95 protein-coding genes, 1 tRNA gene, 3 pseudogenes and 1 riboswitch are annotated in these 115,343 nt (G+C 47.8%); of the genes and pseudogenes, 41 read left to right on the top strand and 58 right to left on the bottom strand.

From position 1 onward, the window contains the following. Nucleotides 1-120 precede the first annotated feature (120 nt). Both JFN88_RS00495 and JFN88_RS00490 read right to left on the bottom strand, forming a co-directional pair. Nucleotides 121-543 carry a DUF86 domain-containing protein gene (locus tag JFN88_RS00495; RefSeq protein ID WP_199017336.1) on the bottom strand — a complete coding sequence of 141 codons (423 nt, stop codon included), beginning with the start codon at nucleotides 541-543 and terminating at the stop codon, nucleotides 121-123. A 146-nt stretch (nucleotides 544-689) separates the two neighbouring features. Then, nucleotides 690-977 (bottom strand): Dabb family protein, encoded by a 288-nt coding sequence (locus JFN88_RS00490; protein ID WP_199017335.1) that lies wholly within the window; start codon nucleotides 975-977, stop codon nucleotides 690-692. 103 nt (nucleotides 978-1,080) lie between these two features. Here JFN88_RS00490 and JFN88_RS00485 point away from each other — a divergent pair, with 103 nt between their 5' ends. Then, complete coding sequence (locus JFN88_RS00485) at nucleotides 1,081-1,335, top strand: hypothetical protein (protein WP_199017334.1); 255 nt, start codon at nucleotides 1,081-1,083, stop codon at nucleotides 1,333-1,335. A gap of 163 nt (nucleotides 1,336-1,498) precedes the next feature. On the opposite strand, the gene JFN88_RS00480 is transcribed toward JFN88_RS00485, so the two are convergent. From JFN88_RS00480 to JFN88_RS00470, 3 genes are all read right to left on the bottom strand, one after another. Continuing rightward, complete coding sequence (locus tag JFN88_RS00480) at nucleotides 1,499-1,879, bottom strand: cupredoxin domain-containing protein (RefSeq protein WP_199017333.1); 381 nt, start codon at nucleotides 1,877-1,879, stop codon at nucleotides 1,499-1,501. 131 nt (nucleotides 1,880-2,010) lie between these two features. Beyond that, nucleotides 2,011-2,412: a phage holin family protein gene (locus tag JFN88_RS00475; RefSeq protein WP_199017332.1), complete on the bottom strand. Its 402-nt coding sequence runs from the start codon at nucleotides 2,410-2,412 to the stop codon at nucleotides 2,011-2,013. A gap of 194 nt (nucleotides 2,413-2,606) precedes the next feature. After that, nucleotides 2,607-2,705 carry a YjcZ family sporulation protein gene (locus JFN88_RS00470; protein ID WP_199017331.1) on the bottom strand — a complete coding sequence of 33 codons (99 nt, stop codon included), beginning with the start codon at nucleotides 2,703-2,705 and terminating at the stop codon, nucleotides 2,607-2,609. A 227-nt stretch (nucleotides 2,706-2,932) separates the two neighbouring features. Between JFN88_RS00470 and JFN88_RS00465 the strand changes: the two genes are divergently transcribed. Continuing rightward, complete coding sequence (locus tag JFN88_RS00465) at nucleotides 2,933-3,157, top strand: hypothetical protein (protein ID WP_199017330.1); 225 nt, start codon at nucleotides 2,933-2,935, stop codon at nucleotides 3,155-3,157. 359 nt (nucleotides 3,158-3,516) lie between these two features. Next, nucleotides 3,517-4,707 carry an enoyl-ACP reductase FabV gene (fabV, locus tag JFN88_RS00460; RefSeq protein ID WP_199017329.1) on the top strand — a complete coding sequence of 397 codons (1,191 nt, stop codon included), beginning with the start codon at nucleotides 3,517-3,519 and terminating at the stop codon, nucleotides 4,705-4,707. A gap of 80 nt (nucleotides 4,708-4,787) precedes the next feature. Here fabV and JFN88_RS00455 read toward each other — a convergent pair whose 3' ends face one another. Next, nucleotides 4,788-6,497, bottom strand: coding sequence for an alkaline phosphatase (locus tag JFN88_RS00455; RefSeq protein WP_199017328.1), 1,710 nt, complete (start codon nucleotides 6,495-6,497; stop codon nucleotides 4,788-4,790). Nucleotides 6,498-6,847: 350 nt separating this feature from the next. Between JFN88_RS00455 and JFN88_RS00450 the strand changes: the two genes are divergently transcribed. Further along, nucleotides 6,848-7,795, top strand: coding sequence for a ribose-phosphate diphosphokinase (locus JFN88_RS00450; RefSeq protein WP_199017327.1), 948 nt, complete (start codon nucleotides 6,848-6,850; stop codon nucleotides 7,793-7,795). Between the two features lie 719 nt (nucleotides 7,796-8,514). Continuing rightward, on the top strand, nucleotides 8,515-8,874 hold the full coding sequence (locus tag JFN88_RS00445) for a helix-turn-helix domain-containing protein (protein WP_199017326.1): 360 nt from the start codon (nucleotides 8,515-8,517) through the stop codon (nucleotides 8,872-8,874). Between the two features lie 75 nt (nucleotides 8,875-8,949). Here the strand turns inward: JFN88_RS00445 and JFN88_RS00440 are convergent, their stop codons facing one another. The 19 genes from JFN88_RS00440 to JFN88_RS00350 all read right to left on the bottom strand — a co-directional run bounded on the left by JFN88_RS00440 (nucleotide 8,950) and on the right by JFN88_RS00350 (nucleotide 32,588). Next, nucleotides 8,950-9,588 (bottom strand): hypothetical protein, encoded by a 639-nt coding sequence (locus tag JFN88_RS00440; RefSeq protein WP_199017325.1) that lies wholly within the window; start codon nucleotides 9,586-9,588, stop codon nucleotides 8,950-8,952. A gap of 38 nt (nucleotides 9,589-9,626) precedes the next feature. Further along, a complete protein-coding gene (locus JFN88_RS00435) occupies nucleotides 9,627-10,958 on the bottom strand; it encodes a UDP-glucose dehydrogenase family protein (RefSeq protein WP_199017324.1) in 1,332 nt (443 codons plus the stop codon). Between the two features lie 67 nt (nucleotides 10,959-11,025). Beyond that, entirely contained in the window at nucleotides 11,026-12,795 is a 1,770-nt protein-coding gene (locus tag JFN88_RS00430; protein WP_199017323.1) for a phospho-sugar mutase, read from the bottom strand. A gap of 15 nt (nucleotides 12,796-12,810) precedes the next feature. Then, entirely contained in the window at nucleotides 12,811-14,196 is a 1,386-nt protein-coding gene (locus JFN88_RS00425) for a sugar phosphate nucleotidyltransferase (RefSeq protein ID WP_199017322.1), read from the bottom strand. A gap of 42 nt (nucleotides 14,197-14,238) precedes the next feature. Further along, entirely contained in the window at nucleotides 14,239-15,243 is a 1,005-nt protein-coding gene (locus JFN88_RS00420) for a glycosyltransferase (RefSeq protein WP_199017321.1), read from the bottom strand. A 1,227-nt stretch (nucleotides 15,244-16,470) separates the two neighbouring features. Then, nucleotides 16,471-17,352, bottom strand: coding sequence for a UDP-N-acetylmuramate dehydrogenase (gene murB, locus JFN88_RS00415; RefSeq protein ID WP_199017320.1), 882 nt, complete (start codon nucleotides 17,350-17,352; stop codon nucleotides 16,471-16,473). A gap of 17 nt (nucleotides 17,353-17,369) precedes the next feature. Next, nucleotides 17,370-18,710 (bottom strand): glycosyltransferase, encoded by a 1,341-nt coding sequence (locus JFN88_RS00410; RefSeq protein WP_199017319.1) that lies wholly within the window; start codon nucleotides 18,708-18,710, stop codon nucleotides 17,370-17,372. Nucleotides 18,711-18,910: 200 nt separating this feature from the next. Continuing rightward, nucleotides 18,911-20,230, bottom strand: coding sequence for a flippase (locus JFN88_RS00405; protein WP_199017318.1), 1,320 nt, complete (start codon nucleotides 20,228-20,230; stop codon nucleotides 18,911-18,913). After that, complete coding sequence (locus JFN88_RS00400; RefSeq protein WP_199017317.1) at nucleotides 20,227-21,558, bottom strand: UDP-N-acetylglucosamine 1-carboxyvinyltransferase; 1,332 nt, start codon at nucleotides 21,556-21,558, stop codon at nucleotides 20,227-20,229. Before JFN88_RS00400 ends, JFN88_RS00405 begins: the two co-directional genes overlap by 4 nt. A 182-nt stretch (nucleotides 21,559-21,740) precedes the next feature. After that, nucleotides 21,741-22,904 carry a glycosyltransferase gene (locus JFN88_RS00395; RefSeq protein ID WP_233167296.1) on the bottom strand — a complete coding sequence of 388 codons (1,164 nt, stop codon included), beginning with the start codon at nucleotides 22,902-22,904 and terminating at the stop codon, nucleotides 21,741-21,743. Then, complete coding sequence (locus JFN88_RS00390) at nucleotides 22,904-24,103, bottom strand: glycosyltransferase family 4 protein (protein ID WP_199017316.1); 1,200 nt, start codon at nucleotides 24,101-24,103, stop codon at nucleotides 22,904-22,906. The genes JFN88_RS00395 and JFN88_RS00390 overlap by 1 nt, the downstream gene beginning before the upstream one ends. Before the next feature lie 90 nt (nucleotides 24,104-24,193). Then, the gene (locus tag JFN88_RS00385; RefSeq protein ID WP_199017315.1) at nucleotides 24,194-25,264 is read right to left on the bottom strand and encodes an acyltransferase family protein; all 1,071 of its coding nucleotides are present in this window, start codon (nucleotides 25,262-25,264) and stop codon (nucleotides 24,194-24,196) included. 5 nt (nucleotides 25,265-25,269) lie between these two features. Then, nucleotides 25,270-26,667, bottom strand: a complete 1,398-nt coding sequence (locus JFN88_RS24915; protein ID WP_199017314.1) for an O-antigen ligase family protein — start codon at nucleotides 26,665-26,667, stop codon at nucleotides 25,270-25,272. A 49-nt stretch (nucleotides 26,668-26,716) separates the two neighbouring features. After that, nucleotides 26,717-27,412, bottom strand: coding sequence for a sugar transferase (locus JFN88_RS00375; protein WP_199017313.1), 696 nt, complete (start codon nucleotides 27,410-27,412; stop codon nucleotides 26,717-26,719). A gap of 6 nt (nucleotides 27,413-27,418) precedes the next feature. After that, on the bottom strand, nucleotides 27,419-28,318 hold the full coding sequence (gene galU, locus JFN88_RS00370; protein WP_199017312.1) for a UTP--glucose-1-phosphate uridylyltransferase GalU: 900 nt from the start codon (nucleotides 28,316-28,318) through the stop codon (nucleotides 27,419-27,421). 254 nt (nucleotides 28,319-28,572) lie between these two features. Beyond that, nucleotides 28,573-29,262: a CpsD/CapB family tyrosine-protein kinase gene (locus JFN88_RS00365; RefSeq protein ID WP_199017311.1), complete on the bottom strand. Its 690-nt coding sequence runs from the start codon at nucleotides 29,260-29,262 to the stop codon at nucleotides 28,573-28,575. Next, entirely contained in the window at nucleotides 29,243-29,995 is a 753-nt protein-coding gene (locus JFN88_RS00360) for a YveK family protein (protein WP_199017310.1), read from the bottom strand. The genes JFN88_RS00365 and JFN88_RS00360 overlap by 20 nt, the downstream gene beginning before the upstream one ends. Nucleotides 29,996-30,432: 437 nt before the next feature. After that, nucleotides 30,433-30,858 (bottom strand): hypothetical protein, encoded by a 426-nt coding sequence (locus JFN88_RS00355; RefSeq protein WP_199017309.1) that lies wholly within the window; start codon nucleotides 30,856-30,858, stop codon nucleotides 30,433-30,435. Between the two features lie 1,313 nt (nucleotides 30,859-32,171). After that, nucleotides 32,172-32,588, bottom strand: coding sequence for a VOC family protein (locus JFN88_RS00350; RefSeq protein WP_199017308.1), 417 nt, complete (start codon nucleotides 32,586-32,588; stop codon nucleotides 32,172-32,174). 292 nt (nucleotides 32,589-32,880) lie between these two features. Beyond that, nucleotides 32,881-32,979, top strand: a riboswitch (purine riboswitch). A 94-nt stretch (nucleotides 32,980-33,073) separates the two neighbouring features. Here JFN88_RS00350 and JFN88_RS00345 point away from each other — a divergent pair. The 3 genes from JFN88_RS00345 (at nucleotide 33,074) to JFN88_RS00335 (ending at nucleotide 36,859) form a co-directional block, all read left to right on the top strand. After that, entirely contained in the window at nucleotides 33,074-34,249 is a 1,176-nt protein-coding gene (locus tag JFN88_RS00345) for an MFS transporter (protein WP_199017307.1), read from the top strand. Nucleotides 34,250-34,384: 135 nt separating this feature from the next. Further along, nucleotides 34,385-35,857 carry a DHA2 family efflux MFS transporter permease subunit gene (locus JFN88_RS00340; protein ID WP_233167295.1) on the top strand — a complete coding sequence of 491 codons (1,473 nt, stop codon included), beginning with the start codon at nucleotides 34,385-34,387 and terminating at the stop codon, nucleotides 35,855-35,857. Nucleotides 35,858-35,914: 57 nt separating this feature from the next. Further along, on the top strand, nucleotides 35,915-36,859 hold the full coding sequence (locus JFN88_RS00335) for an Rpn family recombination-promoting nuclease/putative transposase (RefSeq protein ID WP_199017306.1): 945 nt from the start codon (nucleotides 35,915-35,917) through the stop codon (nucleotides 36,857-36,859). A gap of 187 nt (nucleotides 36,860-37,046) precedes the next feature. On the opposite strand, the gene JFN88_RS00330 is transcribed toward JFN88_RS00335, so the two are convergent. From JFN88_RS00330 to JFN88_RS00305, 6 genes are all read right to left on the bottom strand, one after another. Then, nucleotides 37,047-37,958 carry a LysR family transcriptional regulator gene (locus JFN88_RS00330; RefSeq protein WP_199017305.1) on the bottom strand — a complete coding sequence of 304 codons (912 nt, stop codon included), beginning with the start codon at nucleotides 37,956-37,958 and terminating at the stop codon, nucleotides 37,047-37,049. Between the two features lie 190 nt (nucleotides 37,959-38,148). Further along, the gene (locus tag JFN88_RS00325; protein ID WP_199017304.1) at nucleotides 38,149-38,430 is read right to left on the bottom strand and encodes a DUF2277 domain-containing protein; all 282 of its coding nucleotides are present in this window, start codon (nucleotides 38,428-38,430) and stop codon (nucleotides 38,149-38,151) included. Between the two features lie 202 nt (nucleotides 38,431-38,632). Then, nucleotides 38,633-40,915, bottom strand: coding sequence for a 5-methyltetrahydropteroyltriglutamate--homocysteine S-methyltransferase (gene metE / locus JFN88_RS00320; RefSeq protein WP_199017303.1), 2,283 nt, complete (start codon nucleotides 40,913-40,915; stop codon nucleotides 38,633-38,635). A gap of 297 nt (nucleotides 40,916-41,212) precedes the next feature. After that, the gene (gene abc-f, locus JFN88_RS00315) at nucleotides 41,213-43,153 is read right to left on the bottom strand and encodes a ribosomal protection-like ABC-F family protein (RefSeq protein WP_199017302.1); all 1,941 of its coding nucleotides are present in this window, start codon (nucleotides 43,151-43,153) and stop codon (nucleotides 41,213-41,215) included. Between the two features lie 101 nt (nucleotides 43,154-43,254). Next, complete coding sequence (locus JFN88_RS00310) at nucleotides 43,255-43,398, bottom strand: hypothetical protein (RefSeq protein WP_199017301.1); 144 nt, start codon at nucleotides 43,396-43,398, stop codon at nucleotides 43,255-43,257. 119 nt (nucleotides 43,399-43,517) lie between these two features. Continuing rightward, a complete protein-coding gene (locus JFN88_RS00305; RefSeq protein WP_199017397.1) occupies nucleotides 43,518-43,910 on the bottom strand; it encodes a DoxX family protein in 393 nt (130 codons plus the stop codon). 218 nt (nucleotides 43,911-44,128) lie between these two features. Between JFN88_RS00305 and shc the strand changes: the two genes are divergently transcribed. Both shc and JFN88_RS00295 read left to right on the top strand, forming a co-directional pair. Beyond that, nucleotides 44,129-46,024 (top strand): squalene--hopene cyclase, encoded by a 1,896-nt coding sequence (shc, locus tag JFN88_RS00300; protein ID WP_199017300.1) that lies wholly within the window; start codon nucleotides 44,129-44,131, stop codon nucleotides 46,022-46,024. A gap of 367 nt (nucleotides 46,025-46,391) precedes the next feature. Beyond that, nucleotides 46,392-47,123 (top strand): helix-turn-helix transcriptional regulator, encoded by a 732-nt coding sequence (locus JFN88_RS00295; RefSeq protein WP_199017299.1) that lies wholly within the window; start codon nucleotides 46,392-46,394, stop codon nucleotides 47,121-47,123. Nucleotides 47,124-47,218: 95 nt separating this feature from the next. Here JFN88_RS00295 and JFN88_RS00290 read toward each other — a convergent pair whose 3' ends face one another. Both JFN88_RS00290 and JFN88_RS00285 read right to left on the bottom strand, forming a co-directional pair. Continuing rightward, nucleotides 47,219-51,142 (bottom strand): ThuA domain-containing protein, encoded by a 3,924-nt coding sequence (locus tag JFN88_RS00290; protein WP_199017298.1) that lies wholly within the window; start codon nucleotides 51,140-51,142, stop codon nucleotides 47,219-47,221. Between the two features lie 291 nt (nucleotides 51,143-51,433). Further along, nucleotides 51,434-52,030 carry a TetR/AcrR family transcriptional regulator gene (locus JFN88_RS00285; RefSeq protein ID WP_199017297.1) on the bottom strand — a complete coding sequence of 199 codons (597 nt, stop codon included), beginning with the start codon at nucleotides 52,028-52,030 and terminating at the stop codon, nucleotides 51,434-51,436. Nucleotides 52,031-52,151: 121 nt separating this feature from the next. On the opposite strand from JFN88_RS00285, the gene JFN88_RS00280 reads away from it, so the two are divergent. Beyond that, nucleotides 52,152-53,360, top strand: a complete 1,209-nt coding sequence (locus JFN88_RS00280; protein WP_199017296.1) for an MFS transporter — start codon at nucleotides 52,152-52,154, stop codon at nucleotides 53,358-53,360. Between the two features lie 207 nt (nucleotides 53,361-53,567). Beyond that, nucleotides 53,568-54,284: a CAP domain-containing protein gene (locus JFN88_RS00275; protein ID WP_199017295.1), complete on the top strand. Its 717-nt coding sequence runs from the start codon at nucleotides 53,568-53,570 to the stop codon at nucleotides 54,282-54,284. Between the two features lie 86 nt (nucleotides 54,285-54,370). On the opposite strand, the gene JFN88_RS00270 is transcribed toward JFN88_RS00275, so the two are convergent. The 6 genes from JFN88_RS00270 to JFN88_RS00245 all read right to left on the bottom strand — a co-directional run bounded on the left by JFN88_RS00270 (nucleotide 54,371) and on the right by JFN88_RS00245 (nucleotide 62,031). Further along, the gene (locus JFN88_RS00270) at nucleotides 54,371-55,981 is read right to left on the bottom strand and encodes a cellulase family glycosylhydrolase (protein WP_199017294.1); all 1,611 of its coding nucleotides are present in this window, start codon (nucleotides 55,979-55,981) and stop codon (nucleotides 54,371-54,373) included. Nucleotides 55,982-56,000: 19 nt separating this feature from the next. Next, nucleotides 56,001-56,849 (bottom strand): carbohydrate ABC transporter permease, encoded by an 849-nt coding sequence (locus tag JFN88_RS00265; protein WP_199017293.1) that lies wholly within the window; start codon nucleotides 56,847-56,849, stop codon nucleotides 56,001-56,003. Then, nucleotides 56,846-57,733, bottom strand: coding sequence for a carbohydrate ABC transporter permease (locus JFN88_RS00260; protein ID WP_199017291.1), 888 nt, complete (start codon nucleotides 57,731-57,733; stop codon nucleotides 56,846-56,848). The genes JFN88_RS00265 and JFN88_RS00260 overlap by 4 nt, the downstream gene beginning before the upstream one ends. Nucleotides 57,734-57,769: 36 nt before the next feature. Further along, entirely contained in the window at nucleotides 57,770-59,062 is a 1,293-nt protein-coding gene (locus JFN88_RS00255; RefSeq protein ID WP_199017290.1) for an ABC transporter substrate-binding protein, read from the bottom strand. 112 nt (nucleotides 59,063-59,174) lie between these two features. Continuing rightward, nucleotides 59,175-60,266 (bottom strand): response regulator, encoded by a 1,092-nt coding sequence (locus JFN88_RS00250; RefSeq protein WP_233167304.1) that lies wholly within the window; start codon nucleotides 60,264-60,266, stop codon nucleotides 59,175-59,177. Further along, nucleotides 60,259-62,031, bottom strand: coding sequence for a sensor histidine kinase (locus tag JFN88_RS00245; protein WP_199017286.1), 1,773 nt, complete (start codon nucleotides 62,029-62,031; stop codon nucleotides 60,259-60,261). The genes JFN88_RS00250 and JFN88_RS00245 overlap by 8 nt, the downstream gene beginning before the upstream one ends. Nucleotides 62,032-62,322: 291 nt before the next feature. On the opposite strand from JFN88_RS00245, the gene JFN88_RS00240 reads away from it, so the two are divergent. Continuing rightward, nucleotides 62,323-63,783 carry an MFS transporter gene (locus JFN88_RS00240; RefSeq protein WP_199017284.1) on the top strand — a complete coding sequence of 487 codons (1,461 nt, stop codon included), beginning with the start codon at nucleotides 62,323-62,325 and terminating at the stop codon, nucleotides 63,781-63,783. A gap of 71 nt (nucleotides 63,784-63,854) precedes the next feature. On the opposite strand, the gene cysI is transcribed toward JFN88_RS00240, so the two are convergent. Continuing rightward, nucleotides 63,855-65,588 (bottom strand): assimilatory sulfite reductase (NADPH) hemoprotein subunit, encoded by a 1,734-nt coding sequence (gene cysI, locus JFN88_RS00235; RefSeq protein WP_199017282.1) that lies wholly within the window; start codon nucleotides 65,586-65,588, stop codon nucleotides 63,855-63,857. Between the two features lie 97 nt (nucleotides 65,589-65,685). Continuing rightward, entirely contained in the window at nucleotides 65,686-67,554 is a 1,869-nt protein-coding gene (locus tag JFN88_RS00230; RefSeq protein WP_199017281.1) for an assimilatory sulfite reductase (NADPH) flavoprotein subunit, read from the bottom strand. Nucleotides 67,555-67,848: 294 nt separating this feature from the next. Here JFN88_RS00230 and JFN88_RS00225 point away from each other — a divergent pair, with 294 nt between their 5' ends. Together JFN88_RS00225 and JFN88_RS00220 are read left to right on the top strand one after the other, a co-directional pair. Beyond that, nucleotides 67,849-68,295: a MarR family winged helix-turn-helix transcriptional regulator gene (locus JFN88_RS00225; protein ID WP_199017280.1), complete on the top strand. Its 447-nt coding sequence runs from the start codon at nucleotides 67,849-67,851 to the stop codon at nucleotides 68,293-68,295. Between the two features lie 281 nt (nucleotides 68,296-68,576). After that, nucleotides 68,577-69,398, top strand: a complete 822-nt coding sequence (locus JFN88_RS00220) for an NmrA family NAD(P)-binding protein (protein WP_199017279.1) — start codon at nucleotides 68,577-68,579, stop codon at nucleotides 69,396-69,398. Nucleotides 69,399-69,477: 79 nt separating this feature from the next. Here JFN88_RS00220 and JFN88_RS00215 read toward each other — a convergent pair whose 3' ends face one another. Next, nucleotides 69,478-70,215: an SDR family oxidoreductase gene (locus JFN88_RS00215; protein WP_199017278.1), complete on the bottom strand. Its 738-nt coding sequence runs from the start codon at nucleotides 70,213-70,215 to the stop codon at nucleotides 69,478-69,480. Between the two features lie 132 nt (nucleotides 70,216-70,347). Next, nucleotides 70,348-70,737, bottom strand: coding sequence for a MerR family transcriptional regulator (locus JFN88_RS00210; RefSeq protein WP_199017277.1), 390 nt, complete (start codon nucleotides 70,735-70,737; stop codon nucleotides 70,348-70,350). Nucleotides 70,738-71,194: 457 nt separating this feature from the next. Here JFN88_RS00210 and JFN88_RS00205 point away from each other — a divergent pair, with 457 nt between their 5' ends. From JFN88_RS00205 to JFN88_RS00190, 4 genes are all read left to right on the top strand, one after another. Next, entirely contained in the window at nucleotides 71,195-71,476 is a 282-nt protein-coding gene (locus tag JFN88_RS00205; protein ID WP_199017276.1) for an ArsR/SmtB family transcription factor, read from the top strand. 81 nt (nucleotides 71,477-71,557) lie between these two features. Next, nucleotides 71,558-72,625 carry an LLM class flavin-dependent oxidoreductase gene (locus tag JFN88_RS00200; RefSeq protein WP_199017272.1) on the top strand — a complete coding sequence of 356 codons (1,068 nt, stop codon included), beginning with the start codon at nucleotides 71,558-71,560 and terminating at the stop codon, nucleotides 72,623-72,625. Nucleotides 72,626-72,717: 92 nt separating this feature from the next. Beyond that, nucleotides 72,718-73,881, top strand: a complete 1,164-nt coding sequence (locus JFN88_RS00195) for an MFS transporter (RefSeq protein WP_199017271.1) — start codon at nucleotides 72,718-72,720, stop codon at nucleotides 73,879-73,881. Nucleotides 73,882-74,442: 561 nt separating this feature from the next. Then, nucleotides 74,443-74,637, top strand: coding sequence for a hypothetical protein (locus JFN88_RS00190; RefSeq protein ID WP_199017269.1), 195 nt, complete (start codon nucleotides 74,443-74,445; stop codon nucleotides 74,635-74,637). A gap of 470 nt (nucleotides 74,638-75,107) precedes the next feature. Here JFN88_RS00190 and JFN88_RS24910 read toward each other — a convergent pair. Next, nucleotides 75,108-75,369 (bottom strand): annotated as a pseudogene (locus JFN88_RS24910) (group II intron reverse transcriptase/maturase); the annotation flags it as partial. 136 nt (nucleotides 75,370-75,505) lie between these two features. On the opposite strand from JFN88_RS24910, the gene JFN88_RS00180 reads away from it, so the two are divergent. From JFN88_RS00180 to JFN88_RS00160, 5 genes are all read left to right on the top strand, one after another. Then, a complete protein-coding gene (locus tag JFN88_RS00180) occupies nucleotides 75,506-76,378 on the top strand; it encodes a hypothetical protein (RefSeq protein WP_199017267.1) in 873 nt (290 codons plus the stop codon). A 1,425-nt stretch (nucleotides 76,379-77,803) separates the two neighbouring features. Next, a complete protein-coding gene (locus tag JFN88_RS00175) occupies nucleotides 77,804-78,313 on the top strand; it encodes a hypothetical protein (RefSeq protein ID WP_199017266.1) in 510 nt (169 codons plus the stop codon). Nucleotides 78,314-78,335: 22 nt separating this feature from the next. Then, nucleotides 78,336-78,959: a transposase gene (locus tag JFN88_RS00170; RefSeq protein ID WP_199017265.1), complete on the top strand. Its 624-nt coding sequence runs from the start codon at nucleotides 78,336-78,338 to the stop codon at nucleotides 78,957-78,959. Nucleotides 78,960-79,593: 634 nt separating this feature from the next. Next, nucleotides 79,594-81,132: a group II intron reverse transcriptase/maturase gene (ltrA, locus tag JFN88_RS00165; protein ID WP_199017264.1), complete on the top strand. Its 1,539-nt coding sequence runs from the start codon at nucleotides 79,594-79,596 to the stop codon at nucleotides 81,130-81,132. Between the two features lie 110 nt (nucleotides 81,133-81,242). Continuing rightward, on the top strand, nucleotides 81,243-81,671 hold the full coding sequence (locus JFN88_RS00160; RefSeq protein WP_199017263.1) for a DDE-type integrase/transposase/recombinase: 429 nt from the start codon (nucleotides 81,243-81,245) through the stop codon (nucleotides 81,669-81,671). A 197-nt stretch (nucleotides 81,672-81,868) separates the two neighbouring features. Here the strand turns inward: JFN88_RS00160 and JFN88_RS00155 are convergent, their stop codons facing one another. The 7 genes from JFN88_RS00155 to JFN88_RS00125 form a co-directional block, all read right to left on the bottom strand. Further along, nucleotides 81,869-83,011 carry a response regulator gene (locus JFN88_RS00155; protein WP_199017262.1) on the bottom strand — a complete coding sequence of 381 codons (1,143 nt, stop codon included), beginning with the start codon at nucleotides 83,009-83,011 and terminating at the stop codon, nucleotides 81,869-81,871. Nucleotides 83,012-83,331: 320 nt separating this feature from the next. After that, on the bottom strand, nucleotides 83,332-85,179 hold the full coding sequence (locus JFN88_RS00150) for a sensor histidine kinase (RefSeq protein ID WP_199017261.1): 1,848 nt from the start codon (nucleotides 85,177-85,179) through the stop codon (nucleotides 83,332-83,334). 37 nt (nucleotides 85,180-85,216) lie between these two features. Continuing rightward, nucleotides 85,217-86,326: a HAMP domain-containing sensor histidine kinase gene (locus tag JFN88_RS00145; RefSeq protein ID WP_199017260.1), complete on the bottom strand. Its 1,110-nt coding sequence runs from the start codon at nucleotides 86,324-86,326 to the stop codon at nucleotides 85,217-85,219. Further along, nucleotides 86,319-87,014: a response regulator transcription factor gene (locus tag JFN88_RS00140; protein ID WP_199017259.1), complete on the bottom strand. Its 696-nt coding sequence runs from the start codon at nucleotides 87,012-87,014 to the stop codon at nucleotides 86,319-86,321. The genes JFN88_RS00145 and JFN88_RS00140 overlap by 8 nt, the downstream gene beginning before the upstream one ends. A 147-nt stretch (nucleotides 87,015-87,161) precedes the next feature. After that, entirely contained in the window at nucleotides 87,162-88,097 is a 936-nt protein-coding gene (locus JFN88_RS00135) for a M15 family metallopeptidase (RefSeq protein WP_199017258.1), read from the bottom strand. 240 nt (nucleotides 88,098-88,337) lie between these two features. Further along, nucleotides 88,338-89,597 carry a tyrosine--tRNA ligase gene (tyrS, locus tag JFN88_RS00130; RefSeq protein ID WP_199017257.1) on the bottom strand — a complete coding sequence of 420 codons (1,260 nt, stop codon included), beginning with the start codon at nucleotides 89,595-89,597 and terminating at the stop codon, nucleotides 88,338-88,340. A 354-nt stretch (nucleotides 89,598-89,951) separates the two neighbouring features. Then, nucleotides 89,952-90,509: a DEAD/DEAH box helicase family protein gene (locus JFN88_RS00125; RefSeq protein ID WP_199017256.1), complete on the bottom strand. Its 558-nt coding sequence runs from the start codon at nucleotides 90,507-90,509 to the stop codon at nucleotides 89,952-89,954. A 218-nt stretch (nucleotides 90,510-90,727) separates the two neighbouring features. Here JFN88_RS00125 and JFN88_RS00120 point away from each other — a divergent pair, with 218 nt between their 5' ends. Next, nucleotides 90,728-91,615 (top strand): fructose bisphosphate aldolase, encoded by an 888-nt coding sequence (locus JFN88_RS00120; RefSeq protein WP_199017255.1) that lies wholly within the window; start codon nucleotides 90,728-90,730, stop codon nucleotides 91,613-91,615. Between the two features lie 316 nt (nucleotides 91,616-91,931). Here the strand turns inward: JFN88_RS00120 and JFN88_RS00115 are convergent, their stop codons facing one another. The 4 genes from JFN88_RS00115 to JFN88_RS00100 all read right to left on the bottom strand — a co-directional run bounded on the left by JFN88_RS00115 (nucleotide 91,932) and on the right by JFN88_RS00100 (nucleotide 97,168). Beyond that, nucleotides 91,932-93,062 carry an NAD(P)/FAD-dependent oxidoreductase gene (locus tag JFN88_RS00115; protein WP_199017254.1) on the bottom strand — a complete coding sequence of 377 codons (1,131 nt, stop codon included), beginning with the start codon at nucleotides 93,060-93,062 and terminating at the stop codon, nucleotides 91,932-91,934. Nucleotides 93,063-93,109: 47 nt separating this feature from the next. Beyond that, nucleotides 93,110-95,029 (bottom strand): 3'-5' exonuclease, encoded by a 1,920-nt coding sequence (locus tag JFN88_RS00110; RefSeq protein ID WP_199017253.1) that lies wholly within the window; start codon nucleotides 95,027-95,029, stop codon nucleotides 93,110-93,112. Between the two features lie 270 nt (nucleotides 95,030-95,299). Then, nucleotides 95,300-95,734, bottom strand: a complete 435-nt coding sequence (locus tag JFN88_RS00105; RefSeq protein ID WP_199017252.1) for a hypothetical protein — start codon at nucleotides 95,732-95,734, stop codon at nucleotides 95,300-95,302. A 174-nt stretch (nucleotides 95,735-95,908) separates the two neighbouring features. Continuing rightward, nucleotides 95,909-97,168 carry an MFS transporter gene (locus JFN88_RS00100; protein WP_199017251.1) on the bottom strand — a complete coding sequence of 420 codons (1,260 nt, stop codon included), beginning with the start codon at nucleotides 97,166-97,168 and terminating at the stop codon, nucleotides 95,909-95,911. A 218-nt stretch (nucleotides 97,169-97,386) separates the two neighbouring features. Between JFN88_RS00100 and JFN88_RS00095 the strand changes: the two genes are divergently transcribed. From JFN88_RS00095 to JFN88_RS00085, 3 genes are read left to right on the top strand one after another with little or no spacing between them, the layout of a single operon-like run. Further along, nucleotides 97,387-98,241 carry an ABC transporter ATP-binding protein gene (locus JFN88_RS00095; RefSeq protein WP_199017250.1) on the top strand — a complete coding sequence of 285 codons (855 nt, stop codon included), beginning with the start codon at nucleotides 97,387-97,389 and terminating at the stop codon, nucleotides 98,239-98,241. Next, complete coding sequence (locus tag JFN88_RS00090; protein ID WP_199017249.1) at nucleotides 98,234-98,887, top strand: ABC-2 transporter permease; 654 nt, start codon at nucleotides 98,234-98,236, stop codon at nucleotides 98,885-98,887. The genes JFN88_RS00095 and JFN88_RS00090 overlap by 8 nt, the downstream gene beginning before the upstream one ends. A 1-nt stretch (nucleotide 98,888) precedes the next feature. Beyond that, a complete protein-coding gene (locus JFN88_RS00085; RefSeq protein WP_199017248.1) occupies nucleotides 98,889-99,254 on the top strand; it encodes a GntR family transcriptional regulator in 366 nt (121 codons plus the stop codon). Nucleotides 99,255-99,352: 98 nt separating this feature from the next. Here the strand turns inward: JFN88_RS00085 and JFN88_RS00080 are convergent. After that, nucleotides 99,353-100,475: pseudogene (locus JFN88_RS00080) on the bottom strand (IS3 family transposase). An 87-nt stretch (nucleotides 100,476-100,562) separates the two neighbouring features. Between JFN88_RS00080 and JFN88_RS00075 the strand changes: the two are divergent. The 8 genes from JFN88_RS00075 (at nucleotide 100,563) to JFN88_RS25055 (ending at nucleotide 107,882) form a co-directional block, all read left to right on the top strand. Then, nucleotides 100,563-101,626 (top strand): IS3 family transposase gene (locus JFN88_RS00075; RefSeq protein WP_199017247.1). Its coding sequence is split into 2 segments (ribosomal slippage): nucleotides 100,563-100,764 and nucleotides 100,764-101,626, totalling 1,065 coding nucleotides; the frame shifts between segments, so codons are not numbered across the junction. A gap of 314 nt (nucleotides 101,627-101,940) precedes the next feature. Then, nucleotides 101,941-102,016, top strand: a tRNA-Ala gene (locus JFN88_RS00070). Between the two features lie 75 nt (nucleotides 102,017-102,091). Then, the gene (locus tag JFN88_RS00065; RefSeq protein WP_199017246.1) at nucleotides 102,092-103,222 is read left to right on the top strand and encodes a hypothetical protein; all 1,131 of its coding nucleotides are present in this window, start codon (nucleotides 102,092-102,094) and stop codon (nucleotides 103,220-103,222) included. Between the two features lie 103 nt (nucleotides 103,223-103,325). Beyond that, the gene (locus JFN88_RS00060) at nucleotides 103,326-103,601 is read left to right on the top strand and encodes a hypothetical protein (RefSeq protein WP_199017245.1); all 276 of its coding nucleotides are present in this window, start codon (nucleotides 103,326-103,328) and stop codon (nucleotides 103,599-103,601) included. Nucleotides 103,602-103,868: 267 nt separating this feature from the next. Further along, nucleotides 103,869-105,005, top strand: a complete 1,137-nt coding sequence (locus tag JFN88_RS00055; protein WP_199017244.1) for a DNA cytosine methyltransferase — start codon at nucleotides 103,869-103,871, stop codon at nucleotides 105,003-105,005. Further along, on the top strand, nucleotides 104,959-105,894 hold the full coding sequence (locus JFN88_RS00050; protein WP_199017243.1) for a DUF4928 family protein: 936 nt from the start codon (nucleotides 104,959-104,961) through the stop codon (nucleotides 105,892-105,894). Before JFN88_RS00055 ends, JFN88_RS00050 begins: the two co-directional genes overlap by 47 nt. Before the next feature lie 20 nt (nucleotides 105,895-105,914). Beyond that, nucleotides 105,915-107,639: an AIPR family protein gene (locus tag JFN88_RS00045; protein ID WP_199017242.1), complete on the top strand. Its 1,725-nt coding sequence runs from the start codon at nucleotides 105,915-105,917 to the stop codon at nucleotides 107,637-107,639. Between the two features lie 3 nt (nucleotides 107,640-107,642). Beyond that, entirely contained in the window at nucleotides 107,643-107,882 is a 240-nt protein-coding gene (locus JFN88_RS25055) for a hypothetical protein (RefSeq protein ID WP_199017241.1), read from the top strand. Between the two features lie 926 nt (nucleotides 107,883-108,808). On the opposite strand, the pseudogene JFN88_RS25050 reads toward JFN88_RS25055, so the two are convergent. Together JFN88_RS25050 and JFN88_RS00030 are read right to left on the bottom strand one after the other, a co-directional pair. After that, nucleotides 108,809-109,114, bottom strand: a pseudogene (locus JFN88_RS25050) (transposase); the annotation flags it as partial. A gap of 15 nt (nucleotides 109,115-109,129) precedes the next feature. Then, nucleotides 109,130-109,915 (bottom strand): hypothetical protein, encoded by a 786-nt coding sequence (locus tag JFN88_RS00030; protein ID WP_199017239.1) that lies wholly within the window; start codon nucleotides 109,913-109,915, stop codon nucleotides 109,130-109,132. Between the two features lie 448 nt (nucleotides 109,916-110,363). On the opposite strand from JFN88_RS00030, the gene aepX reads away from it, so the two are divergent. From aepX to JFN88_RS00005, 5 genes are all read left to right on the top strand, one after another. Beyond that, nucleotides 110,364-111,266 (top strand): phosphoenolpyruvate mutase, encoded by a 903-nt coding sequence (gene aepX / locus JFN88_RS00025; RefSeq protein WP_199017238.1) that lies wholly within the window; start codon nucleotides 110,364-110,366, stop codon nucleotides 111,264-111,266. Further along, nucleotides 111,260-112,474, top strand: a complete 1,215-nt coding sequence (gene aepY / locus JFN88_RS00020) for a phosphonopyruvate decarboxylase (RefSeq protein ID WP_199017237.1) — start codon at nucleotides 111,260-111,262, stop codon at nucleotides 112,472-112,474. The genes aepX and aepY overlap by 7 nt, the downstream gene beginning before the upstream one ends. Further along, a complete protein-coding gene (locus JFN88_RS00015; protein ID WP_199017396.1) occupies nucleotides 112,410-113,519 on the top strand; it encodes a 2-aminoethylphosphonate aminotransferase in 1,110 nt (369 codons plus the stop codon). The genes aepY and JFN88_RS00015 overlap by 65 nt, the downstream gene beginning before the upstream one ends. 16 nt (nucleotides 113,520-113,535) lie before the next feature. Continuing rightward, nucleotides 113,536-114,273 (top strand): YheC/YheD family protein, encoded by a 738-nt coding sequence (locus JFN88_RS00010; protein ID WP_199017236.1) that lies wholly within the window; start codon nucleotides 113,536-113,538, stop codon nucleotides 114,271-114,273. 186 nt (nucleotides 114,274-114,459) lie between these two features. Beyond that, nucleotides 114,460-115,343 (top strand): hypothetical protein (locus JFN88_RS00005; RefSeq protein WP_199017235.1); only part of this gene is annotated, 884 nt, incomplete at its 3' end.

Below are 115,343 nucleotides of genomic sequence, written 5' to 3'. Positions count from 1 at the left end.
AAACACCTCCAAAGTTGTCCTTCACATCTTACAATATGAAGGCATTCACTTGAAGGTGTTTTGATTTGTCTCACATGGGTCAATTCCGTTCCTTCGCATCATGGCTATCATCGTATCAAATTATACAAGTTCCTGGGCTAAATAGTCCCTGACCGCTTCAGCAAAGCGGCTTAGTGTATCCGGCAGTGAGGTAGAGAGTGGGTGCAACTCGCCGCGGGCCCACGTGAAATAGTCCTGCACCAAAGGCTTGCGCAGCTTGACCAGTTCCTTCAACGTCCCATACAGTTCGTCAGGGAAGACCGATTCGCCATGAATAATAGCAATGATGTCCTCATAGCTGCTCGCATCCCTCATAATAAAGCCGTCAATCAGGCAGCTTCCGACATCCGTTACCGTCTCAATCGCCAGATGGAGCGCCCGCTCCTGGGCAAGACCTTGGAGGAGGGTTCCCTCCCATTGCTGTGCCACCCCCTCAAAGGCGGCTACAAGCTCGGGAATAACATCCAGACGCTGCTCAATTTGCTCGCTGTTAACGAAGTACATGGGTATGTACCTGCTTTCTACTTATTCTTTTTGCTGCCCTTGCGTTTCAGCCAGAATCCCATTATAAAGCAGCTTATAATGATGACCAGCAGATAGGTCAGCATCTCATAAACATCTTTCATCCATCATCCCTCAATTGGCCGTCACTAGCTAATAAAATCAACGCTGACAGCAGCTTCTCGAACTTGCGACATATGCTCGCTTACTTTCTTGTGTACCGGATGAACCTGATACGCCTGCAGATCGTCCATTGATTCATGCTTTGTAATTAATGCAATATCATAAGAACGCTCGGAATGAAGCACATCCAGCCCCACTTCGATCGACTTAAGCTGTTCGATCTGACCTTCCATTGCACGCAGTACAGCGGCTGTACGCTCCACGCTCTCCGGACTTCTATCCTTCAATTTGAACAATACAATATGTGTAACCATAAATCCATCTCTCCCCGGCCTGAAAATCGGAATATGAATGGCAAAAGCCCCTTTGTCCCATAATAACCGAAACGGAACTTTTCTGAAAGGGGCCCTGTAAACGATGCGCTACCCCGTAACAATAATTGCCGTCCTATTCAGTCTGGCGCTTTGTTTGTATAGCTATAGCGGCTATGACCCGCATAACATGTTTTTTTTCATGCTCAGCATACCTGCATGGTTTGCCGAGATTTGGTACGATATCCATGAGGTCGGAGCTATAACGCTATATGTTCTGACGGTTATCAGTTGGGCGATTATCGGTTTTATTGCCGATACTCTGATTGCCAAAGGGCGTGCGAGCAGAACAAACCCCTGACAAACGCAAAATGCCGTCATATTTCAAGCGTAAACGGCTTTGCCATCCTCTGATGGCTACAAGCTTCGTTTCGCGGAGAAATATAAGCCATTTATAAATGTAACACTTATAAATTCTTATATTTTGAAAAAGGAGCCTCACGGCTCCCTTTACGCATAGACTCCTATTGAACAACAATAACAGCTTTCATTTCCAAGTGGCCTTCGCCGCAAGGGATGCTGCAATGAATCGGGTAAGTGCCCGGCTCATTGAATTCCACTTCAGCAGAAGGGTTGTCCTTGGTCAGTGTCACGTTCATGCTCTCGATTGCAACACCATGAATCCCGTTCGTATTTTGAAGCAGCAACTTCACTTTGGAACCCTTCTCAATCTTGTACTCCGCTTGATCAAATTCATAGTTAGAAGCTTTTAACTTCAGCAATGTAACCCCTTCCGCCAATCCTGCCGACTCGTCCACAGGCTTTTCCGGAAGACCGAATGTCATCAGAAACAACCCCAAGACGGAAGCGGCTGCGAAAAAAACGAACATAATCCATTTTTGCATAGTCGCTTGCTCCCCCTACAACTTAATGTCTACCCCTTATATTACCTAAGATTGTCTGTTTTTCTCAAGCTTAAACTCCTTGCCTAACAAAACTTTTTTTTCTTTATGACAAAATCATGAACATTTTCACACTAATTTTTGGTTTCTTTGTCTCGGAGCACTTCAATAAAATCCTTAATACGCTTCGGAATCGGCAGCCCGATTTTGCCGCTATGCTCAACAATAGACAGGATTTCATTCGCCAGATAAAAGTAAATGGCGGCGCCCATCGTCATATTCTCCGATTCCAGCAGAACATCGATACGGTGGGCCAGCAAAATAACAAGCAGCGTCAGCCCCTTTCGACCCAGCACCCAAAATAAGGACTTGCTGCATAGTCCTTGTCCATCTTTAAGGCAGGCGGCGATACCTGCAACGTAATCAACTCCCATGGCAACCAGCAGCAAGGTCAACGCTTCGGGCCAATTGCCAAAGGAAAATGTTAAAATCGCGCCAATAAAGGCGCATAACGAACTTAATGCGAACGGATGCATGAAGCATCTCCCCCTCTACAGCTACTCTTATGATCTTTCTATTTCTACTATATGCAGAAAAAAAGATTTGGTATGGAGTTTCGTTCCTATCCTGGATAGGGTAATAAAATAAGCGGCTTATGTCTTTAAATGTAAAGGAACCTCCAAGACTGGCCTGGAGGCTCTTTTAGCAAATAGGGGACTATGAGGATACATTACAGAAATACAGTACGAGAAATGATAACCAGAAGGATGAAAAGAACAAGAATTGCCGCAGTCGAAGTACCCCAGCCCAAACCGCCTACTCCTGACATAGTTGATCTCTCCTTTCGGTGTTTACATGACCAGCATATGAGCAACTCAGCATCTTTGAACCGGACAATAACCTAGCCTGATATAGATTGCCTGGAGCCCCAAAATTATTACAAAAAAAACGCACAAGAAGCGACAGTTTCCTACATCATGCTTCTGCTACTATGGATGTATTCAAGCTGTGGAAATTGTCAACGATACAGATATTTGATTAACAGGAGGGAAAACAATGGACCATATCGTTCATAAAAGCTTTACGGATGAGGAGATACATTTTGAGAATCTTCATTTTATCGGTTGCACCTTTATTCGCTGCCGTATTTTCGTAACGTCGCTGAAATTTGACTATGACCGGTGCAGCTTCACCGATTGCATCTTTCATATTGATCCTGAGGTTCCCTATTCTCACCTGCTGCGGCCGCTGCTTCCTTATACCTCAACCGGCATTGCTTAAACACATGGCTGCATGTCAGACAAGGCCTGCGTGTAAAAAGGGAAACGGAACCCTGTCCTTATGGACGGGGTTCTTTTGCTGTGTCATATAGGCTTGTATTTTCAGCATAACCTTCATCTTTTTCGTCGGATCATGTTGAACGCGCTTGATTGTTCCCGCTTAATCTTGTTACATGTGGAACGTTCGCTGGGCCGCCTGCCATCTAAAGAGGCTCAAACAGCGTTGATTTGTTCCTTAAGGGAATTATTCTTTACTAGGCTCCACCTTTCCTTTACGCTCAAAACTCGGTAAAATGAGATAGAGTGTCGGACTAGATATGAAACTGATCGTTATCCCAATCGAGAAAGGAATTTTTGAATATGATTATTCAACCGAAAACACGGGGCTTTATTTGTACAACCGCACATCCGGACGGCTGCGCGAGTCAGGTGCAGCGCCAAATCAACTATGTGAAGGAGCAGCCGGCGATTCAAGGCCCGCGCAATGTTCTTGTCGTAGGCGCATCTACAGGCTATGGACTGGCCTCCCGTATCGTTGCAGCCTTCGGAGCAAGCGCGAACACAGTCGGCGTCTATTTTGACAAGGAGGCGGAAGGCTCCCGGACAGCGTCGGCCGGCTGGTATAATTCCGCTGCATTCGAGGCGGCGGCACAAGACAGCGAAAGCAAATCCTATAGCATTGTTGGCGACGCCTTCTCCGATGAGATCAAAGCCAAGACAATCGATCTGATCCGCGCGGAGCTCGGCTCTGTTGATTTGATTGTCTACAGCGTAGCGTCCCCGCGCCGTGTTCACCCCAAGACAGGCGAAGTATTCTCTTCCGTGATCAAGCCTCTGGGCGGAACGTACAGGAACAAGACTGTGAACTTCCATTCCGGTGAAGTAACCGAAGCGGTAATCGAACCGGCTACTGAGGACGAAGTTCGTCAGACAATTGCCGTCATGGGCGGAGAAGACTGGCAGCTGTGGATTGACGCGCTAAGCGAAGCCGGCGTGCTGGCTGATGGTGCAACCACTGTCGCTTACTCCTATATCGGACCTGAAATAACACATGCAGTCTACCGCGAGGGAACGATCGGCAAAGCAAAGAACGATCTGGAAGCAACAGCACTTCGGCTGAATGAACAGCTTGGCGCTAACGGCGGCCGTGCATTCGTATCGGTTAACAAAGCGCTCGTTACCCAGTCCAGCTCAGCAATTCCGGTTGTACCTTTGTACATATCTGCGCTGTATAAAGTCATGAAGGAAAAAGGGCTGCATGAAGGTTGCATCGAACAGATGTACCGCCTGTTCTCTGAACGACTGTACGGCGAGGGCGCAACCCCGGTCGATAACAAAGGGCTGATCCGGGTCGACGATTGGGAGATGCGCGAAGACGTCCAGGCTGAGGTTGAGAAGCTGTGGACGGACCTGGCGACTGAAAATGTTTACGAGCTGTCCGATCTGGAAGGCTACCGCCGCGAATTCTTCCAATTGTTCGGCTTTGAAACCGACGGCATCGACTATGAAGCAGATGCCAACCCGGATGTAGCGATCCCGAACCTGCGCTAAAAAAGTCCAACCAACAATAAAGCCGGAAGCTGGCTGTGAATTCACAACCGGCCTCCGGCTTTCATTGATGCAAGGACCGTTTACTTGATGATGCGTTCGGATAACGCATCCCACTTCAATGTTTTTCCTGTTAACTGACTGAAGGCCTCCAGCGGCAGATACAGCTTGCCGTGATCCACGACAACGGCCAGATTTGACGATTTGTCATTGAAGGTAGCCTTGTTGCTGTCTAGCTGCAGCTTGAGCACATTACTGCCGCTTGTGATCTTCACCGTTTTGGACTTGCTGTCCCAATCCACCTGCGCCCCGAGCGCCTCGGCAAGCGCCTTGGCCGGGAACCGTGGTTGGTTGTTGCTGCCGGTTTTAAACTTCGGATACACGTATTTTTCCTGCAGACGGGCTGTTGCCTCCGTCAGATCGAGACCTAGCACTTGTGCGGACGCTGTTGCGACGCGCGTATTGTCAATTTGCCCCTTTACATACTCTGCGATCGGTCCGTATGCCCAGACGCCCACATCGACCGCCGAATGGCCATGACCACTCCAGCCGATCAGCAGCCTTTTGCTAATGATTGCATTGTAAGCCCCTTCCGGTCCGTAGGAGCTGCCGTCTCCATTCAAAATTTGTGTCGCTTCTTCATCTTTCAAATCTTTAATCCATGTATTGTCTTCTACAATCTTCTTCACTTCCGCGATGGTCCTGGCTGCTTTCAAGCTGCCAGAGATCGCTTCAGAAGAATGCTTTTGCTTGTCCCACAAGTCCAAATTCAGCTCATAAATATTATCCCGAGAGAGGGATAGTCCTCCTGTCTCATGGTCTGCTGTAATGACCACAGAGGTATTGCCATCCTTCTTGGCAAAATCAAGCGCCGTCTTCACCGCAGCGTCAAAATCAAGCACTTCCTGCACCGTCGACGGAAAATCATTGGCGTGGGAAGCATGGTCGATACGGCCACCCTCAATCATAATGGCAAAGCCGTTTTTTTGCTGCGATAGAATCGCAAGCGCTTTGCTGGTCAAATCGGCAAGAGACGGTGTCTCGCTCTTCCGGTCATTCACATAAGGGATATGGGAGCCGCTGAACAGTCCGAGCGCCTTGCCAGTTGTATCCGGAAGCGCAAGCAACGAGGACTTGTCCTTGACATAGGAATAACCCTTCGCTTCAAAATCTGCGATAATGCTCTTGTCTGTGCGCTTTCCACCGTCTTCCTTGCTTAGAAAACTGGCGCTGCCTCCACCAAACAGAACATCTACGCCGCTTTCGAGATATTGAGAGGCGATAGCATTCTCGTTGTCACGGCTTCTCACATGGGAAGCATATACGGCAGGGGTGGCATGTGTGATCCGGGTGGTCGTCACAAGCCCTGTAGCTTTGCCTGCAAGCGCTGCTGCTTCAATAACTGAAGCGAAAGGTTTGGCAACTTCCTCATTGGATACACTGATTCCGGCATTGTACGTCTTGTTCCCGGTTGCAAAAGCTGTTCCCGCCGAAGCAGAGTCCGTAACAACGCCGGAGACGATGATATCTCCATCCTCACCGCGGTCGGCGAAGGTTGTCGCTTGTCCGACATAGATGCTGTCCAATGTAAGATGGTCAATGCCTTTGTTGTATTTAAGATAATTGCGCGCTGCTGTGACTTGGGCCGGTCCCATACCGTCCCCGATCAGGACGATCAGATTTTTGGATGGCGCGTTCTCCTTTGCAGCAGTCTCTTCTGCAAAAACAGGAGTTGCCGCAAGCAGTAGGACTGCCATGCAGCCGGCAAGCGCCGATTTCAACTTTTTCTTCATTCCATTCCCTCCAAATGAGCCAGATTTCATTTCAGTCCATCTCCTACATTATCCAAGGGAAGTATTAATACAGCGTCATAGGGGTATAAAATATTTGTAAATAATTCCCTAACCATCCACTCCAGACCTTTTAAAAGCGGCCACTTCTTTTTACTGCGAGGTTCTAATCTGCGTCCTTCCTATTGTTTTCCTTTCAGACATTGAATCTGTCATTGATAAGGGTATAATTAGAGGTAACAGTAGACAAGCTGTTCGTTCCCACTCGCAGGCCAAGCTTTACTCCTGGTGCGGATTCTATCTAAAGCTCCAACATACCGACAGGAATAAAGAACCTATATCTGGAGGGTAATATGCAAAAAATAAAGATTTTCTCCGGCTCATCCAACAAGCAGTTGGCAGAACGGATTTGTAAAACGTTGGAGGTCCCCCTTGGGAACGTCTTGATTTCCAAGCAGCAGAGCGGCGAAATCCATGTTTCCTATCAGGAATCGATTCGCTCCAGCGACGTGTTCATCGTCCAAGCGATGTCCCATCCGGTCAATGAACATTTGGTCGAGCTGCTTGTCATGATCGATGCCGCGAAACGCGCATCCGCCAAATCCATCAATCTGGTCTTGCCTTATTACGGTTATGCGCGGCAAGAGCGGAAATCAGCGCCGCGGGAACCGATTTCAGCCAAGCTGATTGCAGATATCTTAACCACTGTCGGCGCCAACCGGATCATGGCCGTGGATCTGCATGCCGACCCGATTCAGGGATTTTTTGAAATTCCGGTCGATCATCTGACTGCCTTGAATCTTATTATTCAATATCTGAGGAGCAAGAACATTCCGAATCCCGTCGTCGTGTCGCCGGATGCGGGGCGAGCTTCCACAGCTGAGAAGCTGGCGAACTACCTGGATTGTCCGTTCGCGATTATGATTAAAAACCGGCCTGCCCATAATGAATCCGAAATTACTCATATTATTGGTGAAGTTGAAGGCATGACACCGATTATTATTGAAGATTTGATCGATACAGGCAGTACAATCGTCAATGTAGTAGAAGCTCTGAAAAAGAAAGGCGCGAATGACGCCTACATCTGCGCGACTCACGGACTGTTCTCCGGCAATGCTTTGGAGAAGTTGAACAACCCGAATATTCGCGAGATCGTCATCACGGACACCATTGAATTAAGCCCGACGGCCAGTGAAAAGTTTATTGTGCTCTCCATGTCTCCGCTGCTCGCTACAGCGATTAAAATCATTACAGAGGGCGGCTCCATCGATACATTGTTCCAATCCGGGCAGACAAATTGAATTAAGCGATAGACTCTGGCCTGGGCATTCAGACCTCTGTCCAAGCTGAAATACCAACGGACGAATCGTTCTCAAGGCCTTAAGACCTATGCGCTTTATACGACAATGCAAAGGTTCCATTGCTGCTGCACCTTATATCTGCCACCCAAAGATCAGCAAAGTAAGGTAGAGCAGCTGGAGCTAAACAACATGGCCTTTAACAGATTTCATTCAGAGGGTGCAAGCCCTCTTTTTTAATGTACGCTATCTATGTATGGAGCTGCGGAATAGGGAAAACCCATGCAAATCCTTGAAACTGGTGATAGTAGAAGAATGGTCACATGGAGAAAAGTCAACATCCGGGGAACAGGCGGAGCTTGAAAAGAACAAATGAAAGTTGTTAGAACAGCAATTTTACTATATGATAAACTTCACATAGCAGGTTATTAAGAGCGGACAATGACCGCCTTCCATCTGGAAATAATTTATTTTATTTACATATTAATTGAAGATATTGTAATTTTGTAATCCGGGACTATAATAGCAGTATGGAAGTTGGAATTTCGTGCACAAAGAGGGGACCCATGTTATAATTAGGAGGTTGTTAACTCTCGGATTGATGATGGATAATAAGGTTAATTTTAGAAAATTATCTATATATAGCTTTATTGATTTAGATGTACGAAGAGGATTTATTAGACGATTTGAAATTATTATTAGCCTCTGGGGGGGTTCTTGCGATGTTTGCCAAACGCCTCAAACAATTACGTAAAAAAAGAAAATTCTCCATGCAGGAACTTGCCGATGAAACCGGTGTAGCAAAAAGCACTTATGCTGGCTATGAGTCAGGCTACAGGCAACCAACGCTGGAAACGATTCAATCTATTGCTAAAAAACTCAATACTTCGGCAGATTACCTGCTTGGCCTGACGGATTATGTGGACCCGCAGGAGCCCAGCAGCAATGCCAGGGAGCTGCTGAATCATGAACAGCTCCACTGGGACGGCATACCTCTGGAAAAAGAGGATCTTGAGCTTGTCAGATTGCTTCTTGAGCGAGTAGTTCGTGACCGGGTTACCGGCTCGGACGGCCATACCTGAGAGCAGCAGTATGCTGTTTGAAGTCAGGCGAAGCCGGCCGCAAAAAAAACGGCATGGACAGCAGCAGCCTGGCAACTACCTTTCAGCTGACTTTTCGGCAGCTTCCCCGTTTGCCTCCACCCTGCTGCCAGAGTGGGCTTTTTGCTCGTCCTTTTTCAGTGCCTTTGCTTTTTCCACGATTTCCTTGCGCTTGGCCGCGTCTTTTATTCCGACTGCTTCAATCGGATATCCCTCATCCAGAATGACAAGATATTTTCCATATCCGCTTGTAATGGATTTTAACGCCTCGATGTCTTCTTTGCTTAGTTTGCTGAGCAGCAAGTCTCGAATATGTTGCTTCTCCTCCACACTTAGCTGCTGATCGGATTGTCCGAGCAGACTGTACATCTCTGTAAACGATAAACCGGACTGCAGCAGGATAGCCGCAGCGTCCATTGCATCATCCATCGCTATCTTCTGACCTGAGATCTCTTCAGCTGTTCCAAGTGCATGATCCAGAACAGACGGCAGTTCAGGGGATTGACTCACCCCGTTATCCTGTTTGCCTGTAAAACGGGAATCCCCCGCTCTCTGCTCTGCCTTCGCAAGCTGGCGGGCCCGGATGTCCTCCAGATCAATGGATGTGAGCTTCCAGTACAGGTAACCCGCCCCTGCCGCCGCAATGATTACAGCAACGCCCAGAGACCACAACGTTACACGCCATACCTTTTTCAACCCATTCCTCTCCTCCCCTCTCCATCCGAAGCCTTGACCTAGATCATCTCATGAATCGCAATATCCTCATTATTCAACGCAGGACGCCCGACCGGATAATAGGCAAAGCGTCCTGTCTCCAATTGCTTCGTGCTGTACGCATTGCGGCCGTCAATGAGAATCGGTCTTGCCATTACCTGCTCCAACTTCCTCAGGTCCACCTGAATATAGTCCTGCCACTCCGTCAGCAGGCAGACTGCGTCTGCTCCCTGGGCCGCTTCCAGTGCAGTCGCGCTCCATTGAATGGAAGGATGGTTGATCAGCTTGCGGAAATTGCTCATCGCAATCGGGTCCGTCACGGCAGGGACTGCTCCCAGTTCCAACAACCGCTCCACAATCTCGATAGCCGGGGACTCGCGGACATCATCCGTGTCAGGCTTGAATGCCAATCCCCATATGGCAATCCGTTTGCCCTGCAAGGAGCCGAGCGCGCGATACAGCTTGTCAATCACACCGAACCGTTGATGATTATTCACTTCCACGACCGATTTCAACAGCTTGAAGTCATACTCTACATTTCCGGCAATCTGAATCAGCGCCTTCGTGTCTTTCGGGAAGCAGGAGCCGCCATAGCCGATCCCAGCTTTCAAGAAAGAGCCGCCTATTCGCTTGTCCAGTCCCATTCCTCCGGCTACTTCCGTAACATCCGCGCCCACCTTCTCGCACAGATTGGCTATCTCGTTAATAAAAGAAATTTTCGTGGCAAGGAAGGCATTCGAAGCGTATTTGATCATTTCAGCGCTGCGTATGTCAGTAATGACAATCTGATTGGTGAGCGGCTTATGCAGTTCGGACAGGCGATCTGCTGCCTTATCGCTCTTGGTCCCAATTACGATCCGGTCCGGGTTCAGCGTATCCGAGACGGCAGTACCTTCTCTCAGAAATTCAGGGACAGAAGCGATGTCAAACGCGTGGATGGTGTGGCGAGCAATGATCTCCTCGACTGTCTCATTCGTGCCGACTGGAACGGTGCTTTTGACCACGATAACTTTGTAGCCGTTCAGATTCGCTCCAATCTCGCGGGCTACCGCTTCGACAAATTGCAGATCTGCTCCGCCTCCAGGCAGCGGTGGCGTTCCAACCGCAATAATGACAACCTCAGCCTCCTGAATCGCTTCGCCAAGATCCGTCGTATATTGCAAATGTCCGCTCTCCATGCAAGCATCTGCCAGTTCCTTCAATCCTGGCTCGTAGATCGGGATGACTCCTGCCTTGAGCGTAGCGATTTTTTGAACATCTTTATCCACACAAATAACCTCATTGCCCAGATGCGCATAGCATACTCCTGATACAAGTCCTACATATCCGGTTCCGATTACCGTAATTTTCATACCTCTCCACTCCTGATTGATCAATTTTTTTACGCTGAAACCTTTTATCACACACTCATTCGCTCAGCTACAATATCGTTTCCAAATAATAGAGCATGGCCGATCGGATTTCCGACATTCGACTCTGACAGCTCTCTTTCGTCTCTGAACGGCATCCAAAAAACAGCTTGAGCGTCGGAGACGCACTGGAGAGACGAATAACGCACCATGCCCCGTCATCAAAGACATAGCGGATCATATCTGCTCTTGGCAGATCAGTCTGAAAGACTCCATCTCTCCCTGCCTCTCTTTCCTTGCCTTCACGGTAATCGGTGAGCTGCTTGACCTGAAGCAGGCCGATCTGACGCGGGAATTCTCCTCTAAGCCTTGCCATCGTATTGCGTACCCGCTGCCAGCCCTCCAGTCCCTTATAGGACATATGGATTTCGTCTTCCAGATGATAGCCGAACGTTCTGTACAACCTATTCAGCTGGCTCCAAATCGATAGTTTCTTCCCCTTGTAGTAGGCGGCCATCTCGACGGTAAGCATGAGAGTCTGCAGCGCATCCTTGTCACGAACGAATACTTCAGGCAAAAAGCCGCCGTTCTCGTCGTAGGCAAACAAATAGCTGCTCTCTCCCAAGTGCTCCTGCTCCGCAATTCGCATCGCAATGTAATTGAAACCCGGCAGTGTCTGTTCAATTGCCATCCCGTATTTCCTGGCAATTTCTCTGCTCAGGTTCGTGGTCAAAATCGTTGTATAAAATATCCCTTCCCCTTGCTTGTGCCGGATATCGCGCTGCTTCAGCAGCTTGCGCCTCATCCCAATATAATCAAGCAGCAGGCTGCCAAGCTGATGGGGAGTCAACTGTTCATATTCACCTTCGCCGCTGCGCACCAGCACCCCCAGCTCCTGGGACTCAGGATCAACGGCCAGCACAAGCTCCGCATCGCAGGCATCCGCCTGGATCAGCGCATGGCGGTAGACGTCTTTTTCCTTCGGATCGGGATTTTTCAGCGTCAAAAATAACGGATCGGGATTCGCTTGCTCATTTACGCAGTACACTTCTTTGCAGCCTACCGTCTTCAACAGCCTGGAGATGACGGCGCCGCTTGAACCGTGCAGGGGCGTATAGACAATTCTTAGATTGGAAATATATTTTTTCTTCAGATGGGCCGGCTGAAATACCTCAAGCACCTGCCCGTAATAAGCTTCGTCCACTTCGCTGCCAACCTCGATCAGTCTTCCCATGCGAACAGCCTCATCCGAATCCATGACGGGAATGCCAACGTCATCTTCCAGAATATCCAGGCGATGAGACAGCTTGCCAGCCTGCTCGGCCTGCATGACTGACCCATCCTCCGTAAAGATCCTGAAGCCGCTGTATTGGTACGGCGAACACCCGGCCGCGATCATGATGCCGGCTGCCGCATGCAGCCATCTGATGGCGAAGGACAACTCGGGGGTCGGACGGGCCTCGCTGAACAGATGCACCTTGATTTCGTTGTGAGCCAGTACCCGCGCCGCCTGCTCGGCGAATTCTCGTGAGAGTACACGATTGTCGAAGGCAATGACAACCCCTCGCTGCGCTTGAGCAAATCCTCCCTCCCGAATTTCATCCGCAAGCGCCTGTGCCAGACGCCGCACGGTAAAAATATTCATCCGGTTCGTGCCCGCTCCGATTTTCTCCCGCAGGCCGTCCGTTCCGAACTCCAATTGTTTGTAGAAACGGTCGGTAATTTCCCCGGCTTTCAGCTCACCCAGTTCTTTGCGAAGGTAAGCAGGCAGACGGGCCCGTTTCCAGCGCTTATAGCGAATCTGTATCGCATGGTCTAACTGCTCGGCTATGGCATTCATATTTCCTTATCTCCTTCAGGTTGTACAAAACTGCAAAATTGGCTCCCATTCTAACCCAAGCCGGACAATGTCGTCCTCATCCAGCTGCGAACCCCGCATCACTTCAATGACTTCCATATCCGACAGGGCGTGCAAAGCATGCTTGCACCCCGCAGGAATCTGGATAACATCCCCGGCTTTGACGTCATGGTAGCGGTGATCAAGCACCATCTGCCCTTCGCCCGATACGATAGTCCACACTTCGGAGCGCCCGTTATGATAGTGATAGCTGAAATTTTTCCCGGCATTCAGGCTGACACGCTTGGTTATAACCTGATCCCCTTCAGGACTTTCCATATGGTCCAGAACAAAATACCGTCCCCATCTTCGTTCCTCGAACATTGGACGGTGGTCATCATGCTTCATGACGTCCTTGATTCTGGGACTCGAAGCCTTGTCTGAGACTAATATCCCGTCAGGGCTGGCAGCGACCACCACATTCGACAGACCAATGACCGTTATGGGCACGCCAAGCTCATTGACAATATGCGTGTTTTCCGAGTCTTCCGTCATTTTGCCATTGCCAAGAAGAGTCACTCCCATTTCCTCGGTCAATGTGTTCCAAGTCCCCAGGTCCTTCCAAAACCCGTCATAAGGTAAAGCAACAATGCGCTGCGCCTGTTCAACCACTTCATAGTCAAAGCTTGTTTTCCGCAAAGTACCGTACTGCTTGAGCAACTCGTCATACTGAATCGGCAGCCGCTTCTCGATCAGCAGATTGATCAGATAACCCAACTTGAAAGCAAATACGCCGCAATTCCACATGGCCGATTGTTCAATCAGAGCCTCCGCCTGAGCGGCATTCGGCTTCTCAGTAAAGCGGCTGACATGGTAATAGGCCTCTTCAGCCTGGCTGTCCGGCTCGGCAAGCTGAGCTTCCGGCACGATATAGCCATATTTTTCAGAAGGGTAGGTCGGTTTTACGCCAATGAGCGCAAGCTCGGCAGCGGAGTGCTTGAGCACTTGCTCCAATTCATGCACCTTGGAGAAAAATGAAGTTTCCACGTACGGATCGACTGGCAAAATCGCCACGGCCTCGTCCAATCTCATGCCAGCTACCGAGTACAGATAGACGGCAGCCAGCGCAATGGCTGGAAACGTATCCCGGCGCTCCGGCTCCATAATGATCGGCACATCCAGCCCGACATGGCTGCGAAGCAATTCCTCCTGCGCCGCTCCGGTTGCGATAAAAGCATTATGCTGCAACCCGGCCTCACCGAGCTGCCGCCATACTCTCTCTACCATGGATTCTTTTCTGTCGGCAGGGCCTTGCAAAATACGTAAAAACTGCTTGGAGCGGGCATCATTGGATAGCGGCCACAGCCGCTTCCCCGAACCGCCTGACAGCAAAATCAGCTTCATCCGCTTCCTGCTCCTTTCCTAATTAACAAGCTTGCGCTTCACTTATGATGAAAGCGCGCGCTGCTTTTGTTTTTGACGCTGCTTTTGTTCCCTCATCCAGCGTAGAAACCGGGTTGCGCTGGATTGGAGCGGCTCCACCCTGTCGATCAACCTTACAAGGCAAAGCACGGCAAAGCGGTCTGGCCGCCACTGCTGTCCAAGGCTGATTCGGATCATCTGCTGCGCCTTCTTCCAATCGTTATTGCGCCACAGCGCAACTTTACCCAGTTGAAATACTCTCCCGGCCAACCGCTTGGAGCGCCGCATGAAAAAGATGCTGTGCGGTCCGAAACGATCGATCCAGTCGGCTCCTTCCTGGATGCGCTGTTCAATATTTTGACGGCCAAGCTCGGCCAGATATTGCTGAATCATCATTTTGTCCACCGATGCGCTGACACCGTCCGGGAGTGTATAACGCCGGTACAAAGTCTCATGGACGGTACCAAACTTTGTAATCAGCGCCATCCGCAGCCACAAGTCGAAATCCTGCGTAAAGGTGAACAGCGTCCGATAGCCGCCTGCCTGCTCATACACCTCCCGGCGGAACATAACCTCGCCGTGTGTGTATACATTCTCCCGCAGCAACTGCTGGAGCGGCGGCTCCTGCTCGTTCAGCTTGTGAAACACCTCCGATGCACCCGTGAGCGTGTCGACATTATCGACAGCGCAGCCGACAATTCCGATCGCCGGGTTGCTGTCGAGCACCCGGACCTGCTCTTCAATCCGCCGCGGATAGGAGATATCGCCCGATCCGTGGATTGCGATGTAGTCGCCTTTGCTGCGCTTGACTGCCTCGATGATGGAGTTTGTGAAGCCTCTGTTGCTATGGGTGATCACTTGCAGACGGGGATCGTGGAAAGTTTGGAGCCGCTTAAGCGTTCCGTCTTTGGAGCCATCATCGACAGCAATAATTTCTACATCGCTGTAGGTCTGATCCAGCAGGCTCTGAATGGATTCCTGCACCTGATTCTCCCGGTTGTAGTAGACCGTCAGTATGGAAACCTTCATCCTTTTCAACTCCACTTGGTTTCTAATTTCAAACACCGCTGCGCGGGCAGATTCATTCCTCCGATCGCTGTTGCTTGACGGATTCTCTCGATTTTCTTAACCCTTACAGGGTAAGAATCCGCCCGCAAAGGCGAACACTTCGTTTCTACGGCATGATTCTGCCCGCTCCGCTCCTGCTTGTGCTGCCATGCTTAATCGAATACTTTTGCGTCGTAATTGCAGACGCCGCTGCGCTTGACTGAAACTTCACAGCTTAACTGCAAACACCGCTGCGCGGGCAGATTCATTCCTCCGATCGCTGTTGCTTGACGGATTCTCTCGATTTTCTTAACCCTCTACAGGGTAAGAATCCGCCCGCAAAGGCGAACACTTCGTTTCTACGGCATGATTCTGCCCGCTCCGCTCCTGCTTGTGCTGCCATGCTTAATCGAATACTTTTGCGTCGTAATTGCAGACGCCGCTGCGCTTGACTGAAACTTCACAGCTTAACTGCAAACACCGCTGCGCGGGCAGATTCATTCCTCCGATCGCTGTTGCTTGACGGATTCTCTCGATTTTCTTAACCCTTTTCAGGGTAAGAATCCATCCGCAAAGGCGAACACTTCGTTTCTACGGCATGATTCTGCCCGCTCCGCTCCTGCTTGTGCTGCCATGCTGCAAGCAAAATCTTGCAAGCATAAAGTGGAAGAAATCTATCTTCCACCAATCTCTTTCCCTACCTCTACCAAATTAATGGTGCTGCTTTTGCGGAGGGGAAAAGGTCGTCCAGAGAAGCGCAGCGTTCGCATTTGCCCCCGAATGGCTTGCTTAAGCCAGTCGATTCCTGTTCATTCGGGGGCAAGAAGCGATCGGAGGACGATCTTTTCACCGCAGCAACCTGCCTGCAACCATCAATGGTGGTGCTGCTTTTGCGGAGGGGAAAAGGTCGTCCAGAGAAGCGCAGCGTTCGCATTTGCCCCCGAATGGCTTCCTTTAGCCAGTCGATTCCTGTTCATTCGGGGGCAAGAAGCGATCGGAGGACGTTCTTTTCTCCGCAGCAACCTGCCTGCAACCATCAATGGTGGTGCTGCTTTTGCGGAGGGGAAAAGGTCGTCCAGAGAAGCTCAGCGTTCGCATTTGCCCCCGAATGGCTTCCTTTAGCCAGTCGATTCCTGTTCATTCGGGGGCAAGAAGCGATCGGAGGACGATCTTTTCTCCGCAGCAACCTGCCTGCACCATCTGCACCATCTACACCATTAAGACTTCCGGCTCCATTTCAATGCCCAGCGATTTCAGCACTTTTTCCTGCATGAGCGTCATCAGTTCCTTGACATCGCGCGCAGTGGCCGTACCCAGGTTAATGATCCAGTTGGCATGGACGGTGCTGATCTCGGCGCCGCCGATCCGGTGACCTTTAAGGCCAACTTCCTCGATCAGACGGCCCGGATGCGGACCTTGCGGCGGGCTTTTGAATGTGCTGCCGACGGTAGCCACATTGAGCGGGAATTTGCCCTTGCGGATCGCCGCCGCCTGCTTGGTGCGCTCCATCACCTGCGGCTGGTCGTCGTTGTAGACAACATGGAACTCAGCGCGCAAAATAACAACTGAACGCCCCAGCAGCGAGCTGGAACGGAATGCAAGGCCAAGGTCCTTGGCCTCTTGATACTGCAGCCTGCCTTCTTCATCAAGATACGTCACTGATTTGAGAACCGAGGACGTCTCCTTGCCGATACAACCGGCATTCATGATGACCGCTCCACCGACAGTGCCGGGAATGCCTGCCATGAACTCAAAGCCGCTGCCGCCCTCTTTGGCCATTGTCAGCGCCAACTTGGGCAACAATACTCCGCTGTCCGCCTGGACGACGCCGTCGCTGACAGTAAAGTTTTTCATTTTTTTCCCGACATGAATGACGACGCCGTCGAAGCCGGCGTCATCGACGAGCACGTTGGAGCCATTGCCGATAACCAGCACCGGCAGCCCCTCATGACGGCAGCGGGAATAGATTTGCTCAAGCTGCTCCACACGGTCCGGGGCAATATAATAACGGCATGGTCCGCCCACGCCCATCGTTGTAATCTGCTTGAGAGGGAATCGCTCCTCCACGATGCAGGACAAATCGTTAAACATGAACTCTCATCCCCGTTCTAAAATAATTCTTTGGCAGATACTGTAACGTTGGTCCCGCCAGCGCGCTCCTGCGGCTGCCACTGTCCTTCGCCTATTCGACCCAACGGCGGACCATTGCGAGATGTGCCAAAAGCTCGGAACATTCGCCCAAGCTTCAGGTTCAACTGCTCCAGATTGTACTGCACCTCGACAATTCGTCGTCCCGCATCGCCCATTTGGCGCCTGCGCACCGGATCTTCCGCCAGCTCGGCAATTTGCTGGGCCAGCTTTTGCGCATTGCGCTCCGGAGCAAGGAAGCCGCTCACGCCGTCCTCAACTAATTCCGGAATGCCGCTATGATGTGTCGACAGCACTGGCAAGCCGCATGCCATGGCCTCCATAATGGCGACCGGAATCCCCTCCTGATCACCATCAGATCCTGTTACACTCGGAGCGAGGAACAAATCGGCCTTGGCAATCAATTGTTTGACTTCCTCATGGTTTTTCGCACCCAACAGCCGAATGCGATCCCCGGCCTCGCTCTGCTCGATCAGTTGCTCAAGCTGCCCTCGCTGCGGACCATCGCCAATAATGTCGTAGCGGATATCTTTGCCGAGGCGAATCGCTTCAATAGCGGCTCGAACTGCATAGTCCAGCCCTTTTTTCTCGACCAGTCTTGCTATGGACAGCAACCGCACAGGCCCTTGTCCGATCTTGTTAGACTGAGTAAACTGATTCGGATCAATCCCCATCCGATGAATCGCGATTTTCTCTTCAGGACAGCCCATCGCTACCAGTTCGGTACGCCAACGTCTGCTGATCGGTAGGAACAGGTCGCCCTTCTTCAGCAGCCGGCTGTATACATTGCGGCCGTAGCTTTTAATATATGCGCTCATATCAAAGCCATGGAAGGTCGTAACCAGCTTGCCGCCAAGCAGTCCCTTCTCCTTGAGAAACAGCCCGAGGTTTCCGTTTTGACCGAAATGGCAGTAAATGATATCGTAGTTCCGGTTTTGGCTCCCGCCGTTCTGTTTGAGCAACGTCAGCGCCGCATAAAATTGCTTCATGGATAGCGCATCCTGCTTGTACTTGAACACATTGAGCGCATCCAGCAGTACGGACGGACCGCGATGCAAATTCACGGGCAGCAGATACAGCGAAGACAACAGCCGCTTAAGCTTTCCCTGCGGCGGGTTGAAATAGGTGCATCTCTCAAGCAGCCCATAGCGAATCACATCCGGATGCATGTTCCCCTCTCCCCTCGTCCAGTTCGCATATATGTCGACCTCAAACCCCTGATCGATCAGCCCCGTAATCTGGTTCAGCACAAAAGTTTCGGAAAGCGCGGGAAAATATCCGACCACAAATGCGATTCTCATTCGCTATCCAACCTCCCTTTTCTTCGAGTATTCAATTCACACCCGGAATGGATCATTTTTATGTTTTTATGCATATAGCGGGACATCGTACACCCCGCGCAGCTCCCAGCGCGCGGTGGAGCGATACGTGTTGGCAGTCAGCCGCACGCATGGTGACGATCCAGCTATACGCCGCCCAACTTATTTAAAATCGCTTACGCTTAACCGACCGTCTGGCGGCGGAGTTTGCCGCGAATGAATGCCGCCTTTTGCACCAGCTCCGACCAATCGGAACGATTCAACAGCAGCAGTTCGGCTACGGATACCTTTTCCCTGCGCACGTACAGCAGCACGAACACAGCTCCGGCCAAGGTATAGGAGATCGCAGACGAGATTGCGGCTCCAGTAGCGCCATAAGTCGGGATGAGCAGGAAGTTCAGTCCGATATTCGCAACCAGCGATGCAATCGACACATTCAACGAAAATAATGGATAGCCGCGTCCGGACATCTCCGAATGGAGCAGCTTGACAATGACAAAGCTCAAGATGCCCGGAAGCAGCCAGCGGATCACCGTAACAGATCCGTCAAAAGCCTTTCCGTACAGCAGGCCGACGATGACAGGCGCGAATACCCAGAACAACAGGCCAAAGAGAACAAGCAGCGGCACTAGAAAACGGATCAGCTTGAGCGTCCGGTTCACCGATGTTTTCTCGGATGAGGCATTTGCTCCCTTGGAGAACAAAATCATGCCGACCGCAGCCGGGAGCTGCCAGATCATCTCCGCCAGATTCGTTCCAACCGAATATACGCCGACTGCCGTCGCGTTCGTGTACGCCTCCAGGATGATGATATCGAGCCGATAGTTAAGCTGAAGCACAAACAGCGCCACTGCGAAGGAGAAGCCTTTGCCGATCATCGCTGACATAACAGGACGGTTAAATGCAAGCCCGATCGGAACATCCTTTACCGCCCTCCAGCAGTAATAGAATGTAAAGACAGCCATTAGCAGTTGGGTCAAGGCAGCGCCCATCACTCCAAGCCCCCACAAACCGACAAGGACGATCAAAATCCCAAAATTACAGACCGTCTTCAAAATCTCCGCCTTGTTCAAGCTGCCGATTCGCATCTTGCCCTGCATAACGCCGCGCAAAAATTGGATGCCCAGGTTGACCGGGATAATCAGCAAAAAGACAAGCATCAGCCAAACACTGTATCGGTCACCGTATTGCAAATAGAAGATCAGACCGACGACCGACATGCACAGCACGGAGGCAAAGATCCATACCATCGCGAGCGAGGAGACGATTTCCTTCTCCGGGTACGTTTTTTTACCAATAAAAAAAGCAGTCGATTGCCGGATGCCAAGATCGGCAATCGTGATGACCAGAGTCGGAATAACCAGGAGGGCAGTCAGTATTCCTTTACCCTCCGGGCCAAGCAGCCGAGCCGTCACGACCGATACAAGGAATGCGCCGAACAGCACCGCCATTCGGGTCATTAAAGTCGTTATAATTTGAAACAGAGTACTCTGTCGGTTCAAGGTGTAATCCTTTCGATCTGCGCGCCCAGTGCGGTGAACAGCTCGACGAAATTGCCGTACCCTCTCTCCAATTGATAGAGATTCGTAATTCGGGTCTGCCCTTCAGCGCCCAGTGCGGCAACCGCCACCGCTGCACCTCCGCGAATATCTGTCGCGATAACGTCCGCGCCGTAGAGCTTGTTTTGCCCGTCTATGATTGCAAGCTGTCCTTGTGCGCCATTCACGCATTTGAAATCGCCCTCGACCACGCTGATTTTGGCGCCCATCTTATTCAACTCGTCACAATATGCGAAGCGTCCGTCGAGAATCGTCTCCTTCAGCACCGAGCGCCCGCGAGCGGTAGCCATCAGCGCCGTATGCAGAGGTTGAATATCGGTATGGAACGCCGGGTATGCGGCCGTCTCCACATCCACCGTCTGCAGCGTGCCAGCCCACTCGACATGAATGCCGCCTGGCCCGTCGGCAATCATCAGTCCGGCACGGCGCCATGCAGCTACCTCGGCGTTCAGTACCGATACGCTGGCGTTGCCGATAACGGCACTTCCTTTGGTAACCCCGACCGCCGCAATAATCGTGGATGCAATAATGCGGTCGCTCATCACGGTATGCTCGGCTGCATGCAGCTTGCCGACACCGCGAATGCGCAGGCTGCTCTCATCCGCCCAGACAATATCCGCACCCATGCCTGTCAGCAAGGAGATGACGTCGACGATTTCCGGATTTCTCGCTGCATTGCGAAGCGTCACCACGGAATGGGAGCTGACCGCTGCGAACAGCACATTCAGGGTCCCTCCGAATGTCGGATAGTGGAAACGCAGTTCTACTTCCTGATCCGGCTCGCTTTCCTTCAAGTGCAACCCAAGATCGCTCTCCTCCATGGCATAACCAAGCTCCTGCAAGGCAAACAAATGCAAGTCATGCTTGCGGTTGCCGATGCTGCAGCCCCCTGGAAGCGGCAGGAACAGCGATTTGCTCCATTTGGCCGACAAACCAAGCAGCAGCAGGGAATGCCGAATCTTGCCCGCAAGCTCAGCGTTCAGTGTACCACCCTTCCAATTTTTACCTGAGCAATGTAATGTGCTGCCTTCCATGCGAATGTCCGCCCCTGCCTCCCGCAGAAGGCGCACCAGTTGCTTGACATCATTGAGGTCCACCGGAACGTTATGCAACGTAACTTCCTCTTCGGACAGACAGGCCGCTACGATTGAGGGCAGCGCCGAGTTTTTAGCGCCGGGGAGGCTGACCATTCCTTTCAGCGGAACACCCCCTTGAATTTGCAAGTAAGGCTCCAATATATCGGAATACTGCTTTTTTAATGCCAGCACCATTTCTATTCCTCTCCTTTATCTGTATCGATCGTATTTAAGCCTCAGTTGGCGTTTTGCTATTTCCGTTTCCTAATGGAAATCTCTCTATCCTGTATCCATCTGCTATTCTGTATCCGCCCGCCGTCAACCGAAGGGCTGCACGGCAGCCAGCCTTTCATTTATCCGAAAACGGACGTCTCCCGTCAGGCGCGCTCTTGTCTTTGGCGGCTGATACGGGCTGCAGGGCGTCTGACTGCTTGCTTCTTATCCAGCGTCTGTTCGATGCGCTGTCTCAGCTCTGCAATAAAGCGCTGCTCATTGAAGCCACGCGCATATTCGCGAATGATTTCCTGATTCCAGCGCTCCCCTTCCAGACGTTCCAGCGCCATCTTCAGAGAATCCGGCGTCTGCCGATCAAAGAACAGCCCGTTCAGCCCTTCCCTGATCGTATCCAGTGCGCCGCCGCCCCGGAACGCAATGACCGGACGCCCGCAAGCATTGGCCTCAAGCGGCGTAATGCCGAAATCCTCGATGCCGGGGAACAGCAGCGCCTTGCAGTGCGCCATATAGCCGGTCACTTCCTCATCGCTCAGCCGACCCATGAACTGGACCGTGCTGCCGGCCATCGCTTGCAGCCGCCCTTTGTCCGGGCCGCTCCCGATAATGATCAGCTTCTTCCCGGCTGCCGAGCACGCTTTTACCGCCAGATCTATCCGCTTGTACGAAACAAGACGTGACACAACCAGGAAGTAGTCTTCCTCCGGCGGTTTGACCGGCTCGCTCTTCTCGAACCGGTCCACATCCACTGGCGGGAAGATCAAGTCCGAGGCCATATCGTAGCAGTCGCGAATACGCTGCCTGACGATTGTGGAGTTGGCAATGAGCAAATCCACATCCCGCGAATTACGGCGATCCCACCGTCTGAGCAAGCCTGTGGTCAGCTTGGAGAGCTTTTTGGCCCAGCCGGGTGCAGAAACATCATTCATATAGGTGTCAAAATCCCAGGCGAAGCGCATCGGCGTATGACAGTAGCAGACATGCACCGCATGCTTCGGCTTCCTGACGCCTTTGGCATATGCGCTGCTTGAGCTGATGACCAGATCATAATCGTCCAGTTTCACCGAGCGGACCGCGAAGGGATAGAGCCAGAAGAACAGCTTGAAGTACCGCTGGATGCCCGGTATATGCTGCATCCAGGTCGTACGAATTGAGGCTCCCTTCAGCTCCGGCAGCAGCTTCTTCTCATCGACGATGGTCGTATAGATTGGCGCGTCGGGGAACAATCGGCGGAAGACCGCGACCACGCGTTCCGCTCCGCCCATCTGGTTCAAGTAATCATGTACAATAGCAACACGCAATCGTTCCATTACGCCATCTCCTTTATTTCTCCACGGCCTGTCTGCAGACTGGATCTACCTTGCCGAACGTCCCGGTAGACTTCCTCGATGCGGCGGGAGGTCCGATTAATATCGAACATTGCCTTAGCCTTCAGCTCTGCGTTGCAGCCCAGCCAGTTGCGCAGTCCGGGCTTGTCGTACAGCCGTTTGATTTCCGAGGCCAACTGCTCTGCTTCGCCAACCTCATAGAGCAGCCCGTCCTCCTCATGCTTCACAATTTCGGTCACGCCGCCTGCGGCCGTAGCCACGACTGGTACGCCTTGGGACATGGCCTCAATAAGTACCCGGCCAAACGGCTCGTTGTCCGAGCATAATAAAAGGAGCTCCGCAGCATTGCAAAGCTCCAGCACATCGTTTCGAAATCCGGTAAATCGCACCCGGTGCGCAATACCCAGCTCTTCCGCCAGTTGCTTCAAACGAACGTCATACTGCTTGTTCTCTTCCCTGAATTTCGGCTCGCCGACAATCCAGAGAACCACATCGCAGCCTTGATCGAGCAATGTCTTCAAGGCTAGAAGCGCATCCTCCTGCCTCTTCCATGGTGCAATCTGGCCAATTAGCACAAGGACAAAGGCAGAAGCGCTGGTCTGCAACTCCTGCCGAAGCTGCCTGTGGTATTTGGTTCGCGAAAACTGATCTGTTTCCACCAGTTCGACGCCGTTATGGACGATGCAAGATTTGACAGCAAGCGCTGGGCTTCGGAACCCCTGGAATACTGCACTGGAAATACCGATCAGACGGCTTGCACCGAGCCGGGCAAGCAGCCTGATCCCGAGGCCCACTGGCCCGGACGGCGGCATATCGCGAATATGCCAGATGACTGGCTTGCGGTGCAGCCAACGGAACATGGAGGCCATCATGCCGGCCCGCAGTGAATTGGCATGTATCAGATCAATGCCTTCCTCCTTCACCGCGCGAGCCAGCTTAACCCCGCCCCAGGCCATGCCAAGCAGTCCCTTGAGCAGCTTAATCGGATTCTTGCTCATTCGTGCCCGGTAGCTTGGCAGTTCCACATAGGGAAGGCCTGCGCTCCGGGCCCTGTCGGCAAGCTCCCCGGCTGGTGCAAACAGCCTTATATCCGTCCGCTTCATATGTTTGGCCGTCAGGAGCATACTGATTTCAGCACCGCTGACCGTGCTCGTATGGTTAAAAAACGCAACCTTGATCATGATTACTCCTTCCTTCTTTGCATCCTCAATGTTGACGGACAGCAGCTTTGCTCCGTATATTCGGATTCAAATGTCCCTGCACACGGCGTTTTACGTATGATTGCCCGCTCCGATCCCGTTCCGGCTTTGCAGCTTCAGCTTCACTTTGTCGTAAAGCTTGCGCGACATCGCCGATAACGGCTGTTCGATAATGAAATAAGCAATAACGCCGGTTACGACAGAGAAGATGATAATGAGCATAATGCAAAGCGGAAAGCCAAGCTTATCGAACAGGCCAAGCTTGTTCATGACCGTCGAGTACAAAATAGTTGCCGGCAAGTTCGTTACAATGATTGAATAGGAAGCATCGCCAAGCACATTGATGATGGGGGGCAGCCGCTTGACCTTCGTAAAGGCTGCTGCTCCATACAGAAGACAGAGCGATGCCGGCAAATAGATAAACTCCAGCGGGATCGGCGAACTGTAACTGTAGTGCAGCCACCAGTTCAGCGCGTAGCCAAGCACCCCTAGCGTAATGAAGCTCCCGCCAAAGCGGCTGCCGTATTTCATCACGATATGGGCGCAGAGCGCGCCTGCGATAAAGTTCACATTGTAATGGCTGAACACCAGACTGAACAGATTGCGGCTTGGCCCCGGATCAATAACCGCATACAAGGCAACGATGCCGATCAACTGCAGCGCAAACACCCATTTCATCAGCTTGGGACGCCACAGATAGAGCGCGAACAGCAAATAAAACAGGACGATATGACTCAGCGACCAGGTCGCTCCAAGAATCGGCGCCTGCTGGGGAAGCAGCAGCAATGAGGACACAATGACATTCAGACCAAACTCCGAACCGTTGCCGATATCCTCAAACAACCAGTAGACCGGCAGGCTGATCAACGTAAAGAACCAGACAAGCGGATAAATGCGCAGAAACCGTTTTTCCAAAAAGCCAGCAATTTTTTCCGGCTTGCCCAAATACGCCGAATAGACATAATAAATTAAAAAACCGCTCAGCGAGAAGAAAAAATCAACGCCTCCTGAGCGGTCAACCTTGTAAAAAAACTGAAACTGATCCGTATACTTATGCATGACAATACTCACATGGGAAATTAAAATGAGCAGCGCGACGACGGCGCGATACGCCTGCACAATTTCCAACCGTTCTCTTTTCATCCCATTCACTCTTTTCCATCCAATCCATTCGACTCCGGCATCAGGGCCAGCGCAGCGAACAGCCAGAAGGCTATCGCATTAAAACCGCTTAAAGAGCCGACGAATAAAAAGATCACCAGAATCTGTACATACATCGTGCTCGACAACGCTTTGAAATTCAGATTTGGCCCTTTCCTGGCCGCTTTGTACATCAGAATCATGGCCATCAAGAAGCAAAGAGTCCCGGCTGCCCCGAAATTCGATAAAATCGCCAGGTAGCCGTTATCCACACTTTGCATGCCTGCAAAGCTGCCCTTATCACCCAAAATGGTGCTCCTGCCGATGCTTCCGAAGCCTTGTCCAAGCGGATTCTTCATAATCATCGGCAGCGCCTTGCTGAACATCCCCAGCCGGTCATTGTAGGAATAATCCTCCTGAATGCTGCCCAGTGTCGTAACCCGGCTTGATATCCGATCCATGCCCGGAATATACGGCATAAGCTGCCAACCGGCAGCGGCAATAACTGTGATTATAATCAGCGAGCGCAGCCTGTTCTTCGACTTGGAAAACAAGATGCTTGCAGCAAGCGCAACAATCAGCGTGATCCATGCTCCCCTGACAAGCGTAATGGAAAGTGCGGAGATGACGATCAGCACGCCGGCAAGACCGAATGGGCTGCGCCAGGAACGATTCATGATCATCGGTACGAGCGCCGTACACAAAAAGATCGCGAACGGCACCTGCGAATTCAACGTGGAAAACACGCGAAAGCCCATAGGCTCAGCCTTGCCGATCGAGGCCATGTCCGCACCTACCAGCCAGAAATGATCCCATGCAGGCAGTACCATATACTGAATCCAGGCATAGACCGAACAGAGAACCGCAAGCCCGGTATACACCTTGATTACCATTGTCCGCCATTCATCGGTGTGCTTCACTGTAATGAGGTACAGAAATACCAGCAGCGGGGTGACCGTATTCAGCACGGCAAAAGCCCCGGATGCTTTATTGAATGCAATCCCCAGTATGGAAGCATAGGCATAAGCCGCCATCAGCAAATAGACCGATACGCGGCTGTAAATCTGACCTTTGAGCGGCTTCATCGCCAAAAGCAAGGCCACGCTTGCGATTTGAGGAATCAGGCTGATCAGCGAGACCTCCGTATACGTGCCGGTCATCCAATCTGCGATTCGCCGCACCTCAGGTCCAACAATCCATAAGCTGATCACATAAGGCAAAGCATACTGCGATTTGGTTAAAGAAAGTACAAAAGCTGGCATTACAAATAGAGCAAGTATGGATAGCTGGAACATGAGTTCTGTGTTTCTGACCGTCATTAATCCCAACCCGGACGCGAGCGCCAGCAGAATCGCTGTCCCCCCCGTAAGCTTCAGGATTGATCCCGGTTTTTCAAATATGTACACGTTCACCATCCATCCTTATTGAAGATTCCTTATCACAAATCCGTCGGGATTAGTAGGCGCTGTTCGGAAACAAAATGACCTTGACGGTCAGCACTAATATTTTGAGATCGAGCAGCATGCTGCGATTGCGGATATACTTGAGATCAAGTTCCACCATCTGGGCGAAACTGAGTTCATTCCGCCCGCTTACTTGCCACAGGCCGGTACAGCCCGGTGTAACCGCGAGCCGCTGCCGGTCATAATTCGTATACGCCTCAACCTCTCTGGGCAGAGGCGGCCTCGGGCCGACCAGCGACATCTCCCCCCGCAGTACGTTGAGCAGTTGCGGAAGCTCGTCGATGCTAGTCTTGCGAATGAAACGTCCGATCCTCGTAATTCGGGGATCGTCTTTCATTTTGAACATCGCACCTTCTACTTCATTATGCTTCAGCAGCTTCTCCAGCTGTGCCTCGGCATCGTGCACCATCGACCGGAATTTGTACATCCGAAATGTCTGGCCCTGCTTGCCCACACGAATCTGGCTGAACAGTACCTTGCCCTTCGGATCTTCCAATTTGATGCATATGGCAACGATGAGTAAAAGTGGCGAGAGCAGCACGAGTCCCACTCCCGAAGCGGTTACATCAAGGGCGCGCTTGCAAAGCATGTACAAACCACGCTGCCTGATTCTGCTCTGACGGAATTCCTTGCGATAGGGGGAAGAAGACCAGGCGGCCTCCCCCTCATTATGTCCTGGAGGTGTCATGTCCGCTCACCCCTCTTTCAGCAAAAGAGGCTTCATTCGCTCTTTTTCCATCAGTTCTTCAAGTGCGGACATCAGCGGACTTTGAAGCTCTTCGTTCCGGAGTGCAAAACCCAAGCTCGTTAGAATAAATCCTAGCTTTTCACCGACGTCATAGCGAACCCCCTCAAAATCATATGCATACACAGATTGTGATTCATTCAATTTTTGTATGGCGTCCGTTAACTGGATTTCGCCACCGGCACCCACCTCTTGATTTTCAAGATATTGAAAGATTTCCGGCGTCAGTACATAGCGTCCCATAATGGCCAAATTGGAAGGCGCCTGTCCTTTTGGCGGCTTCTCGACAAAACGGCTCACTTCATACAGTCGGCCGAACTTTTGCGACGGGGCAACAATACCATAGCGATGCGTCTGGTCATCGGACACGCTTTGCACCCCGATGACTGATTTTTGGGTTCTCTCATATTGCTCGGCAAGCTGGCGAATGCAAGGCTTGTCCGCCTGTACAATATCATCGCCCAACAGTACGGCAAACGGTTCATTGCCGATAAAATTACGGGCGCACCATACGGCATGGCCGAGCCCTTTGGGCTCCTTCTGGCGAATATAGTGAATGTCCACGTTCGAAGAACGACGCACCTCGTCCAGCAGAGCAAACTTGCCTTTGCTGAACAGATTGTCTTCCAACTCAAATGCATGGTCAAAATGGTCTTCAATAGCGCGTTTGCCTTTGCCTGTAACAATAATAATATCCTCAATACCGGATTCAATGGCTTCCTCTACAATATACTGGATGGTGGGCTTGTCCACGATCGGCAGCATTTCCTTTGGCATAGCTTTGGTTGCGGGCAAGAAACGAGTCCCTAATCCGGCAGCGGGAATGATCGCTTTTTTTACTTTTTTCATCTTCCATCACCCAATCTTGTAATTTGTCTTGTTTGCTTCCTATTAAATTCCCAGGGCATCCAACCCCGCCTCTCATCACACCACTGACAATAATGTCTAAGGTCTTTCCAGACCCACAGCATGACCGAGTGCCTCCGGTGATATAGGTGCAGGAGGCATTACCTTCAGCATTGCTTGCCTGAGCAAGACAACATGCAGCATAAAAGTGGTTCTAATCTTGCTGAAAGCTGCGAGCTTTTGTCCGTGAATGAAAGCTATAACTTGTTGGAGCCGTAATAATAGTAATAGCCTTCGGCATTTTTACGGTTAATGTTGTTCAGCACAACGCCGAGGACTCTTGCCTTGACATGCTCCAGATTAGCCTTTGCCTTCAGTGCAGCGTCTTTCTTGACATTGCCAGAATCGATGACCAGCACGACGCCGTCGCTTTTTGCGGCGACAATCTGGGCATCGGTGACCAGCATAATCGGCGGTGTGTCGATAACGATGATGTCATAGAATTCCTTCGTCTTCTTAAGCAGAATGTCCATTCTTGCTGAAGCAAGCATCTCCGACGGATTGGGTGGCACAGGGCCTGCAGGAATCATGTTCAGGTTCGGAACGGAGGTCGAAACAATGACATCATTCAGATCCTTCTGATTGCTCAATACCGAGGTCAGCCCTTCGCGATTCGAGACATTGAAGATATGATGCTGTGTTGGCTTGCGCATATCGGCATCGATAAGCAGCACCCGTTTGCTGGATTGCGCATAAGTTACGGCCATATTGGCCGAAGTTGTACTTTTGCCTTCGTTCATTTTGGTCGATGTAACCATAATGACGCGAATGTTTTCCTCCAGATTGGAAAATTCAATATTCGTACGCAAAATTTTGTATGCTTCTGAAATTGGCGATTTCGGATTCGTCTCCGTGATGAGCGGCGCCTTAAGTTTCAACCGTGACATTGCCTTCCCTCCTCAAATGTTGCCCTGTCTGTTTCCGCCCTTGTTTAACGAGATCATTCTCCCGAATTTTTGGAATCACCGACAACGTAGGCAATCCGAGAACATTGCGGATATCCTCCTCTGTTTTCACCGTGTCATCCAGGTATTCCAGCAGGAAGGAAAGCCCGAGTCCAGCCATCAGCGACATTAAAAATGCAACAGCCAGGTTCAGCTTAATATTCGGAGATACCGGAGCAGTCGGAGCGGATGCATCTGCTTTGTTTAAAATCGAAACGTTATCCACCTTCATGAGGGTCGGAATTTCCTGTTGAAATACGCTCGACACCGCATTGGCAATGCTCGTTGCCCGCTCATAGGAATTATCTTTTGCCGTTACAGACATGACTTGCGTATCGTTAACGGAACTGACACTAACCTTCTCCACGAGTTCCCTCGCAGTCAATCCGAGTTCAGGATACTGCTCGACCACTTTGTCCATAATGCGCGGTGTCTTAATAATTTCCTTGTAGGTTTTCACCAGTTGAATATTGGAGTTGATTGTGCTCAAATCAAGCTTAGTCAGCAAATCATTTGGACTGCTCGTCTGGTTTACGATCAGCTTGGTTGAAGCTTCAAATTGCGGTTTAATGAAGTAGAGCGAATAAATACCTGTCGCCAGGCTTGCCGTTATAACCAACAACAGTATCAGCCACAACCTCTTTCTGATCACATTCCAATATTGTTTGAGTTCCATTAGGCTTTCCTCCGTTTACCTTGTTTGAGCATGCTGCGATTCGTTATGTATTTTGATTATTCTGAATATTGAAACTATTTTAAAGATATATGGCTTTACTAAAAGCTTTCCTGTCATCCCTGATTGATGGATGTCGAACATCGACTACGAATAATTATTCGTTTCGCGACCAACTAAGCAAAAAAATAAAGCCCCCTATCATTTCCCTCCATTCTAATGGCGGAGCTGCCTTCTCCTTGAATAGCCTAAATCCTTTTTACCCCTTATTGGGGTCACTTTCGTCAATATACGACTTTTTAAACGAATTTCTCAATAATATTCAATAAGGGAAAATGTCGATTTGATTATAATTCATTTCGAATAATTTTGTAAATATATATTTTTCTTCTCTACGGTTGATGTTTTTCAAAGCTTCTGTTGAGCTTTAGGACTGCCGCTTAATTTTTTTGGGGTGCATGAACATTCATAAATTCCTCTATCGTGCCTCCTCCGAGCACAAAATTCATCATATCCTCAAATGTACATTCTATGCCCTGCTTATGGAGCAGCCGGGTCATCAGATCAGCCAGATCAATCCTGGGCTTGTTCTCGGAAGGAACGAAACGCTTCTTGCTATAGTCAAATACCATCTCTTGTCTGATTGGATATTCCGTTTTATTGAGCCACTCCGATATGCTGTTTGTTGCCGTAGGCGCCTCGTTTCGATCCAATGAAGGATCAGTCGAAAGACGTTTCAGAAACTCTTTAACTTTCAGAGTCCGTTGTTTGCGTCTCATCATTACCTGGAAGCTGTCTGAAATCTGATCAATCTGCTCTGTAGCGATGTTATAAGTATTCATCTTGGCAAGCTGTTGTTGATTCATTTTCCTTTCATCTCCCTTTTCGACTAGTAGTCCAGCGAATAGTTATACATATTGAATAATTATAAAGCAAAATTTCCGAAAATAATGTCATTTTGTGTCGATTATCTGGTTTTGATCATTAAGACTATTTATTCCGTCTTTTTGACTAGAGTATTTTCTAATTATTCGTAATGAGTAATATTACCCTGATCAGTACTCGTTATGAGCAATTATGTGACAGTTTGTACCGATGAAGCATTTTGATGCGAGGCTTACAGCTCTTCCTTTCATTGATTTTACATACTAAACCCCTCAAAAATGTGGTATTTAAGCCGCAATTCGGCGTTTTAGAGGTTTTTAGCCCTATTTGCTAGTAAAGCCAGGTACACCAAGAATGCTTCACTCTCTTTGCCTAACCCGCCTTGAAAGGGGAATTACAACATGATTTTTCATATGCATTGTCATGCCTTGGGGCTGACAGTTGCACGGCTTTATTCCTATTTTGTTCAATCTGGGGGCTGCCCCTAGTGTGTCACAGCATACTCTTTATTAGAATTGTAAGCGCTTTAAATGAAGAGAGTATGAGAATATTTTTAGCTACCGCAACTACAACTTACTGCTCAAGACCTGTTCCAAATCTCATGATTCAGACTCTCCCATTCGTGCAGATACCTCCAATTTACCTAGTCTTATGCCACTGTCCAAAGCCCCCTTACAGAAGACTTAGATCATACCCGTTTTTGCCGTATGCTGTTTAACAGCCTGATCACATGGAATTACGGCCTTGCCTTGAAACTTGCGTATACAAAAGGAAGGATTTATTGTGAAATAAATCACATACTAGTATAAGATGAACCGTTATAATAAAAGCATAAGGATGAAGCACACACACCTTTATAATAGAAGCTTTAAAAGGAGAGGATCACGATGACTGCGCAAACTAAAATGGATTTAACTCGTTTTTACCTTCACTATTGCTATACTTGCCAGGACGCAGACAAATGCGAGACGGAGGAAGCATGCAAGGCTTGCTGGGAAAATAAAATGCGGACCGAGCAACAAGAACGCCCACAGGAAACCGTGGAACTGCTGATGGAATATTATGCTTGAGGAAAGGGCCAGTTGGCGGAAAAATGTTGGACACCAGGCCTGATCTATCTTATCAAGAGGTAGTTCGGGCCTTTTCCCTCATCCATCCGGCATACGCCATCTCTGCTGGCCTAACTTTGTGTTAAAATAGCACATGACCTTGCAGCGTTAAGCCTGTGAGTAAAACAAACCTCTCTAGCCAGAAAAGTGGATGCTTTTCGGTCACAGAGAGGTTTGGTTTGAATTTAACCCGGATTAACCGCACTCTCATCCATGAAAAACAATTCCCATAGATGGCCGTTAATATCCTGAAAGCTTCTGGTATACATAAATCCGTGATCTACAGGGTCATTGGAATGCTTGGCGCCAGCTGCCAACGCTTTATCGGCGATTTCATCAACCCTTGCACGATTGTCCAACGATAGGGCAACAATAACCTCTGCACTTTTCTCTGTATCGGCAATCTCTTTGGTGATAAATGTCTTGAAGTAGCTTTCCACCAGCAGCATGACATAAATTTTGTCGTTTACAACCATGCATGTCGCGTTCTCATCCGTAAATTGGGGATTGAATTCAAAGCCGAGTTCTGTGAAAAATGCCACCGTTTTTTGCAAATCCTTTACTGGCAAATTAACAAATAGTTTGCTTGTCTGAAATCCCATGAATGATCACCTCAATGTGATTTGAACTGCATTTTTCAATACCGTTTTTTATTGTTAACGGCATGTCTTTATAATATCACAATTTCGGTAAAAAGATTTCTTACCAATTGCGAAACTTGCCGCAAGGAAACAGAATTTGCAAGCTGTGACAGCTTCTCGCCTTTGATTCAGGAACTGTCGTATGGATAGCCGGCTTCAGACGATAATCTGGAAAGCCAACATGTTCAGCTCCTTATCTATTATAATAGAAGAAACACCATTCTGCCGATGATGATATTGATCTTTTAAACATAGTCTTGTATACTAGGCAACGTATAATCTCAATAATATGGTTTGAGAGTCTCTACCGGATACCGTAAACATCCTGGCTACAAGTAAAATGTTTAATTGACATTTTGCTTCTGGTCGGGCTTTTTTTTGTTTACACTGCCCTAGACGGAACGATAACTTGCTATATCGATATACATTGTATTCAGGAGGCTGAAATGAAGCTTAAAATTTTTGTGCTAACCACTGCGACCTTTACTGCAGGTCTCATCGAACTGATTATTGGAGGAGTATTGCCGAGCATTGCACAAGATCTGAACGTCTCATTGAGCACTGCCGGGCAGCTGATTACAATTTTTGCTCTTGTCTACGCGGTTTCCGGTCCTGCAATGCTGGCTCTTACAGCGAAAATCGAACGAAAACGATTGTATTTGTGGACCATGCTTATCTTTACAATCGGAAGTCTGCTTGCATTCTGGAGTCCGAACTACGAGACGCTCTTCATCTCCCGTATCATCAATGCGGTCAGCGGTTCTTTAATCGTCACGCTGTCGCTGACTATTGCGGTCAAAATTGTACCTGAGAACTTTAGGGCCAGAGTAATCGGTATTATCTCGATGGGCGTCAGTTTATCTATTGTGCTGGGCGTGCCGCTCGGCGTGCTGACCCAGGAGTTTTTCGGATGGCGTATTTTATTCCTCATTATCGCACTGCTTACACTGATGTCCATGGTTACGATACAATTTTTTCTGGGCCGGATTCCAAGCGAACAGACCGTTCCGTTGAAGACGCAGCTTCAATCTTTGAAAAGCGCGAAAATCATCAGTGCGCATCTGGTCACCGTACTGGCACTGGCCGGACATTATACGATGTATGCTTATTTTACACCATTCTTGAAATCCATGCTCCATCTCGATACGTACTGGATTAGCGCTGCTTATTTTGTCTTCGGCTTATCTGCCGTCAGCGGTGCTCTGATCGGAGGCATTTTGTCGGATAAGATCGGGACGGCAAAAAGCATTCTGATAATTATCAGTACGTTTATTGTTGTCCTGTTTATTTTACCGGTCTCCACGATCAGTCTATACATGTTCACAATTGCAATGATTTTGTGGGGCATACTGAGCTGGGCGATCTCACCGGCGCAACAAAGCTATCTGATTCAACATGCTCCGGCATCCTCAGACATTCAACAAAGCTTTACCTTCTCGGCGATTCAGATCGGGATCGCTATTGGTTCCGTATTAGGCGGTTTGGTCATCAATAGGGCCGAATCGATCTCAACCAATGCCTGGGCCGGGGGAGCGCTAATGTGTGTCGCATTGTTATGCGCAGTCTATTCCCTCTCCCGACAAGGCTTCTATCTGGCTGCCAAACAAACGCAGTCATCTTAAAGTGCCAGTACGATAGCAATCTTCATGCTTGCCTTCAAAAATTTCTATCCAATCATACAAGAATTCAATTCCGATCATTTCTCCAGACATGATATAATCTTTTTTATACTAAAAATTTGAAACTGGGGTGCGGTCTTGAACATCGAACAGCCAACGTCCACCGCGGAGCATGTGTCCAAGCGGCAGCCTCTTTCGCTAGTCCTTACCATTCTATTCCTTGGTTCCTTTGTCGGGATGTATCCTGCTTCCTCATTGAATGTCGCATTGCCCGGGTTTATGGAAATTTTTAATACGGATCTGCGCTCTGTTCAATGGCTCCTTACCGGATTTACGCTGGCAATGGGCGTCATCGCCCCCGTTAGCGGCTATGCCAGTGAACGCTTTGGGAGCAAACGGATTTTTATATTTTGCATTGCAGGGATTATAGTGAGTTCCCTTCTCTGTGCGCTATCGTGGAACATTTATGCCCTTATTCTTTTTCGTGTGGCGCAGGGATTATTCAGCGGACTGATTCAGCCTGTATCCCTTGCGATGATCTATAATATCGTCCCGTCGGAGAAGCAGCCATTTGCCATCAGCATCTGGTCATTCTCTACTGTGCTAAGCACCTCAATCGCGCCATCACTGAGCGGTTATTTGCAAGGCTTTAACTGGCCGATGCTGTTTTTGTCCACCGTTCCGCTCGCTATTGGAGTGCTGTTGGCAGGCATTCGCTTTCTGCCAAGTGAAATAGCGAACACGAATAAATCCCTGGACAAGACAGGTTTGCTGCTTGCTGCTGCCGGAAGCTTGTCCTTGCTTATTCTATTCGGCAATTTGAGCCGTTGGAACTGGTCGATGCCGATCTTCTGGATTTGCCTTGTTATTGGTATTGGATGCAGCATCGGATTTGTCCGACATGAGTTGCGGGTCAAGTCCCCGCTGCTGGAGCTGCGCCTGTTCAGATCATCTTTATTCTCGTCCAGTCTCATTTTTTCTTTAATTTTATACATTGGTCTCTTTACCGGCGTTTATTTTATGCCGCTCTATCTGCAGGATATAAAGGGCCTAACCCCTTTTCATACAGGATTAGTGTTTCTTCCTGCGGCGTTCTGCCTGACCTGTGCCACCTTCCTGGCCGGTCGGCTGTACCATCGGGCAGGGCCTGCATGGCTAGTATTTGCCGGGAGCGCCATCCTGCTCGTTTCGACATTATATTTTAGTACCATACATCCCGGGACAAGTCTGGTGGCTATCATCGTATGGCTTGCGATACGCAACATAGGCACAGGGCTTGCGATAAATCCTGCTACGAATGCCGGCATGTCAGCTGTGCCTGTCGGATACTCCGGCCATGCGTCGGCGTTAATCAGCTGGCTTCGGCAGATTGCCGCCGCTATGATTCTCGGGCTGTTCACCTCTCTGTTCGATACGCGCTTTACGTCTCATCAGACCAGACTTGGGCTGCAAGACGGAGTACAGCCTGGAACCCCGGCTTATATCGACGCGTATACACTGAGTGTGAACGAAATTTTTTTGATTGCCAGCGTATCCATTGCGATTACGCTCCCGATATGTTTGCTGCTCCGACGTAGCGGCCAGGATCATCAAAGCAATATTAACCTATAGTGCAAGTTTTTTCTGTATCACTCCATTCCCTATGGTATAATAAAGTATGAACCGGGAATGGAGTTGATCTTAGTGGCAAATTTACTGGACCCTCGAAATGACTTTGTTTTCAAACGCATTTTTGGAAGTGAAGAGAATAAGGATGTATTGCTGGCCTTTCTTAACCGTACCTTTGCCGAGGCAGGCGAACCTCCATTAACAGAAATTACTTTGCTTAATCCATATACCGATAAAGACTCGCCCCGAGACAAACAGTCGATTTTTGATATTTGGGCCAAAACTGAGGCCGGTAAGCATATTAATATTGAAATGCAACTTTTTAACAAATATGATATTGAAAAGCGCACCTTATATTATTGGGGGAAGCGCTACTCCAGCCAACTAAAGGAGAGCCAGATTTATAAAGAGTTGCAGAAATGCGTGACAATCAACATTCTTAATTTTTCTGTTCTCCCAAATGACCGTTACCATAATATTTTTCATCTTAGAGAAGATCATACGAATATACCGCTCATTGACGATATAGAGATTCATTTCTTGGAACTGGCTAAACTGGATGACCATGCTGTCCCAATTGAAGGCGGCTTGGTGAATTGGCTGTTATTCCTTAAAGGAGTAGACAAATCTCATTGGGAGGTGCTGACCATGAATGAGCCTACATTGAAAAAAGCGATGAACACACTGGAATTCCTTAGCATGAATGAAGAAACCCGCAGGCAATATGAAGCGCGGCAAAAGTTTCTTCACGATGAGGCGTCAATGATTGAAGGGGCCCGTTCTGAGGGATTGGCGAAAGGATTGACCGAAGGACGTGCCCAAGGACATGCCCAAGGACATGCTCAAGGACATGCTCAAGGACATGCTCAAGGGCATGCTGAGGGCAAACGGCAAAAAGCAGAGGAAATCGCGAAAAATATGCTGGCTTTAGGACTCGAAGCGGAGGTTATTAGCAAAGCATCCGGGTTAACGGAAGCCGAGATTAAAAGACTAAAGACAGTTTAATAAATCTGATCCGCATGATTTATTTAAATACACTGGCGCTGTCATATCTGTGACAGCGCCTTATTTTTTCATTCATCCCAGCTTGGCCCTCTTTTGATGAACAGAAGCTTATATTATAAAAACGCTCTGTCCGACTGTCCGGTATAGAGCGAATAGCGAATATAACTTTGGAAAGTTAACGGAGAGTTCAACTTATATAGTCACCAATCGCTCCATGAAGCGCCTCGATATACTCCGTTGCGAGCATAGAGAGCGCGGCATTCTGATGGCTGATCCAGCCAACATTAATGGTCTCATGCCAATCCAGTGGAACCGGTATAATCTCGTTGCCATTCAGGTCGGCACTAAGCACACCCGTGGAGATGGTATATCCGTTCAATCCGATCAACAGATTGAAAAGCGTAGCCCTGTCGTTGACACGAATGCTCTTGGCGTGGGACAGTGTACTCAAAATCTCCTCCGAGAAATGAAAAGAATTGAACTCCCCTTGCTCAAAAAACAGATAAGGGTAATCATTAAGCTGGTCAATCGTAACGATAGACTGCTTGGCCAGCGGATTTTTGACACTGATAAAAACATGCGGCTTGGCTGTAAACAGGCTCGTGAACTTCAAATTCGCGTCTTTGAGCAGCCGATTGATTACCTTGGAATTGAACTCATTCAAATATAAAATTCCGATTTCGCTGCGCTGGCTTTTGACATCCTGGATAATCTCATGCGTCTTCGTCTCCCTCAGGGCCAGCTCATATTCATCCTTGCCATGGTCATTGACCAGCTTGACAAAAGCATTCACAGCAAAGGCATAGTGCTGAGTCGATACGGAGAAATGCTGTGGTGACGGCTTTGCATTCAGATACCGGCTCTCCAACAACTCCGCCTGTTCAATGACCTGACGGGCATAGCCTAGAAATTCCGCCCCTTCCTTGGACAGAACAATTCCCTTGTTCGTTCGCTCGAAAATCGTAATGCCAAGCTCCTTCTCCAAATCTTTGATGGCATTGGACAAGCTTGGCTGGGATATGAACAGCCGCTTGGCCGCCTCATTCATCGAGCCGCGGTTGGCAACTTCAAGCACATATTTTAATTGTTGTAAGGTCATACTCGTTATTCCTCTCTTGACGCCTATACCGCCTGAGCCTGCGGCCGAGATACCAGACTAATACATTCATACCCTAGCATTTATCCTATGCTATAGTTATAACGATTCCGCCCTTAATTGGCAAGATCAGATAAGAGGTGGCTATGGAAATAAAATTAGCCACTGATCCATGACGCTGTCACGATCGGACTTATTTTTGTTCTGCCGTTCCGAAGCGCTTCTCATTCCGCTCACGGGCGCGTTCCTTCTCCACCTCACGATTACGCGGCTCCGCATTCGTCTCCAGCGAATGGAGCAGTTGTCGAGCTACGGATGCCACCTCTGCAACCGCGGTATGAAAAGCTTCCTCATTCGCCTTGGAAGGCTTCGTAAAGCCGCTAATTTTACGTACAAATTGCAGTGCCGCAGCCTCAATTTCCTCATCGGTAGCGGGCGGATCAAAATTGAACAGCGGTCTAATATTTCTGCACATTGCCATCTTCCTCTCCACGCTGGATTTCCCTCTTGCTTCCTATTGTACCGAATGCCTGACCCAATTACATCTTCAAATGAAATTCAATTGATGAGCCGGAAATGACAAAAGGCGATACGCTATGCGTACCACCTTTTGCAGAGAGAGGTTGTTGTAAAGTGTAGATAAAACGAATTCAAGCTTTACTTCAAAATTATACTTCTTAACGAGCGTATTTCTGACGAGCGATTTCAGTTGCCTCAACCATGTTGCGCAGGGAAGCTACTGTCTCTTCATATTTACGAGTTTTCAGTCCGCAGTCCGGGTTAATCCAGAACAACGCAGGGTCGAGTACGCGCAATGCGCGGTCGATCATGGAGCCCATTTCCTCAACAGATGGCAGGCGCGGGCTGTGGATGTCGTATACGCCCAGACCGATTCCTTTGTCATACGTGAAATCTTCGAAGCTCTTCACCAGCTCGCCATGGCTGCGGGATGTCTCGATAGAGATTACGTCCGCATTCAGTGCACTAATGGATTCAATAATATCATTGAATTCGCTATAGCACATATGCGTATGAATCTGTGTCTCATCGGCTACTGTCGACGTGGACAGACGGAATGCTAGAACTGCCCATTTCAAATATGCAGCCCATTGCTCGCGCTTCAGTGGCAAGCCTTCACGCAATGCCGGCTCGTCTACCTGAATCATACCGATGCCTGCTGCTTCCAATGCTTCAATCTCTTCTCTGAGAGCGAGCGCGATTTGGTAAGCCACTTCCTCGCGAGACTTGTCGTCGCGCACGAAGGACCAGTTCAGAATTGTGATTGGACCTGTTAGCATACCCTTAACAGGCTTGGAAGTCAGGGACTGGGCATAGACAGTCTCGGCAACTGTCATCGGAGCTGTGAATTCAACATCTCCGTAGATGATCGGCGGCTTCACGCAGCGGGAGCCATAGGATTGTACCCAACCGTTGGAAGTGAATGCGAATCCGGCCAACTTCTCACCGAAGAACTCAACCATGTCATTGCGCTCGAATTCACCATGTACAAATACATCCAAGCCAAGCTCAGTCTGAATATCGATCCAGGTCTTGATCTCGTCTTTAATGAAGGTCTCGTACTGCTCCTCACTCCATTCGCCTTTGCGCCATTTCAGACGGGCACGGCGAACTTCGGGCGTTTGCGGGAAGCTTCCGATTGTAGTCGTTGGGAACAACGGCAATTGCCACTTGTCCTGCTGCACTCTTCTGCGTGCTTCAACGCTTGCAGTTCTGTCAGACGGCTGGGATGCCAGGTCTGCAATACGCTCATGCACCTCTTTGCGGGCACGGGAAGGGGATTGCTCCAGTGCTTTGCGACTGTTGCTTGCAGCTTCCAGTTCAACAGCCACTGCTTCAATACCATTATTGCCGGCTTTGGTAATCAGCGCAATTTCAGCCAGTTTCTCATCAGCGAAAGCAAGTGCGTCACGCAGGACTGCATCCAGCTTCAGCTCGCCTTTTGCACTTACAGGAACGTGCAGCAAGCTGTTCGAAGGCTGTACGATGATGCGGTCAGAAGCAACAGACTGGCTAATGGTATTCAACAGCTCCAGCTTGCTGTGCAGGTCTGCTTTCCAAATGCCTCTTCCGTCAATCAGGCCAACGCCAAGCACTTTGTCTGCCGGGAAGCCATGCTTCTTGATCGATGCCAGGTTGCGTCCGCCGTCATGTACGAAGTCAAGGCCGATTCCGTGAACAGGAAGCGCAACCACTGCTTCATAATGATCCACAGATTCGAAGTACGTTTGCAAGAACAACTTCACGCCAGGAGCTTCCTTCGCCAATGTCTCATAGATACGGGCAACAATAGCAAGCTCTTCTTGGGCAAGTGTAGTGGACAGGATCGGCTCGTCAATCTGCACCTCTTGTACGCCCTCGGCAGCTAATTCTTGCAGCACTTGAACATACAGCGGAAGCAGCCGGTCGATCCAGCTTTCCAGTTCATTTGGCGCATAGCCTCTGGACAGCTTCACGAACGTGTACAGACCGATCAGTACAGGTCTTCCTTCGATGCCAAGTTCCTGCTTCGCTTCACGGTAAGCTTCCAGCAAACGGTTCGAAGTCAGCACAGGCTTCAGTGTGCTTTCCAGCTCAGGCACGATGTAATGGTAGTTCGTATTAAACCACTTCGTCATGCTGGAAGCTGCTGCTTCACGGGTACCACGCGCTACTGCGTAGTAAGTGGACAAGCCAACCTTGCCACCCTCATAGCCAAAGCGGCTTGGGATAAGTCCGAACATGGCGGATGTATCCAAGATTTGATCATAATAGCTGAAATCTCCAACCGGAATGACTTCAATGCCTTGCTCCTGTTGGGTTTTCAAATTGCCAAGGCGAATCGCTTTCAGCTCTGCGTGGAACGCTTCCTCTTCCAGCTTGCCGGCCCAGAATGCTTCCAGCGCTTTCTTCCATTCTCTGTCCCGGCCAATGCGGGGATAACCCAGGTTTCCGCTTCTCATATAAAAACTCCTCTGCAAAATAATTTGAAGTATAAATTCTTTAATCATCATTGAAGAGCTCTTATGGGGCTCGTTTTCTATAAATAAAAGATAACATATTAACTCGGATATTTATAAATCCAATTAACTATAACTGGTTATAGCTTAAGGCTATATCTGATTTTGATCAAATTTTAGGGAATTACTAATCTCAAGGCTTATGTTGACAGACTGGAACAGATTCACACATTACCCGCCAGGCAATAATCTTCAAGCAAAAAGCTCCCCGGTCAAAATCTCCGAGGAGCTTACATTCTTCTATTCTGTTAGTGTTATCCACTGCTCCAGCAGCGCATCAAGACGGGCTTGCTGCTCTTCGCGTTCACGCCACTTCGCTTCAAGCTGCGCCGGATCAGCAGCCGAGTCAAACTGGTGCAGTTCCTCATCAGCCATGACAAGCCATGCTTCCAACTCCGCGATGTCGGTCTCCAAATGTTCCAGGTTGTGCTTGCTGCCTTGCTTGCTATTGGAGGACTTGCCTCCCGCTTTGCTTGCAGGAGAGTCAACTGCAAAACGGGTATCCGGCTTGCGCATCGTATCCCCCGATGGCACATGCTCCCACTCTATCCGTTCATCACGCTTTGCCTTGTACGCATCATAATTGCCCAGATAAGCAGTGATGTTCCCTTTGCTCAATTCCCATACTCGATGGGCCAGCCGATTGATGAAATACCGGTCATGCGAGATAGCCAGAATCGTGCCAGGGAATTCCGCTAGCGCCTCCTCCAGCGCTTCGCGCGAATCCAGGTCAAGATGGTTGGTCGGTTCATCGAGAAACAGCACATTCGGCTTGGAGAGAACAAGCAGCGCAAGCCGCAGCCGCGTCCATTCACCGCCCGAAATCATATGCAGCGGCTTGAAGACATCAGCGCCATAGAACAGGTATTTCGCGAGTATGCCGCGGGCTTCTCCTTCCTCCAGCCTTGCTTCCTGGCGGAAAAACTCCAGCACGGTCAACTTGCCATGCTCCACGGACTCCTGCTGGGCCAAATATCCGATTTGGGTGCGGGAGCCGAGTTCCAGTTGGCCTGCATCGGGTTCCAGTTGGCTGATCAGCATTTTGAACAGCGTCGTTTTCCCTGATCCGTTATCGCCCAGGAGCACAACCTTTTCCCCATAGAGCAGACTTCCGTCTGCCTCCTGCAAGATTACCCGATTCCCGAAATGCTTCGCCAGTCCTGTAAAAGTAATGACTCTGCGGCCTGAACGTTCAAGCGGAGACAAATCAAAGTCCGCGGCTTTCCGCTCCAGCACCGGACGCTTCACAATCTCCATCCGATCCAGCGCCCTGCGGATCGAGGCGGCTCGCTTGAAAAACTTCTCATTGCCGCCAATTCGCCCCCATTCCTCCAACTGGCGAATCGTCTCCATCATTTTCTTCCGTCTCTTCTGCTGTTCCTTATACTGGGCAAATTGCTGAAGCAATCGTTCCTCCTTCTCCTTGGCATAACCGCTGTAGTTGGTAAAATACAGATGCGCCTCTCCGTCCTCCAGCTCGATAATTCTCGAAGCTGTAGCATCCAGAAAATAACGATCATGCGAAACAATGATACAGGCACAACCGCAATTGCGAATGAACTGCTCCAGCCACTCTACCCCTTTGATATCCAGATGGTTCGTCGGTTCGTCAAGCAACAGCAAATCCGGCTGCACGACAAGCTGGGAAGCCAGCAAAATTCGCGTCTTCTCACCGCCGGACAAGCTGCCGAATATGCGCCGGTCATAGCTGCGGTCAATTCGCAGCCCGCCAGCGACCTGGTCAATGGCGGCATCCATATCATAACCGCCGCCCTGCTCGAATCGCTCCTGGAGAAGGGTATATTTCCTCAGCAGCTGTTCCATTAATTCCGGCCGGGATGCCGCTTCCGACCCTGACATCTGCTGCTCCAGCTCCGTCATTTCCTGCTTGATCCGGGTAAGGTCCCGGTATGCGTAGGCGAGAACTTCATAGGCCGTCATCTGATCAAATTCTGCCGGAATCTGCGGCAAATATCCGATCTTCAGATCCTTGCGTATGGTCAGCATGCCGTCATCCGGTTTGTCGATACCTGAAATCAACCGCAATAAGGTAGATTTTCCGCTTCCGTTGCGGCCAATGAGTCCAACCTTTTCCCCGGCCTGAAGCTGCAAGGTCACATCCTCCAATACAAGATTGGCAGCATGGTATTTCTTTAAATTTTGTACATTGATAATCGTCATAGCAGAAGCCTCCTGGTTAGCTGAGAGACCCTGTTGCAGGCACAAAAAGAGCCGCGGCAACAAGCGCGCGGCCCTCAAGGATAACTAAAGATCCGTTGTGGTCAAGGCAGGCGTCTTCTCGCGAATGGTACAACCGTATGTTCAAAATTGGACAGACTGATCCCGTTCGCAGGAAAATTAAATATAATGCCAGACAGGACAAGACCAAGCTGGCTAATACGGTTGTTGACCATTTCGTGATTCACCTACCTTCACCTCCTATACAATAGTAACCAAAGGATAACATAATTCAGAAGCCTGTTCAAGACATTACCTGCACCAGCCTGACGAGCACCATCAATCAAACAAATGTCAAATAACTTCGTTACTCCTTATCAAAAAAGAGTCTGCGCAACCTGCCATCCCGCAGCCATAGGCCTGCCCAAGCGAGAAATGCAACGTATACAGGAAACAGAATGTGCGAAAACAGCGGAGAATCGATCCGGATGTGGGTAGCAATGGCGCCCCCAAAATAGCCTGTCAACAGAATGGCTCCCAAAAATGCGGTGCGGGGAAACAGATATAAAAGTGTAGACAGCAAGCCCAATACCCCGATTACGATAATGTGATGCTCCAGAAATCCCAGCTCCACTGTTCCCTCGACTACCGGAGCAGGTTTGAAAAACTTGGATATGCTGTCGAACAGCATAAATAAAATGACCAACCCGCTTATGATCCACCCTGCCCAGAACCTGCCTCTGGAAATTTTTCTTGCCATCATGAACCCCTCATTTCTGAAAAATAATTGTTGTAATCCCAGCATAGCACAACAGACGAACAAATGTTTCTTTTAGATTGCGGAATATGCTCTTGCGCCGCATTCGTCGTCCGATTTTGAACGCTTGCCCTACAGGTTGGTTCATCCGCTGACCTTGAGCTTCATTTTCCCATACTTACGTACATATAATGCATATTATATCTGTGGAGGTACGCTAAATGAGCCAGACCTTAAGCAGCATCGAACAGGCAATTGACCGGATAACCGCAGATTTGCTGCGTCAGCAACGACAGGACGGGGCATGGGAATTCTGCTTTGAGAACGGAACGAACATCGATTGCTACCTGATAATTTTGCTGCGGTCGCTGGAGATGGAAGATGAGGAGTTGATCCGGCAGCTGCATGACCGGATTCTCCAAGAACAGCAGGCTGACGGCAGCTGGAAACTGTTCCGGGATGAGGATGGCGGCAACCTGTCCGCAACAATTGACGCCTATTACGCCCTGCTGTATTCCGGCTACAGCAGCCGCTCGGATGAAGGGATGGAGCGGGCAAGACGCTTTATACAATCCAGGGGCGGGCTTGGCAAAGCAACGAGCATTCTTACCCAGGCGATTCTCTCTGCCACCGGCCAAACCAGATGGCCGCTTGCCATCTCGACCATACCGCTGGAGCTTTTGCTGCTTCCGGCTTCCTTTCCGATCAGCTTTTTCGATTTTTCCTGCTATTCGCGGGTTCATCTGGCGCCCATACTCATTATGGCTGACCGCCGCTTCTCCATTCAGACGGAACAGACACCGGATTTGTCCGGGCTCAAAAACAGCCGCACAGAAGATGATCACCACCAGCCCCGGGGCTTCAAGGCCATGATAGATCAGATTGAGACAGGCGTGAAGAGGCTGATCGGCGTCCCCCGCCATATCCATGAAGCGGCAACCCGAAAAGCCGAGACGTTCATGCTTCAGCGCATTGAGCCGGACGGGACACTCTACACCTATGCGAGCTGCACCATCCTGATGATCTTCTCCCTGCTGGCCCTGGGCTATGACAAGAATCATCCGATCATTACACGCGCCGTGCAAGGCATAAAGGCCATGCAATTCCGGCTGAAAAACGGCAGGATCACGATTCAGAATTCTCCCTCCACAATCTGGGATACCGCTCTGCTCACCTATGCGCTGCAAACATCGGGGCTTTCGGACAGCCATCCGGCGATCCGGCGTGCTGCCGCTTATCTGCGCGGCAAGCAGCAAGACAAACCAGGAGACTGGAGCATACATAATCCGGGCGTACCTTCTGGAGGCTGGGGATTTTCAGAGCCGAACACCATCATTCCCGATGTGGACGATTCAACTGCCGCCTTGCGGGTACTGGCGGGCTTCTCCCGATCCGGTCCTGAATGGCGTGAAGCATGGAACCGCGGACTCAATTGGGTGATATCTATGCAAAACAAGGACGGGGGCTGGCCTGCATTTGAGAAGGATACGAGCAATCATCTGCTGATCTGGCTGGCCATCGATGGCGCCAAGTCCGCCGCGATTGACCCTTCGGAAGCTGACTTGACTGGCAGGACGTTGGAATATCTAGGGAATTTCACGGGGATGGATACCCGCCATACCGTTGTCAGACGAGGAACAGACTGGCTGATCGGCAATCAGGGAAAGGACGGATCATGGTATGGCAGATGGGGCGTCTGCTACATCTACGGTACATGGGCTGCCTTGACCGGACTGGTGGCTACAGGCGTTCCGTCCAGTCATCATGCAGTGCAAAAAGGCGTGAAATGGCTGTTTGACATTCAAAATGAGGATGGAGGATGGGGAGAATCATGCAAAAGCGACCGGCTGCTGCAGTATACTCCTTTGGGTGAGAGCACGCCATCCCAGACAGCCTGGGCGCTGGATGCGCTCATTGCCTCCCTTCCCTCTCCAAATGCGAAGCTCAACCGGGGCGTAAACCGATTAATTGCTGCCTTGCAGGAAGACAACTGGAAATCGGAATATCCGACAGGGGCGGGACTTCCCGGCAATTTCTATATCCATTACCACAGCTACCGTTACATTTGGCCGTTGCTTGCACTATCCCATTACAAGCAGAAGTACGGCAAGCTGTAAATAATCCAAACGCTGCTCTTTGCAAGCGGCGGTTCGCCTTCAACTTTCATTTGCAAGGGTAGCCGCACGCTGAACGGACCGTGAACAGGATACCGAGCTGCGATGAGAATCGCACTCGGACAGCATTCACGGATACAGACAACTAAGCCCGTCACATCATAACAAATTTAGGATCAAGCAGCCATCAAGTCTGCCCTGCAACCATCTATACAATAATGGAATTATTATGTAATATTAAATGTAAGCGCTTTTATTTCCTTGACCTTCGAGGTGGTACATGACTACTGTAAATACACAGCGTCCGACTATTTTTTTGGGGACACCTTCTTTACTGTCCGTCACTCGTATCGAGGATGGGAGTATCAGCATGAACGGTCCGCAACAAAGTGAAATGATGGAACTCCTGCTTGTTCAGGGCGGCAGGGGAACCATTCGTTTTGACCAACAAGCCATACCGATCAAGGAAGGTTATCTGGCAGTCTATCAACCCGGTATTTTGCACATTGAACAATCAGCCTGTCATTACCCGCTTAAGGGAATTAGCCTGTTGATCGGCAACTTGAGGCTTCAATACACCACGCTGAATATTCAGATGGCTATGGCAGGCCATCCGGTTATATATCTTCATCATCAGAACTATGACATCCTTTCGCGTTATTTTACTGAAATTCACTTCGAGCACCAGACTCCCGGAATTGGGAGTTCCGAACTGATTTCCTTCCTGCTTCAAAGTATTATCATCCACCTGACCAGAATTATTAGCACCCCCCCAAAAACAAATGGCATATCTGTTATTTCACGCACAGCCAGAGATTATATCAAGGAAAATTACGCTCGGGATTTGACGCTTGGCGCCATCGCTTCTCTCGTCTTCGTAAGCCCGTACTACCTTGCGCATATCTTTAAAGCTGAGATTGGCATGTCCCCGATTCAATATGTGATCAAATGCCGGATTGATGCAGCCAAGCGGATGTTGGCTGATACGCGCCTATCCGTCAGTGAAATCGCCTGTCTTGTCGGGTATTCCAATGCAAACTACTTCAATATTTTATTTAAGAAAATAACAGGTGAAACCCCGGGGAAGTTCCGAAAAGCATAAATTGAACTTACAGACGGGCAGGAAAAAGCAAAGCAGGCATCCCCGTTACGCACTTGAATGCTTCGGGGATACCTGTTTGTCGCCTGTTAGCTAAACTATTGAAGCTCGAACTTCCATTTTTGATTGTCTGTGTCCAGCCAATCCCACTGATAAATTCCGGCTCCATCGGCTGTGGAGGAACCATTTACCGTTACTGCCTTGCCGCTGTGTCTGGCCGCGATTTTATAATAACCGCCGCCGATGTCCTCAATGAGCCATTGCTGATTCTGTCCGCCGCTGTAGCCCCATTGTTGAATGTTGACTCCATTGCCTGTTCCGACGCCAGCCACATCAAGCGATTTGCCGCTGTTCACGGAGGTCAGCTTGTAATAGCCGCCCCCGAGCGCGTCAACTTTCCATTTCTGATTGCTCGTATTATTCCAGGTCCATTGGTGAACAGTGCCGCCATCCGCTATTGAAAACCCCGCGACGTCCAACACCTTGCCGCTGTGCTTCGCCGTGATACGGTACTGGCCTCCATCAACCAACCCGGTCGCAACCGTCTGAGCTTGAAATTTAACAGCTTCAGCCAGCGTCTGACGATTCGCAATCCATACATTAGCGTTTGTTCCGGCAGCTACATATTTACCATTCGTATTGGCTTGAAGCGAAACTGTTCCATCTGTGTGGGTGATCCACTTGAACTGCTCCCAGCTGCCAATCGTATCCCGGTTGGCTATTAGCGGAGAAGCGCCTGCATCTTCAGCAGCCACATACTTCTGATTGAAGACCGACTGGAGGGCAACAAACCCGGAACCTGCATCGACGACTCGGAACTGCTGGTTCGCTCCAGCCGGCCCTGCGCTAGAAGTTAGCGTACCGCCGTTGGAGTTGGTGACAGTTACAAACTGATTATTCGACTTTAAAGTAACAATCTGACCGGTCGGAGCTCCTCCAGAATTGCCATTTCCGGCAACCCCGTCGCCAACAAACTCAATCCAGTTCAGATTGAACAGATAACCTGCTCCGCCTTTGAATACAAAGTAAATATCATGCTGGCCGGACGGAATATTGCTTAAGGAGCTTGTAATCGTGGTCCAGGTCTGCCAGCTGCCGGTATTGGCTACCGCACTGCTCGCAATCAAGGTTCCGGTTGGCGAATCGGCCCGCATCTCGATTGTACCTCCTGCTCCATTGGAGGATACACGATACTTTACCTGCCCGATATTGTACAAATTCATGCCGCGCCACATAATCCAGTCCCCATTGTCGATATACCCGACATTTTTGCCGCCGCCCGTATCGCTCGTATTTTCCGTCTGAATACCGTTCATGTCATCATAATGCTCCGCTTGCTTATCCTTGGAATGCAGCTTCAAGGCCGCTTTGCCGGTAAGGGACGGAATTCCGGCGTTGCCGTTATCCGCATAGCTGGCTTCAACAATGTAAAAGGTATTTTCAATATTGGTATCGGACATGACCGTTGTAAAGGTGCCTTCACAGCCAACATGATTCACATCTGCATGTGCGTGGCTATCATGACCGAGACTTGGGAGCAGGTTTACCTTGTTGCAGTCTATGACAGAATCTTCGGCGTCCGTGACGGAAATCTGATAAGGGATGGTGTCCCCCCAGGCAAAAAATCCGCCGTTATACGGAGTCTGCAAGGTTACTACCGGCGCAGTATTGCCTACTGTAATCGTGATATTGTCAGATGAACTTGCGCCATGACTATCCTTGACTGTAAGCTTTGCAATGTACACCCCATTAGTCGTATAGGTGTAGGATGGGTTGGCTGCAGTGGAGTCAACAATTCCGTCGCCGTTCAAATCCCATTCAAAGGTAATCGCATCATTATCCGGATCAGTCGAACCCGCGCTTGAGAATTGCACCAGCAGCGGAGCAAGCCCATTCGTACGGTTCGCGCTGATTCTGGTAATCGGCGACTTGTTGCCACCGCCCGTATACTTAATCCGCACCAACATTGCATCATTGTTGTCGCCCCAGCCTGTGCCATATTCCAGCAGGTACATATTGCCGTCGGCTCCGAAGCTCATATCAATCGGGCGGTTGAAGAAAGTGCCGGGCATAAAAGGATTAATTTTCAGCAAGTTCCCATTCTCATCGAACTTCACTTCCTTGATCCAGTTGCGCGACCACTCCATAATGAACAGCGTATTATCAAAGTATGCCGGAAATTTGGTCAGCGATGTGCTGGCAGGGTCAAACTCGTATACAGCGCCAGCTGTTGCCGTTCGACCGCCTGCTCCGATTTCCAGCTCAGGGAACTCGTTGCTTGCATCATAGCCATAATAGATCATTGCAGCCTGAGCCGGCGGAAGGTTGACGCTGCCTGTATTATTGGGTGAATCATTGACTAATGCCCCGCAGTTGAACTTATTGCCGGAGACACCCGTTGCATAGTTATAATCGTTGTAAGCCTGATTATTGGCAATACAGTACGGCCAGCCGAAATTGCCTGCTGCGCGTGCCTGGTTAAACTCATCATAGCCCTTCGGTCCCCGGCTCGGATTGTCTACCCCTGCGTCAGGACCGACATCTCCCCAATAGAGCCAGCTTGTTTTCGGATCAATGGCAATTTTGAACGGATTGCGGCTGCCCATCGTATACACTTCCGGCCGTCCCTGAATGCTGCCCGACGGGAACAAATTGCCGGCAGGAATCGAGTAGGTGCCGTCCGCATTCGGTTTGATCCGCAAAATTTTACCTCGAAGATCATTTGTATTGCCCGAGGTTCGCTGGGCATCCCAGATGTTGCGTCCCGGACGCTCATCGAACGGCCCAAAGCCGGATGATTCGAACGGGTCCGTATTATCTCCAACCGAGATATACAGGTTGCCGTTCTTATCAAATTCCAGATCGCCTCCGGAATGGCAGCACTCATTGCGGTCAATCGGAATTTCAAGCATGATTTTCTCCGAAGAAGCAGTGAGCGAGTTGGCATTCATCGTAAATCGCGAGAGTCGGTTCACCGGCGTACCAGGCGGCGAGTAAAAGAGATAAATATGCTGGTTAACCGCAAAGTTCGGGTCAAGCTCCAGTCCAAGCAAGCCGTCTTCATGCTCAAAAAACACCGGAAGCGTACCTGCCACTGTCGTATAGCCTGACTGCGGGTTGAAAATTTTCAAAGCGCCGCCCCGTTCGATGAAAAACACACGCCCGTCTGGAGCAACTTTCACAGACATCGGCTGCGAAAGCCCTGTCTGCAAAACTTCCTTCTCAAATGCTTTCTCGTAATCTGTAACCGAGCAGTCGCCCTCTTCCTGTCCGGCAGCCCACTGAATACCGCCAAGCAGATGATTCAGGAAATTGGTATCCGCAAAGTTTGCAATTTCATGGCCGCCCCCGGTATACCAGGCTCTCCCTCCATCATATTTATGACACCAGGCAAACGGATGATCAAAGCCCATATCCCCACCGGTGTAGCTCTTCTCATCAAGCGTGGCCAGCACATGCACTTTGCCGCGGGGATTCGTTTGGTAGCTATACCATTCATCCGTGCGGGTCCACACTTTTGGAAGCGTTTTCGTAGATGGGTGAACGCTGTCCGCAACTTTTACATTCGCGCTCTGGACCTGAGGATGGCCCTTAAAGTAAGCGCCTACAAGTTCTCCGTACCATGGCCAGCTGTACTCGGTGTCCGATGCAGAGTGAACGCCTACATACCCGTTGCCGTTACGTATGTAGTTCTCGAAGGCCTGCTGCTGATTATTATTCAAGATGTCCCCGGTCGTGTTCAGAAAGATAACAGCGCTATACTGGGACAGGCTTTGTTGATTGAAGATCGCAGAGTCCTCCGATGTATCCACGCTAAAATGATACTCTGCACCAAGCTGCCGAATCGCTGCAATCCCTGCTGGAATGGAATCATGGCGGAAAGCTTCCGTTTTCGAAAATACAAGCACCTTGTACAAATCATGAGCGCTTGCCGGAGCAGGAGGGAGCAGTTGAAGTAAAAACGAGAGAATGAATAGCAGACTAAATACTCGCTTCCGTAGCAGTTTGACTTTTTTGTTCATAATCATGCAGCCTCCATAAGTTATTTCATTCGTTAGACAAAGTTTTCATACTGCACTTCATGAATTGGCATCACCCCCCGCTTCCATTTTCTATGATGTGCCTTGTCCGCTGCCATTAACAAAATTGTGTAAAAATATTGTTATATTGCGCTTTTAAATGGTGCGGTGCAGAGAATTCTTCCGACCGCTGTTCTCTCTTGTTTGGGACTGCATGGAATCTGGGTGAAACGTCGGGGGCATTTTGCAAAGATGATCGTAAAGAAGGAGATATGAAGGCGTGACTTGTGGAGTTTAGGCTTGAGCTACAATCATTCCGTTCAGCAACACAGACAGACTATTCAGCGCTGCTTCCAGACTGCTTTGGACGTCTTCGGAATTCGCAAGCCAGAAGACCGTACTCATTAAACCGCCGTTAATTAATCTTGCCAATGCCTCACTGTCCGTAGAAATTATAATTCCATCATCCATCAGCAGTTGCAGCATGTGAGCGATCGATTTGACACAACTCAATTCGTAAGCCTGAACATACCCGGCGCCGAGTACGGAAGGCGCATCCCGGAGGAGAATCCGCTGGATTTCAGGTTCGAGCGCCATCTGAATATAAGCGTGGCAACAGCTTGTAAAACCTTCCCAAAGATTGACCGCCGATTTTGAAATTTTGTCCAGTCTATCATCCATTTCAAGATCAATCTCTTCTACAACAGCAGCGAGCAAACCCTTTTTATCGCCAAAATGATGATACAAGGCCCCGCGTGTCAAACCTACGGATGCTGTTAATTCATCCATTGAAGTATTGGCATATCCGTAAGCTCCGAAGGCTTGTCTTGCAGCGCCAATCAGCTTGGATCGCGTTTCAGCTATCATATCCATTCTCGCTTTTCGAGTCATAGGCTCCTCCTGGTTAAAGTGTTCATTGACATACGTGTCGTATGTGTAATATGATTTTATCTGGATACATAGCGTATGTCAATGTATACGCTTTTCTTTTTGCTTCTTGAGGAGGATGTTTATGTTTAAGGCTTATCAAGACATTTTTACGCCCCCCGGCTCCAAGCTATTCTCAGCGGCCGGTTTTGTCGCCAGAATGCCAATCTCCATGACCAGTATCGGGCTTGTCACGATGCTCTCCCAAATGCGCGGCGGCTATGGTCTTGCCGGAGCGATTGCTGCGGTATTCGCACTGGCAACAGCTTTAATTTCGCCCCAATTATCACGGTTGGTCGACCGGCTAGGTCAATCTAGAGTCTTGCTCCCCGCGGGGATGGTGAGTGCGGCTTCCATTGGCGCTTTGCTGTTGCTTGCCAGATTTGGCGCACCGGATTGGACTTTATTTATATGCGCTTTGTTTGCCGGATGCATGCCCAGTATGCCGGCCATGGTTCGCGCCCGATGGACGGAGCTGTACAGAGGCTCGCCAAAACTGCATACGGCTTTTTCCTTTGAGTCCGTGCTTGATGAAATATGTTTCATTATCGGCCCAATTCTTTCCGTCGGCCTAAGTGTATCGGTGTTTCCTGAAGCCGGTCCTCTGGCTGCTTGCCTATTTCTAATCACCGGAATATTGCTCTTCACCAGACAAAAGAGCAGTGAACCCGCCATTCGTCCGCAGCTTACTGGGGAAAGCGGCTCCGTCCTCAGGCTCGGATCGATACGCATGCTCGCGTTTACCTTTGTTGCGATCGGGATTATTTTTAGTACGGTCGATGTCGTGACCGTAGCTTTTGCCGAGTACCAAGGCTATAAAGTTGGGGCAAGCTATGTGTTAGCCATCTACGCCACAGGCTCCTGTCTAGCAGGCTTGGTATTTGGACTGTTGAAAATTAAGCAGACGCTTCAGCGCCAGTTTCTTACTGGCGTTGCACTTATGACATTAACCTTGCTGCCGCTGCTTCTGGTTGACAGTATGACAAAACTTGCGCTCATCGTCTTCTTCTCCGGCTTGACGGTAGCCCCAACCATGATTATTACTATGGGATTGATTGAAAAAATTGTACCTAGTCATCAATTGACCGAAGGAATGACTTGGGCAACTACCGGCTTGGGGATCGGAGTCGCCTCCGGCTCGGCTGTAGCTGGTTGGGTGATCGATACTATCAGTGTTCAGAGCGGATTTTCCGTTGCGATTGCAGCAGGCGTACTTGCACTTGTGATCTCGCTTTTAGGTTATAAAATATTGCTTTCGGCCTATAAGCCGGCACCTGCCAAGGAGCATGTATAGGAAAATAAAAGCCGCAGTACGAAGCGCACTCCTACAAATTTCATTGGATCGTACGAATCCAATAAAATTTGTAGGAGTGCGTTTTTGTTCTTAAATTCAACATTCAATATGGGTTTGACGATTGCAAAATTCAGACTATGCATAATCTAATGCTTGGATGCAAACACTTTGTCCGATACTTTAAGAAACGATTAGGGGGGACTACCATTGAAAAAACTGATCATTATTGCAGCAGTGTTATTGCTTGCAGCAGGCTGTTCGAGCCAGAATAAAGAAAGTCAGCCCATAAAAACTAAAACAAACCAAACCGCAACCAAATCTCGCCATCTCACCCGCAACGCAAAAACGCACTTGACCCAAGCGTCATCGATTACGCTGCCCAATACCCGGAAAGCCACGGTTAAAATAAAACAAGCTCCCGGCAGCAACAATAATCCGTTTGATTTTATTGTGGGCGACAATGGTCTGCCTGGATCAAACCCAACGAATCCAGCCGTTCCTGGCACACCTTCCAACCAACCGAATCAGGCGGCTAGCCCCGAGCAGACTGCCGATTCTTCCTCCTATCTCAAACAGGTGCTGGATTTGGTTAATCAGGAACGGTCCAAAGCCGGCCTGAATACTCTTTCGGCGGACAATCAACTGGATAAAGTCGCTTTCGACAAAGCGAAGGATTTGTATGACAATAATTACTTTGATCACCAGTCTCCAACCTACGGTTCCCCGTTCGATATGATGAAATCATATGGGGTTTCCTATAGCTCAGCCGGAGAAAACATCGCCAAAGGCCAGACAAGCCCGCAGGAAGTTATGAGCCAGTGGATGAACAGCCCCGGCCACCGCGCAAATATTCTGAATACCAGTTTCACCAATATCGGAATCGGCTACTACAACAATACATGGGTACAGGAATTTACAGGCTGATCATGATTCCTGATTCCAAAGTCAAACAGGACACCCTGTCGGTCATTGCTCAATGACCCTGGGGCGTCCTGTTTGGTTATTCCATCTTATTCAACGTTTATCCATTCCAGCGCAGCCTGACCTTCGCGCACTCTTACCTTTAATGTATGCCGTCCTGCGGCAAAAGCACCTGTCAGTTGACTTCGATTTGCGACCCAATCCTGTCCGTAAAGGTGCAGATGCGCGGTATGCTGATCGTTTACAATCACATCCAAAACCGTGTCGCTCGCCTCCGGCTTCACATGAAGAACAATATTCAGAACGTCCGTGCTGGCCGAAAGGTTGAGCTCATAAGCCAGCCAGTCGTCCGGCTTCAGGCGGACGCTTAACTTCTCATCCTCCGACCAAGCCTCTCCACCGCCATGCTGGAAATTCGGGATTGCTCTCTCGCTGTGCACAAACCGAATATCCGTCCCGTCATTTTGACGGAAACCCAACTGATGAGCGACGGACTCACCGACATGATAGCCGCTTCCTTCGCCCTGATAGCCGTAAAAGATTGCCGGAATCCGAAGCGGAACCTTCCGCAGCAGGGCATTCACAACTTCGGGATGATAATCGCAATGCTCCAGCGGCAGATGGTCCAGATAGTCCTGGAGAATACGCTCCGCCTCTTCCTGAGTCGGCCGGGCGCCGCCATTCAAATAGGCCACCAGCTCATCCCATCCCGCCGGCTTGCGAATCGAGCATGGGGAATTGTCGGTGTCCATCTTCTTCCACGTCCAGAAGTTCCACGAGATGTCGTGATCCTCAAAAAGCTGGAACGCCCCGACATACCAATGGATATTGTTCTCGCCGCCTTCTCCCATAAACAGCGGAACATCCCATTCCTCTCGCTTGTCCAGATAGACCTGAATGCTTGCCGTGTCCGGGTTGTTCCAGTATTTGTGGAACTGCAGCATCAGATTGTCATCGGGCTTCTCGGTGAAGATGCTCCAGTCCGTAGCCCAATGAACGCCCTCCAGTATAATCATATGGCGGTCGTCTACTTCACGAATCGTCTGGATAATATCCCGATATAGCGGCATGACTTTATCGTTATGCTCGGCAAACCAGTTAGGCAGCGGTTCATTGAGCAGGTCATAGCCCGCTACAATCCACTCATCTTTATACCGCTCCGCGAGCATTCTCCAGATGGCGATCGTCTCGCTCTGATGAGCTTCATCAAGGAACAACTCCGGCAGGTTGTCCCGCGAGTCGTCAATATTCGTGCCCGTCTGCCCCCCTGGCGCTCCATGCAGATCGAGTATAACGTACAAGCGATATTGCCTGCACCAGGCAATCACCCGGTCAAGGAGCGCCAGATGCCCTTCGTGATACACGCCGGGAACTTCTGTCTGCAGAAATCTCGCATTGATTGGAAAACGAACCGAGTTGAAGCCATCCTCGGCAATTTTTCGAATGTCCGCTTCTGCTACATAACGCTCGTAGTACGTTTCCCAGAATTGGAGAGCCTTATCCTGCCCGATCAAGTCCCTAATCATCTTCTCGATTCTCCGTGGACGGTCTCCCTGTTCGGGAAATCTCCACATGTACCCTTCGGGGAGCAGCCAGCTGCCGAAGCCCACGCCTCGCAACAGCACTTCCTCCCCGGCTTCATTGCGGAGCTTGCGGCCATCCGCTCTTAGAAACCCTCTTACGTTTTCATTGCCCTCCATTACTTCCTCTCCCTCCGATTTATCCCTTAACCGCCCCGTCAGCAATGCCGTTCAGGATATATTTCTGCAACATCAAATAAAATATAATGACCGGCAACATCGACAGCACCAAGGAGGCCAAAATCGCAGACCAATCGTTGTTGCCATACTGGCCGAACAACATATTGACGGACAGCAGCAGCGTATACCGATCCGAATCGGTCAGCATCAGCAGCGGCAGCAAGAAATCATTCCACATCCATAGCAAATTCAGGATCGCCACTGTAGCGGTCACCGGCAGAAGCAGTGGAAAAATCACCTTGAAAAATAACCGGAATTCCCCGCACCCGTCTATCACTGCCGCTTCATCAAGCTCACGCGGGATCGATTTTACAAAACCGTGATAGAGAAAAATAGCCATCGAAACGCCGAGCCCGATATAGATGAAACCAAGCCCGAAAGTCGAGCCTTGAACGGAAAGCTCCCTGGATATCTTCACCAGCGTAATCATGATGGAATGGAACGGAATCAGCATGGACATGACAAACAATCCAAAAAGAAATCCGCTCAAGCGACCAGGCGTACGGGAAAGCCTGAACCCGGCCATAGATGCAAACACAATAATGCCCGCCAGCCCTACTGCCGCGACCACGATGGTATTGCCCAAACTTCTTATAAATTCGATTTTATGAAAAGCATCCGAGTAATTGGCAAACTGAAGCTTCGCCGGCATAGAGAGAATGTTGTTCAACATCTCGCCCTCAGTCTTCAGGGAATTCAGGACACCCATATAAATCGGGAAGAGCGTGAAGAAAGCGGCGACAAGCAGAATCAGAAAAATGCCGGCGGAACTCCATGTATAGCGAGAAGCAATCGTTCCCCTGCTCATGCTTCCACCTCCCGGTTTTTCATGAAGCGAAGCTGAATGAGTGTAATCAGGAAGACGATCAGGAACAGCAGCATCGCCTTGGCGCTTGCGTAACCGTAGCGGCTCTGCAATTGGAACGCTTCTTCCATAATATTCATCGCGATGACCTGCGTCGCCCTTCCCGGTCCCCCCCCAGTCAAAGCAAAGACCGCCTCGAATACCTTGAACGAGTTGTTAAGCGTGAGAAAAATACCGATCGTCAGCGACGGGTAAATGAGCGGCAGCGTAACATGGCGGAAGATCTGCCTTGCATTCGCCCCATCAATCATCGCCGCTTCCTTGAGCGACTTGGGCACTCCCTGCAATGCGGCCATGTAGATGACCATCAAATAGCCTACGCCGCCCCATAAGGACAGAATCAGGATCGAAAAAAATGATGTTTTCGGATCGCCTATCCAGGAACGGTCCAGAAATGGCAGTCCCCATGTAACAGCTACATAAGGAAGCACCTTCGTAAAAATAAACAACCACATAAATCCGCCGATAATCATACTGATCATGTTCGGCATAAAGAAGATCGTCCGAAACAAAGCCTTGCTTCTTCCCCTTGTCTCAACCAGCACCGCCAGCGCAATCGCGATGATATTCTGCAGCACGACCATGAACAAGACATATTTAAGCGTAAACCAAATCGAATCTATGAACACCGAATCATCCGTCAGCGCCTCGATATAATTGTCCAAGCCGACCCAGCGATAGGCCGGATTCAAGCCATTCCAATCCGTCAAGCTGTACCAGACGCCCCCGAAAGCGGGGGCGAGGGTGAATACAGCATAGAAGAGCAAAGCAGGTGCGACGAAGGCAAGCAGGATGATCGAGGATTTCGATTTTCTAGTCCATCCCATTTTATGACCCTCCCAGAGGCGGCCGGGACCGCCTGTTTACTTGCTGGCTTTGATCGCATTCGCCCATGTTTTATCCAGGGCTTTAATCACATCATCCTTCGATACATTTTTGGTGTAATAGCTCTGAAGCAGCTTGGCTGTTTCGTCGGTGACGCCATTAGGCAGCGACAGATCGAGATAGGCCTTGCCCTTAGACACATAGCTGCTTGCCTCAGTAATCCACGGGAATGTCTCATACTTGTGAATCTCGGCTACCGGGTTGAACTTGAGTTCCTGGAACAACGGCGACGAGTCTTTGTCATCCAGCACGTAATTAAGCAGATCAAGCGCAACTTCCTTATTCTTGCTCGTCGAGGAGACTGCAAGCGAGGTCGAAGTCGCCAGGTTGATCATCGTGCCAGCCGGATTGTTGCTGACCGGCAGCGGCGCTACGCCGAATTCGAAATTTGGATTGGCCTTCAGGATCGACTCCGCTTGCCAAGGTCCTTGTACCCACATCGCAGCCTTGCCGTTGGCAAAGTCGGTTGATCCAGCCGCGCTGCCCACCTCGAACGGCTTGTCTGTTCCGTTCGCCATAATCAAGTCAATGATATTGAAAACATCTTTTACGTCTGCATAGGAGGCCTGCCCCTTATTCATTTTGTCAATCCAGTCCGGATGTTCAGAGGACACGACACCGCCCAGTGAGAGGGCCATCATTAATTGCGGAATCCAGGATTCCTGGAAGGACAGCTCAAATGGCGTCACTTTGTTGGACTTCAATTTCTCTATAACCGCATTCATTTCATCGAGTGTTTGTGGAGGCGTCAGTCCAAGATCATTGAAGATTTTCTTGTTGTACAGGTAGCCCCATGACAAACTCTCTAGCGGAAGCGCAGCAATTTTGCCATCGTACGTTACTGTTTTTCTTACACTCTCGTACAGTTTGGGCACAAAAGGCTGTTCGGACAGATCCGCCAGATAACCAGCCTTGGAATACGTCGGAATATCCGCGATCGCGTGAAGCGTAAAGAGGTCCGGCGCATCTCCTGAAGCAAGCCGTGTCTGGAGAATTTGCTTGGCTTGATCCGGATTCGGCATCTCCAGCTTGATCGTCACATCGATATTTTTCTCAGCCTTCTCCTTCAATTTAAACTGCTCGAAATACTTGTCGAATTGATCCTTAAAACGCGGAAAGCTCATAAATACTTTTAGCTCTACCTTTTTGGCTGCAACCTCTGGATTGCTCGAAGTTGGAGGTGTTGTCTTCTCGCCGGAATTGGCGGAGCCGCAGCCGGCTACAGCCAAAGTCAGACTCAAAGTCAATAGAACTGCAAGCGCTTTCTTCATCTGGTCGATCCCCTCTCAGTCGTATAATTCCTTACTGCTTTAGTATAGGGAGAGAAATGAAAACGTTCATTCGACAAGTTTAGCATCCTGATTTGAACAATATTGATGCGAGCTAATCCTCCTTCCGCAGTTCTCCGGGCGTGATGCCAAAATACTTTTTAAAGACCCGGTAAAAATACGTCAAATCCGCATAGCCCGTCAGCTCGGCCACATGTTTGATCGAATAGCCATGCACTGCAATCAACTCCTTGGCCCGCTCCATTCTCTGGCGTTGCAAATAATCGGTCAAGTTCTCGCCGGTCGAAGCCTTAAACAGACGGCTCAAATGCTCCTTGCTGACGAAAAACCTGTGCGCGATCGTCTCCAGAGAGATGGGTTCACCAAAGTGCTTGTCGATATAAGCCTGAATCTCAGCGATAGACAGGCTTCCCCTGCTCCGGCGATGCTGCGCCGCCTCCTTGATCGCGTGTGCATAGAGAGAGCGAAGCTCCACCAAAGCTTGGGAGATGCTCGTCCATTTCGCGACAGGCGCCATGTTTGGGTCGCGCGCATAACCGGAACTCTGGCCGTTCTCCGCGAGAAACTCCTGCAGCATCAGGATGAAATCATACCTCAGTTGAGGAATCATCTCTTTTTGCCGCTCTGGAGCAAGCACTTTCGTCAACTCTTTCTCCAGCCTATGCAAGGCTTGCTCGACCTCCCTCCCATTGAATTCTCGCATGAGACTATGCACCTGGCGCTTCAAGGCCAAATATTCGTTCAGCAGCGCGCTGTCTGCAAATACAAAGGGCTCGCTTACTGTCTCAGAGTCTTCTTGTCGAGCGGCTGTTTCCCTCAGCTCAGCCAGACAACGGGATAACGCGGCCTTCAATTCTTCCGCATCGATCGGCTTCAGCAAATATTCAATGGCTCGCGAACGAATCGCTTGCTTTAAATACAACCAATCGTCATATCCGCTCATCACAACAATTTTGATCTCGGGATATCGCTCGTTCAACTGCTTGAGCAGTTCCACGCCGTCGATGCCCGGCATACGCATATCCGTGATGATAATATGCGGCGACAGTTCGTCCGCCAGACGAAGACCCTCTCGTCCGTCCTCTGCCTCTCCAGCTTGACGCAATCCCAGGTCCTCCCAAGGGACAAGCGTCTTTACTACTTCGCGAGACCACGGCTCATCATCGATGATCAATACGTCATACATATTCAAGGGTCTTGCCTCCTTCCAGTGGAATCGTGGCGACAACGAGCGTGCCGGCGCCGGGCGCACTGAACAGCCGGATCCCATAAGCCGGGCCGAAGCTCAGTTTCAGTCTGGCGTCTACATTGTGCAGACCGATTCCTTTCCTCTGGCCTTCCTTCCTTTGCGCCGCAAATGTCTTCTTCAGCAATTCCTCGGAGAGCTCGCGGCGCAACCTCAAGAGCACGTCCCGCTTCATACCGATGCCTTCATCCCTGATCATCACAATGACCCGTCCACGGACTTGCCGGATGCGAATTTCCAGCCTCCATGCCCCCTCTTTACGCTGCAGACCATGCTCGAAAGCGTTCTCCACGATCGGCTGCAGCGTAAATTTAGGCAGCATGCTGTCAAGCGTCATTTCGTCCACCGTCAACAAAATTGTGCAACGCCCCATGAAGCGATGCTCCTGAATAAACAAATAGTTTCGCGTATGCTTCAGCTCTTCTTCCAGTGAAACTTTGTCCTCATCAGAGCCAATGGAGTACCGGATCAAATCGCCGAATACGCGAATGATGTTATAAATTTCGGGCGCATTCTTCCCGAGCGCCATACCGCCGATCAAGTGCAGCGTATTATACATAAAATGCGGATTGATCTGTGCCTGCAAAGCCATGAGCTGGGCATTCTTGACTTCAATCTGATGCTGGTATTCGACCTCAATCAACTCCTTGATTCGCCTCATCATGGAGTTGTATCCGGCTTCCAGCAGGCCGATTTCATCGCGGCTTTGCACCGCCTTCATCTCGAAGTTATGGATCTGGGTCTGACGCATCGTTCTGGCCAGACTGACAATTGGCCGGCTGATCCGCAAGGATACGAGAATTGATAACAGCAGTGAAGCCACGGCGAAAGCAGCGCCGGTGTAAAGCCCTGCGCGAATCGTAGCGTTCGCGCTCTGATTGATGGATGACATGGGGATAGCCTTGATCACGGTAAGCTGCCCGTCGACTACCTTTTTGGCAAAGTACAGGTAGTTTTTCCCCCGCTCCGAGAATAATTCGGAGTCAGACAGATGCAATGTCTTCAGAAAATCAGACAGTTCGCCCGATGCATCCTGCGCGGTGGAGCCAGACAGCAGCTCATCCTCATCATTGAGCAGAAATACCGAACTATCCGCCTCTGATCTCAGAATCGACCCGACTTCCTCCCAGACCTTGGTATTAATCCTGACCGAAATTCCGCCGAGGAGCTTGCGGTCCTCGAAGCGGTTGATGCTATGAAAGGCATAAGTTCCACTGCTGGTTTGCTTGAAATACATATTGATCGGCACGAACCGGATACGTTCCCATGCTTCGCTCTCCATTTCGGACAAAGGGAGGCTCCCGTTGCTTGAGAAGTTGACATAATAGGCCCGCTTTAGTTGTTCTACATACAGTGCAACTTCGTCGAACTTGCGTGAGTTCGCGTAGAAGACCGAGGCCAGCGTCTGCCAAATAACATTTTGTCTGCGGAACTGCACGCCAACGTCCGGACTCTCCAATTCTTGCATCGCTGTCATGAGCGACTGGTTGATTTGCAAGGTATAGAAGAGCACATCCACCTGTGCAATTAATTCGCTCAAATACTGATCCGCCCACAACATGCGGGACTGATTGGCGCTGAAAATCTCTTTTTCTACAGACTCTCTCATGTTCGTGGTCGCTATCCAGGTGACCGTCACCACGGGGAGCGTCGTCAGCAAAATCATGAGGATCATGAGCCGAAACCGAATGCTGATATGCTTCATTTGGGATTCCCCCTGTGCAAATCCATCTTGTTTTATTATGTATTCGGTTTCAAAAACCATACATCCTCTAACACAGCTTTGAATCATATTGATTTCGGGAATTAAAAAATATTGATGGGGATTGGCATCTGACTATAAGATCAGCTCTGCCTCCTTACTGCCTCAATTCTGTAAAATGTTCCTGAATCCATCCTCTTTTACTTGACTGATAAAGTGATACAATTGGATAATGAATCGTTGTTGTACAATGAGTTGTTATACAATGAAATATGAAATAGGAGCATTCAACACGTGCGAATACATCCCATTTATTTTTTGAGGGTTACAGGTCTTTTGGACGGGGCTTCATTATTGGTCTTGTTAGGCATTGCCATGCCGTTGAAATATGTTTGGGGGCTGGACAAGGCCGTCACGATTGTAGGCAGCATCCACGGCGGGATTTTCTGCCTGTATGCCCTTGCGATCCTGTATGCGTTTATCCGGGTAAAATGGAGCCTGCTATGGCCCGCGGCGGCGGTTGCTGCGGCGTTCGTGCCTTTTGCCAACTTTGTCCTGGACTGGCAGCTTAAGAAAAACCAGGATCGACTTGAAATCAAGCCGTTCAACCATGCGCTGCTTGTGTACAGCATTGTATTTTTCTCATTCTTTGATCTATTTTCGCAGCTTCCGGTCATGAGCACCTTCGCAGTTTCCGTCGGAGCCAGCTCGTTTATCGTTGGCTTTGTCATCGGTCTGTATTCTATGGCCAATACGCTAGGCAATATCATCTCCGGGATTATTACGGACAAGAGCGGGCCTTTTAAAATTTTGCTGGCCGGACTATTCTTGTCCAGCATAGCTCTGCTGCTGTACCGCCTCGTCGATGAGCCTGCCATGCTGATTGTGGTCCGAATTTTTCACGGCCTGGTCGCCGGACTCATTGTTCCTGCTGCGTTTACGTTTTCTGCGAATACAACAAAAAAAGACCAGCAAGGAAAGAAGGTCGCCTTCACCGGCTCCTTTGTCGGGCTTGCAGCAATCATCGGCCCGGCATTCAGCGGCATTATGGCGAGCAGAACTTCGGTGCCTTTCGTTTTTACAAGTGTGGCTATCCTCGGATTGATACTGACCGTGCTTGCAGCGATCTTTTTCAGGACATTCCAGATTCCGAAGAGAGAGAAGCCTGGCGAGAGTGCTGAGCTTGCCGGCTCCATCTTCAATTCCGGGGTGCGCAAGGCGTATGCCGGGGCGTTCTTCCTGATGTTCTCACAGGGCGCTATCGCTTATCTGCTGCCGTTGCATGTGCAGGCGCTGGGTTATGATTCACGGCTAAGCGGCACCCTGATGAGCACCTTCGGCATCATTGCCGTACTCATATTCGCACTTCCGACGAACCGAATTTTTGACCGTGTCGCTCCGACCCGCACAATGGCGATAGGAATCGGGTTGATGGGTTTAAGCCAACTGCTGATCAGCCAGTCCTCGACCATGCTGACTCTTTACCTGGTTCTGGGACTTTACGGCGTCGGCTTTGCATTTTTGTTCCCGTCTACCAATACGCTGCTGATCCAATCTACTCCGGTAGAGCTGCGGGGCAAAGCCTACGGTTATTTCTACGCTGTCTTTTCACTCGGGGTGGTAGCAGGTTCTTCCATACTGGGCTGGCTGCCCTTTAGCATTAACCAAGGCTTCTTATGCACCGGCATTGTGCTGCTTGCCTTCTCGGCTTTCGTTGTCCTTGGCAAGCAGAAGCAGCGCGTACTCGATGCCTGATGAGTTGGTTTACAATAGAAAATGGCGGTGCAGAAGTTGCTTCTGCACCGCCATTTTTATGTTGCAACATTTTAAGCGTGGAAATTGGTGCCGTCCGTCACAACCTGAACGTAGCCTGTCCGGACAACGAAATCGCCAAAATGTTCGCCACTGTCACGCTCCGCCGCATAGCGGTCTATGATTGGCTTCAAGGTATCGATAATTTCATCTTCGCCGATATTTTCACGGTAGAGCTTGCTCAGACGATCACCAGAGAATCCGGCCCCCATGTACATATTGTACTTGCCCGGCGACTTGCCGATGAATGCAATCTCGCCCAGCGCAGGACGCGCGCAGCCGTTCGGACAGCCGGTCATACGAATATTAATCTCTTCATCACGCAGGCCCGCTTCCTCCAGTATCGGCTCCAGCTTCTCGATCAGCGTCGGCAAATACCGCTCCGCCTCAGCCATCGCCAGACCGCAGGTCGGCAGCGCCACACAAGACAGCGCGCTGCGCCGCAGAGCAGAGTACTGGGTTCCTTCGGCAATCCCGTACCCCTTCAGAAGCGCAACAATTTTGCTCTTCTTCTGGCTGGTTACGTTCGCGATCATCAGGTTCTGGTTCGCCGTCAGGCGGAAATCTCCGGTATGCATCTTCGCGATTTCCCGAAGCGCCGTCTTGAGCGGATACCCTTCCGTATCTGCGATTCGTCCGCTTTCAACATAGAGCGTCAGGTTCCATCTGCCGTCCTTGCCTTTAATCCAGCCGTAACGGTCGCCGGTATGCTCGAATGTAAATTCACGCGCAGGCGCAAGCTCCCAGCCCAAGCGATCATGCAATTCGTCCACAAACCAATCCAGACCATGACGGTCAATGGTATATTTGAAGCGGGCATTTTTCCGTATGGAACGGTTGCCGTAATCGCGTTGAATGGTAACGGTCTTCTCCGCTACATCCAGAATGCGATCCGGCGTTACAAAACCGATTAATTTGGCAAGCTGCGGGTATGTCGCCGTATCTCCATGGGTCATACCCATGCCGCCGCCGACAGTGACGTTGAAGCCGGCCAGCTTGCCGTCCTCAACAATCGCAATAAAACCAAGATCCTGCGAGTAGACATCCACATCATTAGACGGCGGCACCGCAATTCCAATCTTGAATTTCCGCGGCAGATAGACAGGACCGTAAATTGGCTCTACTTCAACGGTTCCACCATTTTGCTCCAGACTGTCTACTACCTTCTCGCCGTCCAGCCAGATTTCATGATAGGCAGGCGTCTTGGGCGCCAGATGCGTGGTGAGTTGCTGCGACCAATAGTAAACCTCACTGTGAATCTCGGATTGATACGGATTCGGATTGCACATCACGTTGCGGCTCACGTCGCCGCAAGCGGCCAGTGTGGTCAACAGCGCAGTATTGATCTCCTGAATTGTCTTTTTCAAATTCCATTTCAGCACACCATGAAGCTGGAATGCCTGGCGCGTCGTCAAGCGGATGCTGCCCGTACCGTATTTCTCCGCCAACTCATCCATAACGAGCCATTGTGCAGGCGTCGATAAGCCGCCCGGAGTCACGACACGGAGCATGAACTGAAAGTATGGCTCCAGCTTTTGCTTTTCCCGCTCATTGCGGTAGTCACGGTCATCCTGCATGTAGCTGCCGTGGAATTTCAGCAGCCGGTTATCCAGTTCAGGCAAGCCGCCTGTAATCCGGTTGGACAGGGAATCGGTCAATGACCCCCGCAAATAATTGCTTTCCTTCTTTAAATGCTCCACGTCGCTCGGCGGTCCGCCGATTGGCTCTGCCTTATGGTTTTTTGCCATCGCTGTTAACTCCTTTGCCCGCATGATGAAATCATGCTTAATGCCTCTATCGGAAGCGCGGTATGATCTGCCGCGCGCTCTGCAAATTGCTTAACTATCAGTACACATCACGCTGGTAGCGTCCCTGCTCCTGCAATTCTGTCAGGTACGCTGCCGCTCCTTCCGGGGATTTGCCGCCATGCTGTCCGATAATATCCAGCAACGCCGCCTGCACATCATGCGCCATATGCTTTTCGTCTCCGCATACATACACATGCGCGCCTTCCTCCAGCCACTTGTAAAGCTCCCGACCGTTCTCCAGCATCCGCTGCTGCACATAGACCTTCTCTTCCGTGTCCCGGGAGAACGCTACGTCCAGCTTCGTCAGCACCCCGTCATTAAGCATGCGCTGCCAGTCCGTCTGATACAGGAAGTCCGTTACGAAATGCCGGTCTCCATAGAGCAGCCATGCTTTCCCTGCTGCCCCAAGTTCCTCGCGGTCCTCCAGGAAAGCCCGGAACGGCGCTACGCCTGTACCCGGTCCGACCATGATGACCGGCGTGTCCGGGTTAACCGGCGGCTTGAAGTTCGGGTTCTGCTGTATAAAGATCGGCAGCTTGTCCCCCGGCTCGAGCCGTTCTGAGGCATAAACGGAGCACACGCCCTTGCGCTCTCGTCCATGGGCTTCGTATTCGACTTTGCGGATTGTAAGATGCACTTCATCCGGGTGAGAATTCAGGCTGCTCGCAATGGAGTACAGCCGCGGCGGCAGCTTGCGAAGCACATTGGCAAGATCTCCGCTGCCAAGCGTCCATGGCTCAAAATCGCGAAGCAGATCAAGCACATCCCGCCCGCTCACATAAGCTCTCAAACTATCTTTATTTTCAGGCTTCACCAGTTCTGCCAGCTTGGCGCTGCCGCTAAAGGCGACTGCTTTTTCAAGCAGCGGCTTGGTCAGTACTGTGATCTCATAATGATGCAGCAACGCTTCGCGCAGCGATGAGGTCTCGCCTGCTTTGCCAGTTACTACGGCGTCTTCCGGATTCCATTGCAGGAACGCAATAATGTCGTCCACCAGAGCAGGATCATTCTGCGGGTATACGCCTACCGCATCGCCAGGCTCGTAGGACAAGCCTGAACCTTCCAGCGACAGTTCCAGGTGGCGCGTCTCACGGTCTGAGCCTCTGCCGTTAAGATTCAGATTCTCCAGCACTTCAGCCATAAACGGATTCGCTCGTGTATACACGGACTCGCCTTGGACAGCAGCCAGTGAATCAGCAGCTATGACCGCAGCCTGCGGCGCAGATGCAGGCGCGGCCGCCGCAAGGAGTACGCCGGTTACCGCTGCAATCCAGCCTGCGGCAGCATCTTCGAAATCGACATCGCAATCGACGCGGTCTGCGATCCGCTCTGCGCCAAGCTCGGTGAGCCGGGCATCGAAATCCTGACCAGTCTTGCAGAAAAACTCATACGAGGTATCCCCGAGCGCCAGTACGGAGAACTTCGTGCCGTCCAGCTTCGGTGCGCGCTTGCTATGCAAAAATTCATAGAATGTCAGGGCATTGTCCGGCGGATCGCCTTCGCCATGTGTACTGACGAGTACAAACAGGTAGCCTGCTTTTTTCAAATTGTTCGTCTTGTATTGATTCATTGCAGACAAGGTTACCTCAAAGCCCTGGCCTTTCAGCTTATCTGCCAATCGTCCAGCCAGTCTCTGTGAATTGCCGGTCTGCGACCCGAATAATATCGTGGCATCACGCGGCCCTTGCGATGCAGCCGAGGCTTGGGCAGCAAGAGCCTCCAACTCAACAACGGATACAGCGCCTGCTTCCGGCACAGCTACAGCCGCAGCCTCTTCTCCTGCACGGTAGAAGGCCAAATATCCGCTCAGCCAATTCTTTTGCGTTTCCGTCAATGTCGGGAGCAGCTTGTTGATTAATTCCGCCTGCTCGCTCGTAAACGGACTATTCGTCACTTGAAGTTGCAACAACATCCACCTCGCATCAATCGTTAGAAAATCCGACCACGTTACTTTGTTTTCATCTTAATTAAAATACTACAGCAGTATTCGGCAAGGTTCAATATATTCATCGATAATTTGACTATAAGAAATATTTAAAGATTTATTACTTTTTGTTATAAAGCGATAAAAGGGATATTTCTCAAACGAATGAATGCCATCCGAAGAGCTGTAATCGGTCTTACTGTCTTTGACAAATCTATCGTTTCCGGTTACATTAAAAGTAGTTAAGGACTTAATCAATTTCGGGATGTGATTGTTTTGAAGGATGTTCAGCATTACGTCTTGGATTTGCCTTTGCCGGCGCAAGTATTTTTCACTCTTGTGGAGACGACCGCGGTGTTGGTGGACGTATCGGAAAAATATTGGCACGCTCAGGGGTTAAACGGAGCGCGTATCCGAATTTTGGTCGAGCTGATGAAAGAAGGCGGAACTTTACTCCCTTCCAGGCTTGCCCAAAAAATTGGCGTTACCAAAGCCAATATCAGCCTGCTGCTGACCCCGCTGGAAAACGACGGCTTGATTCGCCGCGATGCTCATCCTACGGACGGGAGAAAATCCGTGATCACCATTACAAGAGAAGGTCAAAGCCTGCTGCTTCGGCATCTGCCCGCTAACCGGCAGCAAATCGCTCAAAAATTGCAAGCCCTGGATGAACAGGAGCTGCATCAGCTTCTTGCTTTGCTTCAAAAAGTAAAAAATAGATAACGATATTTTTGGCTCAAAACCAAATTAGCGGTTGAGCTCTAGGTGAAGGGGACGCTGCGTGGCAGAGGATTCTTCCGATCGCTGTTTAAGCCCGATTCCTTTATAGGATAGGGGTTTGCAGGGGGAATCGGGCTTAAAAGGCGACCACGTTCGTTTCTCCAGAATTCCTCTGCCCCTTCGCTGCTATCTCCTTAAATGTCAACCACTAATGTTTAGGTTGAGCCATATTTTTTTATCTAATTAGTTAAGCACTTAACTAAAAATAGAAGGAGCCCTATCTTATGTCCATTGCCATTACTGGCGCCAGCGGCAAGTTGGGCCGTCTAATTATGAAGCAGCTTAAGCTGCTTGTTCCTGCCGAGCAAATCATTGCTTGTGTTCGCGACATCGAGGCCGGGAAAGACTTGGCTGCCCAGGGAATCGAGGTACGTTATTGCGATTACGATCGTCCCGACTCGATCGAGCAAGCACTCGCCGGCGTTTCCCGCTTGCTGCTTATTTCAAGTCCAAACCCGGATGATATCGTCCGGCTGCGGCAGCATGTCCATGTCGTTGAAGTCGCCAAAAAATTAGCCGTCAGCCACGTGCTGTATACCAGCTTCGCTTTCCCTGAAAACAGCGATATCCCGCTGACGCATCTGCATTTGGCAACCGAGCACGCAATCCGCGCTGCCGGAATTCCGTATACATTTCTCCGTAATGGATTGTATATGGATTTTCTCGAGGCGCTTAATCTGAAGAATGCTATAGCGGACGGCGCCTTTAAAGTGCTCCCGGGAACCTGGAGATTCAATGCCGTTGCCCGCGATGATCTCGCTGTCGCCACCGCAGCCGTCTTAGCAGGAGAAGGCCATCACAACAAAACTTATGAACTCGTTGCGCCGGTATCATGGACCTTTGGCGAAATCGCCTCCATCCTCTCGGAACTCTCAGGCATTCCCATCTATCTTCGTGAAGATGATGAAATCAGGCATTGGATTTACGGTTTTCTCAGCAAAATTGACACCGTTTCGACGTCCTATGATCTGGAGCGATTAATGAGTCTGGCGGGCCGTCCATTAACTCCGCTTAAGGAGAATATTAGAAGCTATTTGAAGATGTAACGTCCGGCACTGGAATTATTATTCGCGAAAAGCCCCGCCTTGCAGTATTATCTGCCAGAGACGGGGCTGTTTCCATCTATTATGGCTGTGAAGTTGGGCGAACAATAATTTCGTTGATCGAAACAGAGGTTGGCTGTTCAATCGCATACCGGATGGCTGCGGCGATATCCTCGCCTTTCAGCGGAACAATTTTATTGAGAAATCCCGACATAACCGTTTTAACATTCGTATCGGTAATGCTGTGCGTCAGCTCTGTATCGACTGCTCCGGGACTAATGATCGTTGTGCGAATATTTTGATCAGGTCGCAGTTCTTTGCGCAAGCCTTCCGTAAGGGTGCGAACGGCAAATTTCGTAGCGGAATATACCGCGCCGCTTGGTGCAATCTCGTGACCGGCTACGGAAGAAACGTTAATAATATGGCCCTCATTCCTCTCTTCCATATGAGGGAGTACCGCCGCAATACCATACAAGACGCCTTTAATATTCACATCAATCATGCGGTCCCATTCATCCACCTTCAGGCTTCTAATATAGGAAAGTGGCATTAAACCCGCATTATTGACCAAAATATCGATTTGGCCATAAGCCTCGATTGTCGCTTGAGCCAGTGACTCCATATCTGCTCGGGAGGTTACATCTGTGACCCGATACTCAGCTTGACCGCCGAGAGCTTCGATTTCCTTTTTCAATTGAACCAGCCGATCTTCCCGACGCGCTGCCAGCATAAGTCTAATCCCGCTTCTCGCAAGCTCTTTTGCCGTTGCTTCTCCGATACCGCTGCTCGCACCTGTTATTATCGCCGTTTTATTAGCCATTTCAATAACCTCCTGAACTTTAAAAGCTAGTATAGTAGTATAACCCGTACGATTTCATCATACACCCTAGAGTTCACTCTAGGTCAAGGGTAAAACTATTCTTTTAAAGTCCATTCAGCTATGCACGGTCGGTTACTGCAGATGCGCTTTCGTCATTTCATTTTTTAATTTAGAATACAGATCGGTTTTATAATTAATCATATCGATGTAGGACTTCAGAACATTCATTTCATGTTCGACCTTTTCTTTTTGATTTTCAAGCATGCGCACGCGTTCGTCAATTGTTTTATCCCCCTGCAAGGCGAGGTCCACGTACTCCTTAAGCTGATGAATCGGCATCCCGGTATTACGAAGGCAATTGAGAAACTCGATCCGCTGTATATCCTCATCATCGAAAATGCGAATGCCGCTTTCCGTTCTTTTGATGAATGGCAAAATCCCTTCCTTCTCATAATACCTTAAAGTGTGTATGGACAAGCCCGTCGCTTCTGCGGCTTGCCCAATTGTATATCGTTTGTTCATGTCGATCCGAAACCTCCTTAAGCAAGCAGTCCATCTTCATCATATTGTGTTTCCGTTCTTCCATTCTATATGAGAATCATGTTGCAAGTCCAATAAGCAACACCTTGCAGCGTCTCCTGCTTTTTTAACAAGAAAGTTCCTTTTAATTAAGGCTCAAAACAAAAATTAGTGGTTGGCCTCTAGGTGGAGGGGGACGCTGCGTGGCAGAGGATTCTTCCGATCGCTGTTAAAGCCCGATTCCTTTATTATGATAGAGGCTTGCAGGGGGAATCGGGCTTTAAAGGCGACCACGTTCGTTTCTCCAGAATTCCTCTGCCCCTTCGCTGCTATCTCCTCGATGTCAACCACTAATTTTTAAGTTGAGCCGTAATTAATCTCCTTTACTTTTGAACGATATAGTGATATCATTTGTTTCGACAGTTATATAACTATAGAAATGATTTGGGAGGTGATCGTAATGAAGGAAATTCATCATGAAATTGGACAAGTGGTTAAAATATATAAAGCTTTGGGAGAGCCTACCCGACTGAAAATTGCTTTATTGCTCGCGAGCGAAAGTAATTTATGCTTTACTGCCATCGGTGAAAAGCTTGAATCGGTGGCTGGTTCCACGCTGTCGCATCATCTAAAGCAATTGACGGACTCTGGCTTGATTGATTTTCGTAAGAGTGGATCGTATATTCATTATAGCGTCAATCGAGAAATAGCGGAAAAATTTGCGCCCTATTTGTTGGCGTAATTTTTTTATCAATAATTTCTATAGATTTAGAAATATAGAATTGAATTTCAAACTATCCATATCAAGAAGGAGAGAGTGACCATGAGCAATCAAACGAAAACGATGGAGATTGGAATCAGTACCTTCCTCCATGCAAATCCGCAAAATGATGGTGTTGCGCATTCTGAGAGACTGCGACAAGCGATGGAAGAGATACAATTAGCCGATCAAGTTGGTCTTGACGTTTATGCTATCGGAGAGCATCATCGAGTCGATTACTCAAGCTCTTCACCAGCTGTGATTTTGGCGACTGCTGCCGCCACTACGAAGCATATTCGTCTATCAAGCGCAGTGACGGTTCTTTCTTCGGATGATCCGGTGAGGGTATATGAGGACTTTGCAACGCTGGATGGACTTTCTAACGGGCGAGCAGAGATTATGGCCGGACGGGGTTCGTTCATTGAGTCGTTTCCGCTATTCGGCTATGATTTGAACGATTATGAGCAGTTATTTGAAGAGAAATTAGAACTGTTGTTGAAGATTCGTGCTTTTGAAAAGGTAACTTGGTCTGGTGGACATCGCCCGGCGATTGATAATATGGGCATCTACCCTCGGGCGCAACAGGAGTCTTTACCTATCTGGATTGGCACGGGCGGCAGTCCTGACTCTGCTATTCGAGCAGGCTTGCTTGGACTTCCAATTGTTTTCTCCATTCTTGGAGGCATGCCAGAGCGATTTGCTCCCTTGGTGGAGCTATATAAGGAAGCTGCTGTAAGAGCAGGTCATGATCCGAATAAGCTGCAAATTGCTACGCATTCTCATGGCTTTATCTCAGATACAACACATGAAGCAGCAGAACGATATTTCCCTGTCATGGCTGCTCAAATGAACCAGATTGGACGGGAGCGAGGCTGGGCTTCTTATACACGTAACTCGTACGATGTAGCTCGTGACCTTCATGGCGCACTCTATGTTGGAGACCACGAATATGTTGCAGAGAAGATCGTACTGCTGCACAAGAACCTGGGCTTAACACGATTCATGATGTACGTCGATTTCAGTTCGTTGCCGCATCGTGATTTGCTTCGTACAATTGAGCTTCTCGGAACAAAAGTAGCACCGATTGTTCATAAGGAACTCGCTAGTCAGACATCTGACCAAAACGCTTAAAGATTAAACACTTTGGAGATAAGAGGTCGAATTTTTTTAACAAACAATTCTATAGTTTTAGATTTGTAGAAACTAAAAGGAGAGAATCGCAAATGAGAAATTCATGGAAAATTTATATTCTGGCCATTGTCAGCTTTTTGGTCGGAACTTCGGAATTCGTAATTGCCGGTATCCTGGATATGCTTGCAAGTGATATTGGAGTGTCAGTAGCAGCGGCCGGACAGCTGATTACAGTTTACTCGCTTGCTTATGCGATCGGTACTCCGATTCTTATTGCACTCACGGCAAAAATGGATCGAAGAAAGCTTATGCTGTCAGCTTTGGCATTATTTTTCGTAGGGAACTTGATCACTGTCTCGACCACAGGCTATAGCATGCTGATGGGAGCACGAATTATTTTGGCGATAAGCACGGGGGTATTTATGGTCGTCGCTCTGACCATGGCGGCCAAACTATCATACCCTAATAGACAGGGCAGCGCTATCGCTAAGATAATCTTAGGCTTTAACCTCGCCCTCATACTTGGGGTTCCGCTCGGGAGGATCATTGCGGGTTCATATGATTGGCAAATCATCTTCACAGGGATCGGCGTACTCAGCTTGATTGCGATGCTGGTTCTTTTGCCGACGATTCCAAAATCGGAAGGAGAGGCTCCCGTTCCAATTCGGGAACAGCTCGCTTTGTTTAAGAATCCCCGTATCACTGTCACATTATCCATCAGTTTTTTCTGGATATTGGGTTATACCATTCTGTACACCTATATCACGCCTTTTCTTCTGGACATTACGGGGATGAGCGAGCGAATGGTAAACATCGGATTGTTTACATTTGGTCTGGCCAGTCTCATAGGTTCCCAAGTTGGCGGCTATGGTGCGGATAAATGGGGGATTCCCCGCACGATGATTGGAGGCTTGCTTTTTCACGCTGGAATATTATTTTTACTGGCGGCATTCTCCCATTCGTCCATAATCGTGTTACCGTTGCTTATGCTTTGGTCCTTTTTCGCATGGTCAACGGGCCCCGTTCAACAAGTTTATTTAATTGGTATGGCTCCTCAAGCTTCAGGTATCATTCTAAGCTTAAACAATTCTATCGTGCAATTGGGAATAGCTTTAGGGGCTGTAATTGGGGGTATCGTTGTAGAAAACATCTCTCTTACTGCAACTGGTTGGATTGGTGGAGTTGGCGTCGCAATTGGACTTATCCCCGCTATTTTTTCTTTAACCATGCGTCGAAAGTCTACAATAATTGAGTAATAATAACTATATAAAAGGCTCCAAACCAAAGTTAGTGCTTGAGGTTTGGAGCCCTTTTTGTTAATGCAATAATGAGCAAGGTTGCATTCAACTAAAATGCCTTGGACATAACGCCACAGCGGGCTTAACTTTATAACTCCGAACCAAAGGCACAATGGCCTGTCTGAGCAAGTGTTCGAGAAAAGAAGACACGTCTATGAAACCGCCAAGCCTCGAATCCTGGTCGCTGGTCAGGGGCAACGCGCGATTGGACACTGGATGAAGAAGTTTGGCTCAATCCAGAAAAAGCGACTGCTATTCAAGCTGAGCAAAAAGCGCAAACCTAGCTATCTTATATGTATAGATTCGCGACAACTATCTTGACAAACACCGCTTGCTCGAGCCCTCGGTCTAACCAACTACTTGCTGTTTTTGCATCGGGCGTACAATCATACCACTTCCCAAAGGCTTCCTTCCATATCTTGATAACATCGAATGCTTTACCTTTGAATAATAGTGGGCAATTCATGTCGAGGGTTCCAAGCACTTATTTCGGTGTGCTGCCTTTTTTTGAGGGGAATTATGAGAAAAATAATTGAAAGTTTAATATTGGTTGCCTTAATATTTTTAATAGGATGTCAAAGCGAAGAGTTATCTGAAGCGGATAGAACACGATTTATACATGAAAATAATCTGGAACCTGCTATAGAACTTTCAGAACAAGATGCTTATTATTACCTCAACTTTCGTAGCTTAAATTACCGAAAAAACTCTTGATGTACGAGGGCAAATCGGCGATCCAGTGCTGGAGTTGACACCACACTGTTTGTTTGAAAATTTTGTTCGTTGCTCCAGCCAAGTTTAAGAATAACGTCATCAGTTGTTGAGGCGCAGTGTGGTAATCCAAATCACAAACTTCATCTGCATTTAAGAAAATAGCCCACCAAGCGTTTGCTGATTTCCGGTTTGCCATCGCTCATACTCTATTGCTAAATAGCGAGTAACCACGATGGTCGTATAGCTACTCAACATATCAATGGACGTCCTTGAAACTCTGTTCTTTGTTTCAAATAGCTTTTGGTTGCTTTAAAGAATATCTGTCGGGTAAAGGACTGGCGCGATGCCGAAAGACCCATTTTCAGCCCCTCCCCATAAGAACTGCTCGTGAGGTTTCCCTAAAGCAGTTCACTCCGTAACTTCATTGAAGGGGTTATGTGACCTATCTCAACAGCAGACACTTTCATTAAAAACCATCTGCTTTTTTTCAAGGTATGGATTTCCCAGTCCCAATATAGCCCGAGCACGTCATATAGGTATCTTTACTCCACTTCCGCCATCCTATGCTTATTTTCCGTCTCCGTTCCTTTGGTCAGCAATGTCCAGATTTTCATTTCCGTGTAGTCGCGTACTTCGCTGAATGCATCACTGGAGTTCCCCACCCGAAAATATTTCACCCATCATCGCATTCACTTGCTTCACGATCTCCTTAGCCGGTTTTGCGCCTCCATCACTTCACGGATTCAGCCTAGCATTATTTCGACAAATTTTATCATTTTTCGCTATTAACAAATAATAGATATTGATGTAAATTTATAGTATATGATACTGGCCAGTTCATAACAAAATAATATTTGGAGATGAAGAAATGAAATTAAAGTCCTTAGTTGTATTACTCGTTGTTATTCTTGTCATGCTTCCGGCAAGTTCCTATGCTAATCAGTCATCCTTGACTGATAACGAAAGATATCTAAAACTGGGATTAACGCAGGATGAAATTAATAATTTTACACCAGAACAAGTAGAATACTACAAAGGAATGAATGGGCATGTCATTTCTAAAGAAACTACATATTATCGGGTTACTGAAGGTGAGGATGATTTAGCTGTTGCAGTCGAAGTCCCAAAAGAAGTAGCATTATCAGAAATTGCACAATCTGAAGCACAAAAAAACGATGAAACAGTATCTATACTCGGTGGCGGCACAGATACAAAGAAAACTTCTTGGATGACCATGACCACCACTGTCTCTGATATTAACGGTACATCGCCAAAAGAATACTTATTAAAAAACTCTTTCACATGGCTAACTAACCCATTTTGGACTTTGACCGACGTCGTCGGAATTTCGCATCCTGAATACATCGTCCCTGTTCAAAACAGTGAAATAGCAGCTTATACTTTCGACTATTATGGAACGACTAATCAATATGTTGGTACTCACACTAACAACCTATTTACGGCAGACAAAAAAAATTCTAACGGTATGGCATTTAAAATTGATATCCTCACTGGCTGGGGTGGCGGATATCAAGTATGGAATCATCGTGGTTATATGTCCTATCGAGTAACAAGGGCGTCAAACCAGTATACTACCGGAACCGTATTTGGGCACTACACTCATACTGAAGTTTCAATTACGTTTGGACTGTCAATTGGAATTAATGCATTCGGAATGTCGATTAGTGGGGCCACGAGCAAAACGGATATGACAGACACAGGAGTAACTTTCACCTTTTAATTGCTCTATTGGATAAAGAATAAAAGGGAGAGATTTTCTCCACTTTATTCTTTAAATGAATCTCCCCGCAACTCAATGCGGGGGGATCAAACCTTTAGAGATTAAATATTTTAAATTTAATGCTTGAGGTCTTGAACCTAAAGACTCTATCCGGCAGAGTCGCATTCCACCAACAACCAACCCTTGAAAATACAGATTTCGGTTGCGTGACAAATAAAACCTGCGCTGAAAGGTTTTCATTGGGTTATTCTTTGCCTTCAATCGCAGCATTGGTACAACTAAGCAATACTAATTAACAATTTCCTACGGCCAGTTTTGAATAGTTTTCAGGCAAGCGGCTAGCCATATGCGGCAAACGTTTTTCCTCCTCTTTGAGTCAGTGGCCTAGTGTTTGAGCAACGGTGCATCTTCATACCACTCGGCGAAAGGCTCTTTCGAAAGCATGTTGGAGAAGTGGCAAGTAGCCTAGTATCTCCTTCAGTTCTAACTGTTTTTCAGGATATAAAGTGGTCTGCCGGGAGTTACGCAGTCATGTCTGACCTTTAGAATCGTCCTTGCTCTTGGAGACAACGTGCTTTGTACGATTTTTCGTATCATTGGATGATGTCGATAATATAGCAATCTACATAAAACCGAGCGGCGACTGAGTCGCTTTCAGGAAACATTTCGTGATCCAACTATGCTAATTCAGAGCCAAATCTAAGACCACCGCTTTGAGATGCAAGACCAGAAGCGTTTTATCTCCTAATTTATGAATGCCGGTACGTTACGTTTGGCCTTTTCGTATTATGAAATCATCGACTCCAGCACAAGATTCGCGGTGCAAGCCGCATCTTACCATACCTGTCCCTGTAGACATTCACTTTCCCAGTTACCAATTGTTACGTTTGGTTTAAAGACTAGGGTCGAGGTCTCATACATGTCAGCGCTTGGCGCACGGTGGCAGAGTTACTTTATAAATCGTTTGTTTTTCATAGAGGTGGTACTATAGCTTTTTCCTCGGTCTACAAAAAAAGCATGCTGTCAAATAAAGCCACAGTGGTAGGTATTCCAAAATGGCCAGATCGCGAAAGCGAATAGATACACCTTATTATCACTTGCAACACGAATGGCGGATACATATTCGGTGCTGCTTTTACGAATAAATCATTCGAGTGGCAAACGAATCAATCCTATACAGCTACTGATATGGTCTCAATTTGAATGGTTTATTCATCTCATTTATCACTTGCAAAGACGCATGCCTCTGGTAATCAAACATAAAACCGATATAATAGTTATACATCTGTCACTCCCTTTTATGGCTTGCTAGCACTACTATCTTGCGGAATCTATATATGTTTTACTATTTTTTTGATAACCGTTACAATCTATGTAGATTTTTAATACTAAATTTGGTGTAGAGCCTTTAATTTGGGGGGAATTATGAGAAAAATAGTTGGAAGTTTAATTATAGTTGCCTTAATATTTCTGACAGGATGTCAAACCCAAGAGCCGTCTGAAGCAGATAGAACACGATTTATACATGAAAATAATCTGGAATCAGCTATAGAACTTTCAGAACAAGGTGCTTATTATTACTTTTTGGAATCTACAGATAAAGTTCATATTTATGTACTGAAGGGAATGGAGTCTGCTAAATTTGTATCCTCGCATACTGAACTACCAAAAACAGATGAACCCTTATATTTAGGAGGATTATATCCTGGATATGTCGGCATATATCTCACAAGCAAAGAGATTATCGATAGTACAAAAAAAGTCAGATTCATTATTAATAATGAAACATTTGATTATGATTTTTCAAATCAAAATGCTCTTGTAATAAAAAATAAACAGATCACCAATTATAATTTTATTATTGAATTTATAGACAATAAAGGGACTGTTCTATACAAATACTATAATGGACCCATAAGTTCGACACACGATTGAAAAAATAAGCTACAATAAGGACATGGAGAAGAGACGGAAGTTTACAGCAGAACAGAAAGCAAAGATCGTATTAGAGATGCTTCGGGAGGAGCGGACGGTTGGGGAGATCGCCGCCGAACATGAGATCCATCCGACGCAGCTGCACAAATGGAAAGCCGAAGCGCTTGATCACCTGCCGTCGATCTTTACCCGCGGAGCGAGCGAGACTGAAAAAATGAGAAAACAGCACGAGAAGGAAAAGGATCAATTAACCCAGCAGATCGGCCAACTGAGCGTCGAGCTGAACTGGCTCAAAAAAAATCTGACGAGCTCGACCAGCGTCGAAGAGCGAAAAGAGATGATGGATCGAAACGACGCTAAGCTGAGCGTGAAGCGTCAAGCGGAGCTGCTGGAAGTCAGTCGGACGAGCGTCTACTACATGCCTGCGGATAGGGATAAGGAAGAGCAGGACGAAGGCATCGTGATCAGCAAGAAGAAGACCTGCCGGCTGATGCGGCGTATGGGATTGGCCGGTCTATGCCCCGGCCCGAACCTGAGCAAGCACAATCACAAGCAAGCGGTTCACCCCTATCTGCTGCGAGGCGTGAAGGCGATGCATCGGAACCACATTTGGGGAATCGACATTACTTACAGTACGCCCAGCTAACAAGTTCCCTCAGTGGAACGAAGTTACTTGAGCATGTTTGGAATACATGTCGATTTTTTTTACAGACATGTCCTTCCCCTGCTGTGAGGGGGAGTGAGCCGAAGTGGCGGTGACTTGCCGACACTGGCAAGGTGACGTAGTCCGCGGGAAACGGGACTTGCGGCGAAGCGATTACGCCAAGATGAGTCTCTAGGCTGAGCATTGGAAGGTTGAGGAACACGAACCTATTAAACCGCATCTGAGGGTTGAAATGTCACCCCTGCCTACATCGCTTAACAGGCAGGTCGCGGATCGATGCTAACTACAGCCATGAGCTGGCATTGCGAATATCGGTTGGACATGTAAGCCAACTGGTAGGGAATTGCGAAGAGCGCACAGCTAGAGCGTGATGTCCGTGACAACTTGCAGAAAGCAAGGATAAAGACTGCGATAGGCAGCCTAACCCCTGTGTGGAGTCCAACATGTGAACTGGGGAAAGTCTGCATAGATGCCAAGGGAGTGAGCTCCCCGATGCTATGCTGAATGACGGAGCTTCCATAGTAGTCCGAGATCGGGAAAGCCGGTCACATGGCGAAGGGAGGCAGTTTAAGTGGTTTGCTTGGCCTATTAACTGACCCTAGTGAGGTGAAGACCTTTGATAATCAGTGAAATGCAAAGCAAACTGGCGACATGGGCAACAGAAAGCAAAGAACGTAAGTTCGACCGACTCTTAAAACTTATTGCAAACAAAACTTGGCTTAGCGAAGCGGCTAGCATTACTCTGGCTTCAAGTGGTGCCCGAACACCTGGTGTAGATGGCACTGACAAGCGAAAGATGGAAGAAATGCTTGATCTTGAACTAGACAACCTACGGCATGAATTGCTGACGGGAACTTACTGCCCGCGACCTGCGCGGCGCGTATATATTCCAAAAGCGAATGGTAAGCTTAGACCGTTAGGTATTCCTTGTCTCCGAGATCGTATCGTGCAGCGTGCGATGGTCATGGTTATGGAACCGATCTGGGAGAGTGACTTTCACCCTCAATCCTACGGATTCAGGCCTGCGCGAAGCGTCCATCATGCCATCCGGACGATCAAGATGCAACTACAGGATGGAAGCGAACGCACAGATGCCACTGCAGGTCGATGGGTCATAGAAGGCGATTTGGCCAGCTACTTCGATACCGTTCATCATCGGTTGCTGATGAAGGCAGTCCGTAAACGCATCTCGGATCAACGCTTCCTCGCCCTGTTATGGAAAATCCTAAAGACAGGATGTGTAGATCGCGGATTATTCCGAGCCTCTAGTGAAGGAGTTCCGCAAGGCGGTGTCATCTCACCGCTCCTATCCAATATTATGTTACACGAATTCGATCAGTGGATGGAAGCGAAATTTCTGAGTAAGAAGGTAAGGAAGGATCGCTGGGCGTGGAATTTCGGCATTCAGAATAAGCGCCCTATCGCAATACGAGAAAATCGGCAATGGAAGCCAGCAATCTCCTACTGCCGTTACGCTGACGACTTTGTGGTGGTGGTCAAAGGAACCAAAGCGCACGCGAACGAAGTGCGAGAAGCATGTCGTTCATTTCTAGAAGATCGGCTGAAACTCACACTGAATATGGATAAAACACATATTACGCATGTAAACGATGGCTTTATTTTCCTTGGCCATCGAATTATTCGCAAGCGTGGAGCCAGAGGACGTATGCGACCTGTATCCTCTATTCCTTGGGATAAATACCGCCGTTTCACAGAGAAATTAGTCAAGCAATTGTCAGGAAATTTCGGTATGAACACCATGGATTTGGTTGAAAGCCTGAACCGACAACTTGCGGGATGGGCAAACTTCTATCCATACACAGACCATACCACGACGATATTCGGTAAGGTAGATCGTACGGTTTTCTGGAAACTCGGCTATTGGCTTGCACGAAAGTACAAGCGCGGATTCCGAACATTGATGAGAGATTATGTCCGATCCCCAGAGAAAGGCAAGGCTAAAATCTGGGTAATGCAAGGCAGAAATAGCCGAGGATTCTATGGAGAACTACCGCTGAGAAGGCTAATAACTAGCCGCAAAGGCTGGTTCACATGGCGCACTCCTGCGGAGAACCCCTATATCCTGCGTTCAGAGCAACGTCGTACAATCGAATCCTATTATGACGAAGTCGCCTTTGCTTTGAGCAACACTTAAATGGAGAGCCGGATGCGCTGAGAGGTGCAAGTCCGGTTCGGGAAAGAGAGATGGGGAAATAGTTCGACTACGCCCCATCTCTTATTTCACTCCGGATGCAAGGCAGCTTTATGTACCTGGTAGCCGTCATCGACTGGTATTCGCGTTACATCGTCAGTTGGGAGCTATCGCAAAGCCTGGAGCGCTCCTTTGTGCTCCGAGCGCTGAGAAAGGCCTTTATGGTCGCCAAACCGCAGATTTTAAACAGCGATCAGGGAAGCCATTTTACAAGCAGTGATTACATCGAACTGCTTCAGAAAAACAATATCGCGATTAGCATGGACGGCAAGGGTCGAGCCACAGACAACGCCATTACGGAGCGCTTCTTTCGCAATCTGAAATGGGAAAAGATCTATTACAACACCTACACGACGCCAAAGCGAGTCTACCGAGACGTGAGAACCTACATCGACGAATACAACCGAACACGGCCTCATCAGTCGCTCGCTTATGCCAAACCGATTGAATTCTATCGTCATACCGCCGATACCGCCGGTTAACTTCAAGCTGCAAAAATACCAAACTAGAGGGAGGGACTGTAGCTTAAATTTTCAAAAAAAGTGTCTTGACAACGGGGTCCACTACATACGGTGCTGCAGCAACATCCATGGGACGTTCGAGGCTAGTGAATGCGATAGTATGAGTTCAGCAACTGCCAGGGAGCTCATGAGATCGTAAGAAACCCCACTGCCACTCCCTATTTATTTTCCAGCCCGCTCAAGAGAGCATAATAATACGTCACCAGTTCTTGGGACGGCTTAATGCCCAACTCCTTGGAGAGCAGCCGGACATAGCGGGTGTACTGGGCTGTCAACGCTTTTTTGTCAGCGGCCAGCACATAGCCCTGCATCAGCAGGCGGATAGCGGATTCTTCCAGCGGATTGCGGCCATGCAGCTTGAGCAGCAGCTTCAATGCTCCCGCTAAATCCTTGACGTTAAGCATTGTTTCCGCCAATCTTAATGCAAATGCGGTATACAGCCGCGCAAGACGCTCTGTCTCCATAATAGCCCATACATAAGCTCTGTCTCCGAATAGCTCGCCGGTATACATCCGTTCGATATGCTGCGCTTCTTCAATATTCGTCGGATCAATATGCCGCATTTGCTCCACCCGGGACAAAAACTCCTCATAATCGATAACCGCATCCTCCAGTTCGAGCATGTAGCCGTCATTAATCGAGTGGACTGCCTCGCGAAGCTGTAGCGGCTCCAATGATTTGCGAAGCTGGTATACGGATGTATTCAAGTAATTTTCGGCGTTTACCTGAGTCATGCCGCCAAAAATATCCTCCAACAAGCGAGTACGTGGAACACGCTTGCCCTTGTACAGCAGCAGATAAGCGAACAGCTCGGCGCTTTTGCGGGAGATCCATTTCACGCGGCCCGCTCCGCTTTGTACGAATACATCTCCAAGCATGGTCACAGCAGCAGCCGCTGTATTCCCTTCGGATTTTTGCAACCCGGACTGCGGCAGCGCCTGTCTTCCCGCAAGCATCCGGTTCACCGTTCGCTCCAGACGCTCCTGGGATACCGGCTTGACCAGATAGTCGATGACAGACAGTTCATAAGCTTGCAAGGCGTAATCCTTGTGTGAGGTGACGAAAACAATTTGAGCGTTGAATTCTCCCGAACCGCCCCTTGCAGCAAACGAGATTCCATCTTCGTCTGGCATCGAAATATCAACGAAAGCAAGGGCAATATCGTGATGTTCCCGCAAGTACGCCGCCGCCGACCCGGTGTCTGTGAACGCGGCGGATACTTCTACCCCGGACAACTTATTCAGCATCCTCCGCATGATCAAATGCATCGCCGGCTCATCATCTACCAGAATAACCTTCAAGCGCCTCTCCCTCCCCGTCTCCACATATTTCCCATCGTAGCATCAATATAAAAAACGGACAATATCTTCAGCTTATACGCAGATTCAAAACTTATGGCTTCATTCTATCTTAATTCTCCTTCATCCGATGACCCTATGTATTCCGCAATGCGGAAACGGATTCCCTAAGAACAAAGTTCATCTATTACTGTACCGGGAGCAGATAAAAGAATAATGAAAAAGGGGGCAACAAGCAATCAAAACCCGCACAGGACGAGGCCGCGCGAGTTAGTGAAGGTTATTTTTCGCAGGACACGGGGAAATGAAAACTTTGCCTGCGGCTATGATGCATTTCGGCCAGGCACAGTTGCATTTCGGTTCAGGTCATCAGGCGCTCCGAACTCATAATCACGCTGCCCTCCGTCAGAGCCTGGCAATGTGAAGGAGAAGGTCGTACCCTTTCCCGGCACACTGTCAAACCAAAGGCTACCTCCGTGTATGCGGACAAACTCACGGGTCAGCACCAGCCCGAATCTTGTATCTGTGGAATCATCATCATTCGTCTTCATCTTATAGAACGGTTCCTCGAGACGCAGCATTTCCGCTGTTCGGTCGTCAATCCCTACCCCGGTGTCGCGCACGCGAACAATGACCAAATTGCTCTCACTCTCCAACTCGGCGCTGATGGTGATTTCACCGCCGATTCCCGTATATTTGATCCCATTCGAGAGCAAATTCCGCAGGATGAGATCCAGCATCTCTTTATCCGCCATTACGGCAAGCTGCTCTCCGATCTGCTCTGTTAGCCGGATCTGTTTCATACCCGCCTTCGTACCCGCAAGCATCAAAGCCTGCCGGACAACCTGCTGCAAATTCCACCCTGCCGGGCGAAACGCGACTTTCCCCTTTTGGCTGCGGTACCAGTCAAGCAAGTTATCGACAAGGTAAAACGTGCTCTGTACTTGTCCCTTCAACTCCCGCAACAGTTCGGCATGCTCACTGTCCGCATCGGACAGCTCATCTCCAAGCAATTCGGTCAGGCTGACGAGCAGCGCAATCGGATCACGGATTTCATGAGCCATAACGGTAAACAGCTTGTCCTTGAACGCATTAAGCTCCGATAGCTGCCGGGCGGTCTCGCGCAGTCTGGCCTCGTTATTTTTCAGTTCTGTAATATCATTGAACATCAGCATCTTCCCGATCGGGATGCTTCCTGTATCGAAGATAAATGACAAACTGCAATGATAGTAACTGATGCCGTCCACGTCACGCTTTTGGAATGGAAAACGGACATCCCCTGTTCCTTCTGCCTGAATACGGGCAATCAGCTCAGGGCGGTCAGACAACACCTCGTCGGCAAGGACAGGATATCGGCGCCTCGTCCGTTCAAGCTCGGGGAGAACAGTCTCAGCCGCTCGGTTGTAGCTTACAATCCGGTTCTCATAATCCAGGAGGACGATCCCGTCCCGGATCGTCTCGAATACTTTGGCCAGCGCAAGCGGCGTTAACCGGAGCAGATTGTAGCGAAGAATTCCCCACATATATGCAACGCCCGATATAACAAATCCGAACGGTGTCAGATCGACGGTAACGCCCAGCCAGAAGAACAGGTTCAGCAGCATGGGAGCAACTGCCCCAAGCAGGAGGATGGAAATCTGCTTGCGAACCATTGGCTGCGCGCGTAGATACATTTGAATAGACAATACAATTCCGCTGATCAAGGCCGAATAGTTGTATACGGTGTGCAGCCAATACCAAGGTCCTTTGACCGTCAGATATAAGGGGATCAACCCTGCCTCATTGGGAATAAACCTTTCATAGAGAAGATGGTGCCAGTCATTCGTCAAGTGAGCAAAGAAAACCGAAAAAGGAACCACAAATAGCGCAAGCGCCAGCCGCTTCCGGTAACGGGCGCCTGTCCCGGTAAATTGAATAACCTGATATAGCCAAAGGGTAGTCACAAACGGTATGCCTATATATTGAATGTGCAGCGACAGCTTGACTTCATTCAAGCTTCGACTCAATAGCTCCAGTGCATAGCCAGATGCATAGCATGCTGCTCCCAGCATGATGAGAATCATCGTTTTGGCAACAGGCAGGTGCCGCTTTCGGTAGGACAAGCAGGCAACAGCCACCATCAGCCCCGCCGAAATAAAAAGCAGTATTGACATCCATTGTCTTGTATCCACGCCTGCTGCCCCCTGAATGTAATGATGTCAACCGCTTTCAACTCTCTATTGGATCAGGCAGCTCACGCGGCAGGCGAACCTCAAAATGCGTTTGGATCAAGCTGCTCTCTGCTGTGATGCCGCCCTGATGCTGCTCCACAATATTTTTCGCAATAAACAAACCGAGCCCCGTACTGCCTTCGTGGTAGGTTCGCGCTTTATCTCCGGTATAGAACATATCGAAGATATGGGGCAAATCTTCGGGAGAAATGCTGTCGCCGTAATTAATGACTCGTACTACAACATCGTCTCCCTCCGGGGAGCAATGAATATCAATATATTGGCCTTCTCTGCCGTAATGGACTGCATTGCTTAACAAATTTTCGAAAACACGAGCCAACAGTTCGCCATCTCCATGGATGGTCATGCCGGGCGTAATGGACAAGCGGGAAGTGAGACCATGTCTATCCAACACCGGGAAAAGCTCTTCATTTAATTGTAGCAGCAGTTCACTGAGATCAACAGACCGGCGCTCAATGCTCAGTTTGCCGTAGTTCATGCGGGTCACCTCGAACAGTTCATCGATCAGCCCTTCCAGACGCCGTGACTTGGTATATGCAATGGTCGTATAATGCCGAACCTGTTCGTAGGTCAAATTATTGTCCTTCAATATAAAATCCAGATAACCAATGACAGACGTCAGCGGGGTACGCAAATCATGCGCCAGGTTCAGCACGAGCTGCTCCTTGCTGTTCTCGGCGAAGTCTCCGCGCTCCAGCGCCTGACGCAGCTTCTCGCCGGCCAGATTGATGTCTCTGGCTATATCGCCGAACTCGTCTGTGGATGGAATAGGAAGCTTGATATCAAAATTGCCGGAGGCTAGCTGATTAATGCCCCCTGAAATTTCGCGGAAATAGAACGCATACCGTTTGGTCAGCAGGAAGAAGAACCAGATCGCAAGGGGAATAAAAATGATCAGAAAAAAATTGACATCTCCAACTTGCCGAATAAAATAGCGGATTTGCGTCGACGGGTCTTCCGCCTTCGTCGTATAGTAATAGAGCTGGGCAACCTTGTAAATGATGAATGTAATGGTCCCGGCAAACAATATGCTAAGGCCAAACAGCAAAATCATTTTGGACCGGAAGCTCCGGATCATATTAGCCATGGAATGAATATCCCACCCCCCACACGGTTTTAATCAGCTTGTTTTTATTCATATCATCGCCAAGCTTCTTGCGCAGCGTACGGATATGTACCATAACGGTATTGTTGCTATCGTAGTAGTAATCGCCCCATACCTGCTGGAAAATATGCTCCGAGCTGTATACCTTCTTCGGGTGACTGGCAAGCAGATGCAGGATATCAAATTCCTTGGGCGTCAGTTCGATCGGATTTCCGTTGACCAGAACAGTCCGTTCTTCCGAATTGATAATGACTCCTCCCGCCGCTACAACAGGCTTGCCGATCGCGGCTGGCTGGCTGAACTGCAAGGAACGCCTAAGCTGGGCATTAACCCGCGCCACAAGCTCCATCGGGTTGAATGGCTTGGTCATATAGTCATCGGCTCCGCGTACAAGGCCGGTAATTTTATCGAGGTCCGAGCTTTTTGCGCTCAAAAAAATAATCGGAATGTGATGCTTTTCCCTGATTTGTCTGGTCACTTCATAGCCATCCAGCCTGGGCATCATAATATCCAAAATCGCGAGGTCAATCGGGTACTTGATGACGGCATCGACGGCAGCCTGTCCATCCATAGCTTTGATACAGAGGTACCCTTCCTTGTCCAAATGCAGCTCGATCAAGTCCGCAATTTCCGCATCATCGTCTGCAATCAATATCGTAATCTGCTTCATCGCCTACACTCCCTGCCTGACATTCACATGACTCTTATTGTATCAGATTTGCACGGGAGCGGGTTAACCCAATTTGCTTGAAGCTTCGGCTGCCCTCCCCGTCAAATCGGATTGCCGCTTGCCGCTCGCCACAATATCCGGATTGCCTTACCGGCGGACTTTCGCATCCCAGCTCGTCAAAATAACTCCGTCTATATTATTTCCTGAAAGCTCGTATTGGTCAGGCAGGGGAACCTGAATATCCTGCCCCTCGATTACCGGGTAAAAAGAAACGGAATACGTCTGCCCATCAATCGCCCCCGTAATCTGCCGTTGTTCCTTCAAATAGTCCAAATACTGCTCCAGCACAAAGCTGTGCTCTTGCATAATTACACTGTGCGGCAGCCCGACATAACGGAAGTGCCACGGCTCATACAAGACGCCAGTAATATCTGTCTTATCTTCGGGATATCGCAGAACAAATCCGTATTTCCAGGCATTCTGCTCCAGCCATTTGCCTTCTGGCGCATCCTTCATCATGCCGACCGTCGACCCGATATCCAGCGATAAGCCAAGATTATGCTCGCTATGCCCCGCCGGATTTGCATAATCCGCTCCCATCTTCTCATACAATTCCCGCTGCTGTTCGTTGTCGCGGTAACCGCTAGTAATCAGGAAATGAGTGACGCCATCGTTTTTTGCTGATTCCACGATCACCGAAAACTTTTGCACCAGATCAAGCGGCAATTGGACGCTGTTGTCCAAAATCCCGAAGCCCTTCACCAAATCTTTGCGCTGAAATAAACTCACGATTTCCGGCAATACGCCATCCTCTGAGACCGGATACTGCCGGTTAATAAGCAGCAGACTCCCCTTACGCACCTCGTCAGATGAAATAGTCAGCTTGGCTTGCTCTTCGGGCTGATCCTGCTGACCTTGCTGATCTTGCCCCTCTTGACCATCATTCCGACTATCCTGCTCATGACGCGGATCATGATGCACATCCGCCCATTTATCTTCCACAGCCGCTGGCCGCTGCTGATATTCAAACACACCGTACCCGATTAACACCAGGACAGCTATTCCTGCTATAAGCTTCTTCACAAGCCGTCCCTCCTTCCCTTTTTTACTAAAGATACGAGGCGCTCATTAAAAAGAAAGAAAGGAAACATTAAGTTTTTTTTAATTCCCCTGTGAACCTCAATGGATGCGGCTTTATTTCCATGCTGTGAATTATACGATCACCGATTGCCGCGCGCAAATTGACATGGGATCGATATCAAAAAGCCAAGCCTTTTCCAGATGCGGAGGCTTGGCTTTTTGACCATTGACTTTTATTGCTGCTTAGGAAATTTTCACCAGGCTGTAATTTTTCTTTCCTTTACGGATGATGATGAAACGTCCGCCGATTGCGTGATCAGCCGATACTTCCAGATCCAGTTCGGTCACCTTATCGCCGTTCATGGAGATAGCGCCCTTCGTAATATCCTCACGGGCCTGGCGTTTGGACGGTTCGATGCCAAGCTCAACCAGCCAGTCAACGATATTTTTCGGCTCTCTGGATGCTTCGAATGTCGGCATTTCCTTAAATCCCTGCTCGATCTCGTCAGCAGTCAAAGATTTAATATCTCCACTGAACAGAGCAGCTGTAATGCGCTTCGCCTGTTCCAGCAACTCTTCGCTATGCACGAAGCGGGTCATTTCCTCCGCCAGCGCTTTTTGCGCTTCACGCTTGTGCGGCTCGGTTTCCACCTTCTGAGCCAACTCGTCGATCTGCTCCTTGGACAGAAAGGTGAAGTACTTCAAGTATTTCACAACGTCACGGTCATCGGTGTTCGCCCAGAACTGGTAGAACTCGTATGGCGTCGTTTTCTCTGGGTCGAGCCAGATCGCTCCCCCTGCCGTCTTGCCAAATTTGGTGCCATCGGCTTTGAGCATCAGCGGGATTGTCAGGCCGAATGCTTTGGCCTCGGAGCCCTCCTTGCGGCGAATCAGGTCCAGACCGCTCGTAATGTTGCCCCACTGATCGGAGCCGCCAATTTGCAGCTGAACATCCTCATGCTGGTACAAATGATGGAAGTCCAGAGACTGCAAAATCTGGTACGAGAATTCAGTGTAAGAAATTCCGCTATCCAGCCTGCTTGCCACAACATCCTTGGCCAGCATGGAATTGATGCTGAAGTTTTTGCCGTAATCGCGCAAGAAGTCGATGACGTTAATCTTGTGTGTCCAGTCGTAATTGTTCACCAGGCGAATCTGGTTGTCGCCTTCAGTTACGAACAGCTTCTTCATTTGGACAATCAGCGCCTCAACGTTGGCCTGGACCTGCTCCAGGGTTTGCAGCGAGCGCTCGGACTGGCGGCCGCTTGGATCACCGATTGTTCCGGTTGCACCGCCGATCAGAATGACCGGACGATGTCCGGCAAGCTGGAACCGCTTCAGCACCATGAATGGAATGAGGTGGCCGATGTGCATGCTGTCGCCAGTCGGGTCTACGCCACAGTAGAGGGACACCGGCTTTTCATTTGCTAAATCCCGGAGCCCTTCGGCATCCGTCTGCTGATTAATGGCGTCACGCCATTCAAGTTCGTCGATAATGTTCACTTGTCATGACTCTCCTTTATTTTCACTTGTTATTGCGGAAGCCTGAACACAAAAAATCGCCCCTGGTCTATATAGACACAGGGACGATTGGATAACCGTGTTACCACCCAGCTTGCATCCTAACGGCGGTTCCTGCCCGCACGCTACGACGCCACTCTTGGCGATGTATCGTTCACCATTACGCCCGGCATTACCCGGGATACTCGAGAGTGTAATTCGCATGCTTGGTGTGTACCGGGTTTCATCACCCCCCGGCTTTCTGCAACAGGGACCAGGCTCGCTACTGGGCTCTTTCAACGCATAAATGCTTATCAAGTTATAGACAGTATAGGAAAATCCAATTCGAATGTCAACTCACAAAAAGAACTGTTTTTTAATCATTTCAGCCACTTGGGCTGCAGTCAGACTCGTGTTGTTAATTCGGATATAATTCTCCCTCGTTATTTCATTTTCGAATGAATTTAATCGATATTCGTCCATCGATGATTTTAAGTCATGTTCAGATTGCTTGAGATTTCTTTTTGTTGGCTTATGCTCAAGTCTGTGGGGCGTATGATTCCGAACCAGTCTGGTGTCCAGATCTGCTTCCAGTTCGATAAAATATACGTCCCCGCCCTTGGACTCGAAGATTTGACAAATTTTATTGACGAAGTCCCAATCAGATTGGATATTAAACGCCCATACATAAGTAAAAATCATGCCATACATTTCACTGCTGGATGAAACTTCCAGTATTTCCGTACGAAATAAATTGGACAATCGCCATGATTCCGGACTGAAACCAAAGTACGGATGAAGCATTTCAATTGTGACATGATTATGAAACAGCTTTAGCTCCGTTATGTTTTCCAATTCATGCCCTACCGTCATTTTACCAACCGCCTGCGGCCCGAAGATCAGAACAAATTTCATCTGCTCAATCCCCCCATTTGATCCTATTTTAGCTATATTAATATAATTCCTTATTTTGGAAAAGAGCAAACAGCCGAATAACTATTAAAAGTAATCTGCCGCACAGCAATTCCGGACATAATCTCGCCTGCTGCAGAAATGCATGGACTTGGTAAAAGGTGCTATACTATAGACATTCAAGATTGCTATCAACATCCATTCAAGGGAGGAAGAGCATCATGAACAATGAAAAGCTTGAACGAATCCGCACGGGAAAAGGATTTATCGCCGCCCTGGACCAGAGCGGCGGAAGCACACCTAAAGCCTTGCAGCAATACGGGATTTCAGAAGACCATTACTCCACTGAAGAAGATATGTACAAGCTCGTTCATGAGATGAGAACCCGGATTATTAAAAGTCCTGCGTTTGATTCCCGCTCGATTCTGGGAGCCATTTTGTTCGAGAATACGATGGACCGTACCATTGACGGGCAGTTTACAGCCGATTATCTGTGGGAGAAAAAAGGCATTGCAACCTTTCTGAAAGTGGATCAAGGACTTGCCGAGCAAGAAGACGGTGTACAGCTTTTAAAGCCGATTCCGGGCCTGGATGACTTGCTGAAGCGAGCGGTTGAACGCCATGTCTTCGGCACGAAGATGCGTTCGGTAATTAAAGAAGCGAATCCGGCGGGCATCAAGAAGGTCGTGGAGCAGCAGTTTGCCATTGGCAAACAGATTGCAGCAGCAGGACTTGTTCCGATTATTGAACCGGAAGTTGATATTAATAGCAAGGATAAAGTGGCGTCCGAGAACCTTTTGAAGGATGAAATTTTGGCGCAGCTGTCAGCCTTGGATCAGGATGTGAACATTATACTGAAGCTTGCCATACCAACCGAGGATAATTTCTACCAGGATTTACTGGGTCATCCGCATGTAATCCGAGTTGTAGCTTTATCCGGTGGATATCCGCAGACGGAAGCTAATGAAAGACTAGCCCGCAATCACGGACTAATTGCCAGCTTCTCTCGTGCCCTAGCCGAAGGGTTGAGCGCAGATCAGACCGATGAGACATTCAATGCTGCCCTTTCCCAATCCATTCAAGACATTTATGAAGCGTCCATCACATAAAAAGATTTTCAGGAAAGCATTATTGTTTGTATAACACAGAAAGGCCCTGGTTTTGTTTTCAAGCAAACCCAGGGTCTTTTTTTTGAAATTCCAAGAACTTTCCTTTATTAATGGCTTCTAGTTCCCAATCTATATCAGTTGAACTAATGTAACGTAGGGTAGCCGGAGTGTGAAGGATTCTGGAGAAGCGAAGCGCTCGCCTTTGTTCCCTGATTTCCACTTCCATTACGATTCATTCAAGAAATCCGGGAACAACAGCGATCGGAAGAACCTTTCACACGGAGGCAGGCCCTTGCTCAACTTTCATTCGTTAAACTTATATATCTCCGTCCAATGCATTCCGAATATCATAATCGCTGATCTCAATATCCAGTTCCATGCCGAGCGCCAGCTTTGCAAGCTGATATCCGATAAAAGGACCCGTCGTCAAACCGGATGCGCCAAGACCGTTGGCAGCCAGAAGGCCTGTCCACCCTGGAATTGCGCCGATCACGGGCAGAAAACCCGGTGTAAACGGCCGGAAACCGACCCTCACTTCCTGAAAAGTACCATCTGCTAACGCAGGAGCGAAGCGTAATCCTTTATCCAGCACTTCCCGAATCCCGCCCGCTGTTGCTCGGGTATCATACCCCTCAACGTCATTTTCATGGGTCGCCCCGATCACAATCTTCTGCTGCTCGAATGCGATCATATATTGATCCGATGGCGGCATGACGACAGGCCACCTCCCTGTATCCTCACTGCCGGGAGCCTGCAAGTGAATAATTTGTGCTTTCTGATAGGAAACCTGAAAATGAATGCCCACATGCTCCAGCAGTTGCTTTGCCCATGCCCCGGCACACACAATGACCTCATCTGCCGGGATGTTTGCTGTGCCAACAATCGCACCTTTTACACGATTTCCCTCATATGCAATCCTTGCTTCTCCCTGAATGAGGACAGCGCCGTGTCGTTGGGCGGACCGGATCAGCGCATCCCGCAGCGCACGGCCGTCCACGCGAGCGGCACCGCTAATATGAACAGCTTCATAACCCTCTGCCAACAAAGGAAAACGCCGATGTGTCTCCTGCTGATCAAGCCGGGTAATTTCACCGATCTCAGGGGCATCGGGATAACGCAACTGTGCCCTCTTCTCCATATTTTCAATTTTGCCCGCATCCTCATGAATATGAAGCGCGCCAACTCTGGCATAGCCTGTATCTGTCTCTCCCTCGCTTTGAAGCTCTGCTATCAACTCCGGGTAAAAGCGGGCGCCCGCTTTGGCAAGCCGGTACCAGGACTGGTTCCGCCGCTGGGACAGCCAGGGACAGAGGATGCCCGCAGCGGCATCTGTAGCCTGACCTTGATCTTTGCGATCAATAATAGTGACCTGTGCTCCCATTTTTGCTAGCTGATAAGCTGTCGAAGCCCCCAGAATACCTGCTCCAATTACAATTACTTTCTTCATGTACTGCTTCCTTCCTGCTGACCTCGTTAAAACTTCCTACTGACATTTTAGCTTCTTTGCAGCGGAAGCGAAACCGTCTGATCCGATTTCTCCAGCAGCCATGCCGCAAAGCCTTGCGGTTTGCTATAGCTTAAGTACAGCCAATACATCGCACGGGTCATTGCGATATAAAAACGGGAAACTTCCTGTTCGACGTTTTCTTCCAGTGAAAAAGGCATACTCTCGACATTAACAATAAATACTGCTTTAAAATCCAGTCCCTTGGAGCTATCGACAGTAGATATTTTCACGGTAGCCTGATCCCTGTCATAGGAGCGTTTGGTAGCGTTGCTTTCAGCAAACCAGTTGAATGGAATGCCATGTTTATTCAACTCTTTTTTGAGCTGATCAATATAGGAATACGAATAACGGTTCTTGACCCGGTACAGAATCGCGATATCCGAAAAAGCCACCTTGTGCTCACGGTGCAATTTAAGGATGTTTTCCGCTACCCAGGCCGCTTCTTCGTCAAAGCTTTTACAAGCTTGAATGACTGGATCAGGCCCTTTGCGCTTGGTACTTTGAGGCGGAATAATTTCCACGCCTTCTACTGTTGTCCCTTCTTTGACCCGATCGCGCAAGCTGGAATACGTACGATAAAAATCCCAGGCAAAATTCACAATTTGCGCTGTATTGCGGTAATTAATGCTTAAAATTTTGGAGCGTCCGCGAAAATCAAGCCCTGTGCTTGCAGCAAGGCTAGTTTTCCGTTTGAAAATGTTTTGCGCCTTATCTTCGACCAACAACAAGGATTGGGTATCCGGATTTAGCACTTTGCTTAACAACTCCAGCCAAGCTGGCTCAAAGTCCTGACCTTCATCAATCAGAATGGCGTCGTACTTCGGCAAGATTGCTTCTTTTTGGTCAATCTTTTGCAGTAAATTGTCAATTGCATCATCTTTAATTCGCATCGTATGCCAGAGCCATTCATGAAACGTAGATGTCTCAATATGATGCTTTTTAAGCTTCCCGGCATCCTCCTGCTCACTATTGATTTGCACAAAATCAAACAGGTCCTCAGGCTCCTCCATCATGTTGTCAATCATGCTCCGCAGCACACACGATAAAGATATTCCATAACAAAGAACAAGTATTTTCCAGTGGGGGTGATCCTTGGCGAGCATGCGGGCACGGGCAGAAAGAATCAGTGTTTTACCGCTCCCTGCTACACCGCGGATGAGCCGATTTTTATCGCCAAGCTGACGGGCCAGCGACTCCTGATGCAGGTCCATCGCTTGTAAATTATGTAAGGATAAGAGCAGTTGATCATTGTAATAGACAGGTTCCTTGAACTCTGCGCTGATGCGCACTTCCGGGAATAAATGATAGCGAATCGCCTTAATATCCGCATCGGAAAGAAGCTGTTCGCTGCGGAAAGGAACCGTAAACATGCCAAGCAGCCGTTCAATCAACGCATCACCGGAAACATCATCGTCTTCTGCATCAATATCATCACGCGTCAACATAAACTGAGGCTCGATAACCCGATGAAGCTCATGCTTGACGATATGCATTTCCTTCAGCCGGGTGAACACAACACCATAACCGAAGCGGAATTTGAGATGACCGTGAAAAGCGCCTGTTTGCAGCAGGTTTTTGTCTTTTTTCAGCTTGTCTGCAATACGAAAAGCATTGTCCCGCGCTTGATGCAGCGGATTTTTGACTGTATTCAACTCTCCCTGTGTATTGTAAATACGCCATTCATTGGGGAACAGCTCATACAGTGTACTTTCCGTATAATCCTTGATCTCAAGTACGAGCATACCCAAGTCAGGCCCGATTACGACGTAATCCGGCTTGCGGCCGCCGATTTCCGGTTCGTAGTAGACAATGTAATCGTCGGGTAAATGATCTTTTAACGTATGAAAAAATAACCGCTCTCCTGCAGTGCATTTTTTAGGAAGGGTCTCAGGAATCATATATGCCATAAATAAATTCACACTCCGTGAACCACGGTTCCATCGCATCCGATCCGGTGCTTCCGGAATCCGGGGAAATATTGAGTGAGGCGCACAATGTATAAAGTCTCAGGTCTTAAGATCTATGCCTCACTTTCTACATTGTACTATTTACAGGGAAATATAGGAATATGGGGTTGAGAAAATGGAACGTTTTTTCATCAAAATAGGACCTAAATCGACAAATTTGATCAAAAAAACGGCATTTCTGCCGTTTGGGTGAGGATTATGCAAGGCTCTTCATTTTTCCTGAGACAATGGAACAATCCTGCAAGTTCCTTCGCTCAGGTCAACAATTTTCCAGCCATAAGACAAAACGGACTCCAGTTGTTTGCGCTCAGATTCTTGAAGTGAAGCCGTCACGCCTGAATTGCCCTCTTCCCGAGAAATTTCGGCTGGCTTGCCCAGTGCTACCCGAATCCAGGAGTTGATACCGCCCACCGTATTGTACTTGATTTGATAACCTTCCAGAATTGCGCGTTCTACAAGCCGCGAATCCTGTGCAGCCAATTGTGCAAGCACCTGGTAATCAAAGTGGAAATCCGATTCATCCTGCGGGAGCTCACCCGTCTTAATCTTGGACAGCATTTCTTCATTGGACAGGCCTGTTGCCCGAAGTCCCTCCAGCAGCAGCGCATCCCATTGGGACAAGCGAACCTTTTCTTGTACGGTCATCTGTATACTCCCTCTCCCTGTTAATCTTTTTATATTAAATACCAAACATCTTGCGATTTCAACTATTTGTTTGCGGTATGTGCTGATTTTCAGGTTGAAAAAAATCAGGATGAACCAGCTTTTCCAGCCTGTTTCATCCTGATTCCTGCGATGTGCGGAAGCTGCCAGAGACGGTTACGGCTCGACCGCTTTATCCGGCAAAGGATTACCCGCTTCGATCAGCCGCTTGTTGCGGACAAAAAATACCGTCAAAACAAGGGTAAACAGCCCGGTCCCGACAAGCAGCCATTCGATCTCGACCACATCCGCCAGAGGTCCGAAAATGAGCATCCCCATCGGCATCATAGACGTCGAAATCATCCCGAAGACGCCGAAAATGCGGCCCATAAAGTTCGGGTCTACCTTCTCCTGCAGCAACACGGTCGTCGGCGTATTAAACAGAGGCATTGCAACCCCGAACACCGCCATGATGAGCAAGTAAATCCAGAAAACAGACGCAAGTCCGAGAGCCAGCGTACACACGCCCATAACGAGACTGGCGAGCGCCATCGTATACACTCTGTTTTTAAGTCCGCCCCACGAAGCGATAATCGCCCCGCCTGCCATCATTCCGACGGAAAAAGCGATTTCGATTGCCGTCAGCCGCCAGTAGTCCTCTCCGAAGCTTCGCGTCACTTGAAGCGGCGTCAAGAAGGCCGCCGGCGCCATCAGCACGAAGAGAAAAGCGAAAAAAATAAAGAACGACTTTAAAAAGGCATGTTGATTAATATAGGCCAGGCCCTGTTTGAAATCAGCCAGATAGCCTGTTGTTTGCGTATCCGCCGCTTTCTTGTGCAACGGAATTTTGAGAAAGATAAACAAGACGGATATGGCGATGGCAGCTGTTACGACGTCAATAAAAAATATGATTTCAATCGTTGCCACCGTAAGCAGTGTCGCGCTGATGATTGGCGCAACAAACATCATAAGCGCCTGCAAGCTCCCGTTAATGCCGTTCACTCTGGTCAGTTTATCCTCAGGGACGATCTGCGGCAAGATTGCTCCCACCGCGGGCGTTTGAACACCCGCCCCAAGCGCGCGTACGGCCGAGATGGCAAAGAGCAGCCATACCTCATCGTAGCCGAGCAAGAAGGTAACAGCCAAAAACAGCGTGACCAGTGCGATCATGCCATCAGCAATCATGATGAGCATTTTTCGGTTGAAGCGATCCGCCCAGACGCCTGCAAACGGCGATAACAGAAACGTCGGGATGAACCCGCATATAATGTACAGCATCATCATCATGCCCGATTGTGTGGAAATGGTAATATGCCACATAATGGAATACTGAACCAGGGAGGAACCGAACAGCGACAGCGTCTGACTGCTTAAAAAGAGAATAATATTTTTTTTCCAATGCTTGTTCTTATAATCTGCGATTTGTGTTTCAGACATCTTATTTAATCCTTTCCACTTCAACATCTACTATTCAAACGAAAAGCAACATACTGTTGCTCATGTCTGAAAAGCCCTTTATTGCAAGCAGAATTATTATACCAAACAAAGTACGTGCCTGCGAGCCAGACCGGAGTGGAATTATTAATTGACATTAAAATTGCTTCAGTGTTATATTGTGCATATACAACATGCACAATATAAGGAGGGATTGGCTAATGCTCGCGCTGGATGTCAGGAATATAAGCAAAAATTATGCCCACTTTCAATTGAAAGATGTTTCTTTTCAACTGGAGAAGGGCTATATTATGGGGTTTATCGGGGCCAACGGCGCCGGAAAAACGACCGCCATCAAAACCATCTTGAATTTAATACATCTGGATAGCGGCGAGATCTATATTCTCGGCAAGGAGCTGCTCAAACACGAGGTCGAATTAAAACAAGAGATTGGCTCTGCATTTGGAGACATCGATTTCTATTCTCGCTGCAAAATCAAAGCCTTAACGAATGTCATCAAAAAATTTTACCGCAATTGGGACGATGAAGCCTATTACAATTATCTAAAAAGATTCAATTTGAATGAAAACAAAAAAATTGCAGAATTATCTACCGGAATGAAAGTAAAGTACAGATTGGCCATCGCGTTATCCCACGGCGCCAAACTCCTTATTCTTGATGAGCCGACAAGCGGACTTGATCCGGTGGCGAGAGACAATCTGTTGAATATCTTTCAGGAGCTTGTACAGGATGGTGACGTTAGCATTCTCTTTTCAACCCATATTACATCGGATTTGGAAAAATGCGCAGATTATATTACTTATATTCATAACGGACAAATCGTTAATAGTGCTGAAAAAGAAGAATTTATTGACAACTATCGCCTGCTAAACGGAAAAGAGAGCCAATTTCCTTTGATCCAACACCAGTTAATTGCCTATAAAAAGAATTCCTTTGGCTTTACAGGCTTGATCCATACGAGAGATTTTGATTCCTCTTTACAAATAAAAGCAAGCGTCCCCAGTCTTGAAGAAATTATGATCTATTTCGCAAAGAAGGAGGATTTACATGGTTAATTTAGTGATGAAAGAACTGAAGCTAGGCGTGAGTCCCTTCTTTTACGTCCTGCCTTTCCTGACAGGCGCCTTGATGCTCATTCCCGGATGGCTATATTTTCTTGTCACCCTCTACTTTTGTTTTATTACGATACCTAATATGTTTGCGGGGTATAAAACACAGAATGACTTGATATTTACCAGCATGATGCCTGTAACCAAGAGAGACATTGTAAAGGCAAGAATATCCGTGATTGTCATTCTGGAGTTAATGCATATCGTCGTGGCCATGCTATACGGCATCATTAGCCTTCGCTTATATCCGAATTTAATTTACTATTTCTTCAAACCATCCTGGGGCTTTTGGGGACTAAGCTTTATTATGCTTGCGCTGTTTAACCTCGTTTTTATTTCCATGTATTACAAAACGGCGTATAAATATGGCGCTGCGACAGTAATAGCCATTACAGTTGCCATGCTGTTTGCAGGCGGAGCGGAATGGCTCGGCATACAAAATTCGGTCGTGTTTGATATTTTTAAAGGAGCGGAGTCCGGTAATCTGGCCCTTCACCTTCCTATCCTGATCATTGGCATTGCGATATTTGCACTATTGACGATAATCGCTTATTATATTGCCATTAAACGGTTTCAGAAAGTGGAATTATAATATGAACATCGCGATTTCAAATACATCGGACACACCGATTTATCAGCAGCTCTTTGAGCAAATCAGCGCACAAATTCTTAAAGGCGAACTGGAAGATGGCTATTGTTTGCCCCCGATACGGCAAGCGGCAACCGAGCTTCGCGTCAGTATTATTACTGTCAAAAAAGCCTGGGAAGAACTTGAACGGCATGGCTTGATTTATACGGTAACCGGCAAAGGATGTTTTGTAGCCGCCCTCTCCAAAGACGAAATGCTGCAAAAACGCAACGAAATGATTTTGAAGCAGATGGTTCTTGATACTTCCTATTACAAATCTTTTGGCCTTACTCTGGAGGAAGCCTTTGAGCTGCTAAAGCGTGTTTATTGAGATGTTGGCATGGTGATGTTAAACAATGGCTAAGTTTCCTTTAAAAAATTTGGCTCAACCTAAAAATTAGTGGTTGACATAGGATTGTCAACAGTAAATTAGACAATTTTTTTAAGGGCTGCTTGGCGATACTGAACAGGCGTCATGTATCCCAATGATCCGTGAATCCGATGCTTGTTAAACCAGTTGACGTAGTCGTAGAGTTCCAACTCCAGGTGATCAAGGCTTTGGAAGGTCATTTGATTGATGAACTCCGTTTTCATGACTTTGTAAGTGGCTTCAGCCACGGCGTTGTCATAAGGACAACCTTTCCTGCTTAGCAATCGGCTGATTTCAAAGGTTTCCAGGAGCTCGTCCATTTTTTTTAGTTTTTAAACTCACTGCCGCGGTCCGTATGGAACCACTGGATTTGGCTCAAATCTCCTTGCACCATAGCAAAGGCGCGTGAGACCAGAGAAGCGTCCTTATTTGGACCGGCACTGTGACCGATGATCTCTCGATTAAACAGATCGATGAGCACACAAACGTAATGCCACTGGTGTTGGACCTTCACATACGTCAGATCGCTTACGACGAAGCGTTTGGCTTCGCTCTGCTCAAACTCACGATCCAACACATTCGTCGTTGTCGCCTCATTACAGGCCGTTTTATGGGGCTTATACTGAGCGATGGTATAGGTGGAGACCAGACCCTGCTCTTGCATGATTCGGCCAATACGACGTCTGGAGACAATGAGCTCTTGGTCCTGGAGTTTGGTTTTAATCTTTCGTGTACCATAGGCTTTTCGATTCTTGTTGAAGATCTCCACAATCGCTTCCGTTAACTCATCTTCTTTCCGTAACTCTTTCGCTTCGTAATAAAACGTACTTCTTGCGATTTGCAGGACGTCGCACATTGCGGATACCGAGTATGTATCACGGTTGTTCTGGATGATAGCTACTTTCGTCCCATGATCAGCGAGGCTTGCTTTAAAATGTCATTCTCCATTTTCAGACGCTGGTTCTCTTTTCGTAAAGCCATAAGTTCCTCTTCTTCTGGCGAACGATTGTCCTTCTCCTTGAAGGAACCCGTTGTCTGAGCTTGGTTGATCCAGCGGTCTAAAGCAGAAGCTGTGAGGTCATATTCCTCCACAATGGCTGCCCTGGACTTCCCGTTTTCATAGAGCTGCACCATCTGTCTTTTAAATTCTGAGGTAAAGCTACGTCGTTCTTGTTTTGGCATTGTAGAGATCCGCTCCTTAACATGATAGGTCTATTCTACAAGCCCTCATTTTTATTGTCCAACTTAGTGTAGCCGATTCAACTTCAGATGGTGAAGCTTTATGAGAATGGAAAGACAAGAGCGAGCATTGTTCGTGAATATGATCTTAGTGCATCTGCCCTAGATCGTTGGATCACGCAAAGCCAAGCGTCTGGCTCTTTTACAGAGAAGGCGAACCGAACCGACGAAGAAAATGAACTACTAGCTTTGCGTAAGGAAAATCAACGTCTCAAGATGGAGAATGACATTTTAAAGCAAGCCGCGCTGATCATGGGACGAAAGTAAATGTGATTCGCAATAATGCACACAAGTACTCGGTATCAGCAATGTGCAAAGTCCTGCAACTACCACGGAGCACGTATTACTACAAGCCTGAGCCCGCTGCTAACGAGGAGGAACAGCAAGTAGAAGAAGCGGTTGTGGATATCTTCGAAGCTAGCCGGAACAACTACGGGACAAGAAAAATCAAAGTAGAATTAGGCAAGCGAAATCGGTTAGTCTCGCGCCGTAAGATCGGTCAGATCATGAGTAAATATGGTCTGGTATCCAACTACACGGTAGCGCAGTACAAGCCTGTTAAGAGCGATTCGAATGAAGTTGTTGTAAAGAATGAGCTTCAACGCGAATTTGATCAAGATGAGCCTTTCGCTGTCGTCGTCAGCGATTTGACGTACGTACGCGTAGCGGGTAAATGGCATTATGTATGCTTATTTGTGGACCTCTTTAATCGTGAAATTATTGGGTACAGCAGCGGTCCCAACAAAACAGCAGAGCTGGTTTACAGCGCCATAGCAAGCATCTCTGTGCGGTTAGATCGGATTCAAATGTTTCATACGGACCGTGGCAAAGAGTTTGATAACAAGCTGATTTCTAAAGCGTTGACAACGTTTGGTGTCACCCGTTCCCTTAGCCGAAAAGGCTGTCCTTATGATAATGCCGTTGCAGAAGCAACATTTAAAATCTTCAAGACAGAATTCGCGAACCAAGCCCACTTCCTCACAGCAGAGCAACTTAACGTTGAACTTCACGATTACGTTCATTGGTTTAATTACCACAGAATTGGCACACTCGATTATCTGACTCCTGTTGAAGCCAGGAGCATGCCCTTATAAAAGTTGTTCAGTTTTGTGTTGACAATCCAGACGACACCTTCATCTTAAAGGGGTGCTCGATTTATTTCAAAGTCCAAAATTAAGGGAATACAGGAATGCTTTAAAGCCCGATTCCCCCTGCTAACCTGCATCAAATCAAGGAATCGGGCTTTAACAGCGATCGGAGGAATCCTCTGCCACGCAGCGTTCCCTCCTTCTAGAGGGCAACCACTAATTTTGGTTTTGAGCTAAAAAATTTATAACAAAGGGTTGACAACTTTTTTCTCATCATGGTATGATCTTTATTGTCGCTGATAGCGATACTTAATTGAAACGGGGCCATAGCTCAGCTGGGAGAGCGCATCGCTGGCAGCGATGAGGTCAGGGGTTCGATCCCCCTTGGCTCCACCAATATCACACACAAACGGCAGAGATGCCGTTTTTTTGTTATACTATATCTGGAGAATTCATAAAAGGAGTGAATTTATGAATTATTTTTCTGATGAATTCAAGAAATACTTAGTGGAACACTACGTACTCGATGCTTGGCAGTTTGTAGTTAACACGCAAAAAAATATAGTTACTGCCGGATACTGTTGTCATGTCATTGAATCGATAAATTCAAAAATGGAAGATGAGCACAGAGGATGGCAAGATGAAATAAATAAGGAAATTCAGCAACTACTTGCTGAAAAAGGTACCGGTTCGGTTGGTATTTCTTATGAAGGCTTACCGCAGTTTAAAATGGATATGTTCGGTATACCTGTTGATTATCCATTTCTTATCGATAAGTACATAAAAGACTTCTTCCAGTATTTACGAAATGCCATGGACTCTGCGGCTCAAATAGTTAATTCAGCACTACTAGCTAACCAAGGGTTGAACATAGAGAGGGTTGATTTTAACAAGATCATTCATGTTTTGAGTAATGCTTCATATGTGCAGGTATTTTCAAATACGCTTACGGTGTTATTACGAATCCAAAACAGTATTGAGTTTGCATATATGACAGAGTTTAATAATCGAATTAAACATATCAGTGATACTAAGCTTATTTTGTCACGGGAACTATTTGGTGACGGTATGACGTCCAAGATTGATGCCTTTTATAAAAAAGGAAACCAATTTGCCCAGCAAGACATCCTAACCATAACTAAAGAAGTCTTTGATTTTGTAGGTAAAGAGATCATTTTATTATTAGAAGCGATAAGCCAAGATATTAAATTGGATGCATTTATTCATGGACGAACTCATGACCTAAAGTTTCATGTTCAAACGGTAAAGGACGCACCTGACAGTAGCTTTACTGTAGTATATGTTGAAGCAGTGGATTCGATTGATGAGTTACCTGAGATATTGAGAGTTTTACTCGTCAGAAGTAACGAGGAAGTAAACTCAATGAATTCTGATTATGATGACATACTGGTTCGAGACAAGCACCAAAATTATATCGGTAGATTTATTCTTGATGAGTCGATTCATAATGATGGACTATTGCAGTATAGGCGCTATAAAAAAGATAACTATGAAGGTGTCTTGGCGTTTATCGAACAAACTAAAAAAATTTACCCGATCAGACCATTCCTCATGACGGGAGTTATTGTAAGCAAGGAGTAGTGATCTTGAGTCCAAAGAGCAACTCCCCGAACGTTAACGGGCTTGAGAAATCCTTCCAACTAAGTTATAACAAACAACAACTTGTTGATTGGGAGGTTTTCATATGACGGCTGTTGCTCAAACTTGCTATGATGTACGTGAATCTTATCGTAGTCCTCTCGTCGGTCTTGAACGACGATACGCAGACGCAAATGCTGTGTCTATTATGAGACGCCACTGCAAGCTAGGCGTGGAGCATGGCAGAGCGGATACGTCACCAGAGCCGCGGTGGCAAATCCGTGAAGAAATTCAGAGCTTACGGGCGCTTCGCGATGATCTTATCGCGGAATGGATTGAGGATGTAAAAAAATGGATAAAGATTGGTACGGCAAAATGCTGACTCATAGCTCTGTAGCAAGTAGTCCAGTGTATAAGAAGTCATAACATTTGCGCCTCCCGCCCCACGCTTTGCTGGGGCATTTTTTATTGATAAAAACGCACAAAAGGGAATGTATGTTTGGTATAATGTTAAGAAGTAGATTGACACTCGTAGTTTATTTAAGTAAGCATCTTTGGTTATGTGTCAACTCAAATAAAACCTAACAGAAGAAGGGTTATTGTGTCGTACTAGTCTTCTAACATATAATAATTGAATGGAGGGAAACGCATGCAACAGGTTATAAAGGAAGGAAAAGTTAATTTGGCGTCTGCGCCGTGGGCGATGCATGAATTTTTTGCAGGAAGCGGTTTAGTTGCTTACGGTTTGAAAGGGATGTTTCGCCCTGTTTGGTCAAATGACGTAAGTTCTAAAAAAGCTGCTGCATATGAAAAAAATTTCATGAGCAAACATTTTGTACTAGACGATATTAAAAATATATCAGGTGAGAAGATACCTTATGCGCACTTATCTTGGGCAAGTTTTCCGTGCCAAGATTTATCTCTGGCGGGTTCTTTAGGTGGGATTGACGCAGAGCGTAGCGGTTTGGTTTGGGAATGGCTTCGTATACTACAGGAAATGCCGGAAAGACCGGCTCTTTTATTAATTGAAAACGTTACGGGGTTGTTATCGACAAATTCTGGAGCAAACTATATTAAGCTTCATCATGCTCTTTCTGAACTAGGTTATAGAAGTGGCGCTATTCTGCTTGACGCATCACTTTTTGTTCCACAGTCCAGACCGAGGGTTTTTGTTATTGCTGTGAAACAAGGAATATCTATACCTCCTGAATTATGTGACTCAGGCCCTAACTGGTTACATAACAAAGCCGCTGCTGGACTAGGCCGCACATTACCTGATTGGATATGGTGGCGCACTGACAAGCCGTCAAAGCGTAAACAAAACCTTGTTGATGTCATTGACTTTAATCTTCCCTACGATAAAGACGATGTATTGAGGCTTATACCTGCTCATCATCAGGCAAAGCTTGATGAGTTTAATGAGATCATTGCAACAGGCTACCGTCGTATTAGACACGCTAAGCAATGTTTAGAACTCCGTTTTGATGGAGTAGCCGGTTGTCTTCGAACACCAGAGGGCGGTAGTAGCAAGCAATTTTTGATTGTTAAAAAAGATGGGGAAATACACGCAAGATTGTTGTCTCCACGAGAAGCCGCTCGACTAATGGGCGCGCCGGACAGCTACATTCTCCCCGGTACCAACAACGACGGCTATAAAGCTATGGGAGACGCGGTAGCGCTTCCTGTCGCTTCGTTTGTCGGCGAGTCCTTTTTGATAAAACTGGCGGAGGTTATATATAATGAGCGGCTCGAACAATCGCTTAATAGAGTTTCAACAGGAGCATAATGCATTTACGAAAGGACCATTATCCTTATTAATCCAGTTAACTCGAATGGTTCGAGGAATGGCTTTCCCACTTGATCCAAATGACTTTTTGACGGAAAATATGGGACAAGTTGCAGGGCTTGGTGGCTCCAATTTGAAAAAGATTCTTAAAGAACATGGTATTACTCGAACTTTGGCGTCAGAAGGCGGACGCACCAGCCGCGGCAATATGGGACTTATGTTCAGATATGTGGAATTTCTTAATCAATGGCGTACAGTTGAGGAAGTAAGTTTTGACGAAATAGAAAGCTTTTGGGCCGATCAGGTGCGCGGTTATTTTAACAATCAGCCTTTTACGCTAACTGCTGACCCGTCTCGAACCATTGCTGCGAGTTTAGATGAGTTGTTTGAACAAGCTAAAAAGAGACAAAAGGAAAATCCAGGAACGCAATATTTAGGTACGATGCTTCAGCATCTTGTTGGTGCAAAGCTATTCATTATTATGCCTGTCAATGGGTTTGAAATTCATGGCGCTTCAGTTGCAGATTCTCCTACTGATCGCAGCGGAGATTTTGTAATTAATGATACGATTCTGCACTGTACTACTGCACCCGGGGAACCGCTTATTCAGAAATGCAAAATGAATATCCGAGCGGGGTGTCTCCCGGTAATCATTACTATATTCGATCGTGTCCGTACTGCTCTCGATCTTGCTGCAGATTCAGGCTTAAGTGGACGTATTGAAGTATGGGACATTCAGCAATTTCTCTCTACTAATGTTAATGAACACAGTATGTTTGACGGCTCGGCGAGAAATGCTAAGCTTGCTGACATCATCGTGAAATATAATGCTATTATTGATGACAAGGAAACCGATCCCAGTTTACGAATCGAATTTGAAGCGAAGTGACACAAAGGAGGTAATGTTGGATGGGAAATGGGTTAACAAATACACAGGTGCTTCTAAACGCATATATAAAGCAGGAACATGAAGAAAATCCGCATTATTCTCGTGAAGATGATTTTTTCGAGTTTTTCGCGGTATCTCAGGTGTTAAAAGAATATGATTTAAGCGATGAAGAAATTGAAAATGGCTTGTGTGACGCGACTTTGGACGGGGGATGCGATGGCATTTTTTTATTTGCAGATGGATCATTACTAGATGAAAATGCAAGCACTTTTGAGAACATAAAAAAAGGATCTAATTTAGATATATATATATTTCAGACTAAGAACACTGTTTCTTTTCGTGAAGACGCTCTAATGAAATGGAAAACCACCTGTTCTAATCTATTTGATATGGATAAGAATATGGATATATTTAAAGATAGATATAATTCTAAAGTGCGATCATTATTTGAACTTTTTCGCAAAGTATATATTGGACTGGTACGGAAAAGTCCCAAAGTGAGCATTCGATTTTGCTATGTCACTAAAGGAAGTGAAGTACATTCAAATGTTCAAAAACAAGCCGAAGAATTGTGTTTAATGATTAAGGAGCTTTTTCCAAATCCGTCGACTTCGATAAATGTGAATTTTATAGGCGCAAATAGATTGTATGAGCTTGCTAATAAGATTATAGATAACGAGTTTACCCTTGTATTATCGGAAAACCCTATAACAAATGCTTCATCAAAAGTATTTGTAGCCTTGGTTAATCTTGCGGAATATTATAAATTTATGGTTAATGAAAATAATGAACTTATTAGGCATATTTTCGAAGCAAATGTACGAGATTATCAGGGAAACGTACAAGTTAACAAAGATATAAATGATACACTGGAGAATTCAGTTAATGAGAATTTTTGGTGGTTAAATAATGGTGCAACTATTATTGCTTCAAATGCGACTCTTGTTACAGGTAAAACATTGGTTTTAAATGATCCTGAAATAGTTAATGGGCTACAGACTTCAACAGAAATTTATAACTATTTCACAAAGTATCCAGAGCGTCTTGAAATTGAATCTCGTGATCTTCTTGTTAGAGTTATTGTACCAACAACGGAGGATTCCAGAGACAAGATAATATTTGCTACTAACAATCAAACACCTATTCAGAAATCTTCTTTGCGAGCTACGGATACAATCCATAGACAAATAGAAATGTATTTTAAGGGAAAAGATTTGTATTATGATCGAAGGAAAAATTACTATAAAAACAATGGAAAAAAGCCGGCTCAAATAGTTAGCTTGCCATTCTTGTCTCAGTGTCTCATAGCGGTTTTATTACAAAGTCCGAATGATTCTAGAGCACGACCCTCTACTCTTTTAGCAGATGATGATCGTTACGATACTCTATATAAGTCTGATCAAGATTTAGATGTATTTTATCATATAGCATACGTGGGAAAACTCGTTGAAAATATTTTAAAAACAAAGTGTGATTACACAACAACGCAAGCCTCAGATATTAAGTTCTATGTACTTTATACATTATTTGCGAAGTTATCAAAAAAGATTAAAGTAACTTCAAAAGATGTTATTCCGTTACGACCAGATTGTGTTTCGGAAGAATTCATCGTAGAAACTGCTACAGAAATTTTTAAGATGTATACTGAATTAGGTGGAACTGATAGAGTAGCAAAGAGTACAGAATTAATTACTACACTGAAAAGTAAATTGGAATTAGATTTTTTAGTGTATAGCGAGCAGTGAAATATGGCTGACGTTTTTGATCCTCAGAAGCGAAGCGAAATAATGTCCATGGTTCGTAGTAAAGACACAGTACCCGAAATCCGAGTCAGAAAGTTATTCCATAGCATGGGCTATCGTTTTCGGTTACAGCGAAATGACCTACCCGGCAAGCCAGACATTGTTCTATCCTGTTATTTTTATTCATGGGTGTTTCTGGCATGGTTGTCCCACATGCAGACATGCGCAAATTCGGCCAAAGTCTAACTCTGACTATTGGGAAAAAAAGCTTGATCGGACACTAAGACGGGATCAGACAACAAAGCTGAACTTGAGACTATGAGGTGGCGCGTCATAATTGTGTGGGAGTGCGAAACCAAGAAAACAAAATTGCCTTTCCTGAAGGAGAGGCTGGAGCATCTCTTTCCCAAAAAGCGCTGAAAAGGATTTTTATGTGAGTAGATATTAGCGCTTGATACAAGGAAGATCAACATATACGATTTAAAAGTATCTCAAGAGCATGTTCGCATTGTTTGCGGCGATGGGTCGATTGCCCCGTTTTTGGGGCTGTGAAACCGACCACGACGGGAGAGCGCATCGCTGGCAGCGATGAGGTCAGAGGTCCAATCCATCCTTGGCTCCACCAAACAACACAGATAAACGGCAGATATGCCTTTTTTTATTTTACAAGCGTAAACGGCTTTGCCGTCCTTTGACGGGCAAAAACTTCGTTTCGCGGAGAAATATATTAGTGGTTGACATAGAGGAGAGAGCAGCGAAGGGGCAGAGGAATTCTGGAGAAACGAACGTGGTCGCCTCCCTCCTTTTGTTTCAATTTTCTTGCTCTAGCTCGCTCATTCGCAGGATTTCATTCGTTACATCTACAAATGAGGGAAACGAGGGGAAAGCAGGGGACTCCGTTTTTGACATGGGCAACACGAAATAAAGGAAACGAAAGATTCCCCACCATTTTCCTGTATTCGCATACTCCAGCGTTATCCTTGAGATTTGCCCTCCCATGTCTCAACGGGTCCATGCCCTTTCATTCCTTCGTCACACCTATCCAAGGAGTTGGAGTTCGACCATGCTTTAAAAACGAGTCTGAGCGCCCTTTAGGCGACCATTGTCGTTTCTTTATGCTTCTTGTTATCCTGCGAATGAGCCAACTGGCAAAGCGGGACCGATTCTGTTGATTAGGCTCCCGTCATTATTTTATGGCTATCGTATTCACACTGGCTCCTAGCCATCGCGACAAGCATACGGGCCAATTTACCGCATAGCTTCATAATCGACTTCATGCCGTTCATTTTTTTCACGTGTTTATTGTGCTGATGAAGTGCTCGGAATTCCGGATGCAAGGCCACCATGTTAAATACAGTCAGATAGAGAATTTTCCGTAATCCAGGCCGGCCTCGTTTGGTGATTTTCGTCTCTCCTCGGTACGTACCAGAACGATTCTCAGACAGGTATAAACCAGCCAAACGAAGTAACGGGTTACCGTGAGCAAACGTACTTCAATCGCCAGCTTCACTGTATACGATCGCTAACGTGACGTCGTGAAACCCTTTGATTGTACGTAACACTTTTGAAGCCGGAATAGCTGCCACATGCTGGGACAACTCGTGCTCCAGCTGATCAAGCTGGGTGCGAAATAATTGGTACTGTTGTAGAAGCAACGCCAGACTGAGGGTGGCCTCTTTCACAATCCCAGGAATCGCGGCGGTGTGCTTGGCTGCCTGAATCAGATCCCGAGCCACTTGACGGCTTCCTGCTCGCTTCATGTCTTTTTTCCATCCCGCAATCACCTCATCTTCGGTCAGATGACATAGCTGAGAAGGATGGGGAAACTGGGCTAATGTCGCTAACGCTGTTTTTTTGGTGATGTCCTTGAACACACTTCGAAATTCCGGGAAATAGATGTCCGTCCAACGATGTAACTGATTAACGACAGCAGACATTTGTTTGTTTATAAACTCTCGGGTGGTCACAAGTTGCCTGAGGGCGCAATAAGGCTCGGATTGCAAATTGGCTTCCGTATAATAGCCATTCTTGATCATGTCAGCAATGACAAGAGCGTTGGATTTATGGCAAAGACTCCTAAGGGATTGCATCCACTGATGCAACCGCTCAAAGCCAGCCAAGTCATTGGAGAAAGCCAGATAACTACCTTGCTCAATCCCGCGATAATCTGTGGCACGGGCGACATGAGTAAATTTAGCAATGTCAATGCCAATAATGAGATGGTCGGAAGTGATCCGTTCAATACGTTGATTTTGCTGGATAGATTGTTTAAACTTCATAGTAAGAGCACCTTCCTTAGATGTATGGGGTTTTGGACGACACCTTCATCTTAAAGGGGTGCTCGATTTATTTCAAAGTCCAAAATTAAGGGAATACAGGAATGCTTTAAATCCCGATTCCCCTGCTAACCTGCATCAAATCAAGGAATCGGGCTTTGACAGCGATCGGAAGAATTCTCTGCCACGCAGCGTTCCCTCCTTCTAGAGGGCAACCACTAATTTTGGTTTTGAGCCTTTTATATTTTGATAAAAAGCCGCCTTCGGGCGGCTTTTTTCTTTGCCCAGGTTGTGCGCAAAATTGAAGTGTCGTAGGACATCCTGAACAATATTTCTTCAGACATTCCTAACGTCAGAAAAACTCGTTGGCATTTTGGGCTCATTTATCCCTTCCCAAATGACTATTTTATCCATATAAATAACGAATAAACAAATTATGGAGATGTCGCCAATGAAAAGAACTGGACAATTAAGAGATTTAATCCATTCACCGCAGACACATTTTCTCATGGAAGCTCATAACGGTTTATCGGCAGCCATCGTAGAGGAAGCTGGTTTTAAAGGGATTTGGGCAAGCGGATTATCATTATCTGCCTCAATGGGAGTCAGGGATAACAATGAACTTTCATGGACTCAAGTGCTCGATCAGTTGGAATTTATGAATGACGCTACATCCATTCCGATTTTGCTTGACGGGGACACTGGTTACGGCAATTTCAACAATGCCAGGCGATTAGTAAGGAAATTGGAACAGCGGGACATAGCCGGAGTATGCATTGAAGACAAATTATTTCCGAAGACGAATTCGTTTATCAACAGCACTTCCCAACCGTTGGCTAATATAGACGAGTTTTGCGGAAAAATCAAAGCGATGAAGGATGCCCAACAGGATGATATGTTTAGCGTTGTTGCCAGAGTTGAAGCTTTTATTGCGGGTTGGGGAATTAAGGAAGCATTGTTGCGTGCGGAAGCCTATCGCTCGGCTGGTGCAGATGCCATACTGATACACAGTAATCAAAAAGACGCCTCGGAAATTGAATTGTTCATGAAAGAGTGGGCCGGAAGACATCCTGTAGTGATTGTGCCCACTAAGTATTATACAACCCCAACACAATTTTTCGCAGATTTAGGCGTGAACCTCATTATTTGGGCAAATCATAATTTGCGTACAGCCATTCTTGCTATGAAAAACGTTACTAGCCAGATTTTCAGGGAGCAGAGCCTTATCCATGTTGAAAAAAACATTGCTTCCTTAGAAGAAGTGTTCCGATTACAAAGAGTCGATGAATTACAACTGGCTGAAAAAAAATACTTGCCTCCGTCCGGTAATAAATCGGGTAATGGACAATGTTAAGTACCAAAATTTTTGGCGAGGAATTAAGGAAACAGGGCTTTACTTTTTATAGTGGAGTCCCTTGCAGTTTTTTGAAAAGTTTGATCAATTATGCAATTAATGAACTTGAGTATGTTGCTGCAGCTAATGAAGGAGACGCAGTCGCCATCGCTTCGGGCGCCTATTTAGGTGGAAAAAAATCTGTAGTTTTAATGCAAAACTCCGGCCTTACCAATGCGGTTTCACCTCTGACCTCACTAAATTATTCGTTTCGCATTCCAATTCTTGGTTTTGTAAGCTTAAGAGGAGAGCCTGGCATTCCCGATGAACCGCAGCATGAGCTTATGGGAAAGATTACTACGCAAATGCTGGAGCTCATGCAAATCGGTTGGGAATATCTTTCAGAGAATATCCATGAAGCAAGGGAACAGCTAGTTCGAGCAAATGAAGCTATAGACAATCAGAAATCTTATTTTTTTGTTGTCAGAAAAGGAACATTTGATAGTGAAGCTTTAAAAAACCAGACACAATCCGTAAGTCAGAATTATGAAAAAAAAACAAAGCGTCATGATGATCAGAGCCCTAGTCGTTATGAGGCGCTTGCAACAATAAATGCTCTACGTGATCAAAATACCGTTCAATTGGCCACCACCGGAATGACGGGACGGGAATTGTATGAAATCGAGGATGCAGCATGCAATTTGTATATGGTTGGTTCCATGGGATGTGTCGGTTCGCTCGGTCTTGGATTGGCCATGTCACAGCCCCAAAAAAACATCATTGTTATCGACGGAGACGGGTCATTGTTAATGCGCATGGGGAGTTTGGCGACAAATGGGTATTACCATCCGAACAATATGCTGCATATTTTGCTTGATAACCATGTTCATGACTCTACAGGAGGACAAAATACGGTATCCCATAATATGGACTTCATAAATATCGCGGCTTCTTGCGGTTATGCAAGATCCATTTACGTCCACAATCTGCAAGAATTAAAAGAAGAGATCACGGCTTGGAAGTTCAATCAAACGCATACTTTTTTATATATGAACATATCCAGAAAAGCCTCCGAACTAACAGGACGCCCTAAAATCAAGCCTTATGAAGTCAAGGAACGGCTTCGTCAAAATATAAAAAATGCAACCACTGAGGTGATACTCACTGAAAAGCATAGCAAGAAACATTTTGCTCAATCCGGGACCGGCTACAACGACGAAAAGTGTTAAAGTTGCGCAAGTAGTCCCTGACATTTGTCCTCGTGAAAAAGATTTCGGAAATGTTATGGAGTTCGTATCGGAAAAGCTAACTTGTTTTATTGCCGACCCTGCATCGTATACGACAGTTTTATTCGGCGGCTCTGGAACGGCGGCTGTAGAATCCATCATAAGTTCAGCCGTTGACCAAGGCGTCATCATTATTAATAATGGCGCTTACGGGAAACGAATGTGCGAAATTGCTGATGCTTATAGCTTGAAATATATCGAGTTTCACAGTTCCCTTACAGAACCAATCGATATGGAAGAATTGGAAAATTGCATAAATAAGTCTGCTTTTACGTGCTCTCATCTTGCTGTGGTTCATCATGAAACAACAACCGGGTTGTTGAATGATATCACCTCAATAGGCAAACTATGCAAAAAGTATGGCATAGATTTGATCGTGGACGCAATGAGCTCTTATGCGGCAATACCGATTAACATGAAAGACATGAATATATCGCACCTGGCCGCCAGTTCTAATAAAAATCTTCAGGGTATGCCAGGGATTTCCTTTGTCATCGCAAACATAGAAAAGCTAAAAGCTTTTCACAAGATAAAGCCGAGAAATTATTATTTAAACTTATTTGCTCAATATGACTACTTCTCTAATACGGGTCAAATGCGCTTCACCCCTCCCGTTCAAACCTTTTATGCATTAAAACAGGCGATCCACGAATTGGAAGCCGAAACGATAGAAAGAAGATATGCCCGCTATGTACGATCATGGGAAACATTGACCAATGGTTTTAATAAGTTCGGTTTAAAGTATCTTGTACCTGAAAGTTCCCATTCCAAACTAATCACCTCTTTCAAGGAGCCTGTCTGCAGCAGATACGATTTTACAGAAATGCATGACTTTCTATATAGCCAAGGTTATACAATTTACCCGGGAAAACTGACGGGCCTGAAAACATTCAGAATTGCCAATATCGGAGACATCACAAATAAGGATATTGAGAAATTTTTGAATTTGTTCGAGGAATACCTCAAACAAATTCGTTATACTCAGTGAAAGAGGGATAATAAAGATGGCGCATGCAAACAAACTAGTAAAATACAAATGGATGACAAAATGGTCAAAGTTAGCTCCCTATTTGCCTGAAACAGCTCGCTTTAATGAGAGACAGTTCCGCAGACTCCTGGATAAATACGGGGATATCGTTGTAAAACCAAATGGAGGCAGCCGCGGACGAAATGTCATCCGGGTCTTTTACTCAGGGAATGGCCGCTATACCATTCATCATGAAAATAAACAGATATCTGTTCTTGGATTAACGAATGCTAAACAAGCCGTTATGAGAAGAATAAGCAGCGAAAATTACATTGTCCAGCGCAGGATCCGTCTAGCAACGGTGAATCGACAACCGTTTGACGTTAGGGTAATCGTTCAAAGGAAAGCCCAATCTAATAAGTGGGAAGTGACTGGAAAACTCGCTAAATTGGCAGGGAAAGGATATATTGTGACAAATCTGACGAGAAGTGGCGGGAGCGCTCTCCCGTTTTCCAAAGCCATTCAAAAATCGTCAATTGAAAACCGTTTTAAGAAAGGACTGGTCTCAGAATTAAATACGGTTGCGGTATATTCAGCGCATTGTTTGAGAAGTCTTTATCCCAAACAGCGAATTTACGGATTGGATGTAGGAATTGATAATAAAGGTTTTATATGGATTATTGAAGCAAACAAACACCCGTCCATGTCCCATTTCCGCAAACTTGGCGCCCAAAAAACCATTCGCAGAATCATGAGTTTCAAGCGCACAACCTAATCGCCCACTACCAATTTAACCCTCCATTGATTTGGAGGGTTTTGATTTTTTATGCTGTCCTGTTGGTGGTGTCAGCAAAACTTTAGCTGTAAAACAGTTCTTGAAATACCATTTTCATATGATATATTTATTATATTCCTTATTACATGAAATAGTTGTCTATTCGGCAGCATGAGGAGCAATACTATGATAAAAAATAATGAATGGATCAAGGAGCCTATTATTAAAGAGCCTATTATTAAAGGATACCAGCACCACGCTTATCCGCTTTCCATAATGTCAAGCCACAAACACTTTGATAACTGGTTTTGTAATCATTATATCCAACTTAAATGTAATCGAGCTGACACGGAATTGCATTTTGACTTTTGCGGATATATTTTTGTTCAGCATCAACACCCCTTTTTGAGGGTTCAAAGAATCAGTAGAAACATTGCATCGACAGGTTTTAAAAGTATTGGTTCTTTTGTTGATTCAGCATTATCTTTAGGCTACTGTGTATATTTGTTTCTCGATGAATACTATATTGCAGAAAAAAGGGCCTTTAAGAAAAATCATTTCATTCACGATAGTTTGATAACGGGTCAATTAACGGAGCAAGATGGTTATATTATGAGAGGATACACAAATAAAAGTACATATTCAGAACTTAGTATTTCTTCGGAAAATCTCTTGCAAGCTTTTCAAGCCGTACCTGATCATGTTGAGGATTGGCAGAGTTATATCTATGTCATTCATGTTGATCCAACGGCTACTTACAGCTTTAATATGGATCTTTTTGTAGAAGAAGTAAAAGGTTACTACTTATCTATCCCGTATAACATAAAACTATCTTCTTTTTATAATCTTGACCCTTTGAATACAATTTTCGGAATTAAGGCTCAAAGTTATTTGATTAATTATATAGAACAAACCAATGGTTTTTTAGATATTAGACCTTTTCATATTATTTGGGAACACAAGCTTAGTATGGATTACCGTCTATCATTTTTAATTAAAAATAATTATTTAAAAGGAGAAATGATTGAAAAGTTAGATTATAAAATGTTTGCCCATAAAGCTCTAATTAT

Origin of the sequence: Paenibacillus roseus (genome assembly GCF_016424485.1) — a bacterium.
Lineage (GTDB): Bacteria > Bacillota > Bacilli > Paenibacillales > Paenibacillaceae > Paenibacillus_D > Paenibacillus_D roseus.
Note: the sequence above shows the minus strand (reverse complement) of the source record. Positions and strands in the feature narration are given on the sequence as shown.

What these genes read in the sequence shown, in the direction of transcription:
- JFN88_RS00495 (WP_199017336.1), bottom strand. Translation starts at nt 543, where the DNA reads ATGTACTTCGTTAACAGCGAGCAAATTGAGCAGCGTCTGGATGTTATT.
- JFN88_RS00490 (WP_199017335.1), bottom strand. Translation starts at nt 977, where the DNA reads ATGGTTACACATATTGTATTGTTCAAATTGAAGGATAGAAGTCCGGAG.
- JFN88_RS00485 (WP_199017334.1), top strand. Translation starts at nt 1,081, where the DNA reads ATGCGCTACCCCGTAACAATAATTGCCGTCCTATTCAGTCTGGCGCTT.
- JFN88_RS00480 (WP_199017333.1), bottom strand. Translation starts at nt 1,879, where the DNA reads ATGCAAAAATGGATTATGTTCGTTTTTTTCGCAGCCGCTTCCGTCTTG.
- JFN88_RS00475 (WP_199017332.1), bottom strand. Translation starts at nt 2,412, where the DNA reads ATGCATCCGTTCGCATTAAGTTCGTTATGCGCCTTTATTGGCGCGATT.
- JFN88_RS00470 (WP_199017331.1), bottom strand. Translation starts at nt 2,705, where the DNA reads ATGTCAGGAGTAGGCGGTTTGGGCTGGGGTACTTCGACTGCGGCAATT.
- JFN88_RS00465 (WP_199017330.1), top strand. Translation starts at nt 2,933, where the DNA reads ATGGACCATATCGTTCATAAAAGCTTTACGGATGAGGAGATACATTTT.
- fabV (WP_199017329.1), top strand. Translation starts at nt 3,517, where the DNA reads ATGATTATTCAACCGAAAACACGGGGCTTTATTTGTACAACCGCACAT.
- JFN88_RS00455 (WP_199017328.1), bottom strand. Translation starts at nt 6,497, where the DNA reads ATGAAGAAAAAGTTGAAATCGGCGCTTGCCGGCTGCATGGCAGTCCTA.
- JFN88_RS00450 (WP_199017327.1), top strand. Translation starts at nt 6,848, where the DNA reads ATGCAAAAAATAAAGATTTTCTCCGGCTCATCCAACAAGCAGTTGGCA.
- JFN88_RS00445 (WP_199017326.1), top strand. Translation starts at nt 8,515, where the DNA reads ATGTTTGCCAAACGCCTCAAACAATTACGTAAAAAAAGAAAATTCTCC.
- JFN88_RS00435 (WP_199017324.1), bottom strand. Translation starts at nt 10,958, where the DNA reads ATGAAAATTACGGTAATCGGAACCGGATATGTAGGACTTGTATCAGGA.
- JFN88_RS00430 (WP_199017323.1), bottom strand. Translation starts at nt 12,795, where the DNA reads ATGAATGCCATAGCCGAGCAGTTAGACCATGCGATACAGATTCGCTAT.
- JFN88_RS00425 (WP_199017322.1), bottom strand. Translation starts at nt 14,196, where the DNA reads ATGAAGCTGATTTTGCTGTCAGGCGGTTCGGGGAAGCGGCTGTGGCCG.
- JFN88_RS00420 (WP_199017321.1), bottom strand. Translation starts at nt 15,243, where the DNA reads ATGAAGGTTTCCATACTGACGGTCTACTACAACCGGGAGAATCAGGTG.
- murB (WP_199017320.1), bottom strand. Translation starts at nt 17,352, where the DNA reads ATGTTTAACGATTTGTCCTGCATCGTGGAGGAGCGATTCCCTCTCAAG.
- JFN88_RS00410 (WP_199017319.1), bottom strand. Translation starts at nt 18,710, where the DNA reads ATGAGAATCGCATTTGTGGTCGGATATTTTCCCGCGCTTTCCGAAACT.
- JFN88_RS00400 (WP_199017317.1), bottom strand. Translation starts at nt 21,558, where the DNA reads ATGGTGCTGGCATTAAAAAAGCAGTATTCCGATATATTGGAGCCTTAC.
- JFN88_RS00395 (WP_233167296.1), bottom strand. Translation starts at nt 22,904, where the DNA reads ATGGAACGATTGCGTGTTGCTATTGTACATGATTACTTGAACCAGATG.
- JFN88_RS00390 (WP_199017316.1), bottom strand. Translation starts at nt 24,103, where the DNA reads ATGATCAAGGTTGCGTTTTTTAACCATACGAGCACGGTCAGCGGTGCT.
- JFN88_RS00385 (WP_199017315.1), bottom strand. Translation starts at nt 25,264, where the DNA reads ATGAAAAGAGAACGGTTGGAAATTGTGCAGGCGTATCGCGCCGTCGTC.
- JFN88_RS00375 (WP_199017313.1), bottom strand. Translation starts at nt 27,412, where the DNA reads ATGACACCTCCAGGACATAATGAGGGGGAGGCCGCCTGGTCTTCTTCC.
- galU (WP_199017312.1), bottom strand. Translation starts at nt 28,318, where the DNA reads ATGAAAAAAGTAAAAAAAGCGATCATTCCCGCTGCCGGATTAGGGACT.
- JFN88_RS00365 (WP_199017311.1), bottom strand. Translation starts at nt 29,262, where the DNA reads ATGTCACGGTTGAAACTTAAGGCGCCGCTCATCACGGAGACGAATCCG.
- JFN88_RS00360 (WP_199017310.1), bottom strand. Translation starts at nt 29,995, where the DNA reads ATGGAACTCAAACAATATTGGAATGTGATCAGAAAGAGGTTGTGGCTG.
- JFN88_RS00355 (WP_199017309.1), bottom strand. Translation starts at nt 30,858, where the DNA reads ATGAATCAACAACAGCTTGCCAAGATGAATACTTATAACATCGCTACA.
- JFN88_RS00350 (WP_199017308.1), bottom strand. Translation starts at nt 32,588, where the DNA reads ATGGGATTTCAGACAAGCAAACTATTTGTTAATTTGCCAGTAAAGGAT.
- JFN88_RS00345 (WP_199017307.1), top strand. Translation starts at nt 33,074, where the DNA reads ATGAAGCTTAAAATTTTTGTGCTAACCACTGCGACCTTTACTGCAGGT.
- JFN88_RS00335 (WP_199017306.1), top strand. Translation starts at nt 35,915, where the DNA reads ATGGAGTTGATCTTAGTGGCAAATTTACTGGACCCTCGAAATGACTTT.
- JFN88_RS00330 (WP_199017305.1), bottom strand. Translation starts at nt 37,958, where the DNA reads ATGACCTTACAACAATTAAAATATGTGCTTGAAGTTGCCAACCGCGGC.
- JFN88_RS00325 (WP_199017304.1), bottom strand. Translation starts at nt 38,430, where the DNA reads ATGTGCAGAAATATTAGACCGCTGTTCAATTTTGATCCGCCCGCTACC.
- metE (WP_199017303.1), bottom strand. Translation starts at nt 40,915, where the DNA reads ATGAGAAGCGGAAACCTGGGTTATCCCCGCATTGGCCGGGACAGAGAA.
- abc-f (WP_199017302.1), bottom strand. Translation starts at nt 43,153, where the DNA reads ATGACGATTATCAATGTACAAAATTTAAAGAAATACCATGCTGCCAAT.
- JFN88_RS00305 (WP_199017397.1), bottom strand. Translation starts at nt 43,910, where the DNA reads ATGGCAAGAAAAATTTCCAGAGGCAGGTTCTGGGCAGGGTGGATCATA.
- shc (WP_199017300.1), top strand. Translation starts at nt 44,129, where the DNA reads ATGAGCCAGACCTTAAGCAGCATCGAACAGGCAATTGACCGGATAACC.
- JFN88_RS00295 (WP_199017299.1), top strand. Translation starts at nt 46,392, where the DNA reads ATGAACGGTCCGCAACAAAGTGAAATGATGGAACTCCTGCTTGTTCAG.
- JFN88_RS00290 (WP_199017298.1), bottom strand. Translation starts at nt 51,142, where the DNA reads ATGAACAAAAAAGTCAAACTGCTACGGAAGCGAGTATTTAGTCTGCTA.
- JFN88_RS00285 (WP_199017297.1), bottom strand. Translation starts at nt 52,030, where the DNA reads ATGACTCGAAAAGCGAGAATGGATATGATAGCTGAAACGCGATCCAAG.
- JFN88_RS00280 (WP_199017296.1), top strand. Translation starts at nt 52,152, where the DNA reads ATGTTTAAGGCTTATCAAGACATTTTTACGCCCCCCGGCTCCAAGCTA.
- JFN88_RS00270 (WP_199017294.1), bottom strand. Translation starts at nt 55,981, where the DNA reads ATGGAGGGCAATGAAAACGTAAGAGGGTTTCTAAGAGCGGATGGCCGC.
- JFN88_RS00265 (WP_199017293.1), bottom strand. Translation starts at nt 56,849, where the DNA reads ATGAGCAGGGGAACGATTGCTTCTCGCTATACATGGAGTTCCGCCGGC.
- JFN88_RS00260 (WP_199017291.1), bottom strand. Translation starts at nt 57,733, where the DNA reads ATGGGATGGACTAGAAAATCGAAATCCTCGATCATCCTGCTTGCCTTC.
- JFN88_RS00255 (WP_199017290.1), bottom strand. Translation starts at nt 59,062, where the DNA reads ATGAAGAAAGCGCTTGCAGTTCTATTGACTTTGAGTCTGACTTTGGCT.
- JFN88_RS00250 (WP_233167304.1), bottom strand. Translation starts at nt 60,266, where the DNA reads ATGTATGACGTATTGATCATCGATGATGAGCCGTGGTCTCGCGAAGTA.
- JFN88_RS00245 (WP_199017286.1), bottom strand. Translation starts at nt 62,031, where the DNA reads ATGAAGCATATCAGCATTCGGTTTCGGCTCATGATCCTCATGATTTTG.
- cysI (WP_199017282.1), bottom strand. Translation starts at nt 65,588, where the DNA reads ATGGCAAAAAACCATAAGGCAGAGCCAATCGGCGGACCGCCGAGCGAC.
- JFN88_RS00220 (WP_199017279.1), top strand. Translation starts at nt 68,577, where the DNA reads ATGTCCATTGCCATTACTGGCGCCAGCGGCAAGTTGGGCCGTCTAATT.
- JFN88_RS00215 (WP_199017278.1), bottom strand. Translation starts at nt 70,215, where the DNA reads ATGGCTAATAAAACGGCGATAATAACAGGTGCGAGCAGCGGTATCGGA.
- JFN88_RS00210 (WP_199017277.1), bottom strand. Translation starts at nt 70,737, where the DNA reads ATGAACAAACGATATACAATTGGGCAAGCCGCAGAAGCGACGGGCTTG.
- JFN88_RS00205 (WP_199017276.1), top strand. Translation starts at nt 71,195, where the DNA reads ATGAAGGAAATTCATCATGAAATTGGACAAGTGGTTAAAATATATAAA.
- JFN88_RS00200 (WP_199017272.1), top strand. Translation starts at nt 71,558, where the DNA reads ATGAGCAATCAAACGAAAACGATGGAGATTGGAATCAGTACCTTCCTC.
- JFN88_RS00195 (WP_199017271.1), top strand. Translation starts at nt 72,718, where the DNA reads ATGAGAAATTCATGGAAAATTTATATTCTGGCCATTGTCAGCTTTTTG.
- JFN88_RS00190 (WP_199017269.1), top strand. Translation starts at nt 74,443, where the DNA reads ATGAGAAAAATAATTGAAAGTTTAATATTGGTTGCCTTAATATTTTTA.
- JFN88_RS00180 (WP_199017267.1), top strand. Translation starts at nt 75,506, where the DNA reads ATGAAATTAAAGTCCTTAGTTGTATTACTCGTTGTTATTCTTGTCATG.
- JFN88_RS00175 (WP_199017266.1), top strand. Translation starts at nt 77,804, where the DNA reads ATGAGAAAAATAGTTGGAAGTTTAATTATAGTTGCCTTAATATTTCTG.
- JFN88_RS00170 (WP_199017265.1), top strand. Translation starts at nt 78,336, where the DNA reads ATGGAGAAGAGACGGAAGTTTACAGCAGAACAGAAAGCAAAGATCGTA.
- JFN88_RS00160 (WP_199017263.1), top strand. Translation starts at nt 81,243, where the DNA reads ATGTACCTGGTAGCCGTCATCGACTGGTATTCGCGTTACATCGTCAGT.
- JFN88_RS00145 (WP_199017260.1), bottom strand. Translation starts at nt 86,326, where the DNA reads ATGGCTAATATGATCCGGAGCTTCCGGTCCAAAATGATTTTGCTGTTT.
- JFN88_RS00140 (WP_199017259.1), bottom strand. Translation starts at nt 87,014, where the DNA reads ATGAAGCAGATTACGATATTGATTGCAGACGATGATGCGGAAATTGCG.
- JFN88_RS00125 (WP_199017256.1), bottom strand. Translation starts at nt 90,509, where the DNA reads ATGAAATTTGTTCTGATCTTCGGGCCGCAGGCGGTTGGTAAAATGACG.
- JFN88_RS00120 (WP_199017255.1), top strand. Translation starts at nt 90,728, where the DNA reads ATGAACAATGAAAAGCTTGAACGAATCCGCACGGGAAAAGGATTTATC.
- JFN88_RS00115 (WP_199017254.1), bottom strand. Translation starts at nt 93,062, where the DNA reads ATGAAGAAAGTAATTGTAATTGGAGCAGGTATTCTGGGGGCTTCGACA.
- JFN88_RS00110 (WP_199017253.1), bottom strand. Translation starts at nt 95,029, where the DNA reads ATGGCATATATGATTCCTGAGACCCTTCCTAAAAAATGCACTGCAGGA.
- JFN88_RS00105 (WP_199017252.1), bottom strand. Translation starts at nt 95,734, where the DNA reads ATGACCGTACAAGAAAAGGTTCGCTTGTCCCAATGGGATGCGCTGCTG.
- JFN88_RS00100 (WP_199017251.1), bottom strand. Translation starts at nt 97,168, where the DNA reads ATGTCTGAAACACAAATCGCAGATTATAAGAACAAGCATTGGAAAAAA.
- JFN88_RS00095 (WP_199017250.1), top strand. Translation starts at nt 97,387, where the DNA reads ATGCTCGCGCTGGATGTCAGGAATATAAGCAAAAATTATGCCCACTTT.
- JFN88_RS00090 (WP_199017249.1), top strand. Translation starts at nt 98,234, where the DNA reads ATGGTTAATTTAGTGATGAAAGAACTGAAGCTAGGCGTGAGTCCCTTC.
- JFN88_RS00085 (WP_199017248.1), top strand. Translation starts at nt 98,889, where the DNA reads ATGAACATCGCGATTTCAAATACATCGGACACACCGATTTATCAGCAG.
- JFN88_RS00065 (WP_199017246.1), top strand. Translation starts at nt 102,092, where the DNA reads ATGAATTATTTTTCTGATGAATTCAAGAAATACTTAGTGGAACACTAC.
- JFN88_RS00060 (WP_199017245.1), top strand. Translation starts at nt 103,326, where the DNA reads ATGACGGCTGTTGCTCAAACTTGCTATGATGTACGTGAATCTTATCGT.
- JFN88_RS00055 (WP_199017244.1), top strand. Translation starts at nt 103,869, where the DNA reads ATGCAACAGGTTATAAAGGAAGGAAAAGTTAATTTGGCGTCTGCGCCG.
- JFN88_RS00050 (WP_199017243.1), top strand. Translation starts at nt 104,959, where the DNA reads ATGAGCGGCTCGAACAATCGCTTAATAGAGTTTCAACAGGAGCATAAT.
- JFN88_RS00045 (WP_199017242.1), top strand. Translation starts at nt 105,915, where the DNA reads ATGGGAAATGGGTTAACAAATACACAGGTGCTTCTAAACGCATATATA.
- JFN88_RS25055 (WP_199017241.1), top strand. Translation starts at nt 107,643, where the DNA reads ATGGCTGACGTTTTTGATCCTCAGAAGCGAAGCGAAATAATGTCCATG.
- JFN88_RS00030 (WP_199017239.1), bottom strand. Translation starts at nt 109,915, where the DNA reads ATGAAGTTTAAACAATCTATCCAGCAAAATCAACGTATTGAACGGATC.
- aepX (WP_199017238.1), top strand. Translation starts at nt 110,364, where the DNA reads ATGAAAAGAACTGGACAATTAAGAGATTTAATCCATTCACCGCAGACA.
- aepY (WP_199017237.1), top strand. Translation starts at nt 111,260, where the DNA reads ATGTTAAGTACCAAAATTTTTGGCGAGGAATTAAGGAAACAGGGCTTT.
- JFN88_RS00010 (WP_199017236.1), top strand. Translation starts at nt 113,536, where the DNA reads ATGGCGCATGCAAACAAACTAGTAAAATACAAATGGATGACAAAATGG.